The organism is Micromonospora echinofusca, assembly GCF_900091445.1.
Lineage (GTDB): Bacteria > Actinomycetota > Actinomycetes > Mycobacteriales > Micromonosporaceae > Micromonospora > Micromonospora echinofusca.
In genome coordinates, this window is sequence record NZ_LT607733.1 from 5,137,164 (window position 1) to 5,249,541 (window position 112,378).

General features: G+C 72.9%; 109 protein-coding genes (2 of these 109 only partly in view). 42 read left to right on the plus strand and 67 right to left on the minus strand.

What is annotated here, in order from left to right; translation table 11 throughout:
• On the minus strand, nt 1-712 hold the 5' portion of the coding sequence (gene rfbD / locus GA0070610_RS21725; protein WP_089001753.1) for a dTDP-4-dehydrorhamnose reductase. Its footprint begins 152 nt before the window's first position; the window shows 712 of its 864 coding nt (coding positions 1-712); its start codon is at nt 710-712; its stop codon lies off the left edge, out of view.
• Nucleotides 709-1,722, minus strand: a complete 1,014-nt coding sequence (gene rfbB, locus GA0070610_RS21730; RefSeq protein ID WP_089001754.1) for a dTDP-glucose 4,6-dehydratase — start codon at nt 1,720-1,722, stop codon at nt 709-711. The genes rfbD and rfbB overlap by 4 nt, the downstream gene beginning before the upstream one ends.
• Before the next feature lie 86 nt (nt 1,723-1,808).
• On the opposite strand from rfbB, the gene rfbA reads away from it, so the two are divergent.
• Together rfbA and GA0070610_RS21740 are read left to right on the plus strand one after the other, a co-directional pair.
• Nucleotides 1,809-2,696, plus strand: coding sequence for a glucose-1-phosphate thymidylyltransferase RfbA (rfbA, locus tag GA0070610_RS21735; protein ID WP_089001755.1), 888 nt, complete (start codon nt 1,809-1,811; stop codon nt 2,694-2,696).
• On the plus strand, nt 2,693-3,316 hold the full coding sequence (locus GA0070610_RS21740) for a dTDP-4-dehydrorhamnose 3,5-epimerase family protein (RefSeq protein WP_089001756.1): 624 nt from the start codon (nt 2,693-2,695) through the stop codon (nt 3,314-3,316). The genes rfbA and GA0070610_RS21740 overlap by 4 nt, the downstream gene beginning before the upstream one ends.
• A 121-nt stretch (nt 3,317-3,437) precedes the next feature.
• On the opposite strand, the gene GA0070610_RS21745 is transcribed toward GA0070610_RS21740, so the two are convergent.
• The 9 genes from GA0070610_RS21745 to GA0070610_RS21780 form a co-directional block, all read right to left on the minus strand.
• On the minus strand, nt 3,438-4,697 hold the full coding sequence (locus tag GA0070610_RS21745; RefSeq protein WP_089001757.1) for a DUF1501 domain-containing protein: 1,260 nt from the start codon (nt 4,695-4,697) through the stop codon (nt 3,438-3,440).
• A 1-nt stretch (nt 4,698) separates the two neighbouring features.
• On the minus strand, nt 4,699-5,964 hold the full coding sequence (locus tag GA0070610_RS21750) for a DUF1800 domain-containing protein (protein WP_089001758.1): 1,266 nt from the start codon (nt 5,962-5,964) through the stop codon (nt 4,699-4,701).
• 166 nt (nt 5,965-6,130) lie between these two features.
• Nucleotides 6,131-8,032, minus strand: coding sequence for a S8 family serine peptidase (locus GA0070610_RS21755; RefSeq protein ID WP_197697762.1), 1,902 nt, complete (start codon nt 8,030-8,032; stop codon nt 6,131-6,133).
• 511 nt (nt 8,033-8,543) lie between these two features.
• The gene (locus GA0070610_RS21760) at nt 8,544-9,716 is read right to left on the minus strand and encodes a glycosyltransferase family 4 protein (RefSeq protein ID WP_157747201.1); all 1,173 of its coding nucleotides are present in this window, start codon (nt 9,714-9,716) and stop codon (nt 8,544-8,546) included.
• Nucleotides 9,713-10,543 carry a glycosyltransferase family 2 protein gene (locus GA0070610_RS21765; protein ID WP_157747202.1) on the minus strand — a complete coding sequence of 277 codons (831 nt, stop codon included), beginning with the start codon at nt 10,541-10,543 and terminating at the stop codon, nt 9,713-9,715. Before GA0070610_RS21765 ends, GA0070610_RS21760 begins: the two co-directional genes overlap by 4 nt.
• Nucleotides 10,540-11,691, minus strand: coding sequence for a glycosyltransferase (locus GA0070610_RS21770; protein ID WP_089001762.1), 1,152 nt, complete (start codon nt 11,689-11,691; stop codon nt 10,540-10,542). The genes GA0070610_RS21765 and GA0070610_RS21770 overlap by 4 nt, the downstream gene beginning before the upstream one ends.
• Nucleotides 11,691-12,800, minus strand: a complete 1,110-nt coding sequence (locus GA0070610_RS21775; protein WP_157747203.1) for a polysaccharide pyruvyl transferase family protein — start codon at nt 12,798-12,800, stop codon at nt 11,691-11,693. The genes GA0070610_RS21770 and GA0070610_RS21775 overlap by 1 nt, the downstream gene beginning before the upstream one ends.
• Complete coding sequence (locus tag GA0070610_RS30670; protein WP_157747204.1) at nt 12,797-14,236, minus strand: lipopolysaccharide biosynthesis protein; 1,440 nt, start codon at nt 14,234-14,236, stop codon at nt 12,797-12,799. Before GA0070610_RS30670 ends, GA0070610_RS21775 begins: the two co-directional genes overlap by 4 nt.
• The gene (locus tag GA0070610_RS21780) at nt 14,223-15,503 is read right to left on the minus strand and encodes an O-antigen ligase family protein (protein WP_089001764.1); all 1,281 of its coding nucleotides are present in this window, start codon (nt 15,501-15,503) and stop codon (nt 14,223-14,225) included. Before GA0070610_RS21780 ends, GA0070610_RS30670 begins: the two co-directional genes overlap by 14 nt.
• 460 nt (nt 15,504-15,963) lie before the next feature.
• Between GA0070610_RS21780 and GA0070610_RS21785 the strand changes: the two genes are divergently transcribed.
• Complete coding sequence (locus GA0070610_RS21785; protein ID WP_089001765.1) at nt 15,964-16,146, plus strand: hypothetical protein; 183 nt, start codon at nt 15,964-15,966, stop codon at nt 16,144-16,146.
• A 69-nt stretch (nt 16,147-16,215) separates the two neighbouring features.
• On the opposite strand, the gene GA0070610_RS21790 is transcribed toward GA0070610_RS21785, so the two are convergent.
• A complete protein-coding gene (locus tag GA0070610_RS21790; protein ID WP_089001766.1) occupies nt 16,216-17,586 on the minus strand; it encodes a hypothetical protein in 1,371 nt (456 codons plus the stop codon).
• Between the two features lie 191 nt (nt 17,587-17,777).
• On the opposite strand from GA0070610_RS21790, the gene GA0070610_RS21795 reads away from it, so the two are divergent.
• The 6 genes from GA0070610_RS21795 to hutH all read left to right on the plus strand — a co-directional run bounded on the left by GA0070610_RS21795 (nt 17,778) and on the right by hutH (nt 25,784).
• Nucleotides 17,778-18,629, plus strand: coding sequence for a MurR/RpiR family transcriptional regulator (locus tag GA0070610_RS21795; protein ID WP_089001767.1), 852 nt, complete (start codon nt 17,778-17,780; stop codon nt 18,627-18,629).
• Nucleotides 18,630-18,646: 17 nt separating this feature from the next.
• A complete protein-coding gene (hutU, locus tag GA0070610_RS21800) occupies nt 18,647-20,335 on the plus strand; it encodes a urocanate hydratase (protein WP_231925764.1) in 1,689 nt (562 codons plus the stop codon).
• 53 nt (nt 20,336-20,388) lie between these two features.
• The gene (locus tag GA0070610_RS21805) at nt 20,389-21,588 is read left to right on the plus strand and encodes an allantoate amidohydrolase (RefSeq protein ID WP_089001769.1); all 1,200 of its coding nucleotides are present in this window, start codon (nt 20,389-20,391) and stop codon (nt 21,586-21,588) included.
• 112 nt (nt 21,589-21,700) lie between these two features.
• A complete protein-coding gene (locus tag GA0070610_RS21810; protein WP_089001770.1) occupies nt 21,701-23,059 on the plus strand; it encodes a formimidoylglutamate deiminase in 1,359 nt (452 codons plus the stop codon).
• Nucleotides 23,056-24,252: an imidazolonepropionase gene (gene hutI, locus GA0070610_RS21815; RefSeq protein ID WP_089001771.1), complete on the plus strand. Its 1,197-nt coding sequence runs from the start codon at nt 23,056-23,058 to the stop codon at nt 24,250-24,252. The genes GA0070610_RS21810 and hutI overlap by 4 nt, the downstream gene beginning before the upstream one ends.
• On the plus strand, nt 24,249-25,784 hold the full coding sequence (gene hutH, locus GA0070610_RS21820) for a histidine ammonia-lyase (protein ID WP_089001772.1): 1,536 nt from the start codon (nt 24,249-24,251) through the stop codon (nt 25,782-25,784). Before hutI ends, hutH begins: the two co-directional genes overlap by 4 nt.
• Before the next feature lie 51 nt (nt 25,785-25,835).
• On the opposite strand, the gene GA0070610_RS21825 is transcribed toward hutH, so the two are convergent.
• From GA0070610_RS21825 to GA0070610_RS21870, 10 genes are all read right to left on the minus strand, one after another.
• Nucleotides 25,836-26,750 (minus strand): AEC family transporter, encoded by a 915-nt coding sequence (locus tag GA0070610_RS21825; RefSeq protein WP_231925765.1) that lies wholly within the window; start codon nt 26,748-26,750, stop codon nt 25,836-25,838.
• Between the two features lie 22 nt (nt 26,751-26,772).
• Nucleotides 26,773-27,390: an RdgB/HAM1 family non-canonical purine NTP pyrophosphatase gene (gene rdgB, locus GA0070610_RS21830; RefSeq protein ID WP_089001774.1), complete on the minus strand. Its 618-nt coding sequence runs from the start codon at nt 27,388-27,390 to the stop codon at nt 26,773-26,775.
• Nucleotides 27,387-28,115 carry a ribonuclease PH gene (gene rph, locus GA0070610_RS21835; RefSeq protein WP_089001775.1) on the minus strand — a complete coding sequence of 243 codons (729 nt, stop codon included), beginning with the start codon at nt 28,113-28,115 and terminating at the stop codon, nt 27,387-27,389. The genes rdgB and rph overlap by 4 nt, the downstream gene beginning before the upstream one ends.
• Before the next feature lie 68 nt (nt 28,116-28,183).
• Nucleotides 28,184-28,930, minus strand: coding sequence for an MBL fold metallo-hydrolase (locus tag GA0070610_RS21840; protein WP_089001776.1), 747 nt, complete (start codon nt 28,928-28,930; stop codon nt 28,184-28,186).
• A 284-nt stretch (nt 28,931-29,214) separates the two neighbouring features.
• The gene (locus GA0070610_RS21845; RefSeq protein ID WP_089001777.1) at nt 29,215-30,180 is read right to left on the minus strand and encodes a PLP-dependent cysteine synthase family protein; all 966 of its coding nucleotides are present in this window, start codon (nt 30,178-30,180) and stop codon (nt 29,215-29,217) included.
• A 14-nt stretch (nt 30,181-30,194) separates the two neighbouring features.
• Nucleotides 30,195-30,548, minus strand: coding sequence for a MoaD family protein (locus GA0070610_RS21850; protein ID WP_089001778.1), 354 nt, complete (start codon nt 30,546-30,548; stop codon nt 30,195-30,197).
• A 73-nt stretch (nt 30,549-30,621) separates the two neighbouring features.
• A complete protein-coding gene (locus tag GA0070610_RS21855; RefSeq protein ID WP_089001779.1) occupies nt 30,622-31,110 on the minus strand; it encodes a Mov34/MPN/PAD-1 family protein in 489 nt (162 codons plus the stop codon).
• Nucleotides 31,111-31,163: 53 nt separating this feature from the next.
• Nucleotides 31,164-31,658 carry a DUF2017 domain-containing protein gene (locus tag GA0070610_RS21860; protein WP_172896708.1) on the minus strand — a complete coding sequence of 165 codons (495 nt, stop codon included), beginning with the start codon at nt 31,656-31,658 and terminating at the stop codon, nt 31,164-31,166.
• Between the two features lie 2 nt (nt 31,659-31,660).
• The gene (gene clpS / locus GA0070610_RS21865; RefSeq protein WP_089001780.1) at nt 31,661-31,951 is read right to left on the minus strand and encodes an ATP-dependent Clp protease adapter ClpS; all 291 of its coding nucleotides are present in this window, start codon (nt 31,949-31,951) and stop codon (nt 31,661-31,663) included.
• Nucleotides 31,952-32,099: 148 nt separating this feature from the next.
• The gene (locus GA0070610_RS21870; RefSeq protein WP_089001781.1) at nt 32,100-33,644 is read right to left on the minus strand and encodes a P-loop NTPase family protein; all 1,545 of its coding nucleotides are present in this window, start codon (nt 33,642-33,644) and stop codon (nt 32,100-32,102) included.
• 202 nt (nt 33,645-33,846) lie between these two features.
• On the opposite strand from GA0070610_RS21870, the gene GA0070610_RS21875 reads away from it, so the two are divergent.
• The 4 genes from GA0070610_RS21875 (at nt 33,847) to GA0070610_RS21890 (ending at nt 39,703) form a co-directional block, all read left to right on the plus strand.
• Nucleotides 33,847-36,522 carry a LuxR C-terminal-related transcriptional regulator gene (locus tag GA0070610_RS21875; RefSeq protein WP_089001782.1) on the plus strand — a complete coding sequence of 892 codons (2,676 nt, stop codon included), beginning with the start codon at nt 33,847-33,849 and terminating at the stop codon, nt 36,520-36,522.
• Nucleotides 36,523-36,538: 16 nt separating this feature from the next.
• On the plus strand, nt 36,539-37,825 hold the full coding sequence (locus GA0070610_RS21880; protein WP_089001783.1) for a nicotinate phosphoribosyltransferase: 1,287 nt from the start codon (nt 36,539-36,541) through the stop codon (nt 37,823-37,825).
• Between the two features lie 13 nt (nt 37,826-37,838).
• Complete coding sequence (locus GA0070610_RS21885) at nt 37,839-38,420, plus strand: isochorismatase family protein (RefSeq protein WP_089001784.1); 582 nt, start codon at nt 37,839-37,841, stop codon at nt 38,418-38,420.
• 65 nt (nt 38,421-38,485) lie between these two features.
• Nucleotides 38,486-39,703: an MFS transporter gene (locus tag GA0070610_RS21890; RefSeq protein ID WP_089001785.1), complete on the plus strand. Its 1,218-nt coding sequence runs from the start codon at nt 38,486-38,488 to the stop codon at nt 39,701-39,703.
• 428 nt (nt 39,704-40,131) lie between these two features.
• Here GA0070610_RS21890 and ctaD read toward each other — a convergent pair whose 3' ends face one another.
• Both ctaD and GA0070610_RS21900 read right to left on the minus strand, forming a co-directional pair.
• Nucleotides 40,132-41,892 carry an aa3-type cytochrome oxidase subunit I gene (ctaD, locus tag GA0070610_RS21895; protein ID WP_089001786.1) on the minus strand — a complete coding sequence of 587 codons (1,761 nt, stop codon included), beginning with the start codon at nt 41,890-41,892 and terminating at the stop codon, nt 40,132-40,134.
• A gap of 156 nt (nt 41,893-42,048) precedes the next feature.
• Nucleotides 42,049-43,158: an FAD-dependent monooxygenase gene (locus GA0070610_RS21900; RefSeq protein WP_089001787.1), complete on the minus strand. Its 1,110-nt coding sequence runs from the start codon at nt 43,156-43,158 to the stop codon at nt 42,049-42,051.
• 303 nt (nt 43,159-43,461) lie between these two features.
• Here GA0070610_RS21900 and GA0070610_RS21905 point away from each other — a divergent pair, with 303 nt between their 5' ends.
• Nucleotides 43,462-44,604 (plus strand): GH12 family glycosyl hydrolase domain-containing protein, encoded by a 1,143-nt coding sequence (locus GA0070610_RS21905; protein WP_089001788.1) that lies wholly within the window; start codon nt 43,462-43,464, stop codon nt 44,602-44,604.
• A 164-nt stretch (nt 44,605-44,768) separates the two neighbouring features.
• Here the strand turns inward: GA0070610_RS21905 and GA0070610_RS21910 are convergent, their stop codons facing one another.
• From GA0070610_RS21910 to GA0070610_RS21915, 3 genes are all read right to left on the minus strand, one after another.
• The gene (locus tag GA0070610_RS21910) at nt 44,769-45,731 is read right to left on the minus strand and encodes a golvesin C-terminal-like domain-containing protein (RefSeq protein ID WP_089001789.1); all 963 of its coding nucleotides are present in this window, start codon (nt 45,729-45,731) and stop codon (nt 44,769-44,771) included.
• Nucleotides 45,731-45,895 (minus strand): hypothetical protein, encoded by a 165-nt coding sequence (locus GA0070610_RS30950; protein WP_172896572.1) that lies wholly within the window; start codon nt 45,893-45,895, stop codon nt 45,731-45,733. The genes GA0070610_RS21910 and GA0070610_RS30950 overlap by 1 nt, the downstream gene beginning before the upstream one ends.
• Before the next feature lie 188 nt (nt 45,896-46,083).
• A complete protein-coding gene (locus GA0070610_RS21915) occupies nt 46,084-46,872 on the minus strand; it encodes an aldo/keto reductase (protein ID WP_089001790.1) in 789 nt (262 codons plus the stop codon).
• Between the two features lie 95 nt (nt 46,873-46,967).
• On the opposite strand from GA0070610_RS21915, the gene GA0070610_RS21920 reads away from it, so the two are divergent.
• The gene (locus GA0070610_RS21920) at nt 46,968-48,029 is read left to right on the plus strand and encodes a DNA polymerase ligase N-terminal domain-containing protein (RefSeq protein WP_089001791.1); all 1,062 of its coding nucleotides are present in this window, start codon (nt 46,968-46,970) and stop codon (nt 48,027-48,029) included.
• 16 nt (nt 48,030-48,045) lie between these two features.
• Complete coding sequence (locus tag GA0070610_RS21925) at nt 48,046-49,239, plus strand: threonine synthase (RefSeq protein ID WP_089001792.1); 1,194 nt, start codon at nt 48,046-48,048, stop codon at nt 49,237-49,239.
• A 16-nt stretch (nt 49,240-49,255) separates the two neighbouring features.
• Here the strand turns inward: GA0070610_RS21925 and GA0070610_RS21930 are convergent, their stop codons facing one another.
• The 4 genes from GA0070610_RS21930 to GA0070610_RS21945 form a co-directional block, all read right to left on the minus strand.
• The gene (locus GA0070610_RS21930) at nt 49,256-51,052 is read right to left on the minus strand and encodes a glycoside hydrolase family 15 protein (RefSeq protein ID WP_089001793.1); all 1,797 of its coding nucleotides are present in this window, start codon (nt 51,050-51,052) and stop codon (nt 49,256-49,258) included.
• A 54-nt stretch (nt 51,053-51,106) separates the two neighbouring features.
• Entirely contained in the window at nt 51,107-51,499 is a 393-nt protein-coding gene (locus GA0070610_RS21935; protein WP_089001794.1) for a cupin domain-containing protein, read from the minus strand.
• Between the two features lie 287 nt (nt 51,500-51,786).
• Nucleotides 51,787-52,194 carry a hypothetical protein gene (locus tag GA0070610_RS21940; RefSeq protein WP_089001795.1) on the minus strand — a complete coding sequence of 136 codons (408 nt, stop codon included), beginning with the start codon at nt 52,192-52,194 and terminating at the stop codon, nt 51,787-51,789.
• Between the two features lie 190 nt (nt 52,195-52,384).
• Nucleotides 52,385-52,855 carry a septum formation initiator gene (locus tag GA0070610_RS21945; protein ID WP_089001796.1) on the minus strand — a complete coding sequence of 157 codons (471 nt, stop codon included), beginning with the start codon at nt 52,853-52,855 and terminating at the stop codon, nt 52,385-52,387.
• 102 nt (nt 52,856-52,957) lie between these two features.
• On the opposite strand from GA0070610_RS21945, the gene GA0070610_RS21950 reads away from it, so the two are divergent.
• From GA0070610_RS21950 to GA0070610_RS21965, 4 genes are all read left to right on the plus strand, one after another.
• Nucleotides 52,958-53,653: a response regulator transcription factor gene (locus GA0070610_RS21950; protein WP_089001797.1), complete on the plus strand. Its 696-nt coding sequence runs from the start codon at nt 52,958-52,960 to the stop codon at nt 53,651-53,653.
• A complete protein-coding gene (locus GA0070610_RS21955; RefSeq protein WP_089001798.1) occupies nt 53,650-54,924 on the plus strand; it encodes a sensor histidine kinase in 1,275 nt (424 codons plus the stop codon). Before GA0070610_RS21950 ends, GA0070610_RS21955 begins: the two co-directional genes overlap by 4 nt.
• Before the next feature lie 158 nt (nt 54,925-55,082).
• Nucleotides 55,083-55,628, plus strand: coding sequence for a PepSY domain-containing protein (locus tag GA0070610_RS21960; protein WP_089003653.1), 546 nt, complete (start codon nt 55,083-55,085; stop codon nt 55,626-55,628).
• A 183-nt stretch (nt 55,629-55,811) separates the two neighbouring features.
• On the plus strand, nt 55,812-56,915 hold the full coding sequence (locus GA0070610_RS21965) for a beta family protein (RefSeq protein ID WP_172896574.1): 1,104 nt from the start codon (nt 55,812-55,814) through the stop codon (nt 56,913-56,915).
• 34 nt (nt 56,916-56,949) lie between these two features.
• Here the strand turns inward: GA0070610_RS21965 and GA0070610_RS21970 are convergent, their stop codons facing one another.
• Entirely contained in the window at nt 56,950-57,231 is a 282-nt protein-coding gene (locus GA0070610_RS21970) for an adhesin (RefSeq protein ID WP_089001799.1), read from the minus strand.
• A gap of 298 nt (nt 57,232-57,529) precedes the next feature.
• Here GA0070610_RS21970 and GA0070610_RS21975 point away from each other — a divergent pair, with 298 nt between their 5' ends.
• Nucleotides 57,530-58,255: an MIP/aquaporin family protein gene (locus tag GA0070610_RS21975; protein ID WP_089001800.1), complete on the plus strand. Its 726-nt coding sequence runs from the start codon at nt 57,530-57,532 to the stop codon at nt 58,253-58,255.
• A gap of 102 nt (nt 58,256-58,357) precedes the next feature.
• Nucleotides 58,358-59,941: a D-alanyl-D-alanine carboxypeptidase/D-alanyl-D-alanine endopeptidase gene (dacB, locus tag GA0070610_RS21980; protein ID WP_089001801.1), complete on the plus strand. Its 1,584-nt coding sequence runs from the start codon at nt 58,358-58,360 to the stop codon at nt 59,939-59,941.
• Nucleotides 59,942-59,978: 37 nt separating this feature from the next.
• On the opposite strand, the gene GA0070610_RS21985 is transcribed toward dacB, so the two are convergent.
• From GA0070610_RS21985 to GA0070610_RS22005, 5 genes are all read right to left on the minus strand, one after another.
• On the minus strand, nt 59,979-60,305 hold the full coding sequence (locus GA0070610_RS21985; protein ID WP_231925766.1) for a hypothetical protein: 327 nt from the start codon (nt 60,303-60,305) through the stop codon (nt 59,979-59,981).
• Between the two features lie 141 nt (nt 60,306-60,446).
• Nucleotides 60,447-60,791 carry a DUF1330 domain-containing protein gene (locus GA0070610_RS21990; RefSeq protein ID WP_089001802.1) on the minus strand — a complete coding sequence of 115 codons (345 nt, stop codon included), beginning with the start codon at nt 60,789-60,791 and terminating at the stop codon, nt 60,447-60,449.
• A 117-nt stretch (nt 60,792-60,908) separates the two neighbouring features.
• Nucleotides 60,909-61,340, minus strand: coding sequence for a nitroreductase family deazaflavin-dependent oxidoreductase (locus GA0070610_RS21995; RefSeq protein WP_089001803.1), 432 nt, complete (start codon nt 61,338-61,340; stop codon nt 60,909-60,911).
• Between the two features lie 163 nt (nt 61,341-61,503).
• Nucleotides 61,504-62,436 (minus strand): hypothetical protein, encoded by a 933-nt coding sequence (locus GA0070610_RS22000; protein WP_231925767.1) that lies wholly within the window; start codon nt 62,434-62,436, stop codon nt 61,504-61,506.
• A 175-nt stretch (nt 62,437-62,611) separates the two neighbouring features.
• The gene (locus tag GA0070610_RS22005) at nt 62,612-63,205 is read right to left on the minus strand and encodes a pentapeptide repeat-containing protein (protein ID WP_089001804.1); all 594 of its coding nucleotides are present in this window, start codon (nt 63,203-63,205) and stop codon (nt 62,612-62,614) included.
• A 78-nt stretch (nt 63,206-63,283) separates the two neighbouring features.
• Between GA0070610_RS22005 and GA0070610_RS22010 the strand changes: the two genes are divergently transcribed.
• A complete protein-coding gene (locus tag GA0070610_RS22010; RefSeq protein ID WP_089001805.1) occupies nt 63,284-64,516 on the plus strand; it encodes a serine hydrolase domain-containing protein in 1,233 nt (410 codons plus the stop codon).
• Between the two features lie 67 nt (nt 64,517-64,583).
• Here GA0070610_RS22010 and GA0070610_RS22015 read toward each other — a convergent pair whose 3' ends face one another.
• A complete protein-coding gene (locus GA0070610_RS22015; RefSeq protein ID WP_157747205.1) occupies nt 64,584-65,462 on the minus strand; it encodes a hypothetical protein in 879 nt (292 codons plus the stop codon).
• 177 nt (nt 65,463-65,639) lie between these two features.
• On the opposite strand from GA0070610_RS22015, the gene GA0070610_RS22020 reads away from it, so the two are divergent.
• Nucleotides 65,640-66,281 carry an NAD(P)-dependent oxidoreductase gene (locus GA0070610_RS22020; protein WP_089001807.1) on the plus strand — a complete coding sequence of 214 codons (642 nt, stop codon included), beginning with the start codon at nt 65,640-65,642 and terminating at the stop codon, nt 66,279-66,281.
• A gap of 13 nt (nt 66,282-66,294) precedes the next feature.
• On the opposite strand, the gene GA0070610_RS22025 is transcribed toward GA0070610_RS22020, so the two are convergent.
• Nucleotides 66,295-66,759 (minus strand): PPOX class F420-dependent oxidoreductase, encoded by a 465-nt coding sequence (locus GA0070610_RS22025; protein WP_089001808.1) that lies wholly within the window; start codon nt 66,757-66,759, stop codon nt 66,295-66,297.
• Nucleotides 66,760-66,796: 37 nt separating this feature from the next.
• The gene (locus GA0070610_RS22030; RefSeq protein WP_089001809.1) at nt 66,797-67,438 is read right to left on the minus strand and encodes a DUF6642 family protein; all 642 of its coding nucleotides are present in this window, start codon (nt 67,436-67,438) and stop codon (nt 66,797-66,799) included.
• Nucleotides 67,439-67,744: 306 nt separating this feature from the next.
• Between GA0070610_RS22030 and GA0070610_RS31730 the strand changes: the two genes are divergently transcribed.
• Complete coding sequence (locus GA0070610_RS31730) at nt 67,745-68,533, plus strand: D-Ala-D-Ala carboxypeptidase family metallohydrolase (RefSeq protein WP_089001810.1); 789 nt, start codon at nt 67,745-67,747, stop codon at nt 68,531-68,533.
• A 174-nt stretch (nt 68,534-68,707) separates the two neighbouring features.
• Here GA0070610_RS31730 and GA0070610_RS22040 read toward each other — a convergent pair whose 3' ends face one another.
• The 3 genes from GA0070610_RS22040 to GA0070610_RS22050 form a co-directional block, all read right to left on the minus strand.
• The gene (locus GA0070610_RS22040) at nt 68,708-69,142 is read right to left on the minus strand and encodes a hypothetical protein (protein WP_089001811.1); all 435 of its coding nucleotides are present in this window, start codon (nt 69,140-69,142) and stop codon (nt 68,708-68,710) included.
• Between the two features lie 99 nt (nt 69,143-69,241).
• Nucleotides 69,242-69,997 (minus strand): response regulator, encoded by a 756-nt coding sequence (locus GA0070610_RS22045; RefSeq protein ID WP_089003657.1) that lies wholly within the window; start codon nt 69,995-69,997, stop codon nt 69,242-69,244.
• The gene (locus tag GA0070610_RS22050; RefSeq protein WP_089001812.1) at nt 69,976-71,229 is read right to left on the minus strand and encodes a sensor histidine kinase; all 1,254 of its coding nucleotides are present in this window, start codon (nt 71,227-71,229) and stop codon (nt 69,976-69,978) included. Before GA0070610_RS22050 ends, GA0070610_RS22045 begins: the two co-directional genes overlap by 22 nt.
• A gap of 134 nt (nt 71,230-71,363) precedes the next feature.
• Here GA0070610_RS22050 and GA0070610_RS22055 point away from each other — a divergent pair, with 134 nt between their 5' ends.
• From GA0070610_RS22055 to GA0070610_RS22070, 4 genes are all read left to right on the plus strand, one after another.
• A complete protein-coding gene (locus tag GA0070610_RS22055) occupies nt 71,364-72,260 on the plus strand; it encodes an ABC transporter ATP-binding protein (protein WP_089003658.1) in 897 nt (298 codons plus the stop codon).
• Complete coding sequence (locus GA0070610_RS22060; protein WP_089001813.1) at nt 72,257-73,051, plus strand: ABC transporter permease subunit; 795 nt, start codon at nt 72,257-72,259, stop codon at nt 73,049-73,051. Before GA0070610_RS22055 ends, GA0070610_RS22060 begins: the two co-directional genes overlap by 4 nt.
• 2 nt (nt 73,052-73,053) lie before the next feature.
• Complete coding sequence (locus GA0070610_RS22065; protein ID WP_089001814.1) at nt 73,054-73,797, plus strand: YqeB family protein; 744 nt, start codon at nt 73,054-73,056, stop codon at nt 73,795-73,797.
• A gap of 66 nt (nt 73,798-73,863) precedes the next feature.
• Entirely contained in the window at nt 73,864-74,280 is a 417-nt protein-coding gene (locus GA0070610_RS22070) for an APC family permease (RefSeq protein ID WP_269458887.1), read from the plus strand.
• Here GA0070610_RS22070 and GA0070610_RS22075 read toward each other — a convergent pair.
• The 6 genes from GA0070610_RS22075 to GA0070610_RS30675 all read right to left on the minus strand — a co-directional run bounded on the left by GA0070610_RS22075 (nt 74,244) and on the right by GA0070610_RS30675 (nt 78,540).
• Nucleotides 74,244-74,927, minus strand: a complete 684-nt coding sequence (locus GA0070610_RS22075) for a 4Fe-4S single cluster domain-containing protein (RefSeq protein WP_089001815.1) — start codon at nt 74,925-74,927, stop codon at nt 74,244-74,246. The genes GA0070610_RS22070 and GA0070610_RS22075 overlap by 37 nt on opposite strands.
• Nucleotides 74,920-75,894: a ComEA family DNA-binding protein gene (locus GA0070610_RS22080; protein ID WP_089001816.1), complete on the minus strand. Its 975-nt coding sequence runs from the start codon at nt 75,892-75,894 to the stop codon at nt 74,920-74,922. The genes GA0070610_RS22075 and GA0070610_RS22080 overlap by 8 nt, the downstream gene beginning before the upstream one ends.
• On the minus strand, nt 75,878-76,093 hold the full coding sequence (locus tag GA0070610_RS22085) for a DUF2997 domain-containing protein (protein ID WP_089001817.1): 216 nt from the start codon (nt 76,091-76,093) through the stop codon (nt 75,878-75,880). The genes GA0070610_RS22080 and GA0070610_RS22085 overlap by 17 nt, the downstream gene beginning before the upstream one ends.
• Nucleotides 76,090-76,542, minus strand: coding sequence for a hypothetical protein (locus tag GA0070610_RS22090; protein WP_089003659.1), 453 nt, complete (start codon nt 76,540-76,542; stop codon nt 76,090-76,092). Before GA0070610_RS22090 ends, GA0070610_RS22085 begins: the two co-directional genes overlap by 4 nt.
• Nucleotides 76,543-76,573: 31 nt before the next feature.
• Nucleotides 76,574-78,202, minus strand: a complete 1,629-nt coding sequence (locus GA0070610_RS22095) for an AAA family ATPase (protein WP_172896575.1) — start codon at nt 78,200-78,202, stop codon at nt 76,574-76,576.
• Between the two features lie 176 nt (nt 78,203-78,378).
• Nucleotides 78,379-78,540 (minus strand): hypothetical protein, encoded by a 162-nt coding sequence (locus tag GA0070610_RS30675; RefSeq protein WP_157747206.1) that lies wholly within the window; start codon nt 78,538-78,540, stop codon nt 78,379-78,381.
• 91 nt (nt 78,541-78,631) lie between these two features.
• Between GA0070610_RS30675 and GA0070610_RS22100 the strand changes: the two genes are divergently transcribed.
• Together GA0070610_RS22100 and GA0070610_RS22105 are read left to right on the plus strand one after the other, a co-directional pair.
• Nucleotides 78,632-79,564 carry a ParA family protein gene (locus tag GA0070610_RS22100; protein ID WP_089003661.1) on the plus strand — a complete coding sequence of 311 codons (933 nt, stop codon included), beginning with the start codon at nt 78,632-78,634 and terminating at the stop codon, nt 79,562-79,564.
• Entirely contained in the window at nt 79,561-80,097 is a 537-nt protein-coding gene (locus GA0070610_RS22105) for a Rho termination factor N-terminal domain-containing protein (RefSeq protein WP_089001818.1), read from the plus strand. Before GA0070610_RS22100 ends, GA0070610_RS22105 begins: the two co-directional genes overlap by 4 nt.
• A 33-nt stretch (nt 80,098-80,130) precedes the next feature.
• Here the strand turns inward: GA0070610_RS22105 and GA0070610_RS22110 are convergent, their stop codons facing one another.
• Both GA0070610_RS22110 and GA0070610_RS22115 read right to left on the minus strand, forming a co-directional pair.
• Nucleotides 80,131-81,111: an MBL fold metallo-hydrolase gene (locus GA0070610_RS22110; protein ID WP_089001819.1), complete on the minus strand. Its 981-nt coding sequence runs from the start codon at nt 81,109-81,111 to the stop codon at nt 80,131-80,133.
• Between the two features lie 154 nt (nt 81,112-81,265).
• Nucleotides 81,266-82,225 carry a serine hydrolase gene (locus GA0070610_RS22115; RefSeq protein ID WP_089001820.1) on the minus strand — a complete coding sequence of 320 codons (960 nt, stop codon included), beginning with the start codon at nt 82,223-82,225 and terminating at the stop codon, nt 81,266-81,268.
• Between the two features lie 59 nt (nt 82,226-82,284).
• Here GA0070610_RS22115 and GA0070610_RS22120 point away from each other — a divergent pair, with 59 nt between their 5' ends.
• From GA0070610_RS22120 to GA0070610_RS22130, 3 genes are all read left to right on the plus strand, one after another.
• A complete protein-coding gene (locus tag GA0070610_RS22120; protein ID WP_089001821.1) occupies nt 82,285-83,241 on the plus strand; it encodes a LysR family transcriptional regulator in 957 nt (318 codons plus the stop codon).
• A 339-nt stretch (nt 83,242-83,580) separates the two neighbouring features.
• Complete coding sequence (locus GA0070610_RS22125) at nt 83,581-84,591, plus strand: ATP-binding cassette domain-containing protein (protein WP_089001822.1); 1,011 nt, start codon at nt 83,581-83,583, stop codon at nt 84,589-84,591.
• Nucleotides 84,588-85,439 (plus strand): ABC transporter permease, encoded by an 852-nt coding sequence (locus GA0070610_RS22130; RefSeq protein ID WP_089001823.1) that lies wholly within the window; start codon nt 84,588-84,590, stop codon nt 85,437-85,439. The genes GA0070610_RS22125 and GA0070610_RS22130 overlap by 4 nt, the downstream gene beginning before the upstream one ends.
• Nucleotides 85,440-85,539: 100 nt before the next feature.
• Here GA0070610_RS22130 and GA0070610_RS22135 read toward each other — a convergent pair whose 3' ends face one another.
• From GA0070610_RS22135 to GA0070610_RS22150, 4 genes are all read right to left on the minus strand, one after another.
• Complete coding sequence (locus GA0070610_RS22135; RefSeq protein WP_089001824.1) at nt 85,540-89,001, minus strand: ATP-binding protein; 3,462 nt, start codon at nt 88,999-89,001, stop codon at nt 85,540-85,542.
• Between the two features lie 121 nt (nt 89,002-89,122).
• Nucleotides 89,123-89,524 carry a hypothetical protein gene (locus GA0070610_RS22140; protein ID WP_231925769.1) on the minus strand — a complete coding sequence of 134 codons (402 nt, stop codon included), beginning with the start codon at nt 89,522-89,524 and terminating at the stop codon, nt 89,123-89,125.
• The gene (locus GA0070610_RS22145) at nt 89,521-89,781 is read right to left on the minus strand and encodes a hypothetical protein (protein WP_089001825.1); all 261 of its coding nucleotides are present in this window, start codon (nt 89,779-89,781) and stop codon (nt 89,521-89,523) included. The genes GA0070610_RS22140 and GA0070610_RS22145 overlap by 4 nt, the downstream gene beginning before the upstream one ends.
• Before the next feature lie 16 nt (nt 89,782-89,797).
• Nucleotides 89,798-90,511 (minus strand): hypothetical protein, encoded by a 714-nt coding sequence (locus GA0070610_RS22150; RefSeq protein WP_089001826.1) that lies wholly within the window; start codon nt 90,509-90,511, stop codon nt 89,798-89,800.
• Nucleotides 90,512-90,931: 420 nt separating this feature from the next.
• Here GA0070610_RS22150 and GA0070610_RS22155 point away from each other — a divergent pair, with 420 nt between their 5' ends.
• Nucleotides 90,932-91,831 (plus strand): cellulose binding domain-containing protein, encoded by a 900-nt coding sequence (locus GA0070610_RS22155; RefSeq protein ID WP_089001827.1) that lies wholly within the window; start codon nt 90,932-90,934, stop codon nt 91,829-91,831.
• A gap of 393 nt (nt 91,832-92,224) precedes the next feature.
• Nucleotides 92,225-92,398, plus strand: coding sequence for a hypothetical protein (locus GA0070610_RS22160; protein WP_157747207.1), 174 nt, complete (start codon nt 92,225-92,227; stop codon nt 92,396-92,398).
• 268 nt (nt 92,399-92,666) lie between these two features.
• On the opposite strand, the gene GA0070610_RS22165 is transcribed toward GA0070610_RS22160, so the two are convergent.
• The 3 genes from GA0070610_RS22165 to GA0070610_RS22175 all read right to left on the minus strand — a co-directional run bounded on the left by GA0070610_RS22165 (nt 92,667) and on the right by GA0070610_RS22175 (nt 96,365).
• Entirely contained in the window at nt 92,667-94,040 is a 1,374-nt protein-coding gene (locus GA0070610_RS22165; protein WP_089001829.1) for a M23 family metallopeptidase, read from the minus strand.
• Nucleotides 94,041-94,167: 127 nt separating this feature from the next.
• A complete protein-coding gene (locus tag GA0070610_RS22170; RefSeq protein WP_089001830.1) occupies nt 94,168-95,493 on the minus strand; it encodes an AAA family ATPase in 1,326 nt (441 codons plus the stop codon).
• Between the two features lie 23 nt (nt 95,494-95,516).
• Nucleotides 95,517-96,365, minus strand: coding sequence for a sugar phosphate isomerase/epimerase family protein (locus GA0070610_RS22175; RefSeq protein ID WP_089001831.1), 849 nt, complete (start codon nt 96,363-96,365; stop codon nt 95,517-95,519).
• Between the two features lie 303 nt (nt 96,366-96,668).
• Here GA0070610_RS22175 and GA0070610_RS22180 point away from each other — a divergent pair, with 303 nt between their 5' ends.
• On the plus strand, nt 96,669-96,989 hold the full coding sequence (locus GA0070610_RS22180; RefSeq protein WP_089001832.1) for a GYD domain-containing protein: 321 nt from the start codon (nt 96,669-96,671) through the stop codon (nt 96,987-96,989).
• A 167-nt stretch (nt 96,990-97,156) separates the two neighbouring features.
• Here GA0070610_RS22180 and GA0070610_RS22185 read toward each other — a convergent pair whose 3' ends face one another.
• The 6 genes from GA0070610_RS22185 to GA0070610_RS22210 form a co-directional block, all read right to left on the minus strand.
• On the minus strand, nt 97,157-97,993 hold the full coding sequence (locus GA0070610_RS22185) for a peptidase (protein ID WP_231925770.1): 837 nt from the start codon (nt 97,991-97,993) through the stop codon (nt 97,157-97,159).
• Nucleotides 97,990-99,294: a VWA domain-containing protein gene (locus tag GA0070610_RS22190; protein WP_089001834.1), complete on the minus strand. Its 1,305-nt coding sequence runs from the start codon at nt 99,292-99,294 to the stop codon at nt 97,990-97,992. The genes GA0070610_RS22185 and GA0070610_RS22190 overlap by 4 nt, the downstream gene beginning before the upstream one ends.
• A 61-nt stretch (nt 99,295-99,355) precedes the next feature.
• Nucleotides 99,356-99,622 carry a DivIVA domain-containing protein gene (locus GA0070610_RS22195; protein WP_089001835.1) on the minus strand — a complete coding sequence of 89 codons (267 nt, stop codon included), beginning with the start codon at nt 99,620-99,622 and terminating at the stop codon, nt 99,356-99,358.
• Nucleotides 99,622-100,692: an FAD-binding oxidoreductase gene (locus GA0070610_RS22200; protein WP_089001836.1), complete on the minus strand. Its 1,071-nt coding sequence runs from the start codon at nt 100,690-100,692 to the stop codon at nt 99,622-99,624. The genes GA0070610_RS22195 and GA0070610_RS22200 overlap by 1 nt, the downstream gene beginning before the upstream one ends.
• Nucleotides 100,689-100,982, minus strand: coding sequence for a hypothetical protein (locus tag GA0070610_RS22205; RefSeq protein ID WP_089001837.1), 294 nt, complete (start codon nt 100,980-100,982; stop codon nt 100,689-100,691). The genes GA0070610_RS22200 and GA0070610_RS22205 overlap by 4 nt, the downstream gene beginning before the upstream one ends.
• Nucleotides 100,979-101,206, minus strand: a complete 228-nt coding sequence (locus GA0070610_RS22210) for a hypothetical protein (RefSeq protein ID WP_089001838.1) — start codon at nt 101,204-101,206, stop codon at nt 100,979-100,981. The genes GA0070610_RS22205 and GA0070610_RS22210 overlap by 4 nt, the downstream gene beginning before the upstream one ends.
• Nucleotides 101,207-101,431: 225 nt before the next feature.
• Here GA0070610_RS22210 and GA0070610_RS22215 point away from each other — a divergent pair, with 225 nt between their 5' ends.
• Together GA0070610_RS22215 and GA0070610_RS22220 are read left to right on the plus strand one after the other, a co-directional pair.
• Nucleotides 101,432-102,490: a DUF5919 domain-containing protein gene (locus tag GA0070610_RS22215; protein WP_089001839.1), complete on the plus strand. Its 1,059-nt coding sequence runs from the start codon at nt 101,432-101,434 to the stop codon at nt 102,488-102,490.
• Entirely contained in the window at nt 102,487-103,308 is an 822-nt protein-coding gene (locus GA0070610_RS22220) for an inositol monophosphatase family protein (RefSeq protein WP_089001840.1), read from the plus strand. The genes GA0070610_RS22215 and GA0070610_RS22220 overlap by 4 nt, the downstream gene beginning before the upstream one ends.
• Nucleotides 103,309-103,348: 40 nt before the next feature.
• On the opposite strand, the gene GA0070610_RS30680 is transcribed toward GA0070610_RS22220, so the two are convergent.
• Nucleotides 103,349-106,372: a TrlF family AAA-like ATPase gene (locus GA0070610_RS30680; protein ID WP_157747208.1), complete on the minus strand. Its 3,024-nt coding sequence runs from the start codon at nt 106,370-106,372 to the stop codon at nt 103,349-103,351.
• A gap of 724 nt (nt 106,373-107,096) precedes the next feature.
• Between GA0070610_RS30680 and GA0070610_RS22225 the strand changes: the two genes are divergently transcribed.
• Together GA0070610_RS22225 and GA0070610_RS22230 are read left to right on the plus strand one after the other, a co-directional pair.
• On the plus strand, nt 107,097-110,174 hold the full coding sequence (locus tag GA0070610_RS22225) for a DUF3427 domain-containing protein (protein ID WP_392567266.1): 3,078 nt from the start codon (nt 107,097-107,099) through the stop codon (nt 110,172-110,174).
• Nucleotides 110,171-111,025 (plus strand): phosphorothioated DNA-binding restriction endonuclease, encoded by an 855-nt coding sequence (locus GA0070610_RS22230; RefSeq protein WP_089001841.1) that lies wholly within the window; start codon nt 110,171-110,173, stop codon nt 111,023-111,025. Before GA0070610_RS22225 ends, GA0070610_RS22230 begins: the two co-directional genes overlap by 4 nt.
• A gap of 72 nt (nt 111,026-111,097) precedes the next feature.
• Here GA0070610_RS22230 and GA0070610_RS22235 read toward each other — a convergent pair whose 3' ends face one another.
• Nucleotides 111,098-111,397: a helix-turn-helix domain-containing protein gene (locus GA0070610_RS22235; RefSeq protein WP_089001842.1), complete on the minus strand. Its 300-nt coding sequence runs from the start codon at nt 111,395-111,397 to the stop codon at nt 111,098-111,100.
• A gap of 137 nt (nt 111,398-111,534) precedes the next feature.
• Between GA0070610_RS22235 and GA0070610_RS22240 the strand changes: the two genes are divergently transcribed.
• Nucleotides 111,535-111,987 (plus strand): macro domain-containing protein, encoded by a 453-nt coding sequence (locus GA0070610_RS22240; protein WP_089003664.1) that lies wholly within the window; start codon nt 111,535-111,537, stop codon nt 111,985-111,987.
• Nucleotides 111,988-112,160: 173 nt separating this feature from the next.
• Here GA0070610_RS22240 and GA0070610_RS22245 read toward each other — a convergent pair whose 3' ends face one another.
• Nucleotides 112,161-112,378, minus strand: the 3' portion of a protein-coding gene (locus GA0070610_RS22245) for a DUF3592 domain-containing protein (protein WP_157747209.1). It continues 109 nt past the right edge of the window; 218 of the gene's 327 nt are visible here — the last part of the coding sequence; the start codon falls outside the window, past its right edge — the gene reads right to left on this strand; it ends in the stop codon at nt 112,161-112,163.

A 112,378-nucleotide genomic window follows, 5' to 3' on the forward strand; every position in this document is an offset into this window, starting at 1 on the left:
GGTCGGCGTCGAGGCCGCGGAGGGTGAACACGGCGCGGGCGAGGCCGTACCAGGTGGTCTGGCCCGATGCGGTGCCGTGGTAGACGCCGGGGGCTGCGCGGCCGGCGAGCACCGCGTCGGCCAACGCGACGAGCTGCTCGGCCAGCGCGTACGACCAGGTCGGCTGCCCCCGCTGGTCGTCGACCACGTCGAGGTGCTCTCGCTGCTCGGCCAGCCGCAGCATGGTCGCGACGAAGTTCGGTCCGTGTTCGCCGTAGAGCCAGGCGGTGCGCACGATGTAACCGGCGTCGGGGAGGAGTCGGCTGACGGCGAGCTCCCCGACGAGCTTGCTGCGCCCGTACGCGTTGACCGGGGACGTGGCGGCGTCCTCCGCATACGGTTCGGTGGCGTCGCCGGGGAAGACGTAGTCGGTGGACAGGTGGATCATCCGCGCGCCGGTTGCGGCACAGGCTGCGGCGAGGTGGGCGACGGCGTGGCCGTTGACGGCGGTGGCGGCTTCCTCCTGCGCCTCGGCCCCGTCCACGTCGGTCCACCCGGCGGTGTTGATCACCACGTCGTGTCCGGCGACGGCGGCTCGTACCGCCTGCGGGTCGGTGATGTCGAGCTCGGCGCGGGTGGTGGCCCTGACGGAGAGGTCACCTCGGGAGCGCAGGACGGCGACCAGGTCCCTGCCCAGCATGCCGCCAGCGCCGGCGACCAGCAGCCGGCTCACGGGGCGATCAGCGGCTTGGTGCCCGCCTTCAGCGGCTCCCACCAGGCCCGGTTGTCCCGGTACCACTGCACGGTCTGCGCCAGGCCGCGCTCCAGGTCGATGCTCGGGGCGTACCCGAGCTCGGAGCTGACCTTGCTGATGTCCAGGGAGTAGCGGCGGTCGTGGCCCTTGCGGTCGGCGACGGGCACGACCTGGTCCCAGCTGGCGCCGCAGGCCTCGATCAGCCGGCCGGTGAGTTCGAGGTTGGTGAGTTCGGTGCCGCCGCCGATGTGGTAGACCTCGCCGGCGCGGCCCTTCTCCTGGACCAGTGCGATGCCCCGGCAGTGGTCGTGCACGTGCAGCCAGTCCCGGATGTTGCCGCCGTCGCCGTAGAGCGGCACGGTGCCGCCGTCGAGCAGGTTGGTGACGAACAGCGGGACGACCTTCTCGGGGAACTGGTACGGCCCGTAGTTGTTGGAGCAGCGGGTGACCACGACGTCCATGCCGTGGGTGCGGTGGTAGGCCAGCGCCAGCAGATCGGAGCCGGCCTTGGAGGCCGAGTACGGCGAGTTCGGCGCCAGCGGCCAGTCCTCGGTCCAGGAGCCCTCCGCGATGGACCCGTACACCTCGTCGGTGGAGACGTGCACGAACCGGGAGGTGCCGTGCCGCAGCGCGGCGTCGAGCAGGTTCTGGGTGCCGAGCACGTTCGTGGTGACGAACGGGGCGGCGCCGTCGATCGACCGGTCGACATGGGATTCCGCGGCGAAGTGCACGATCACGTCGTGGCCGGGAACGACCTCGTCGACCACGGCGGGGTCGCAGATGTCCCGCTGCACGAACCGCAGCCGGGGATCCTCGGCCACCGGTGCGAGGTTGGCGAGGTTGCCCGAATACGTCAGCACGTCGAGCACGGTCACCGCCGTGGGTGCGACGGCCGGCACCCTCGCGGCGTCACCGCCGGGCGCGCCCAGCAGCATCCGAACGTACTCCGACCCGATGAAGCCGGCACCGCCGGTGACGAGGATCCTCACGGGTCGGAGAGTGTACGCGAAACCCCAGGACAACAGGGGCAGCGAGCCCATTCTCAGGTGCCCGCCGGTGCGGGTAGTCTCCCCCGGTGCGCGGAATCCTTCTCGCCGGTGGCACCGGGTCCCGGTTGTGGCCGATCACCCGTGCCGTGTCGAAGCAGCTGATGCCGGTGTTCGACAAGCCGATGGTGTACTACCCGCTCTCCACCCTGATCATGGCGGAGGTGCGGGAGATCCTGATCATCACGACGCCGGAGGACCAGTCCCAGTTCCAGCGGCTGCTCGGTGACGGCAGCCAGTGGGGCCTGCGGTTGGAGTACCGCACGCAGGCCCGCCCGGAGGGCATCGCGCAGGCGTTCCTCCTGGGCGCGGACTTCATCGGCGACGAGTCGGTGGCTCTCATCCTCGGCGACAACATCTTCCACGGCGTCGGCCTGGGCCGGCAGCTCCCCGGCCACGGCGACCTGGTCGGTGGACGGATCTTCGCCTACCCGGTGGCCAACCCCGGGGAGTACGGGGTGGTCGACTTCGACCCGGCCGGGCGCGTGCTGTCGATCGAGGAGAAACCCGCCCACCCCAGGTCCCGCTACGCCGTGCCCGGCCTCTACTTCTACGACAACCGCGTGGTGGACATCGCCGGCAAGCTGACCCCCAGCGCCCGTGGCGAACTGGAGATCACGGCGGTCAACGAGACCTACCGCGAATGGGGCGAGTTGTCGGTGACGGTGCTGGACCGGGGCACCGCCTGGCTCGACACCGGCACCTTCACCTCGATGATGCAGGCCGCCGAGTTCGTACGGGTCATCGAGGAACGCCAGGGCCTGAAGATCGGATGCGTCGAGGAGGTCGCCTGGCGGGCCGGCCTGATCGACGACCAGCAACTCCGCACGCTCGCCCAGTCCCTGAGCAAGAGCGGATACGGCGACTACCTGCTCGGCCTGCTCGCCGAACGCCAGCCCGGAGACACCCACCGATGAAGATACGACCGCTGAGCATCGACGGGGCTTGGGAGATCAACCCGCAGCAGCACGGCGACCCACGCGGGCTGTTCATGGAGTGGTACCGCTTCGACCAGCTCGCTGCCGCGGTCGGGCATCCGCTCCGACTCGCCCAGGGCAACCTCTCGGTCTCCGCCCGCGGCGTGGTCCGCGGCATCCACTTCGCCGACGTCCCACCCGGCCAGGCCAAGTACGTGACCTGCGTACGCGGTGCCGTCATCGACGTAGTCGTGGACATCCGCGTGGGCTCGCCGACCTTCGCGCAGTGGGAGGCGGTCCGCCTCGACGACGTCGACCGGCGCGCCGTCTACATCGGCGAGGGGCTGGGCCACGGCTTCTGCGCCCTCACCGACGACGCCACCCTGAGCTACCTCTGCTCCACCACGTACAACCCCACCGCGGAGCACACCGTGCATCCCCTCGACCCCGAACTGGCGATCGACTGGCCGGCGGGGTCACCGCAGTTGTCGGGCCGGGACGCAGCCGCGCCGAGCCTGGCCGAGGCGCTGGAATCGGGACTGCTGCCGGACTACCGGACCTGCCGCGCGTTCACCGCCAGCCAGCGGGTGGGAGCTGACCCCGCCTACGGCGGACGATAGCCGCTTCCGCCTCACGGTGACCGGCGTCCCGGGCGGGTGGGCCAGCGTGCGGCGTTGCGCCCGCGGCGGGACCGGTGCTCGTCGCCGCGCGCCCGGCAGGGCGCTCACCAGGGGCCAGGTCTCAGTCGCGCGGGAGGAACGGCAGCATCTTCGGCTCGTACCCGCCGAGATAGCGTGCCGGGTCCGCATCCAACACCGAGGCCAGCAGCGTGCCGAAGACGTCTCGGAAGTCCGTCGTCGCCTTGAGGTCGCCGTCGTCCAGGTCGGTCAGGCTCGGCTGCTCCCCGTAGAGTCCGCCCGCGACCTGAGGACCCAGAACGAAGACGGGCCCGGCGGTTCCGTGGTCAGTGCCGTCGGAGGCGTTCGCACGAACCCGCCGACCAAACTCGCTGTAGACGACCACGGACACCCGCTTACCGGCCTCGGTCTGCGCCAGCCGGCCCACGAAGCTGGTCAGCGCCTGGTCGAGCTGACGCAACAGCAGCTCGTGGCCGGGCCTCTCCGCCGCGTGCGTGTCGAATCCACCGAGGCTCACCGAATACACACGGGTGGGGACCCCGGCTTCGACGCATTGAGCCACCCGGGAGAGCTGTTCGGAAAGGAGGTTCGCCCCGCCCGTGCCCGTTGCCGCGATGTCCGGTTCGGCGGGGACGTCCGCCCGGGCGTCCACCGCTTCGGCATCCCGGATGAGCTGGTCGATCTTGATGAGGTTCGCATAGGCGTCCGCAGCCCGTGCCTGCATCTCGGATTCGTTCGGCTCCCGCCGCCCGAGCACCCCGATCATGTCGGTGGTGACCCCGGGCGGCAACTTGAGCCCACCGATACTCACACAGGCTCCGGTGCGGGTCTCTCCCACGAGCAGGGGCGGGAGCATGGGCTCGAAGCTCACCGCGGCCTCTGGCGCGGCCTTGATGCCGTCCAACCATCGACCGACCCAGCCGGAGGTGGCCGGACCGCTCGGTGAGGCGGTCTGCCAGATGTCCATGGACCGGAAATGACTACGGTCCGGTTTGGGATACCCGGCCCCGAGAACGACAGCCAGGCGCTGCCCGCTCCACAGTCGACTCAAGCCCTTCATCACCGGATTGAACCCGAGCGAGTCGTCGATCCGAAGCACCCGATCAGGCTCGTAGGCCAGCTCTGGTCGGGCCGCGTGGTACGCCGGGTCCGCGTAGGGGACGACCGTGTTGAGCCCGTCGTTGCCGCCGTACAGCGTGACGACGACCAACTTGCGTGTCTTCCGGTTGTCTTCCCCGGCGGACGCGTCGCTCGCGGTCCGCAGGAGCTCCGCCAGGCCCAGACCCCCTACCCCGGCGGCGATGGCGCTGCCGCCGACGACGCCGGAGGCCAGGAGGAACCTGCGCCGGGTCAATGCGTCCATGTCACGTCACCAGGTATTCCGGGCTGGCCAACCCGAGGGTCAGCAGACGCTGCGGATCGGTGGTGCCCTTCAGGGCCGAGTACGTCCTGTTGGTCCACGTCTCGATGGCCAGGACGTGCGCCACGCCTTCCGGAGTCAGCCGCTGGGCCGGGACCAGCTGGGCGATCCGACCGGCGAGGTTCAGGCGGACCTGCGCCGCCCCGACCGTCAGCCACTCCGCTCCGGCGGCCCACCCCTCGACGCTCGGGGGTGCGAACGGCAGCTGCCCCAGGCGCTCCAGGGCGTTGAGGGCGTACGTCAGCATATCGTCGGACAGCCTCCCCGGCCGCAGACCCAACTGCCGCATCGCGCCGACGAACCACTCCGTCGGCTGCTTCACCAGCCTGCCGGCGCTGGCCTGGAATGCGTCGTCCTCGAAGAGCTTCCGCAGCATCGCCATCGAGTCCGGGAACGCGCGAACCATGTTGTCGCGGGTGGACATCGGGAGCAGGTCGGCCGACGAGGCGTACCGGAACCACAACCGCTCGGCGATGAACCCCGGGCAGGCCTCGTGGTTGAGCAGCAGATCCACCAGCGAGTGGGCGTCGAAGTCCTTCGTGACACCGAGGATGCTCTTCCTGCCGCCGTCGTGTGAGGCGGGACTGAAGTACGCGCGCCCGCTGTCGTAGTCGATCTTCCAGCCGGTCAGCGCGCGGCCCGCCTCCTTCACGTCCCGTTCGGTGTACCTGCCGATGCCGAGCATGAAGAGTTCCATCAACTCGCGGCCGAGATTCTCGTTGGGCGCGGTCCGCGTGTTGAGTTGCCCGTCGAGCCAGTAGATGAGCGCCGGGTCGGTGATCATCCGATGTGCCATCGTCGCGAAGTCGAGCGAGCTGCGCAGCGTCCTGTGCTGCTGGAGCATCAGTTGCGGACGGATCACCTTCCGGACCGAGGTCGCCCAGTGCCCGTGCCAGAAGAACCACAGCTTCTCGCGGGTCTGGTGGTCTGCGACAGTGAGGCGGTCCAGCCACCACTGGGTGATCCGCTTCGTCTGCTCCCGCCGCTTCTCATCGCCCTTGCTCCGCTGGCTGGGAGTGGGGTTCGACAACCCGGCGAAGGGATCCGGGCCGAGTCCCGGCACGGGGGCCTTCAGGGCACCCACGTCCGGCGCTGTCGGCGCTGTCAGGGCGGCGACCGTTGCCTCGTACCCTGCCTTCTTCGCGGCAGCCAGTTCGGCGGACGTGGGACCGAAGCCGGCGCGGCGAAGGAGCAACGAGGCGTCGGCCATGCAGCAAATGTATGCGAAGCCCGTGGTGCGGGCGGACCCCGGGGCCCGTCACCAGCCGGTCGCGCCCGGAGGGTCGCCGTGACGCGATGGGCCGCCGAGACGCGCATCGCACGTGTCTCGGCGGCCCACTGGATCCGTCGCGTCGGGACGGGCCCTAATTCGCTGATCAGCCGACCTTCAGGACCTCGTAGGTGAACATCGTCGAGGCGCCCGGATCGGCCACGGTCGGATCGAAGTTCGCGATCAGCGCCGAGTTGCCGTTGTTCGGTGCCTGCACCAGGTTGTAGTTGGTCTGGGACTGGAACAGCAGGTTGCCGTCACCCCAGTGGAAAAGCCAGAAGGACTGCGCCGTGCCGATCGCGGTGGCGTTGGCGATGAGCGGCTGGGTGCCGCCCGACGGCGCGCTGACGAAGCGCTTGTTGACGTGCGAGCGGAAGGCGACAGCGTCGCCGCCCATGTCGAGCATGTCGAACTTCTGCCAGTCGCTGGTCGCGGTGGTGGAGTTGGCGATCAGGGGGCTCCTGCCGGCCTCCGCCGCCGTCACGAACTTGCCGTTGACGGTTGCTCGCAGCACGACGACCGCAGCGGGTGAGGCCCAGATGAACTTCTCGGCCACACCGATGGTGGTGGCGTTGTTGATCAGTGGCAGGGAGCCACCGGACGGGGCGGTGACGTACTTTCCGTTGATCTTGGCGATCAGGCTGGTGGTGCCGTCGCCGTTCATGACGACCTGGAACCGCTGGGCGTCGGTGATGGTGCTGCTGTTGGCGTACAGCGCGGCGGTGCCGCCGGCGGTGGCGGTGACGTGCTTTCCGTTGGCCCAGGACGCGAGCGCGATGTAGCCGCTGCCGGCGTCGATCACGGTGAACTTCTCCGAGTCACCCATCTGGTTCATGGGCTGGGTGGGGGTCAGCGGCTGGGTGCCGCCGGCGCCGACCGAGACGTTCTTGCCGTTGGTCAGGGACCGCAGGCCGGTGACCTGCGGCACGGCGGTGGTGCCGATGCGCAGCATCACGTCGCTGGTGTTGTAGGCGGCGGTGTTCCGCACGACCCGCCGGGTGCCGCCGTAGACGATGACGTTACGCACCTGGGTGGGCGCCCAGGACGGGTTCGCCGACAGCAGCAGCGCGGCGGCGCCGGCGACGTGTGGGCTGGCCATCGAGGTGCCGCTGTACTTGCCGATCGCGGTGTCGCTGGTGATTACCGAGGACGGGATGTGGTGCCCCGGCGCGTGAATGTCCACGCACGGCCCGTAGTTGGAGAACGAGGCGCGGAAGTCGACCTCGTCCGTGGCGCCCACGGTGATCGCCGAGGCCGCGCGGGCCGGCGAGTACGAGCAGGCGTCGTCCTGGCTGTTGCCGGCGGCGACGGCGTAGGTGATCCCGGAGGCGATGGACGCCTCCACCGCGGCGTCGATCGCGGTGCTGCCCCCACCGCCGAGGCTCATGTTCGCCACCGCCGGCTTCACCGCGTTCGCCGTGACCCACTCGATACCGGCGATGACACCGGCCTGCGTGCCGTTGCCCTCGCAGTCGAGCACCCGCACGCCGACCAGCTTCACTTCCTTGGCCACACCGTAGTTGGTGCCGCCGATGGTGCCCGCGACGTGCGTGCCGTGCCCGTCGCAGTCGTTCGCGACCGGGTCGTTGTCGATGAAGTCGTAGCCGTTGCTGGCGCGCCCGCCGAACTCCTGGTGCGTGATCCGGATGCCGCTGTCGATGACGTAGGCGCGCACGTTGCTCGCCGTGTTCGGGTACGTGTACCGCTTGTTCATCGGCGCGAAGATCTGGTCCAGCCGGTCCAGACCCCACGACGGCGTGTCCAACTGGGTGTCGTTCTTCGACACCTTGCGGTTCTGCTCCACGTACGCCACCTCGGGGCTGGCCGCCAGCCGCTTGGCCTGCGCCTCGTTCATCCGCCCCGCGAAACCACGGATCGTGCGCGTGTACGTACGCGACACCGTGCCGCCGTACCGCTTGGTCAACGCGGTGGCGTTCGCACCGACCTGGGCCGGCGTGGCCTTGGCGTCCTTGAACACCACGATGTAACTGTCCTTGATGGCGCCCATGTCGGCGGCACCCAGGATCCCCGCAACCTTCTTGTCGTCCGGCGGAGCCGCGGACGCGGCACCCCCGCCGGACACGGTTGCCGCGGTCGCGACAGCGGCGAGCGCGAGCCCTGCCACGACCGACCGACAAGCTCGACGAACTTGATACACGCAAGACTCCCCGTGGGATGAACGTCCACCGTTGACAATGGACAGCGTTGCCCTTCGGCACAGACGCAGCCCATCTTCGTCGATCAACGTCATCGGCGGCTCAGCCGTTCGGACCAACTGGTGGCGAATGCCAAGGGGTGCGCCCCCGCCCCTATTACCAAGTGGCGGACGAAGACGACGGGTGATTACCACCGAGCTCGACTCAGAATGCGAGCAGCCTGCCTATTGCTCACGCAACCGGTACCGACAACTCACCTTGGCAGGTCGCCGATCGGTACCACGGTCGCGACAGGACGCTGCGCGCCAGCGGGCCTGGGCCCGCCGGCGCGCAGCGTCGTCATCCAGCGTCCGCTGGCTCGGCTCACCGGCCGGACGCGCCGTCCATCTGCGCACCGGTGGAAAGCGAGGCGTACGCCGCCTGCAACTGCAGGCGAACCGCCGCCGAGCTGTGGTGTGCCGCCACCCACTCCCGTCCGTTGGCGGCCAGTCGCGCGGCGGTCTCGGGGGCGGACAGCAGCCCACTGACCGCCGCGATCCAGCCAGCCCTGTCGTCGGCGACGCGGACGTGGACACCGTCCGCCACACCCGCGCGGTCGGCCACCATGCTGGTCGTCACGCTCGGCACTCCGGCCGACATCGCCTGGATGAGCTTCAGCTGGACGCCGGTACCCCGGAAGATCGGCGCGATGGCGACGGCGGCATCCGTGTAGTGGGGCTCGACCGCGGGCGCGTTGGCGTGCAGTTCGATGCCGTTTCCGACCAGTTCCTGCACCGCCTTGGGTGGGTCCGTGCCGACGATCCGGAGGCGGGCGTCCGGGACGGCGTCACGAATGCCCTGCCAGCACTCACGCGCGAACCACATCAGGCCGTTGACGTTCGCCTCGTAGCTGAGCCGACCGACGAACAGGACCGTCGGCGCGATCGGGCCCGCCTGCCGCTGGACGGAGAAGTCGCAGGGGCTCCTGACGAGGAAGGTGTTGGGCCGCTCCTGGCCAGGCAGGGACGGAGCGGAGAGCATCAGGGGAACCCCCATGCCGACCAACTTGTCCTCCCGGGCCCGCATCCGGGGTGCCTCCACGCGGCCCAACGCCCGCCAGGCGGGGCTGGGCCCGTGCGAGGCGAGTTGCTCGTAGTACTCGCTGCGGAACTCGTCCAGGTCGACGATGACCGGCGTCGAGCCACAGGCCTCGACCAGGTGGACGGTACGGAAGACGTTGAGGTGCACGACGTCCGGCTGGAAGTCGTCCAACTCCCGCCGCAGCGCGTCGGTGAGCGCCTTCGGGCTCGCGTACCCCGTCTGCAACGAGACCCCGGTGCCGAGTGCCCGCGCGGAGCGCAGCATGGAACCGACGCGTGGGTTGGGGACGAGGGTGCGCTCCTTGACCGGCAGGAGCTCCGCCAGCCGCGCCTCTTCCTCGTCGTGCACCAGTCCCAGGAAGCGGACGTCATGCTCGGCGGCGAGCATCTCCAGGATCACGAGGCTGCGCGGGCGGACCGATGCCGGGATCCACGGCGCCACAAACAGAATCTTCAAATCGGCAGCCTCCTCAGGGCGGACGCGAGGAGTCGCTGACCCCGCGTGCCATGCTTCGCGAAATAGACATACATGCCGGACCGGTACAGGGGGTTCTTGCCGACCGCACCGGTGCTGGTGCTCTCCTTGTGTTCGGCGACACTCGTCCCGACCGACGCGACACCCCAGCCACCGGCGCGCAATTGCGTGCACAGGTCGACGTCCTCGAAGTAGAGGAAGAAGCTGGGGTCGAACCCACCGATGGACCGGAACGCCTCACCTCGTACGAGCATGCAGAACCCGGACACCCAGGCGGTTTCGCGCACCTCGCCGGTCGGTTCGACATCGAGATACTCGAGCATCTGGAACTTCTTGCGCAAGGGCGTCGCCCGGGCCAGATACTGCTTCAGTCGCCTCGGCACGAGATGGTCGACCTTCAGCGCCGCCAGCCATTCCTTCGCGATGCTCGGCTCGGGCCCCGCCGAGATCCCGAAGCGCCCGTCCGGGTACCGCATCAGCGGCGCGACCACACCCAGCTTCGGGTCGGCCCGCAGGGCCTCCACGAGGTGCGCGAAGGACTCGGGGTTGATGTGGCAGTCGGGGTTGAGAAGGAAGTAGGCGTCAGCGCCGGGGAGGGTCTCCGCCGCGGCGTTGATCGCCTTGCCGAAGCCCACGTTCGGCAGCGAGACGACCGGATACCCGAAGGACTTCGCGACCTCGACGCTGTCGTCCGTCGAGGAGTTGTCCACGACCACGACGTGGTCCACCGGCAGGGCGCCCAGGCAGCCCAGGCTCTGGGGAAGCTCCCGGGCCGAGTTGTAGGAGACGATGATGGCTGCGATTTTCACTGTCGACTCGCAATCCCGTAGGCGTCGAGGTACGAGCGGACCGTGTCGTCCCAACGGAACGTCCGCTCGATGTGTGCGCGGGCACGCCGACCACGCTGTGCCGCGTCGTCGGGTGATTCGACTGCGGCCCGGACCGCCGCCGCGATCTCGTCGGCAGTCGACGCGGTGTACAACATCGAGGCGTCACCGCGTACCGACGCGGCCGGTCCTTCCGACGTGATGACGGGACAGCCGAGGGCCATGGCGTGTGCCACCTTCATCAGCACCCCGCCGCCCACGATCGACGGCACGACGACGGCGTGGGCGTCGAGCATCTCCGACCGGAGGTCGGGCACCGCACCCGTCACCACCACCCTGCTGTCGCTCTCGCCGAGGCCGACCACGTCGGCGGAGGGCTCCGCCCCGACGATCCTGAGTTCCGCTTGCGGCAGGCCCTGCCACACCAGGGGCATCACCTCACGCGCGAGGAACTGGGCGACGAGTGCGTTCGCGCGTCGCCACATCGCCCCGGCGAACACCAGTCGCGGTCGCTCCGTCGCTGGCGGCGGCGACCAGGACCGGTCGCCGACGTGGATTCCCGGCCGGGCGAGCACGGTGTTCGGGTTGCGTGCGGCAGCGACCGCGAAGTCGGCGTCGGACAGGGTGATGACGGCGTCCGCCTGGCGGATCGCGGCGCGTTCGAACCGTCGCGTCCGAAGCAGCTCGATGAGACGGTACGGCCGTTCCAGGCCGGACGACGCCCGGTAGGACTCCAGCATCACCTTCTCGGTGATGTCGTGCAGGCCCAGCACCGACGCGGGGCTGATCCCGACGACCTCGGCGGACTGCAGATACTCCGAGTGCACGACGTCAGGCCGGATCCGGCGGATGAGCTCGGCGGCCTCCCGGGTCGCTTCCCGCGGCCACGCCTGGCGGAGCCATGCCGGTTCCAGGCGGAGACGGTCCCGGTGGCTCGGACGAGCGGTGACCGTGGCGGGCAACAACGTGTACTTCAGGTCGTCCGGCTCCGTGGGCGCCGTGTGCTCCGGCGAGTAGACGAAGAGTTCGACCTGCTCAGCCAACCGCGGGGTGAGCTGCACGATCGTGTCGGCCGCAGCATGGTAGTGGTGCGCGTTGGGCGCGAACGGAGTGAGCAGGAGGACGCGCATCAGCCCAGCCGCTTCACGAGCGCCGTGACGAACCCTTGCGCGATGCGCCCCTGGGCCGCGACCCGCTGGGCGGCCTCCCGGAACTGCTCGGCGGACGCGGCAGCCGCGGTCGCCGTGCGGTAGAGCGTCTCGGCGTCGACGTCCGGTGGCACCAGGAACTCGCGGAGCCCAAGGTCGACGAAGGCGTCATGGACCTTCCGCTCGTACGCGATCGCCACCGTCGGAACGCCGATCGCCACGGCGAGGAGTGCGGCATGCAGGCGGGTGCCGAGGACGAGCTGGTTCGTCGCGAGCGACTGCAACCAGTCGCGGAGCGCTCCGACGAGAGGTCGGCTGCCGTCCAACGGGGTGGAGTCCAGGTCCAGCAGGTCGCGGAAGGCGCGCTCGTAGATGACGCGGTCGTCCTCGCCGTGGGCTCCTCGGCCGAAGGCCATCGGAAGGAAGGTGCCCGACCATCCCTCCTGGCGGAGCCGACCGGCGCATGCGGAGGTCGCCGCCAGCAGTGAGCCCTCGAGGTCGGGCGCGAGCGGTCGCATCGACAGCGCGAAGCGGCGGCCGGAATCGGCCCGGTCCAGATCGGGTAGCGGCAGGGTGTACGCCATGTCGCCGATGACCTCTGCGCCGGAGCCGAAGTGCGACGCGGTCCGCTCGTCGCGCACACCCACCGCGACACAGGATGCGCCGATGAGACGGAGCACCTGACGACCGAACGGCGTTCCGCCCTCGCGCACGCCGACGCCGACGGTGGCGACGGGCGTTCCCGCCAACTTGGCCATCGCGATGATCCGGGCGAACATCGGCAGGGTGCCGGGCCAGGACAGGTTGGGGGAACGCTCCTGGAAGACCGTTCCAGGGCCGAGCAGAAGCAGTTGACACGACTTGATCGCGCGCTGCACCGCGACCTGACGCTCGGAGGCACCACGAGCCCGCAGTACGGGCATGTGCTCCGTCTGCACGCCATGAAGTTCGGCGACCCGGTCCGGGTTGGGGCAGAAGACCACGAAGGACGCGTTCTCCTTGACCTCGCGGACGCAGGTGATGAGCGAGTGGAGGAGGATCTCGTCTCCGAGATTGTCCGATCCGAACCACCCGACTATTCCGACCCTCACATGTCCTCCGTCGTTGCGGCCCGCAGTTTGCCTGCGGCCCTCCGTTGTCCCACAAATCTGACGGTAGCCAGAGCAAGGATGACGCCCCCGAGAGTGGCGGACGCCGAGGCGGATCCCATCACGGTCAGCAGTCCGGCGAGCGCCCATGCCGCCGCCGCCACATGTCCGAACGAGATGAGGACCGGCCACACCAGTTCCCTGATCCGCAGGAACCACAGCAGCGACCCGGCCACGACAAGCTCGTTCAACACCATCGCGCAGGCGGCGCCGTAGGCGCCGTACCTGCCGTCGAGGGCAAGGTTGAATCCCACACTGCCGCAGATGCTCAGTACGAGCACCACCAACCGGCTGGCGGCACGGCCCCGGGCAAGCAGGATGGCGGACAGACCAAAGTTGGCGAATCGCAGGGCGAGGAACAGGGTGAGCACCATCGCGAGTTCCGGGATGTTCCCCGCCTGGTCACCGAACAGCACCACGGTCGCGATGGGAAGACCGATGAACATGACGCCGGCGGCGCCCTGACCCGCGAGCCCGAAGAACTGGAAGATCGTGAGCGGGTCGTTCGCCTGGGCGGTCCCGGAAGTCCCCTTCGGCGCGGCATAGGCGAGGGCGCCGAGGCCCATGGACGCCGCGACCTGGACCGCCGGTCCGATGATGGCCGCGGCCGAGACGTACTCTCCGACTTCCACGGCGGTGACGAAGAACGCGAGGATGAAGACGTCGCCGCGGAAGTAGAAGAGACCGAGCAGGTCGGAGGCGAAGTACGGCAGCGCCAGCCTGATGTGCTGGGCCGAGCGGACACCTCGGGAGGCGCGCAGCGACGGCAGGATCCGCACGACGAGAACCGCGGCCGTCGACCGGAGGACGGACGTCATGAGGAAGTAGACGGCAGCGTCACCGAGGGTGAGCCCGTCCATCAGCCACACGTCGATCGCGCACGCGCCGACGAGCAGGAGGCCGGTGGAGGTGTTCGTGAGCGGTTCGAGCCAGGCCGAACGCGTGCCTCGGATGAGGACCCACGCCGTCTCGTTCCACTGTTCGAAGAGGCTGGCGACGAAGACCAGGAAGAAGGCGAGCTGCGCTTCCGGGGGAAGGAGCACGCCGATCACCACGTACGCGACGGCGGCGGCCGCCATCAGCACGACGAAACGGCCGCCATGGATCCGGGCGACCACGGGCGGCGAGACCGAACCCGCGGCGGCCTCCCTCGTCAGGTAGGTCGGCAGACCGAGGGAGAGCGCGGCGGCGGCGAAGGACGCGGAAAGCGTGGCCATCCCGTAGAAGCCGACGGCCTCGACGCCGGCGCCCCTGGTCAGCAGCGCCATGACCACCAGGGTGGTGAACCGCGTGGCCAGGGTGGAGAGCCCCAGCAGGCCCGACACGACCGTCAGGGACGTGCGCCGCCCCGCCAGCGCCCTGGCCTCAGTCGCGACCATTGCCAGTCGCAACCGCCGAGAACCGCGTCCGGGCATGGAAGTAGCCCGCCACGAGCGCCAGCATCAGAAAGTAGGGTCCCTGCATCAGGCCCCAGCCCGTCATACCGACGAGGACGAGAGCCGGCAGAGCGCTGACCAGGACCCTGGGTGCCAGCTCCGAGGTCCGCGTACGAAAGACGGCGCGGATGGCCGCCGTCGCGGTCCCCACGAACGGCAGCCAGAGGAGCAGTGCGCCGACGATGCCCACCTCGGCGGCGCTCAGCAGCAACACGTTGTGTACGGGCACGCCGCTCGCGGTGAGCGGATCCGAGGCGCCGACGACGGCGACGTAGCTGTTGGGTCCCACCCCGGCCCACGGATGCGCGCGGATCGCGTCCGCCGCGACCGCAAGGAGGTGTTGCCGGGAGCCCCCACCGGGGTCCGTCATGAATCGCTCGATCAGCCACGGCAGCGACGCCACGCCGAGCACCCCGGTAAGGCCGACGACCACGAAGTACTTCTTCTGCCACCGCCCGGTCATCAGCTCGAGCAACATGAAGATGAGGATCATGGAGACCACGGCTGCGAGAACCGTGCGACTCTGGGTGAGGGAAACGCCGATGAGGACGACACCGAGCGTCGTCCAGGCCACCCATCGTTCCCGCACCGTCCGCTGCGGCAGCGTCAGCGCGCACAGGCCGCAGAAGAACAACAGCTTCGCCAGTTCGCCTGGATGACTCGTCAGGCCCGTGGCACGCCCGAGCACGTCGAGCGCCTGCTGGCCGGAGACGCGTCGCAGCGGAAAGCCGAGGACCGCGGCGGTGATCGCGAAGAGTTGGAGCCACGCCACGGCCGCGAAGGCCCAGAGCAGGACCGAGTGCCGCCGGTCCGCGCGCTCGGCCGTGGCCCCGACGGCGAACACGATCGCCGCCAGACAGAAGTGCAGCAGGCCGCTCACGGTACGCAGGGACGCGTCCCAGTGGAACGCGGCGAACAGGGCCAGCCACCCGAGGAACGGCACCCACAGCAGGAGGGCGCGGACGAATCGACGGCGCGTGTGCATCATGACCAGCACGAACGCCACAGCGATCGCGATGGTGTACGAGTAGAGCGTCGGCGTTCCCGTCGACACACCGGCGTAGATGACGACATCGGCGGGAGCGAGGGCGATCGGCACCAGTCCGAGTGTCGCCACCAGGAGCGCCAATGCGGCGACGATGCGCTGATCCGGGTCGGAGCGCAGCCCTGCGGCGATCGACCGGCCGGTCCGGATCAGCTGGACGACCACGCTCGGGGCCCGGTGGCGGCCCGGCCCACGGGCTCCGCCATTCTCGCCGCCCGGGCCGGCAGCCGGGTCTACGTGTGTCCGAACTGGCTCCCGACCGCCGCTGCGCCATGTCGCCGGGGCATGGCGTGGATCACCCTGGGGATGACCGCTGGCCGTACCGGTGAACATGACATCTCCGTATCAGCCTTGGTCGGCCAGTCGCTGCCACGGCTGCGCTGGTCGTGCCGCCGTGCGGGGGTTTCGCTCACGCCCAGAGGGCGGGATCCAGAGCCGATGACGGATCGCTCCGGGCCGAAGCGGGACTTCGCGCGCTCATCATAGAGGTGGGTGTCAGCGAGGAACCATAGGTCCCGGGCCCGCTCACGAGGACTTCCGACCCGCACGCCGGCTGTACCGGACACACCAGCGTCACCTGCGCGACGACGTTCCCCCGTGGCTGCTCCTGGGCGGCGTCGTCGGGGTGGCGCTGCTGCTGGCCTACGCCGTGCACCGGTTCGTGGAACGCCCGCTCAGCCGGGCGCTGCGAAACGGGCTGAAGAGCAGTTTCCAGAAGGCCCGTGCCGCCTCGGAACCCAGCGGCCCTGATGCCGTGCCCGTCGGCGATGCGCTCGTCCACCGGCAGCGGCCCGACCCGATCCGGTGACCGCTGCCGCCCACCACGGCCCGCGGTCGGATCGCTGCGGGCTCCCTCTCCGGCCGGTCCGGATGCCGATCAGAAGCCGGCGTTGTCACGGATGGAGTTGACCACGCGCCGGATGACGTCGATCCAGTCCTCCGGGGCGGTCATTCGCAGCACGAGCTGCCGGTCGATCGCACCGTCCGGCTCCGAGCGCCAGAAGGCGACCACGACGATGCCGTACTTGTTGGCGCCGTTCAGCTTCACGGTCTCGGCCAGGACGACGTACGGCCCGCCGCTGCGCCACTGCAGTCCCCACGCCTCCTCCGCCTTGCGCAGGGCGTCGCGCTGCTCCTCGCCGCATTCAGGACAGTTACGGACGATCAGCTCGCCGCCGATCTCCGCGTTGTCCCCGATCGAGGCACCGCAGTTGTACTTGACCTGCCCCTCGGTGCTGCCGCCAGGAGTGCACGTCCAGTCCGCCGGTGCCACGAAATCGAAGCCCAGGCCGTCCGGGGTCAGCGTTCGTACGGCATCGCTCCTGCCGAAGACCTGCCATTTGGGCCAGTCCCCCGGCCGTGGCGGCTCGAGGCCCGGCTGCTGGGGACGCGCGCTCGGTGACCACTCCGGGGCGCCGGACTGGACCACGCCGGTGGGTGAGGGGTTCGCCGTCGGCTGCTCGGTCGTGTCCCTGAGTCCGACCCAGGCGAAGGCGCCCGCACCGCCGAGGAGGACCAACACCAGTGCGACGATCCCGACCCGGAGCCCGGTACGGCGCCGGCGCGTGTCGGAGGGCGTGATGCGGCGGGCGGGTGCGGCGAGCGGATCGTACGGCGGGACGCCGGCCGGCGTGGGAGCCTGGGCGGCGGCAGGCGACTGGGGCGTCTCGGCGACCGGCTGCGCCGGCATCGCGGTGGTCGGCGCGTCCCAGCCTGGCGCCGGCGGACCCGAGGCGGGGTGCGGGTTCGACGACACCGGCTGGGTGGGGTTCGGACCCGCGTGCATCGCCCACGGCAGATGCGGCGGCCCGGAGGTCGACTGCGGAACACCGGAGACGGGGTGGGCCACCCCGCTGACCGGCTGGGGCAGCCCGGAGACCGGCTGAGGCATCCCGCTGACCGGCTGGGGCACCCCGGAGACCGGCCGTGCGGCCGACGGGTCCGGGGTGTACTCCACGCCGAGTGCACGCAGCAGCTTCTCCGCCCCCGGCCCGACCTCCGCCGAGTACGCCACCCAGGGTGCGGCGGCCGAGAAGTCGGCGTAGGCGTAGGGCAGGGGGTCCGCGGCCTGCGCCAGCGAGTTCGTCATCCCGACGAACGCCTCCCGCCAGCCGGGGGCCGCGGCGACGGTGGCGTCCAGGACGGCCACGGTGACGAGGCGTCCCTGCTCGTCGATCGCCGCCCACGCCTTACCCACCGGAGACCCGCCCAGCACGTGGGTGAACCTGTAGGGACCTGCCGGCTGCATGCCAACTCCTCTGCTCAACCGCCGTGCGGATCCTACAGAGGCGGCGCCAGCAGCTCCGCCCACCCGTCGTCGGCCCGACACGCACTGGGACGCCCGGCAGGCCGCGCCTCTCCACGTCCCTCCTCACGCCACAGGTCGTCCGCGGCGACAGGGGTGTTGCCTGTGAAAGTTTTCATGCATACAGTCGCGACATGAATGAGGGAGCTGTCGTGGCGCCCACCGAGCAGGTGCTCGACCTGTTCCAGGGGGTCCGGCTCACGCCCACCCAGCGCCGGATCGCGCACTGCCTCGTGCAGCACGCGTCGGCCGCCGCGTACCTGTCGGCGGCCGAGGTCGCGGAGCTGGCGGGGGTCAGCCAGCCGTCGGTCACCCGGTTCGCGGTCGCGCTCGGCCACGACGGCTATCCCGCGCTGCGCCGCCGGCTGCGCGAGCTGACCGCCGGCACCGCCGGCGACGCCGCCGACGGCGGCAACGAGCTCCAGCAGGCGGTACGCGCCGAGATCGGCAACCTCGACCGGCTCGCCGGGCAGCTCGCGGACCGCGACCGGATCGCCGAGACGGGCCGGCTGCTGGCCGCCAGCCGTCCCCTGCCGGTGCTCGGCCTGCGCGCCGCCGCGCCGCTCGCCGCCTACTTCGCCTACTTCGCGGCCAAGGTGCACCCCGACGTGCGGGTGCTCGACGACGGCGGCAGCCTGCTGACCGACCGCATCGAGCAGGCCGCCGAGGCCGGGGCGGGCGCCCTGCTCGCCTTCGTCCTCCCCCGCTACCCCCGGGAGACCCTGGACGCGCTGCGCGAGGCCCGGGCCGCCGGCCTCACCGTGGTGGCCATCACCGACTCGCCGGTCAGCCCGGCCACCGAGCACGCCGACGTGGTGCTGCCCGCCGCGGTCGGCGCGCGGCTCGTCTTCGACCTGCACACCGCGCCGATGACCCTGGCCATGGTGCTGCTCCAGGCCATCTGCGACGCCGCCCCGACCGACACCCAGCGCCGGCTGGAGGCCTTCGAGGCCTCCGCCGCCCGCCGCCAGTTGTTCCTCGGATGACCCGGAGGAGAGCCGAGATGACCCAGCCCGTCCGCGCCGCACGCGGCACCGAACGCACCGCCCGTGGGTGGCCCCAGGAGGCCGCGCTGCGGATGCTGATGAACAACCTCGACCCGGAGGTGGCCGAGCGCCCCGACGACCTGGTGGTCTACGGCGGCACCGGCAAGGCCGCGCGGGACTGGCCGTCGTACCACGCGTTGGTGCGCACCCTCACCGACCTGCGCGACGACGAGACCATGCTGGTGCAGTCCGGCCGGCCGGTGGGCGTCATGCGTACCCACGAGTGGGCGCCCCGGGTGCTGCTGGCCAACTCCAACCTGGTGGGCGACTGGGCCACCTGGCCGGAGTTCCGCCGCCTCGAACAGCTCGGCCTGACCATGTACGGGCAGATGACCGCCGGTTCCTGGATCTACATCGGCACCCAGGGCATCCTCCAGGGCACCTACGAGACGTTCGCCGCCGTCGCCGCGAAGATCGCCGGCGCCCGTGGCGACGGGCAGGAGCTGAGCGGCGGCACGCTCGCCGGCACGCTGACGCTGACCGCCGGCTGCGGCGGGATGGGCGGGGCGCAGCCCCTCGCGGTCACCATGAACGGCGGCGTCTGCCTGGTCGTCGACGTGGACCGGACCCGCCTGGACCGCCGGGTGCACGACCGGTACCTCGACGAGGTCGCCGACTCCCTGGACGACGCCGTCGAGCGGGCGCTGGCCGCGAAGCGGGACCGGCGGGCGCTGAGCGTGGGCGTGGTCGGCAACGCGGCCACGGTCTTTCCGGAGCTGCTGCGCCGGGGCGTGGAGATCGACGTCGTCACCGACCAGACCAGCGCGCACGACCCGCTGTCGTACCTGCCGGAGGGGGTGGAGCTGGCCGACGCCCGGGACTACGCGGCGGCGAAGCCGGCCGAGTTCACCGACCGGGCGCGGGCGTCGATGGCGAAGCACGTCGAGGCGATGGTCGGTTTCCTCGACGCCGGCGCGGAGGTCTTCGACTACGGCAACTCGATCCGGGGCGAGGCGAAGCTCGGCGGGTTCGAGCGGGCCTTCGACTTCCCCGGCTTCGTGCCCGCGTACATCCGGCCGTTGTTCTGCGAGGGCAAGGGCCCGTTCCGGTGGGCGGCGCTCTCCGGGGACCCGGCCGACATCGCGGCCACCGACCGGGCGATCCTGGACCTGTTCCCGGAGAACGAGTCGCTGGCCCGGTGGATCCGGATGGCCGGCGAGCGGGTCGCCTTCCAGGGCCTGCCGGCGCGGATCTGCTGGCTCGGCTACGGCGAGCGGGACAAGGCCGGGGTGCGGTTCAACGAGATGGTCGCCTCCGGCGAGCTGAGCGCGCCCGTGGTGATCGGGCGGGACCACCTGGACTGCGGGAGCGTGGCGAGCCCGTACCGGGAGACCGAGGCGATGGCCGACGGCTCCGACGCGGTGGCCGACTGGCCGCTGCTCAACGCGCTGGTCAACACCGCCAGCGGGGCGTCCTGGGTGTCGATCCACCACGGCGGCGGGGTCGGCATCGGCCGTTCCATCCACGCCGGGCAGGTCTGCGTCGCCGACGGCACCGCGCTGGCCGGGCAGAAGATCGAGCGGGTGCTGACCAACGACCCGGCGATGGGCGTCATCCGGCACGTCGACGCCGGCTACGACGCCGCCCGCGAGGTCGCGGAGGCCACCGGCGTACGGGTGCCGATGGCGGAGGGCGGCAACCTGTGAGCGCGAGGAGTGCAGCGGAGCGGAGCCCCGCAGTCGCGAACGACGGAAGTGCGGTGAGCGACCTCGCCGGCCGGTTCCGGGCGCTGTGGGACGAGATCGCACCGGTCGGGCGTGACGATCGCAGCGGCGGCTACCTGCGGTACGCCCTGACCGAGCCGGAGCTGCGGCTGCGGGAGTGGTTCCGCGAGCAGGCCGACCACCGTGGGATGCCGGTCACCGAGGACGGCAACGGCAACCTGTTCGCCCGCTGGGGCGAGCCGGGGGCCGGCGACGCGGTGCTGACCGGCAGCCACTTCGACTCGGTGCCGCACGGCGGGGCGTACGACGGGCCGCTCGGCATCGTCAGCGCGTTCCTCGCCGTCGACGAGCTGCGCGCGGCGGGCGTCGCGCCGGCCCGACCCGTCGTGGTCGGCGCGTTCGTCGAGGAGGAGGGCGCGCGGTTCGGCGTACCGTGCCTGGGGTCCCGGCTGCTCGCCGGGGAGATCGCGGTGGAGCGCGCGGCCGGGTTGCGCGACGCCGACGGGGTGAGCTTCGCGGAGGCGCTGGGCGCACGTCCGGCGGGCGCCCGCCCCGAGCTGCTGGGCGGCTTCGCCGCCTTCGTGGAGCTGCACGTCGAGCAGGGCCGCGCGATGGTCGACGCGGACGCGGCGGTCGGGGTGGCCAGCGCGATCTGGCCGCACGGCCGCTGGCGCTTCGAGTTCACCGGCGAGGGCAACCACGCCGGCACGACGCGGATGGCCGACCGCCGCGACCCCATGCTGACGTACGCCTTCACGGTGCTCGCGGCCAACAAGGAGGCGCGGCTGCGCGGCGCGCACGCCACCGTCGGCCGGGTGGCGGTGGAGCCGAACGCCACCAACGCCATCCCGTCCAAGGTGACCGGCTGGCTGGACGCCCGGGCCGCCGAGCCGGAGACGCTGACGGGGCTGCTGGACGCGGTGGGCGCGAAGGCCGCCGAGCGGGCCCGCCGCGACGGTACGGAGGTGGCGCTGACGCAGGAGTCGGCCACCCCGCTGGTCGCCTTCGACGGCGGACTGGCGGACCGGCTCGCCACCCTGCTCGACGCGCCGGTGCTGCCCACCGGGGCCGGGCACGACGCCGGGGTGCTCGCCGCACACGTGCCCACGGCGATGCTCTTCGTACGCAACCCGACGGGGGTGTCGCACGCGCCCGCCGAGTCCGCCAGCGACGCCGACTGCGCCGCCGGGGTGACCGCCCTGGCCCGGGTGCTGGAGGAGCTGACGTGCCGCTGACCGGGGTCCAGGGCCGCCGTTGGTGGCCTGTCGAGCTGATGTCGCAGACGACTCGCCCCCGTGGTGATCGACTGATGTCGCAGACGATTCAGCTCGACAGGGGGCGCACGAGATGACCCGGACCCGCTGGCTCGCCGAGTACGCCTGGCTGCCCGACCACGCCGAGCCGACCGCCGACGTGCTGATCGAGACGGCCGACGGGCGGATCACCGGTGTGACCCCGCTGACGGCCGGGAGCACGCCGCCCGCCGGCGTCGAGGTCATGGCCGACGCGGTGCGGCTGCCCGGGCTGACCCTGCCCGGGCTCGCCAACGCCCACTCGCACGCGTTCCACCGGGCGCTGCGCGGGCGCACCCACGGCGGGCGCGGCGACTTCTGGACCTGGCGTGACCGGATGTACGACGTGGCGCGGCGCCTCGACCCGGACTCGTACCTGGCCCTGGCCCGGGCGGCCTACGCCGAGATGGCGCTGGCCGGGATCACCTGCGTCGGCGAGTTCCACTACGTGCACCACGATCCGGACGGCACCCCGTACGCCGATCCGAACGCGATGGGCGCGGCGCTGGTCGAGGCCGCCGCGCACGCCGGGATCCGGATCACCCTGCTGGACACCTGCTACCTCACCGCCACGGTCGACGGGGAGCCGCTCGCCGGGCCGCAGCGGCGCTTCGGCGACGGCGACGCGCTGCGCTGGGCGGAGCGCGTCGACGCGTTCCGCCCCACGGACGACCACGTCCGGGTGGGTGCGGCGATCCACTCGGTGCGGGCGGTGCCGGCCGGGCAGCTCGCCACCGTGGCCGGCTGGGCGGACCGGCGCGGCGCGCCCCTGCACGTGCACCTCTCCGAGCAGCCGGCCGAGAACGACGCCTGCCGGGCGGTGCACGGCTGCACCCCGGCCCGGCTGCTCGCCGACCGGGGGGCGCTCGGCCCGGGCACCACGGCCGTGCACGCCACCCACCTGACCGGCGGCGACCTCACCCTGCTCGCCGACGCCGGCACGGGCGTCTGCCTCTGCCCGACCACCGAGCGGGACCTGGCCGACGGCATCGGCCCGGCCCGGCGGATGGCCGACGTCGGCCTGCCGCTCAGCCTGGGCAGCGACAGCCACGCCGTGGTCGACCTCTTCGAGGAGGCCCGCGCGGTGGAGCTGGACGAGCGGCTGCGCACCCGCCGGCGGGGCCACTTCAGCGCCGCCGAGCTGCGCGACGCGGCCACCGTGGGCGGTCACGCCGCGCTGGGCTGGCGCGACGCCGGGCGGCTCGCCGTCGGGGCGCGCGCCGACCTGGTGAGCGTGCGGCTGGACAGCCCGCGCACGGCCGGCGTACCGCCGGTGGGGGTGTGGTTCGCGGCGGGCGCGGCCGACGTCACGCACGTCGTGGTGGACGGCCGGCCGGTGGTGCGCGACGGCCGGCACCTGACGGTCGACGTGCCGGCCGAGCTGACCGCGGCGATCGAGGAGGTGACCTCTTGAGCAGTCTGCTGGTCGACGACATCGGCGAGCTGGTGACCAACGACCTCGGGGGCGAGGACGGACCGCTGGGCATCCGGCGCGACGTCGCCCTGCTGGTCGAGGACGGGCGGGTGGCCTGGATCGGGCCGTCCCGCGACGCGCCGGCCGCCGACCGGCACCTGGACGCGCGGGGCGCCGCCGTGCTCCCCGGCTTCGTGGACAGCCACGCCCACCTGGTCTTCGCCGGGGACCGGGCCGCCGAGTTCGCCGCCCGGATGGCCGGGCAGCCGTACACCGGCGGCGGCATCCGGACCACGGTCGGCGCCACCCGGGCGGCCGGCGACGACGAGCTGCGGGCCACCGTGCGGCGGCTGCGCGGCGAGGCGCTGCGGCAGGGCACCACCACCATGGAGATCAAGAGCGGGTACGGCCTCACCGTCGCCGACGAGGCCCGCTCGCTGCGGATCGCCGCCGAGGTCAGCGAGGAGACCACCTTCCTCGGCGCGCACGTGGTCCCCGCCGAGTACGCCGACCGCCCCGACGACTACGTGGGGCTGGTGTGCGGGCCGATGCTGGCCGCCGCCGCGCCGCACGCGCGCTGGATCGACGTCTTCTGCGAGCGGGGCGCGTTCGACGTGGACCACGCCCGCGCCATCCTCGCCTGCGGGCAGGCCGTCGGGCTGGGCGTGCGGGTGCACGCCAACCAGCTCGGCCCCGGGCCGGGCGTCCAGCTCGGCGTGGAGCTGGGCGCGGCCAGCGTCGACCACTGCACCCATCTCACCGACGCCGACGTCGACGCGCTGGCCTCGGCCGGCGAGACGTGGGTCTCCGGCTTCGTGCCGACCACGGTCGCCACCCTGCTGCCCGGCGCCGAGTTCTCGACCCGCTCGCCGTACCCGGACGCCCGCCGGCTGCTCGACGCCGGCGTCACCGTGGCGCTGGCGACGGACTGCAACCCCGGTTCGTCGTACACCTCGTCGATGCCGTTCTGCGTCGCGCTCGCCGTACGCGAGATGCGGATGACCCCGGCGGAGGCCGTCTGGGCCGCGACCGCCGGCGGCGCGCGGGCGCTGCGCCGCGACGACATCGGGTGGCTCGGCGTGGGGGCGCGGGCCGACCTGATGATCCTCGACGCCCCCTCCCACCTGCACCTGGCCTACCGGCCGGGGGTGCCACTGATCCGCCAGGTCCTGCGCAACGGAGTGCTCCAATGACCGTGACCATCCTGCCCACCGGGATCTCCCCCGCCGACGTGCTCGCCGTGGCGCGCGGCTCCGCCAAGGTCGTGCTCGACCCGGCCACCGTGGACGCCATGACCACCAGCCGGTCGATCGTCGACGGCATCGAGGCCGCCGGCCGCCCGGTCTACGGCGTCTCCACCGGCTTCGGCGCGCTGGCGAACACCTTCGTCGCGCCCGAGCGGCGGGCCGAGCTCCAGCACGCGCTGATCCGCTCGCACGCCGCCGGCGTGGGCGCGCCGATGCCGCGCGAGGTGGTCCGGGCCATGATGCTGCTACGGGTCCGCTCGCTGGCGCTCGGCCGCTCCGGGGTCCGGCCCCTGCTCGCCGAGGCGCTGGTCGACCTGCTCAACCACGACGTGACGCCGTGGGTGCCGGAGCACGGCTCGCTTGGCGCCTCCGGCGACCTGGCGCCGCTGGCGCACTGCGCGCTGGTGCTGCTCGGCGAGGGCTGGGTGCTCGGGCCGGCCGGCGAGCGGCTGCCGGCCGCCGACGCGCTGCGCCGGGCCGGGCTGACGCCGGTCGGGCTGGCCGCGAAGGAAGGGCTGGCGCTGATCAACGGCACCGACGGCATGCTCGGCATGCTGCTGCTGGCGATCCACGACGCCGCGCACCTGTTCACGATGGCCGACGTCACCGCCGCCCTCGCCATCGAGGCGATGCTCGGCTCGGAGCGGCCGTTCCTGCCGGAGCTGCACGCCATCCGGCCGCACCCCGGGCAGTCGGCCTCGGCGGCGAACATCCACCGGCTGCTCCAGGACTCCCGGGTGATGGACTCGCACCGCGACGACCTGGCGCACGCGGTGCAGGACGCGTACTCGATGCGGTGCGCGCCGCAGGTCGCCGGGGCGGCCCGGGACACGCTGGACTTCGTCCGCACGGTGGCCGGCCGGGAGCTGGTCTCGGTGGTGGACAACCCGGTGGTGCTGCCCGACGGCCGCGTCGAGTCGACCGGGAACTTCCACGGCGCGCCGCTCGGCTTCGCCGCGGACTTCCTCGCCATCGCCGCCGCCGAGGTGGGCGCGATCGCCGAGCGCCGGGTGGACCGGCTGCTCGACGTCACCCGGTCCCGGGACCTGCCGGCCTTCCTCTCCCCCGACGCCGGCGTCAACTCCGGGCTGATGATCGCCCAGTACACGGCGGCCGGGATCGTCGCGGAGAACCGCCGGCTCGCCGCGCCCGCGTCGGTGGACTCGCTGCCCACCAGCGGGATGCAGGAGGACCACGTCTCGATGGGCTGGGCGGCGGCCAAGAAGCTGCGCACCGTGCTGGACAACCTGACCAGCCTGCTCGCCGTCGAGCTGCTCGCCGGCGTACGCGGGCTCCAGCTGCGCGCGCCGCTCGACCCGTCGCCGGCCGGCCGGGCCGCCGTCGCGGCGCTCGGCGGCATCGCGGGGGAACCCGGGCCGGACGTCTTCCTGGCCCCGCTGATGGAGGCCGCCCGGGCCGTGGTGGCCGGGCCCGACCTGCGCGCCGCCATCGAGCGCGAGATCGGGACCCTGGACTGACGGCCGCCCGGGCCACCGTCGCGCCACGGTGGCCCGGGCGCCCGCCGGGTGTCAGCCCGCCAGCACCGCCACCCCGATCAGCACGGGCACGGCGGTCACCGTCGACAGCAGGATCGAGTCGCGCGCCAGGACCGTGCCCCGGCCGTAGCGGACCGCGTACACGAAGACGTTCTGCGCCGTCGGCAGGGCGGCGGTGACCGTGCAGGCCAGCACGAGGGCGGCCGGCAGCCCCATCGCGAAGCGCGCGACGAGGTAGGCGACGGCGGGCTGGGCCACGGTCTTGAGGACGACCGCGAGGCGTACGTCCCGACCGGTGTCGCCGGAGCCGGGCCGCGGCGCGCCGTGCAGGGAGACGCCGTACGCGATCAGCGTGGCGGGGACCGCCATCGCCGCGACGAGTGCGATGGGCCGCAGCACCGGCTCCGGCGGCAGCCACCCCGTCAGGCTGGCCGCGACGCCCAGCGCGCACGCGACGGTGACCGGGTTGGTGAGCGGCTGGAGCACCACGGTGCCGAGCGACGGTCGCCTCTTCGCCGTCGCCGCCTCGAGGAAGGCGAACGCGACCGGCGTCACGACGACCAGCTGGAACATCAGGACGGGCGCGACGAACGCGGCGTCGCCGAGGACGTAGACGGCGACCGGGATGCCGATGTTCGCCGCGTTGACGTACGACGAGGCCAGCGCCCCGATCGTCGACTCCGCGACGGGGCGGCGCCAGCAGAGCCGCGCGACGGCCACGTACAGCGACGCCACGGCGATGGTGCTCGTCACCGTCACGACCAGGGCGGACGAGACGATCGCGGGCACGTCGGCCCGGGCCACCGTCTGGAACAGCAGCGCCGGGGTCGCCACGAAGAACGCGACCCGGGAGAGGACGGTGGCCGCCTCCGGCCCCAGCACCCCGCCGCGACCGAGCGCGTAGCCGACGGCGATGACGGTGGCGATGACGGCGAAGCCCGTCAGCACCCCTCCCACCGGGGCGGGGCCGTCAGCTCGCGGGCGGCAGCACCTTGGCGACCAGCTTGGCCAGCTCCCGCAGCGCCTTGCCCCGGTGGCTGACCGCGTCCTTCTCCTGCGGCGTCAGCTCCGCGTTGGTGCGGTCCTGCCCGTCGCCGAGGAAGATCGGGTCGTAGCCGAACCCGCCGTCGCCGCGCGGCGCCCGCAGCAGCCGCCCGGCCTGCCGGCCGTCGACCAGGTGCTCCTTGCCACCGGGCAGCACCAGCGCCACCGTGCAGACGAAGGACGCGGCCCGGTGCTCGTCGGGCAGGTCGGCGATCTGGTCCAGGACGAGCTGGAGGTTGGCCTGGTCGTTGCCGTGTCGGCCGGCCCAGCGGGCGCTGAACACCCCCGGCATGCCGTTGAGGGCCTCGACGGCCAGCCCGGAGTCGTCGGCGATCGTCGGCAGGCCGGTGCGCCGGCAGCCCTCCCGCGCCTTGATCAGCGCGTTCTCGCCGAAGGTCAGGCCGGTCTCGGGCAGTTCCGGGTACTCCTCGACGTCGTCCAGCCCGATCAGGGCGACGCGGTGCGCGCCGAGCGCGCCGTCGAGGATCCGCTGGAGCTCGACGAGCTTCTTGCGGTTACGGGTGGCGAGCAGCACCTTGTTCATGAGAAGAGCGCCTTCCGCTGGGCTTCGGCCAGTTCCACGCAGCCGGCGACGGCCAGGTCGAGCAGGGCGTCGAGTTGCTCGCGGGCGAAGACGCCCGCCTCACCGGTGCCCTGCACCTCGACGAACTCGCCGGTGCCGGTGCACACCACGTTCATGTCGACCTCGGCGGCCACGTCCTCGGCGTAGTCGAGGTCCAGCCGGGGCTCGCCGTCGATGATCCCGACGCTGATCGCGGCCACCGAGCGGTGCATCACCTTCTCGGGCTTGCCGACCAGCGACTTGCGCCCGGCCAGCCAGGTCACCGCGTCGTGCAGCGCCACGTACGCGCCGGTGATCGCGGCGGTGCGGGTGCCGCCGTCGGCCTGGAGCACGTCGCAGTCGAGCACGATCGAGTTCTCGCCGAGGGCCTTGAGGTCGATGGCGGCCCGCAGGCTCCGGCCGATCAGCCGGGAGATCTCGTGCGTACGCCCGCCGACGCGGCCCTTCACGCTCTCCCGGTCGGAGCGGGTGTTGGTGGCCCGCGGCAGCATCGCGTACTCGGCGGTCACCCAGCCGAGCCCGGAGCCCTTGCGCCAGCGGGGCACCCCCTCCGTGACGCTGGCGGTGCAGAGCACCCGGGTGCCGCCGAACTCCACGAGCACCGAGCCCTCCGGATGGGTGCTCCAGCCCCGGGTCAACGTCACAGGTCGGAGTTCGTCGGGTCGCCGCCCGTCAGGTCGTGCCATCCCTGCACCCTATGCGGTGCCCCGAGCGGTGCGCCCCGGGGTGTCCCGCCCCGGCGCGCGGCGGCCGGTCAGATCTCGTAGCTGGCGCCGGGCCGGACCACCTCGAGCGGCCCGTCGAAGGCGGCGCCGGCCGACTCCACGGTGTGTGCCTCGCTGCCCCAGGCCGCCACCAGGTGGGTGAGCAGCAGCCGGCCCACCCCCGCCTTGGTCGCCGCCTCGCCGGCCTCCCGGCCGGTCAGGTGCAGGTCCGGCGGGTTCTCCACGCCGTCGAGGTAGCTCGCCTCGCAGAGGAACGTGTCGGCGTCCTGGGCCAGCCGGAGCAGCGCGTCGCAGGGCGCGGTGTCCGAGGAGTAGCAGAGCACCCGGCCGTCGTGCTCCAGCCGGACGCCGTACGTCTCGACGGGGTGGTTGACCCGGTCGACGGTGACGGCGAAGGGGCCGATCGGGAAGGTGCCGGGTTCGAGGGCGTAGAACTGGTAGACGTCCTCGACCGTGCTGTCCTCCTGCCCGTAGACGGCCGCCAGCCGGTCCGGCGCGCCCGACGGGGCGTAGACCGGCAGCGGCGGGCAGGGGCCGTCGGGGGCGTAGCGGCGCACCACCACGTACGAGGCGGCGTCGAGGATGTGGTCGCAGTGCAGGTGGGTGAGGACGATAGCGTCGGGGGCGTGCAGCCCGGCGTAGCGCTGGAGGTTGGACAGCGACCCGGAGCCGAAGTCGACCAGCAGTCGGAAGCCGTCCGCCTCGACGAGGTAGGCCGAGCAGGGGGACTCGGGACCGGGGAAACTGCCCGCGCAGCCGAGGACGGTCAGTCGCATCGAGTCATCTCACTGTCACGCTGTGTAGTCTTCGCGTCGACGGTCCCGCCGTGGATGATCTCTACCGACGCGTACGCCACGCAGGGCAGCCTACGCGCGCCCGCGCGGCGACAAGAGTCATCCACTGGAAGTTGTCATCAACGTGACATCCCGCCGCGCCGGCCGCACCGCCGGCGTGACGAGACGCCGTCCGGCGGTAGCGCTGGGTGAGTGGACCGGCCGGGCCACGAGCCCCGACGCGTGGCCGGGCCGCCGACGGGTGTCGGCGGCCCGGCCACGGGACGTCAGGCCCAGAGCTGGCCCTCCAGGGCGTCCTCCGCGTCGGCGAGGGTGCCGCCGTAGGCCCCGGTGGAGAGGTACTTCCAGCCGCCGTCGGCGACCACGAAGGCCACGTCGGCCCGCTGCCCGGCGCGGACGGCCTCGTGCGCCACCGCCAGGGCGGCGTGCAGGATCGCGCCCGTGGAGAACCCGGCGAAGATGCCCTCCACCTCGACGAGCTGCCGGGTCCGCAGCACCGCGTCGCGGGTGCCGACGGAGAAGCGCCGCGACAGCACCGACGCGTCGTAGAGCTCCGGGACGTAGCCCTCGTCGATGTTGCGCAGCCCGTAGACCAGCTCGCCGTAGCGCGGCTCCGCCGCGACGACCTGGATGCCGTCGACCTTCTCCCGCAGGTAGCGCCCGGTGCCCATCAGCGTCCCGGTGGTGCCGAGACCCGCCACGAAGTGCGTGATCGTGGGCAGGTCGTGCAGCAGCTCGGGGCCGGTGGTCTCGTAGTGCGCCCGGGCGTTGGCGTCGTTGCCGTACTGGTAGAGCATGACCCAGTCGGGGTGCTCGGCCGAGATCTGCTTGGCGGTGGCCACCGCCTGGTTGGAGCCGCCGGCCGCCGGCGAGAAGATGATCTCCGCGCCGTACATCCGGAGCAGCTGCACCCGCTCGGTCGAGACGTTCTCCGGCATCACGCAGACCAGCCGGTAGCCGCGCAGCTTGGCCACCATCGCCAGCGAGATGCCGGTGTTGCCGCTGGTCGGTTCGAGGATGGTGTCGCCCGGCCGCAGCCGGCCCGCCTCCTCGGCCGCCCGGACCATGAACAGGGCCGCCCGGTCCTTGATGCTGCCGGTCGGGTTCCGGTCCTCCAGCTTCGCCCAGAGCCGCACCGGCGGCGCCCCGTCGGGCACCGTCGGGGAGAGCCGGGGCAGCCCGACCAGGGGCGTGCCCCCGCAGGCGTCGAGCAGGCTGTCGTACCGCGCCATGGCGACCGCCGCCGTCAGCGGGCGGCGACGGCCGACCGCGCGGCCACCGCGGCGCCGTGCTGGGCGATCGCGGCGGCGGCGGCGAACCCGAACGCGCCGCCGGCGACCGCCGGCAGGATGGTCACGCTGTCGCCGTCGTTGAGCTTGGCGTCCAGCGCGCCCAGGAAGCGGACGTCCTCGTCGTTGACGTAGACGTTGACGAAGCGGTGCAGCGCACCGGCTTCGGTGACCAGCCGGGCCCGCAGGCCGGCGTGCCGGGAGTCCAGGTCGGCGAGCAGGTCGGCCAGCGTGTCGCCGGCTCCCTCGACGACCTTCGCGCCGCCGGTGTAGCTGCGCAGGATGGTGGGGATGCGAACCTCGATGGCCATGGTGTCGTGCTCCTTGACGATGGTCGGGCGTGCCGGAAGGTGACGGGACGTGGACGGGTGGGACGGCGCTGGATCAGCGGCCGGAACACTCGTAGTCGACCGTCGCCGGGCTCTGCCCGAACATGTAGGACTGCACGGCGTGCGGGTCCACCCCCGCCTCCACGATCCGGACCGGCTCCTCGGTCACCACGCCGTCGACGATCCGGAAGGAGCGGATCTCCTCCGAGTCGGGGTCGCGGGTGGAGACCAGCAGGTAGTGCGCGCCGGGTTCACCGGCGAAGGAGATGTCCGTCCGGGACGGGTACGCCTCCGTGGCGGTGTGCGAGTGGTAGATGACGACGGGCTCCTCGTCCCGGTCGTCCATCTCGCGCCACACCCGCAACTGCTCCATCGAGTCGAACTCGTAGAACGTCATGGAACGGGCGGCGTTGTCCATCGGGATGTGCCGGGCGGGGGTGTCGCTGCCGGCGGGACCGGCGACCACGCCACAGGCCTCGTCGGGGTGGTCCCGACGAGCGTGGGCGACGATCGCCTCGACGATCGACCGGTCGATGCTCAGCACGTGCTCCAGCCTAACGCGTACCTGCCGCGACCTTAAGGTGGCGACGGTCACGACTAGTCGATCAGGGCGTTGAGCAGGGATTCCTGGAGATAACCGAGGTACGCGTAGACCGACAGTTGGAACACCCGGCTGGAGGTCGGATCCTCCGCGACCGCGTCGTCGAGCTCCTCGCCGAGGTCGGTGCCGTCCTTGATCTCCAGCCGGACGCCCATCGCCAGCCGGGCGTCGTTGAGCGCCCGCAGCCACGCCTCGGCCGCCTCCGCGTCGAGGCGCACCTCGCCGCCGGCCGAGTCGGGCAGCGAGGCGAGGATCGCCCCCGCCTGGTCGATCTTGGCGGTCTTCAGGTCGCCCTCGGTGTAGCGGCGGAACTCGGCGGTGCCGGACGCGTCGTCCGGGTAGACCTCGGGAAAGAGCCGGCCCACCACCGGATCGGTGTGGTCGAAGCCGTCGGTGAGCAGCCCCACCACCTCGGATGCCACCTTGCGCAGCACCCGCACCTCGTCGACGGCGAAGGTGGCGACGTAGCGGTCGCCCTGGCGACGGAACATGCTCACGACCGGTCCACCGTCGCCCACAGCCCGTACGCGTGCAGCTGCGACGCGTCGTGCTCCATCCGCTCCCGGGCGCCGCTGGAGACCACGGCGCGGCCCTTGTGGTGCACGTCGAGCATCAACTGTTCCGCCTTCTCCCGGCTGTAGCCGAAGAGCTTCTGAAAGACCCAGGTCACGTACGTCATGAGGTTGACCGGGTCGTCCCACACGATCGTCACCCACGGCCGATCGGACGCCGGCACCTCGTCGGTGTCCGGCGTTTCGACAGGTGCAACCTGCGGAGCCGCCATGCCCCCCATCGTGCCACCGGATTCGGCGAACCGAGGAACCGGAACGCCGGACCGGCGTGGATCACCGCGTCCGGCCTGGTCAGGGGCGTCGGCGGCAACCAGCGGCGGCCTCGGCCCGGTGCCGACGCCGCGAGCGGACGGGCCGCCCTCAGGCGAGCAGGATGCCGTGGTCGACAGCATCGGAGAGCACCCCGTCCAGGGAGAGCCGGACCACCTCGAACCGCCGGGACACTTCCCGGGACAGCTCGAGTTCGACCTCGCGCAGCGCGCGCTGTGCCCAGGCGCGGGCGGCGTTGGAGTCGCGGTTGCCGGGGCTGCGCCAGTGCTGCCAGCAGCCGCCGGAGAGGGCCACGGCCACCGGCGGGAGCACCTCCACGCGCTCCACGCAGGGGTGGCTCGCCAGGGCGTCGGCCGCCCCGGCGCCGGTCAGCCCCGCCACACCGCCGGTGCTGGTGACCAGCAGCACCCGGTCCAGCTCGTGCTCGCCCCGGTGGTCCGTCAGGGCCCAGCGCACCGGGGCGTACAGGCGCCGACGGACGCCTACCGGCAGCGGCGCGCCGAAGACCCGGCCGGCCGCCTCGTCGATGAGCCCCCGCACCGCCTCGTCGCACTGGGCGGTCGCCAGCAGCGACAGCGCCTCCATCTCCCGGTCGAGCAGCTGCGGCAGGCCGGCGCAGCCGACCCCGAAGACGATCTCCTGGACCACGCGGAGGTGGATGCTCGCCAGCTCCAGGGCGAGGTGCTGGCGGATGCGCCGGGAGGAGGAGCGGGCCTGCCGGTCGAGCTGCTCCGACCAGTCGCCCGGCTCGGCCACCACCGGCACCCGGCCGTGCGAGCCGGGCAGCACCGGCGGTTCGGCGCTCGCGCGCCGCAGCCCCTCGTCGGCGGCCCAGCCGACCAGGGCCCGGCGCAGGTCCGCCCCGTCGTCCGCCGCCGCTAGCGGGAACCAGCGGGCGCCGGCGAGCCCGGGGACGGCGGCCAGCAGGGCCGCCCGGTGCGCCTCGACGGTGACCGCGACGGAATCCACCGGCGCGGTGGCCAGCCCGACGGACACCCCCGTGTCCTCCGTCGTCGCCGCGTCCTCTCCCAGCGGGGCCCAGCCGCCCGCGCCCGGGGTCACCGCGAAGACGACCTCGACCCCGGCGCGGGCCAGGTCGGCGAGCAGGTGCAGCTCGACGGCGGCGAAGGCCTGGTCGGCGGCGATCACGAAGAGCACCGCCCCGGACCGGACCGCCGCGTCGAGCAGCAGTTGGCCGCCGGCCACCCCGAGCGACCCGGTGTCGGGCGTGTCGACGAGGCTGAAGTGCCGCAGCAGGGGCTCGGGCAGGCTCAGCTCGACCCGGCGCGGCGGGCGCGCGAGCGCCGGCCCGGCGGCCAGCCGGTCGGCCCCGTAGGAGTGGGGCTGGCGGTAGCCGGGCACGTAGGCGGCCCGCGTCGGCACCCGGGAGTGGCTCACCACGAGCCAGCTGCCGGCCGGCACGGCGAGCATGGCGGGATCGAGCTGGAGCAGGCGGGCGAGCACCTCGGGCCGCCCCGCGCCGGCCGGGCCGACGCCGATCACGGCCAGCGGCTCCTCCGGCCGGGGTTCGGTCGCCCCCAGCCGGACGGGCAGTCGCCCCCGACGGGGCAGCTCGGCCGCCGCGGCGACGTCGCCGTCGGGCACTCCGACGGCGGGGAGAGGGCCGGGCTTCATCGAAAGCGGCCTCCCGTGGCAGGCGACCGGCAGCGGCCGGCCGCGTGGAAACGTCCGGTGAGGGCACCCGGATGCCGGAAGAGTACGGGCGACCGGGCCCCCGGACCGAACACTTCGAATACTCAGGGGTAACCACGAGACTACTCAACTTCGGTGCGTGACGAAGTGCACGCGGACGGATTCCGGTCGATATGCTGCCCCGATGAGTCGGTGGGGTTTCGTCGGCCGTACGGATGAGCTCAACCGTCTGCTGTCGGCGGTGACCGGCGCGGAGGGGCGGGGCCTCTTCTTCTGCGGCAGCGCGGGCATCGGCAAGAGCCGGCTGCTGCGCGAGGGGGTGGCGGCCCTGCCGCGCGACGGGTACGCCGTCTGGTCGATCGCGGCCAGCGCCACCACCGCCGCGCTCCCCTTCGGCGGTCTCGTCCAGGTGCTCCCCACCGAGCAGCCGCACGGCCTCTCCCCCGCCGGCATCCTGCGCTGGGCGGTGGACGTGCTGCAACAGCAGGCCGCCGGCCGTCGCATCGTGCTCGCCGTCGACGACGCGCACCTGCTCGACCCGCCGTCCGCGGCGCTGGTGCACCTGGTCGCGCGGGCCGACAACGCCACGGTCATCGGCACCTCGCGCGACGGCGAGCAACTCCCGCTGCCGATCCGGGCCCTGTGGACCGACGGTCTGGTCGACCACGTCGAGCTGAAGCCGCTGCCGCCGGCCCAGACCACCCGGCTGCTCTCCGAGATCCTGCGGGGACCGGTCGACGCCACCTCCGCCGACCGGCTCGGCCGGCTCTCCGAGGGCAACCCGCTGCTGCTGCGCGAGCTGGTGTTCGCCGCCGACCGGGGTGAGCTGACCCGCACGTACGGGATCTGGAAGTGGACCGGCCGGCTGGAGCTGGCCCCCAACCTGGCCGACCTGATCGACATCCGGATAGGCCAGCTCACCTCGGGCGTACGCGGGGTGGTGGAGCTGGTCGCCTTCGGCGAGCCGCTCGGGCTGCACCTGCTCAACCAGGCCGCCGACCCGGTGGACGTGGAGACCGCCGAGGAGCGCGGGCTGATCGCCGTGGAGCACGACGACCGGCGGGCCAACGTGCGGCTGGCCCACCCGCTCTACGGCGAGGTGATGCGCCGCCGCTGCCCGGTGAGCCGGACGCGGCGGTTGCAGGCCCGCCTCGCCGAGCTGCTGGAGCTGGTCGGCAAGCGACGCCGCGACGACCTGCTCCGGGTGGCCGTCTGGCGGCTCGACTCGGGCACCGCGCAGGATCCGGCCCTGCTGCTCGACGCGGCCGGGCAGGCGTTCGCCCGCTACGACGTACCGCTGGCGACCCGGCTGGCCCGCGCGGCGCTCGACGCGGGCGGGGGCTTCGACGCGGCGGAGCTGCTGGCCACCATCCTGATGTTCGGCGACCGCCCGGACGAGGCGATCGAGGTGCTGGACGCGGTCGCCACCGACATCGAGGGCGACCGGCGGTTGAGCCGCTGGCTGACCGTGCGGGGCATGGTCAGCTACTGGGGGCTGAGCCGGGAGTCCACGGTGGAGGAGATCGCGGCCCGCCGGTCGACCCTCGCCGACTCCGCCGACCAGGCGCGGGTGCTGGCCTTCGAGGGCATCATGCGGCTGCACCGGCTGGACACCGGCATCGCGCTGCGGCTCGGGCAGACGGTGCTGGACCGGCCGGCCGCGAGCGTCGCGGCCCGGGAGCTGGCCCGCAGCACGATCGCCCACCTCCAGGCGGCGCAGGGGCAGCTGCACCGCAGCGCCACCGCGATCAACAAGGTGCAGGCCGAGGCGGGCCGGTGGCGGGGCGACATGCCGTACCTGCAACTGGCCCTGGAGCTGGCCCGGGGCACCCGGCTGGCGCTCGCCGGCGACCTGGCCGGCATCGACGCCATCGTGGCCGACGAGTTCGCCGACCTGGCCGGCGCCGGGGACTTCCGGCTCGGCACCGGCTACCTGGCCATCCTCCAGGCGTACGCGGCCCGGCTGCGCGGCCAGAGCGACACGGCGCTGCGCACCAGCCTCGGCGCCTGCGCGGTGCTCGCCACCAGCCGGGTGTACGCGGGCCTGGCCCAGGCCGAACGCGCCCAGGCGGCGGCGCTGCGGGGCGACGCCGCACAGGCGGCGGAGGCCATGGCGGAGGCCGACCGCACCCACGCCCCCGGCATGGTCGTGCTCTACCCGTGGCTGGAGCAGGCCCGCAGCGCCGTGCTCGCCGCCGGTGGCGACGTGTCCGGCGCCGTCAAGCACCTGACCGGGCTGGCCGACCGGCTACGCGCGGACGGCCTCGCCGGCCACGAGGTGCACGTGCTGCACGACCTGGTCCGGCTGGGCCAGGCGGCCGCGCCGCTCGGGCCGACCTGCTCCGACGGCAGCCGGCGCACCGTCGCGCAGCGGCTCGCCGAGCTCTCCGAACGGGTCGACGGGGTGCTGCCGCCGCTGCTCGCCCGGCACGCCCGGGCCGCCGTGGGCGGCTCCGCCGACGAGCTGCTGGCGGTCGCCGACGGCTTCGACGCGCTGGACCTGGCCGTCTACGCGGTGGAGGCCACCGCCGCCGCCCTGGACCGGCTGCGCCGGCAGCGGTCCCCGGCGGCGGCCCCGGCCCGCGAACGCCTCGCGGCCCTGCTCGGCCGCTGCGACCTGATCCGCACCCCGGCGTTGCGGGCGGGCTGCCCGGCGCTGAGCGAACGCGAGTGGCAGGTGGCGCGCCTCGCCGCCGACGGGGTGACCAGCCGGGCCATCGCCGAGCGGCTCTTCCTCTCCGCCCGCACGGTGGAGAACCACCTCCAGCGCATCTACGGCAAGCTCGGCGTCGCCGGGCGGGCGGAGCTGCGGGCCGCCCTCCAGGCGATCCCGGGCCACGAGGGCGGCGAGAGCGGGTGAACCCTAGGCTGGGGAGGTGAGCACCCTTCGCCCCGCGCTGCTGACCGACCACTACGAGCTGACCATGGTCAGTGCCGCCCTGCGCGACGGCACCGCCGACCGCCGCTGCGTCTTCGAGGTGTTCAGCCGTCGGCTGCCCGCCGGCCGGCGCTACGGCGTGGTCGCCGGCACCGGCCGGCTGATCGAGCTGATCCGCGACTTCCGCTTCGACGCCGACGAGGTCGACTTCCTGCGGCGTACCGGGGTGGTCGACGAGCAGGCCGCCGCCTGGCTGCGCGACTACCGCTTCACCGGCGACGTCGAGGGCTACGCCGAGGGCGAGCTGTTCTTCCCCAGCTCGCCGATCCTCACCGTCTCCGGCGGCTTCGCGGAGTGCGTGGTGCTGGAGACGCTCATCCTCTCGGTGCTCAACCACGACAGCGCCGTCGCCGCCGCCGCCGCGCGGATGGTGACCGCGGCGCGCGGCCGGACCCTGATCGAGATGGGTTCCCGGCGCGCGCACGAGGAGGCGGCGGTGGCCGCGGCGCGGGCCGCGTACCTGGCCGGGTTCCGGTTCACCTCCAACCTCGCCGCCGGGCGGCGCTACGGCATCCCGACCGCTGGCACGGCCGCACACGCGTTCACGCTGCTGCACTCCGACGAGCGGGCCGCGTTCGCCTCGCAGGTCGCCACGCTGGGCAAGGACACCACGCTGCTGGTCGACACGTACGACATCAGCCAGGGCATCCGCAACGCGATCGCGGTGGCCGGGCCGGACCTGCGGGCCGTGCGGATCGACTCGGGTGACCTGGCGGTGATCGCCCAGCAGTCCCGCGAGCTGCTCGACTCGCTGGGCGCCACCGAAACCAAGATCATTGTCTCCGGCGACCTCGACGAGTACGCCATCGCCTCGCTCGCCGCCGAGCCGGTCGACATGTACGGCGCGGGCACCGCCGTCGTCACCGGCTCCGGCGCCCCCACCGCCGGGCTGGTCTACAAGCTCGTCGAGGTCGAGGGCCGCCCGGTGGTCAAGCGCTCCGAGCACAAGGCCACCATCGGCGGCCGCAAGGTGGCCGTACGCCGGCACAAGCCGACCGGCACCGCCACCGAGGAGATCGTCGTGCCGCAGGGCGTGCCCGACCCCCGACCCAACGACCGGCTGCTCCAGCACTCGTTCCTGGCCGGCGGCGAGCCGGTCGAGCGCCCGACGCTGGACGAGTCCCGGGAACACCTGCGCCAGTGCCTGATCTCCATCCCCTGGGAGGGTCTGAAGCTCTCCGCCGGCGACCCGGCCATCCCGGTCACGGTCGTCCCGGCCGACTGAAAGGAGCACCACGGTGAGCAACGCGCTGATCGTCGTGGACGTGCAGAACGACTTCTGCGAGGGCGGCTCGCTGGCCGTCGGCGGCGGGGCGGGCGTGGCGGCCGGGATCACCCGGCTGCTCGCCGCCGAACCGGGCCGCTGGGACCACGTGGTCGCGACGAAGGACTACCACGTCGACCCGGGCGCCCACTTCGGCGACCCACCGGACTTCGTGGACTCCTGGCCGCGGCACTGCGTGGTGGGCACCCCCGGCTCGGAGTTCCACCCCGAACTGGCCACCGACCGGATCGAGGCGATCTTCCACAAGGGCGAGCACGCCGCCGCGTACTCGGGCTTCGAGGGGCACGCCGACGACGGCGAGTGCCTGGCCGACTGGCTGCGCCGGCACGGGGTGGACCGGGTCGACGTGGTGGGCATCGCCACGGACCACTGCGTACGCGCCACCGCCCTGGACGCCGCCCGCGAGGGCTTCGCCACCACCGTGCTGCTGGACCTGACCGCCGCGGTCGCCCCGGACACCACCGACGTGGCGCTGCGCGCGATGGAGGGGGCCGGGGTCGCCATGCGCGGTACGCCTGTGATCAGGGCCGCATGAGACGGTAATTCGCTGGCGGGTGTCGTACCTCCGGCCGAGGATGTCCGGCGGAGGTACGCACCGACATGAACCTGAAGCCTTACCGGGAGGCGCTCGCCCTGCCCGGTCTCCGGTCGTTGCTGCTGGTGTCGGTGCTCGCCCGCGTCCCGCTCACCGCCACCGGGGTGACCCTGACGTTCTACGTCGTGCTCGATCTCGGGCGCGGCTACGGTGCGGCCGGGCTAGTCGGCGCGGCGATCACCGTGGGCGCCGCCGTCGGCGGCCCGCTGCTCGGCCGCCTGGTGGACCGGCGCGGCCTGCGGCCGGTGCTCGTACTCACCGCGATCGCCGAGGCCGTCTTCTGGTCCACCGCGCCGATGCTGCCGTACCCGGTGCTGCTTCCCGCCGCGTTCCTGGCCGGTTCGCTCGCCCTGCCGATCTTCTCCGTGATCCGGCAGTCCATCGCCGCGCTGGTGCCGCCGGAGCGGCGCCGCCCCGCGTACGCGCTGGACTCGATGTCGGTGGAGCTGTCGTTCATGGTGGGTCCCGCGCTGGCCGTGGCGGCGGTCACCGCGATCTCCGCGCGCACCACGCTCTACCTGGTCGGCGCCGGCATCGTCGCGGCCGGGGTCGCGTTCTGGGTGCTGAACCCGCCCACCCGGGCCGGGGGCGAGCCGGCCGGGCCGCAGCCGCGGGTGCCCCGCCGGTCGTGGCTCACCCCGCGCCTGCTCGCCGTGCTGGCGGTGAGCGCCGCCGGCATGCTCGTGCTCGGCGGCACCGACGTGGCCGTGGTCGCCGTGCTACGGGAGAGCGGCGACGTGGGGTGGACGGGCGCCGTCCTCGCCGTCTGGGCCGTCGCCTCGCTGGCCGGCGGCTTCGCGTACGGGGCGGTCACCCGCTCCGTCCCGCCGCTGGCCCTGATGGCCGCGCTCAGCCTCTGCACCATCCCGGTCGGGCTCGGCGGGGCGCACTGGTGGCTGCTCTGCCTGGCGCTGATCCCCGCCGGGGCGCTCTGCGCACCCACCATCGCGGCCACCTCGGACGCGGTCAGTCGGCTGGTTCCCGCCTCCGTACGCGGCGAGGCGATGGGCCTGCACGGCTCGGCGGTCACGGTCGGCATGGCGGTGGGCGCGCCCCTCGCGGGCGCCGTCATCGACGCCTCCGCGCCGGCCTGGGGCTTCGCGGTCACCGGGGCGATCGGCGCGCTGGTGGCGCTGGCCGTGTTCCCGATCGAGCTGCGCCGCCGCCGCACCGCCGCAGCCCGCACACCCGCCCCCGAACTCGCCCCGGCCCCCGCCGCCTGAGTCGAGCCCGGCCGCCCGGCGACCCTTGAGTCGGCGCGCAGGTGTCCGGCGGCGCATGGCGCCGCGCGGTGTCGCCGACCTCGGCGGCGGCGGTGAGGTCCCTTTCACGCCGATACCACACAGGCATTTTTATGCCACAGAGGTATCAAGCCTTCCGGCGGTCATGGGTCAGGAGCTTCACGCGCCTTCCACGTCTTCCGTTCCGCCGGAACGCCACCGGGACCGCGATCAGAACCGACGATTTCTGAGACGCTCCGCAGGCGCTCGGGGCGCTGGCCCGGGGTGGCGTGCGGGAGTTCCACGGTCAGGCTGCGTGGCAGGGCGGCGCCGGGCATGCGCCGTCAGCACCGCTGTGGGCGTACCTCTCGGCAACGCGAACGGGCGCCACCCCGGGTGGGGGTGGCGCCCGTCGTGCGCGGTGCGGAGCGTCAGCGCCGGTCGGCGTCGCTCGCGGTGTCCTCGCGGTAGCTGGCTCCCCCGTCGGACTCGCTGGTCAGCGGCTTGGCGCCGCCCTCCGGCGGGCCGGCCAGGCTCTGGCCGCCGGCGGCCAGCTCCGGGAACTTGAGGTCGAACGCCGGCCGCTCGGAGCGGATCCGCGGCATCCGGTCGAAGTTACGCAGCGGCGGCGGGGAGGTGGTCGCCCACTCCAGCGAGTTGCCGTGACCCCACGGGTCGTCGACCTCGACCACCGGGCCGGCCTTGTACGACTTCCAGCAGTTCCAGATGAACGGCAGGGTCGAGATGCCGGTGATGAACGCGCCGATCGTGGAGACCATGTTCAGCGTGGTGAAGCCGTCACCGGGCAGGTAGTCGGCGTACCGACGCGGCATGCCCTCGTTGCCCAGCCAGTGCTGCACCAGGAACGTCGTGTGGAAGCCGATCATGGTCAGCCAGAAGTGCACCTTGCCCAGCCGCTCGTCGAGCATCCGGCCGAACATCTTCGGGAACCAGAAGTAGATGCCGGCGAAGACGGCGAACACGATCGTGCCGAAGAGCACGTAGTGGAAGTGGGCCACCACGAAGTACGAGTCGTGCAGGTGGAAGTCGAGCGGCGGGCTGGCCAGCAGCACACCGGTCAGACCACCGAAGAGGAAGGTAACCAGGAAGCCGATCGAGAAGAGCATCGGCGTCTCGAAGCTGATCTGGCCGCGCCACATCGTGCCGATCCAGTTGAAGAACTTCATACCGGTCGGCACGGCGATCAGGTAGCTCAGGAAGCTGAAGAACGGCAGCAGCACCTGGCCGGTGGCGAACATGTGGTGCGCCCAGACGCTCATCGACAGGCCGGCGATGGCGATGGTCGCGGCGACCAGGCCCTTGTAGCCGAAGATCGGCTTGCGGGAGAAGACCGGGATGATCTCGGAGATGATGCCGAAGAACGGCAGCGCGATGATGTACACCTCGGGGTGGCCGAAGAACCAGAAGAGGTGCTGGTAGAGCATCGGCCCGCCGGTCGCCGGGTCGTAGACGTGGGCTCCCAGCAGGCGGTCGGCGGCCAGCGCCATCAGCGCGGCGGCCAGCAGCGGGAAAACCAGGATCACCAGGAGGCCGGTGACCAGGATGTTCCAGGTGAAGATCGGCATCCGGAACATCGTCATGCCGGGCGCGCGCAGGGTCAGGATCGTGGTGATCAGGTTGACCGCGCCGAGGATCGAGCCGAGGCCGGAGATGACCAGGCCGACGACCCACAGGTTCGCGCCGACGCCGGGCGCGTGCTCGACGGAACTCAGCGGCGCGTAGGCGGTCCAGCCGAAGTCGGCGGCCCCGCCCGGGGTGAGGAAGCCGACCATCGTCATCGAGCCGCCGAGCAGGAACAGCCAGTAGGCGAAGCTGTTCAGCCGGGGGAACGCCACGTCGGGGGCGCCGATCTGCAGCGGCACCACGTAGTTCGCGAAGGCGAACACGATCGGCGTCGCGAAGAACAGCAACATGATCGTGCCGTGCATGGTGAACAGCTGGTTGTACTGCTCGGGCGACAGGAACTGCAGCCCGGGTCGGGCCAGCTCGGCCCGCATGATCAGGGCCATCAGGCCGCCGATCATGAAAAACACGAACGCGGTGACCATGTACATGATCCCGATCTGCTTCGCGTCCGTGGTACGCAGCAGCCGCGCGATGGCCGACCCCTTGACCGGCGCTCGGACCGGCCAGGGCCGGGTCACGACCGGCTTGGGTGCGACGGTGGTCACGAGTGGCCTCCGGTTCTGGGTTGTCCCGCTCGGCACGCGCTGGTTATCTGCGGGCCGTCATCCGCAAGGAGGATAGTCCCCGGCAGGTGGCTGCGCCGCGTGGGGTGGTCGGGTAGCCTGCCGCGCCCCGCCGCGGAGGGCTCCCGGTCGCCGGCGTCACAGCGGGCCGAGCAGCAGCCGGTAGTGCTCGCCGAAGATGCGCGCGCCGCGTCCGCGCAGCAGCGGATCGCGCAGCGCCGGCGGCACGTCCCGGGTCCGGTTACGGTCCCGGGTCCGGTCCCGCACCCAGCGCGTACGGGGACGACGACGACTCTCGTACGCCGCCAGTGCCGACTCCACGTCGCTCCCGGTCGCCCGGAGGGACTCGGCGAGCACCACGGCGTCCTCCAACGCCATCGCCGCGCCCTGCGAGAGCGTCGGCGCGGTGGCGTGCGCGGCGTCCCCGACGAGCAGCACCCGCCCCCGGGACCAGCACCCCAGCTCCACCTCCTCGGTGACGCCGACGTGCACCCGGTCCAGCGCCTCCAGCACGGCGGGCACCGGTCCGCCGTAGCCGCCGAACAGCTCGCGCAGCCGGGCCGCCGGGTCGGCCGGCGCGGTGGTGCCGGCCTCGTCGGCGTAGCAGTGCAGCCGCCCGGCGCCGAGGGGTACGACCAGGAAGCCGGCGCGCTGACCGAGCAGCGCGGTCCACTCGGCCACCGGCGGTCCGTCGCGCACCACGCAGCGGTAGACGACCTGACCGGCGGGCCGGGGCGGGCCGCCGAGCGCGGCCAGGGCCCGGATCGAGGAGCGCGGGCCGTCGGCGCCGACGACGAGGTCGTACTCGGCGGCGGTGCCGTCGACGAAGGTGACGCCGACGGAGCGCGGCAGCAGGTCGAGGGTGCGCACCTCGGCGCCGTGCCGGACGGCGCCGCCCGCGCCGCTGAGCAGCACCCGGTGCAGTTCCGCCCGGGGCAGCGCCCGGCACTCGCCGACGCCGGACCAGAGGGCGTCGAGGTCCACCTCGCACAGCGGCACCCCGGCGGCGTCGAGGAACCGTTGCCGGTGGATGACGCGCCCGAGCGGGCGGACGGGTCCGTCGAGGTCGAGCCGGCACAGCGCCCGGGCCGCGTTGCCCGGCAGGTAGAGACCGGTCTCGGCGTTCTCCCCCGGGGGCAGCCTCTCGGTGACGTCGGGCCGGAAGCCGGCCATCCGCAGCGCCCGGGCCACGGCCAGGCCGGCGATGCCCGCGCCGACGACGAGGATGCGCAGGGGAGAGCCACCCATGGTGGTGTACGCCTCCGGAGGGGTTCGGCACGCGTTGGAGGCAAGACACTACTCGGCGCAATCGGCACACACCAGAGCCAATCGTCCCAGCGGAAACATTCCTCGGCGGCGCTCCCCGCCGCTTCGAAGGACCACCTGCTCGCCGACCGGATCGGGCGTGACAAACCTCACTTACCTCCCCAATACCCCGGCCCCATTGCGCCAGGGTTTCAGAGGTGTAAATGTGTCGAAGGAATGTGGGAGCGCTCCCGCGTTCGCCGGCCGACTCCGTCCGGCGTCCCGCGCCGAAGCCGAAGGAGCATCATGAAACGTCCACTCCGGGCCCTCGCGGCGGCCGCGCTGCTCGCCACCGGCTCGATCGTCGCCGTGGCCCTCGGCGGCACCGCCAGCGCCGACACCCAGATCTGCGAGCAGTACGGCTCCACCACCATCCAGGGCCGCTACGTGGTGCAGAACAACCGCTGGGGCACCACCGCCCAACAGTGCATCAACGTCACCGACAGCGGCTTCGAGATCACCACCCAGAACGGCAGCAACCCGACCAACGGCGCGCCGACGGCGTACCCGTCGGTCTTCCTCGGTTGCCACTACACCAACTGCTCCCCCGGCACCAACCTGCCGATCCAGGTCAGCCAGATCAGCAGCGCCACGAGCAACATCTCCTACCGGTACGTCAGCAACGCCGTCTACAACGCCTCGTACGACATCTGGCTGGACCCCTCGCCCAAGCGCGACGGGGTGAACCAGATGGAGATCATGATCTGGCTGAACCGGCAGGGCCCGATCCAGCCCATCGGCTCCCCGGTCGGCACCGCCACCATCGACGGCCGCAGCTGGGAGGTCTGGCGCGGCAGCAACGGCTCCAACAACGTGATCTCGTACCTGGCGCCGTCGGCGATCAGCAGCGCGAACCTCAACCTGCTGGCGTTCATCAACGACACCCGCAACCGGGGCGCGATCACCAACTCCTGGTACCTGACCAGCATCCAGGCCGGCTTCGAGCCGTGGCAGGGCGGCGCCGGGCTCGCGGTGACCTCGTTCTCGGCCGCGGTCAACGGCGGGGGCAACCCGCCGCCCACGACCGCGCCGCCCACCACGCCCCCGCCGAGCACTCCCCCGCCCGGCGGCAACGGGTGCGCCGTGAAGTACACGCCGAACTCCTGGAACAACGGCTTCACCGCCGACGTGCAGATCACCAACACCGGGTCCAACGCGATCAACGGCTGGACGCTGAACTACAACCTGCCCGCCGGGCAGCAGGTCACCAGCGCGTGGAACGCCACGGTGAGCCAGAGCGGCTCGGCGGTCACCGCGCGCAACATCAGCTGGAACGGTTCGCTCGCCCCGGGCGGCACGGCCAGCTTCGGCTACCAGGGCACGCTGAGCGGCCAGTACTCGTCGCCGACGAGCTTCACCCTCAACGGGGTGCCCTGCTCCCGGTCCTGACCTGACGCCCTCCGGACGCCGACGCGGGGGCAGTGCGCCCCCGCGTCACCGGTCCCCGGCGCCGCGGCGACCCGAGTCCCCCACGGGCCGCCGCGTACGGCCGGAGACGCGACGTCCGCCAGGCCACCCCCGGGCCTGGCGGACGTCGTGCGGGGCCGGCCGGCTCAGACCCGGGTGAGCCGGACGGCGTCGGCGATGACGAGGCCCGGGGCCGAACTCCACCGGCTGACCGCGACCCGGTTGGCGTCCCCGGCCGGCAGCGTGAAGGTGCCGAGGCTGCGCCACTGTCCACCGGTGACCCGCTGGTCGACGATGATCGTCCGGTTCCCGGTCGTGGTGGACACGATGTACGGGGTGGCGGAGTTGTAGCCGCTGACCGCCGGCCACCAGGCGTCGACCCGGTAGTTCGCGGTCGCCGGGACGTTGAACTTGTACCAGGCGGCGTCGCTGGCCGCGACCGGGTTCGCGAAGCGGTAGTCGGTGCCGTATCGCTGGGCCGAGTACGACGAGGTGCCCCAGTTCGCGCTGGCGGTGAAGCGTCCGGCGGTGGAGTTGTCCACCACGGCGCTCCAGGTGCTGCCGCCCGCCATCTTCGCGGCCACGTCCGCGCGCATCGAGTTCAGGTCGATGAAGGACGGGTCGATCTTGCCCGTGGTGCTCGTCTCACGGTGGCCCCGGGCGTAGCTGGCGTCCTTGCCCAGCCGCTTGAGCACGGCGGCCGTGGCGGCGATCGACGCGTTGTACTGCGCCGCCGTCATCTCCTGGTTGACCCCGTTGTAGTCGATCTCCCAGCCGATCATCAGCGTGTTGCCGTCGCCAGCGGGGATCGGCCCGCTGCCCCGGCTGACGCCCGCGTGGTTGCAGCGCCCGGCGGAGATGACGTGGAAGACGCCGTGGTAGTCGACCAGCGCCTGGCACAGCGGGCCGGGCAGGTCGGACCGGCCGTTGATGCAGATGTTGAGCGCCGGGTGCGGGTTGCTGGCGCTGGAGGTGGCGGCGGTGTGGTGCCAGAGCACGCCGATCGGGTTGAAGTCGCCCGGGCGCATCCGGTTCAGCCAGTCGCCGTGGGTCACGACCTGGACGCCCGCCCCCCGCAGGACGTCCACCAGCCAGGGAATGGTGGCCATCAGGACTCCCCGAGCAGGTCGGCGAGGCACTCGGCCTTCGGAGCGGCGAGCGGCGCGGCGCTCGCCGCGGCGGGCTTGGCGGCTACGGCCACCGCGGTGGCCACCAGGGCCGACATGCCCAGCACCCCACGTCGGGGGAGACGGGCGGGTCGTGACGCGTTCATGGCGCTCCTTCAGACAAGGGCGGAGGGGTTCCGACTCATCGATGAACTGGTGACGCGCACGGTATATCGTCACGAGCATCTATGTCGATACCCTTCATCGCCCCTATTCAGGCTGAAGGAATTTGGCAAATCCGGTCCGGGTCCGGCACCCGGACCGGGCCACCGTCACAGTGGCCGGAAGGGGTCCGTCAGGGGTTGCCGAGCGCGTCGATGTCGCGCATCTCCTCGGCGGTCAGCGAGAAGCCGAAGACGTCGGCGTTGACGCGGATCCGCTCCGGGGTCACCGACTTGGGGATGACCACGATCTCGTGGTCGATGTGCCAGCGCAGCACCACCTGGGCCGGGGAGACGTCGTGCGCGGCGGCGATGCGGGTCAGCACCGGGTCGGCGAGGTCGCTGGTCTTGAACGGGCTGTAGCCCTCCAGCACCACCCCCCGGTCCCGGTGCTCCCGGTGCCGCTGGCGGTCGTACAACGAGGGGCTCCACCGGATCTGGTTGACGGCCGGATTCTCCTCGGTCGCCTGGATCAGCTCGTCGAGCTGGCCCGTGGCGTAGTTGCTCACCCCGACGGCGCGCGCGAGCCCCTCGTCCCGGGCGGCGAGCATCTCCCGCCAGACGGGGATGTTGTCCGCGGGGTTCGCCGGCGGCCAGTGCACCAGCCACAGGTCGACCTGGTCGACGCCGAGCGCGGCCAGGCTCGCCTCGATCGTCTCCCGCTCCCGCCCCACCCGGTCCGGCGGCAGCTTCGTGGTGAGGAAGACGTCCTCGCGGCGCAACCCGCTCTCCCGGACCGCCCGGCCGACCTCCTCCTCGTTGCCGTACATCGTGGCGGTGTCGACGTGCCGGTAGCCGGCGTCGAGCGCGGCGAGCACCGCGTCGTACCCGGCCTGGCCGGTGGCCTGCCAGGTGCCGAAGCCCAGCAGGGGCATCCGCACGTCGCCGGGGAGCGTGACGGTGGGCTGGTCGTCGTGGTCCATGCCCCGGGTCTTACCCGGGCTGACCTACCCCATGCCCGCCGAACCGGACACGCGGGCGGCCGGCGGGTCGGCGCGGATTGCCGGAGAATGCGGGTGTGGCTGACCCGCTGGAGGAGTACCGGCGCAGACGGGACGCGGCGCGCACCCCGGAGCCGGTGCCGAAGCGGCCCCCGCGACGCGGGCGGCCCGCCGACGGTACGGCCCGCTTCGTCATCCAGCAGCACCACGCCCGGAGCCTGCACTGGGACCTGCGGCTGGAGCACGAGGGGGTGCTGGCCTCCTGGGCGGTGCCCCGCGGGCTGCCCCGCGACACCGGCCGCAACCACCTCGCGGTGCACACCGAGGACCACCCGATGGAATACCTCGACTTCCACGGCGAGATCCCGGCCGGCGAGTACGGCGGCGGGCGGATGACCGTGCACGACCGGGGCACCTACCGCTGCGAGAAGTGGCGCGACGACGAGGTCGTCGTGGTGCTCGACGGCGAGCGCACCTCCGGGCGGTACGTCCTGTTCGCCACCGGCGGCAAGGGTGGACGGGACTGGATGGTCCGCCGCACCGACCCGCCCCCGGAGGGCTGGACGAGCATGCCGGAGCTGCTCCGCCCGATGCACCCCACCCGGGCGGCGAAGCTGCCAGCGGACGAGGCGCGGTGGGGCTACGAGCTGCGCTGGGACGGGGTTCGCGCGGTCGCGTACGTCTCGGGCGGACGGCTGCGGCTGCTCGCGGAGGACGACGAGGACGTCTCCGGCGCGTACCCCTGGCTGCGGGAGCTGGCCGAGGAGCTGGCGCCCACGGAGGTCGTGCTGGACGGCGTCCTGGTCCGCATCGACACCGCCGGCCGGGTGCGCCCGGCGCGCGGCGGACGCCGCACCCCCGACGCCCAGTACCTGATCTTCGATCTGCTCTGGATGGAGGGCGTGAGCAGCGTCGACCTGCCGTACGCGCAGCGCCGCGAGCTGCTCGACGCCCTGGCGCTCTCCGGCGGGCACTGGCAGACTCCGCCCTGGTTCCCGGGTGCCGGCCGGGAGGCGCTGCGGACCGGGCGGGAGCAGGGGCTGCCCGGCGTGGTGGCGAAGCGCCTGGACTCGGTCTACGAGCCGGGCCGGCGCAGCCGGCGCTGGTTGAGCATCGACGCGAGCCGAGACCCGAGCTGAGACGGCGAGGAGCATCGTGTACCTGACGCACCTTGAGTGCCCGCGCTGCGGGCGGGAGCACGACGCCGGCAAGCTGGCCAACATCTGCGACTGCGGCTCCCCGCTGCTGGCGCGCTACGACCTGGCTGCGGTGGCGAAGGTGCTCACCCCGGAGCGGTTCCCGCTGCGCCCGGCCGACCTGTGGCGCTACCGGGAGCTGCTGCCGGTGGCCGACCCCCGGCACGAGACCACGCTGGGCGAGGGCTGGACGCCGCTGCTGCGCACCCCGAACTACGGCGCGGAGATCGGCATCGCGGACCTGATGGTCAAGGACGAGGGGTTGACCCCGACCGGCTCCTTCAAGGCGCGCGGCGCGGCGGTCGGCGTCAGCCGGGCCCGTGAGCTGGGCGTGCGGCGCATCGCCATGCCCACCAACGGCAACGCGGGCGCGGCCTGGGCCACCTACGCCGCGCGGGCCGGGCTGGGCGCGACCATCGTCATGCCACTGGACGCCCCCACCATCTGCCGCCGCGAGTGCGTGGCCGCCGGGGCCGACCTGCGCCTGGTCGACGGGCTGATCAGCGACGCGGGCCGGCTGGTCGCGGGGCTGGTCGCCGACTCCGGCGGCGCGATCTTCGACGCCGGCACGCTGCGGGAGCCGTACCGGCTCGAGGGCAAGAAGACGATGGGGTACGAGATCGTCGAGCAGCTCGGCTGGCAGGCGCCGGACGTGATCATCTATCCCACCGGCGGCGGGGTCGGCCTGATCGGCATCCAGAAGGCGCTGCACGAACTGCGCGAGCTGGGCTGGATCGAGGACAGGCTGCCCCGCCTGGTCGCGGTGCAGTCGACGGGGTGCGCGCCGATCGTGCGCGCCTTCGCCGCCGGCGAGCGGCGGGCCCGGCCCTGGGCCGACGCGCACACCGTCGCGTTCGGCATCACCGTGCCCGCCCCGCTCGGCGACGAGCTGATCCTCGACGCGCTGCGCGCCAGCGCCGGCACCGCGATCGCCGTGGACGACGCCGAGATCCTCGCCGACCTGCGGGACTTCGCCGCCCGCGAGGGCCTGCTGCTCTGCCCGGAGGGGGCCGCCTGCCTGACCGCCGCCCGGCACCTGCGCGCCGGCGGCTGGATCCGGGCCGGCGAGCGCGTGGTGGTACTCAACACCGGGGCGGGCGTGAAGTACCCGGAGACGGTGGACGTCAGCGGCGTACCGGTACTGCCCGCCTGACGCGCCGACCCCGCCGTCACTCGGTGCCGGGGTCGGTCAGCCGCCAGGCCGCGCTGACCAGGCCGATGTGCGACAACGCCTGCGGGGTGTTGCCGAGCTGCGCGCCGGAGCGCGGGTCGATCTGCTCGCTGAACAGCCCGACGTCGTTGGCGTGCTTGAGCAGCCGCGCGAAGAGCGCCTCGGCCCGGTCCCGCTCACCGGCCATCGCCAGGTACTCCACCAGCCAGAACGAGCAGGGCAGGAACCCCGCCGGGTCGGTGCCCCAGCGGCGGAGGAGACCGTTGCCGGCGCCCAGCTCGCGCTCGACCGCCTCGACGGTGGCGCGCATCCGCGCGTCGGTCGCCGGCAGGAACCCCACCAGCGGCAGCAGCAGCACGGAGGCGTCCAGGTCCGGCGAGCCGAACGCGCCGCCGAACGCGCCGGTCCGCTCGTGCCAGCCGTCGCGCAGCACGACGGCCCGGATCTCGTCGCGGATCGCCGCCCAGCGCCGGGGGTCGGCCCGGGCGCCGAGGCGGGGCGCGAGCGTCACCGCCCGGTCCAGCGCCACCCAGCAGAACACCTTCGACGTCAGGTAGTGCCGGTCGGCGTCGCGGGTCTCCCAGATGCCCCGGTCGGGCAGGTGCCAGGTCGCGGCCACCTGCTCGGTCAGGCCGAGCACCATCTCGCGCAGCTCCATGTCGAACGCCTCGCCCAGGTGGTCGCGCAGTTGCCAGACCGCCGAGATCACCTCGCCCGGCACGTCGAGCTGGCGCTGCCGCCAGGCGTCGTTGCCGATTCGCACCGGCAGGCTGCCGCCGTAGCCGCGCAGGTGGGCGCACTCGTACTCGGAGAGGTCCCGCTCCCCCTCCAGGCCGAAGAGCACCGGCACGGGGTCGGGGCCGACCCGGCCGATCGAGCGGGCCGCCCAGGCGAAGAGCCGGGACGCCTCGGCGGGGCAGGCCGCCACCCAGAGGGCGCGCAGGGTCATCGCGAAGTCGCGCAGCCAGGAGTAGCGGTAGTCGTAGTTGCGGTCGCCGCCGACGTGTTCCGGCAGCGACGTCGTCGGGGCGGCGGCGACCGCGCCGCTGCGGGCGTACGTGAGGCCGGTGAGCACGGTCGCGCTGTGCCGGACCTGCTCGGGGTAGCGGCCGTCGTAGTGGTGCGACTCCCGGTACGCCTGCCAGGCCTGCACCGTCTCGGCGAGCGCGACCACCGGATCCAGCCGGACCGGCGCCGACCCGTACGCCTGCCCGTACGCGACGTCGAGGCCGACCACCTGCCCGGCGGCGACCTCGAACTCCTGCCGGACCCGGTCGGAGTCGACGTGCGGCGGGATCCCGCCGGTGCGCAGGGTCAGCACCACCGGGCCGGCCGCGGCCAGCACCGCGCCGTCGGGCTGCTCGTGCAGGTACGGGGTGAGCAGGCCGTACTCCGGGCGGGGGCGGAAGTCGAGCGACATCCGCACCCGCCCGGTCAGTCCCTCGACGACCCGCAGCAGCACGGCCGGGGAGTTCATCCCCAGTTGGTGCCCGCGGGCGCCGAACTCGGCGGCGAGCGCGTCGGTGACCGCGACGCTCCCCTCCGGCGTGTGGTGCACCGTGCGCAGCACCAGCGTGTCGGCCACGTACGCCCGCTCCACCCGGTGTCCGGGCAGCCCGGCGGCGGTGGGTGCCAGCCGCCAGTGGCCGGCGTCCGGGTCGAGCAGGCGGCCGAAGACCGACGGGGAGTCGAACCGGTCCGGGCACCACCAGTCGATCGAACCGTCCCGACCGACCAGGGCGCCCGACCGGCAGTCGGAGAGGAACCCGTAGTCGGAGATCGCCAGCTGCTCCACCCGCTGCGGGTACCCGGTTCCGGCCGGCTCAGGCGGCGCGGGCCGCGGGGACGGTCAGGAGGTGGGCGGCTCGTCCTCGCCGGCGGCCTCCGCCGCGTCGGCCTCCTCCTTGGTGCGGTGCACCGCCTGGTCGGCGTGCTCGGGCGGGCCGTAGACGGTGTAGAGCACCAGCGGGTTGGGGCCGGTGTTGACGAAGTTGTGCTTCGTGCCGGCCGGCACCACCACCAGGTCGCCCTGCACGACCTCGCGCTTCTCCCCCGCCACGCGGGCCTCGCCCGTACCGCTGACGAAGGTCAGGATCTGGTCGATTCCCTCGTGGACCTCCTCGCCGATCTCACCACCCGGCGGGATCGTCATGATCACCAGCTGGGTGTGCTCACCGGTCCACAGCACCCGCCGGAAATCCGGGCTCTTCTCGGCGACGGTCGCGATCGTGAAATGCTCCATGCCCACGCACATACCCGCTCAGGCCCGGCACCACGCCGGGACCCGCAGATGGTGGAATTCGCCACTCGTCGGGGGTTTCGATCCCGTACGGAGGGGGATCGAGGAAGTAGCCGGCGCACGGTGGCCGGTCGAGCCAGGTCCCCGCCGGCGTACCGCCGTACGGCTGCGGTGGTGGGAGACGGCCAGAGCGCGGCGACGTTCGATCCCCGGGATCCGGACGGCGCCGCGCGCTCGTGTGCGGGCCCTGGGCCCGGCGGACCCGTGCCGCCGGGGCCGGCCCGGGCGCGTCAGGCCAGCACCGCCAGGTGGAACGGGCGGTCGGCCGGACGGCCGTCGTCGGCGAAGGTGGAGACGAAGACGGCGTTCGGAATGCCGGTCCGCCCGGCGACCACGATCTTTCCGCAGGGCGCGACACCCGTGCTGCCGGGCAGGCCGACGGTGCCGACGTAGCCGGCGGCCGTTACGTCCTGGTCGAACACCACCTGGTACATCCCGGTCGCCAGCCGGCTCGCGGTGGCCACGCCCAGCCCGCGCGCCAGGCCGCCGCTGGCGTGCACCACCGCGAAGAGGACCCGTGCGGTCGCGGGCAGACCGACGCCGGCGCAGGTGGTGGTCTCCGCGTCTGCCCGGGCCGCGTCGTCGTCCCTCGGCACGGGCTGCGCCGCCGGCGCGCGCCGAGGTCTGAAGCTGGACATCTCGGTCCTCCCTCGTGGCCCCTGCTCGGGGCGGCGATGAGGCAGTCGTGGTGGCTCAGGGGGATCAGCGGCGATCGGCACCCTTTGTGGTCGAACGTATGTCGCCGCAGCGGCCCGCAACCACCGCGACGGGTGTCCGATCACGGACAGTCGCCACCGTCCACACCACCGCTGACCTGCGGCGGAACGCTCAGTCGTCGTCCTCGGCCGCCACCGGCTCCGAACCCACGCAGCGCACCTTCAGCTCGAACCCGCCGGACGGGCCGGTGAAGGTCACCTCCACGTCGTCGTCCGGCCCCGGCTCCGCGTCCGAGACCCGGTAGCCCGGCACGGGCGTCCAGGAGACCAGCCGCGCCCCGCCCGGCCCGCACTCGGCCACCGCGCTGCCACCCGTCGTCGCGAAGGCCCGACGCGTTCCCGCCGGGGACGAGCCGCCCGCCACCGGCGACGACGGCCCGCCGGTGCCGGTGGCCGCCGGCGCGGATCCGCCCGGTGCCGCGGGGGAGGCCAGGGCGCGCTCGACCTCCTCCTGGCTGAGCACCCCGCCCGGGGTGCCGGCGATGCTCTCGCCCACCCACCGGATCGCGGCCACCCCGATCAGGGTGGCGACGACGGCGGTGGCCAGCCACCCGGCGACGGCGAGGAACGAACGGCGGCGCATCCCCCCAGTCTCCCCGATCGGTGGTTGGCCCGAGCCCTGGACGGGGCCCAGGGACGGTCAAGGTCCGCCGCCGGCCCGCCCGGTGGCGGCTAGCCTGCCACTGTGGCCCGCCTGCTGCTCATCGAGGACGACCTGACCATCCGTACGCCGCTGCTGCGGGCACTGCGCGAGCGGGGGCACGCGGTGGCCGCCGCCTCGACGGCGATGACCGGCCTGCGCGACGCGCTCGACGACCGGCCCGACCTGGTGGTGCTGGACCTGGGACTGCCCGACCTGGACGGCCGGGAGCTGCTGCGGATGCTCCGCGCGGTCAGCGCCGTGCCGGTCATCGTCGCCACCGCCCGCGACGACGAGACCGAGATCGTCCGGGTGCTCGACGCCGGGGCGGACGACTACGTGGTGAAGCCCTTCACGGCCGCGCAGCTCGACGCGCGCATCCGGGCGGTCCTGCGGCGCGGGACGGGACCCGCCTCGGAGGGGGACCCAGCGCTGGTCGTCGGCGGGCTGCGGGTGGACCCACGGTCGAGGCAGGTCACCCTGGACGGTACGCCCGTCGAGCTGACCCCCCGCGAGTTCGACCTGCTGCACCACCTCGCGGGTCGGCCCGGCCAGGTGGTCACCAAGCGGGAGCTGCTGGCCGAGGTCTGGCGGGTCCCGTACGGCGGCGCCGACAAGACCGTGGACGTGCACCTGTCCTGGCTGCGACGCAAGCTCGGGGAGAGCGCGCAGGCACCCCGCTACCTGCACACCGTGCGGGGCGTCGGGGTGCGGCTCGAGGCGCCCGGGAGCGCCGGATGAGGGCCCGGCTGGCGCTGCTCGTCGCCGCGGTCAGCGTCCTCACCCTGGTCGCCTTCCTGGTGCCGCTGGCGCTGCTGGTGCGCACCGTCGCGGCGGACCGGGCCACCGTACGGGCCACGGCCGACGCGCAGAGCCTCGTCACCGTCGTCGGCACCGCCGACACCGCGACGATCCGGCTGACCGTCGAGCAGTTGGCCACCGAGTCCGAGCGCTCCGTCACGGTGTTCCTGCCCGACGGCACGGTGCTCGGCGCCCCGGCGCCGCGTACGCCCGCGGTGGCGCTGGCCGCGCGGGGGCAGAGCCTCACCGCCGAGTCCGGGCGGGGGCGGGAGGTGGTGATCGCCGTGCAGGGTCGCCCGGACGGCACCGGCGTGATCCGCACGGTGGTGCCGCCCGCCGAGCTGACCGCCGGGGTTACCCGGTCCTGGCTGGCCCTGGCCCTGCTCGGCGTGCTGCTGGTGCTGATCGGGCTGGCCGTGGCCGACCGGCTGGCCCGCACCCTGGTCCGGCCGATCGGTGAGCTCTCCGAGGTGTCGCACCGGCTGGCGAACGCGGAGCTGGACGCGCGCGTCACCCCCGCCGGGCCGGCCGAGCTGCGCGAGGTGGCCGGCGCCCTCAACCACCTGGCCGGCCGGATCCAGGTGCTGCTGGTGCAGGAGCGTGAGGAGGTCGCCGACCTCTCGCACCGCCTGCGCACCCCGCTGACGGCGCTGCGCCTGGAGGCCGAGTCGCTGCGCGACCCCGAGGACGCGGCCCGGGTGACCGCCGCCGTGGACGGGCTGGAGCGGGCGGTCACCGGCCTGATCCGGCAGGCCCGTTGGCGGGTGCCCACGGCCGGGGCGGCCAGCGCCGACGCGGCGGCCGTGGTGGCCGAGCGGGTGGCGTTCTGGTCGGTGCTGGCCGAGGACACCGGGCGGGCGGTGACGCTCGACCTGGCGCCGGGACCGCTGCCGGTGGGCGTGCCCGCCGACGAGTTGGCGGCGGCGGTGGACGCGCTGCTCGGCAACGTCTTCGCGCACACCCCGGACGGCACCGCGTTCGCCGTCCGGCTGGCGGCGGAGGCGGGCCGCACGGCGCTGACCGTCGCCGACGACGGGCCGGGGATGCCGCCCGGCACGGTCGACCGGGGCGCGAGCACCGCCGGCTCCACCGGCCTGGGCCTGGACATCGCCCGCCGGGCCGCCCAGGCCAGCGGGGGCCGCCTCACCCTGGGTGCCGCGCCGTCCGGCGGCGCCGAGGTACGCCTCGAACTCGGCCCGCCCCGGCCCTGACCCCTCCCCGCCTTGCCCCGGCGAGGCGCCCTCGCGCGGCCCGGCCCGTCCTCGGCGCACCCCCGGCGAGGCTTAACCCTGCCTTAGCGTTCGGGCAGCGTGGCGCTATCCGGGCGGGCGTGATCCTGGGACACGTAGACCGAGGAAGGGTGAACGAGATGAAGCGCAAGTCCCTGATGCTGGCGTCGCTCGGCGGCGCGGCCGTGCTGGCCGTGACCGGCGCGTCCGTCGGCGTCGCGGCGGCCGACAACGGCGCGGCCCGGGCGACGACCCTGGCCGCCGCCACCACCGCCCCGGGCACGCCGAGCGGCACCGGGAGCGGCGCCCCGGCGACGAGCGGCGCGCCGACCACCGGCACCCCGTCGGCGCCCGCCAGCCCGTCGGGCAGCGGCACCCCGTCGGGCAGCGGCGCGCCGGCCACCGGCGGCGACGCGGTGAGCGAGCAGCGGGCCCGCGAGATCGCGCTGGCCCGGGCGGGTGGCGGCGAGGTCGTCGAGGTCGAGCGCGAGGACGAGGACGGCCGCGCCGTGTGGAGCGTCGAGATCGTGTCCGGGCAGACCGAGCACGAGGTCGACGTGGACCGGGGCGACGGCAGCGTGGTCAAGGCCGAGCAGGAGCCGGTCGACGACGACGATGACGACGATGACGACGCGTCGGACGACGACTCCGACGATGACGACGACGACGACCGCGACGACGACTGATCCGGCGCCCTGCCCGCCGCCGTCCCGATCCTGGGACGGCGGCGTCGCCGTCTCCGCGGACGCAGCCGCCCCGGGCCCGGCCCGCGGATCCGTTGTCCCCACGGATCCCGCGCGGCACCCCCGGGCAGGCGGTGCGGGCCGATCGACCCTGTGACGGACACCGATGTCTGGCTACATTGGGGTATGGTGCCCGCCCACCGGGGCCGGGCGGCGGAACCGGTCTACCGCCCCATCCTCGCCAACCGGCGGGGTGAGCTGGAGGCGCTCGGTCATCTCGACGACGTCGTCGTGCCCCTGCTCGCCCCGGTCCTCCAGGTGTCCACCCTGGACCGGCTCACGATCGACGTGCTCCGTCGGCTGCCCGACGGGCTGCTCACGGCCGTCGACGTCAGCGCCCTGCCCGACGCCCCCGAGACCGAGCTGGCCCGCTGGGGCGTACCGCTGGTGCCGGTGATCGGGCTCGCGGACAGCGACCGGCGCCTCGTCGCGCACGGTGCCGCCGCCCGGGCCCACGCCCGGCGGGCGGTCGTCCGGCTGCGGGTCGGCCACGACCGCGGCGGCCCGGACGCGACCACGGCGGCGGCCGAACGGGTCTGGCGGTTCACCCGCCTGGTGCCCGAGCAGTGCGACCTGCTCCTCGACGCGGGCGACGTGTGCTGCCGGGCCGACGTGCGGGTGGCCGAGCCCCGCGTGCGCCGGCTGCTGGAGTGGGCCCGCCGGCACGCCTGGCGCTCGGTGAGCGTGGCGGCGGGCGGCATGCCCCCGGCGGTGTCCGCCCTGCCGACCGACGAACCGGTACGCGTCGACCGCTGGGACTGGCAGCTCTGGCAGCGCCTGGCCGACCTCGGCGTCGGGTACGGCGACTACGGCGTCGGCTCCGCGGTGCCCGGCGCCGACCAGGAGGGCGACCGGCTGCCCACCCTCCGCTACACCACAGACGGCGCCTGGTGGGTGTACCGCTGGTCGCGGCGGGGCGGCCGCGGCGACGACCGGTTCGCGGACCTGTGCCGCACCGTCGTCTCGGCGCCGCACTGGCCGGCCGCCGGCGCGGCGTTCTCCTGGGGCGACCACGAGATCCTGCGGCGTGCCCGCAGGGGCGCCGGCGCCGGTTCCGCCAGCAACTGGGCGGCGTGGAGCACGTCGCACCACCTGGCGCACGTGCTGGCCACGCTGCCGCACCCGGGACGGGAGTCCCGGCCGGGGCCGTGGCGATCCGGTCAGGCGCCGCCGGAGCGGGGCCGCCCCGCCCGGCCGCACCGCAACGGGGAGACCCGGCGGGCCGGCTGAGCGCCGTCGGGCCGGGCACCGGTACGCACCGGCGTCACTGCTTCTCGGTGAACCCGAACTGGATGACGCCCTCGTCGTCGACGCTGGCGTCCACCGAGGCGTCGCCGAGCAGTTCGGCGGCGTCGGAGTCCAGGAAGATGCGCGCGCCCTGGTTGTCGACCACGTGGTCGCCGTCGACGGGCTCGGCGACCAGCTCGACGGTGAGCGAACCCGCGTCGGTGTCGGCGGCGATCCGCACCCCGCCGTCCTCGGCGACGTCCTGCTGGTTGGCGAGGTCTCGGATGACCAGCACGGCGTTGTCGGTCATGGTGAGCATGGCGGAACTCCTCGTGGATTCTCGGATTCACGGTGCGGGACCGGGCATCGGCCCGCGGGCGAGCACACGTGGGAGGCGATGGCGGGCGACGCGTACGCACGTCGCCGTCGCTCTTCGGGGCAGCTGAGGGCCCCTCCACGGCCTACGTTGCCCCCTGCCGGGGCATCCGTCAAATAGAGCGGATTAAGTGCGCCTGCTCTGCGGCGCTGGCCCCGTAGGGCTTCCCGACACGGGCGCCACACCGGCCACAACTGGCATCTACGCAGGTAGAGCCGCTTTTGCGCCTAGGCTGGGAGTCATGGACGACGCCCGGCGCTACGCCTGCGAGTTCCTCGGCACCCTGCTGCTGGTGTTCTTCGGGGTGGGCAGCGCGGTGGCCGCACGGGTGCAGGGTGGGGTCGTGGTGGTGGCGCTCGCCTTCGGGTTCATCATGCTCGCGCTGGTCTACACCGTCGGCCCGGTCTCCGGCAGCCACGTCAACCCGGCGGTGACGCTGGGCGTTCTGCTCTCCGGCAAGATCTCCATGGTCGGCGCGGTGGCGTACTGGGTCGCCCAGTTCGCGGGGGCCACCGTGGCGGGCTTCCTGCTCTGGGGGCTGACCCGATGGGGCGACGTGGTGGATCAGACGGGTGCGCTGGGCAGCAACGGCTACGGCGCGCACATCAACCTAGGCGGCGCGGCGGTGCTGGAGACCGTCCTGACGTTCCTGTTCGTGCTCGTCGTGCTCGTCGTCACCAGTCGCACCGAGCACGCCGCCGTCGCCGGGACCGCCATCGGGCTGGCCCTGGCTGCCGCACACCTCGTGGGCGTGACGCTGGACGGTACGTCGGTCAATCCGGCGCGGTCGTTCGGGCCGGCGCTGTTCGAAGGCGGGACGGCGTTGCGCCAGCTCTGGGTGTTCATCGTCTTCCCACTGCTCGGTGGGGTGCTCGCTGCCCTGGTGGCACCGCTGATCATCGGGCGGGGCCGGCGCTACCGGGGCGAGCCGGAGGAGCCGGTCAGACCCGCCCCAGGCACCGCCTGACCCCGGAAGCGCCCGGCGTCCTGCGGCGGCGGCGCCCGTTCTGCACATTTCCTTTTCGCGTACGGTCTTTCCTGGCAGATACCTGCATGGCAGCATCACCCCATGCATCGTCGTCTCTTCCCCCGGACGCTCGCGCTGGTGGCGCTGGTCGCCGCCGCGGCCACGGCGGGCGCGCCCACCGCCACCGCCGAGTCCCCGACCCCCGCGGCGACCCGCCTGAACGCCACCATCGACGCGATCCTCGCCGACAGCCGGTTGGCCGGGGCGCAGGCCTCGGTGGTGGTCAAGGACGCGACCACCGGGGAGACGGTCTACCACCGCAACGGCGACCGCCGGCTGGTGCCCGCCTCCAACACCAAGCTGCTGACCTCGGCGGCGGCGCTGGAACTGCTCGGGCCGGGCCACCGCTTCAGCACCGAGGTGCGCACGAGCGGCGCCCGCCGCGCGGGCCTGGTCTCCGGCAACCTCTACCTGCGCGGCGGCGGCGACCCGACCATGCTGGCCGCCGACTACGACGCGCTGGCCGCGCAGGTCGCCGAGGCGGGCGTCCGGGTGGTCACCGGCAACCTGGTGGCCGACGACACCCGCTACGACAGCACCCGCCTCGGGCCGGACTGGACCTGGGACGACGAGCCGTACTACTACGCCGCGCAGGTCTCGGCCCTGACCGTGGCGCCGGACACCGACTACGACGCCGGCACCGTCATCGTCCACGCCGCCCCCGGCGCGACCGCCGGGGCGCGACCGGTCGTCACCACCACCCCGCCCACCAGATACCTGAAGATCGACAACCGGGCCGAGACGGTCGCCGGCGGAGCGACGTCGATCTCCTTCGAGCGCGCGCACGGCAGCAACACCGTCGTGGTCACCGGGCAGATCGCGCTCGGCACCGCCCCGGAGAGCGACTGGGTCAGCGTCTGGGAGCCCACCGGCTACGCCGCCGACGTCTTCCGCTCGGCGCTGCGCCGGCACGGCGTACGGGTGCTCGGCCGCACGGTGCTCGGGCAGCCCACCCCCGAGGGCGCGGCCGAGGTGGGCCGGCACCGCTCGATGCCCCTGGCCGAGCTGATGGTGCCGTTCCTCAAGCTGTCGAACAACGGGCACGCCGAGGTGCTGACCAAGGAGATCGGCCGGGTGCTCTCCGGCGCCGGCACCTGGTCAGCCGGGCTGACCGCGATCAGCGAGTACGTCGCCGACGCCGGGATGGACACCGGCACGCTGCGCCAGCGGGACGGCTCCGGGCTCTCGCGGCGCAACCTGATCCCCGCCGACGAGTTCGTGGACCTGCTCACCGCCGTCCGCGACGAGCCCTGGTTCGGCACCTGGTACGCGGCCCTGCCGGTCGCCGGCGAGGCGGACCGGTTCGTCGGCGGCACGCTGCGCAGCCGGATGCGGGGCACCCCGGCGGCGGGCAACGTGCACGCCAAGACCGGCAGCCTGACCGGCGTCTCCGGCCTCTCCGGCTACGTCACCGACGCCGACGGGCGGGTGCTGGCGTTCTCGATCCTGCTCAACAACTACCTCGCCTCCTCCGTGAAGACGCTGGAGGACCAGATCGCGATAGCCCTGGCCTCATACACGGCAAGGAGCGTGACCGGCGCGCGGGTCGCGCCCCCGGCGGCGCCGGACGCCCCCCGGGTCCCGGAGGGCCTGGAGTGCGCGTGGGTCAAGCCGAACGCCTGTTGACGGGCCGGCGGGGCCCGGTGCGAGGGCCCCGCCGGCGCTAGGCGCCGGGACGGTGCGGAAGCTCGGCCGCCGGGTCGCCGCGCTCGATCAGCGCGGCGATCTCCGCGGGACGCAGACCGCGCTGCGTCAGCACCCGGGTTCCCCAGCGGTGCAGCCGGCACGGGTGCGGGCTGGCGTCGTTGCGGCAGATCGTCCCGCCGGACCAGAGCCGGGGCGCGTGCACCACGACCGCCCGCACGGCGAACTGGGCGTCCTCGACCGTCACGTACGGCGGCATCGGGATCTCCCGGAGCACCTCCCCGGACGGCTCCCGCACGCCCCGGTGGGTCCTCGGACGGACGGTGCGGGTGGTGGTGCTGCTCATCGGTGACGCCTCCACAGGGGATGGTCGGACGTGGACAGCAGAAAGTTACGGCGGGATCGACGCGGTGCGACGGACAAACTGTCCCGAAGCGTGGACACGGGCGGCAGGCGGCGGGCGACGTCGTCGGGGCGGAGCCGCCGGTCAGCCGGCCGCCCGGGCCCGCAGCCGCGCGGCCGTCCGGCTGGCGTCGTAGTCGGGGGGCACGCCGTCGACGATCAGCGTCGCGCCCGGGATGTGCCGGGTGCGCAGCGGCAGGATCTCCCGGTACGCCGGCGAGTCGTACCAGGCCCGGGCCCGCTCCACGTCGGGGAACTCGACGATGACCACGGTGCCCGGCCAGTCGCCCTCCTTGACCTCCACCTCGCCGCCGTGCACCCGGAACCGGCCGCCGAACGGGTCCAGCGTGGCCTGGATGCGCTCGATGTAGGTGAGGATGTCCTCGTTGATCGGGGCGTCGTGCAGGTGGGCGAGCGCGAACGCGGGCATTGTGCCTCCCGGGGGCTGGTCCGCCCGGCCGGATCACCGGTGCGGTACGCCGAGTCTCGCGCCGCCGCCCGCCCGACGTCGATTACCCGTGGGGTAACGACGGGGCGACCGTCCAGGTCAGGCGCGTTCGAGCACGACGACCGGGATGTCGCGGTCGGTCTTCGCCTGGTACTCGTCGTACGCCGGCCAGATGGCGGCCATCGTGGACCACATGCGCGGCTTCTCCTCCGCCGTGGCGGTACGCGCCCGCGCGGTGAAGCGCTCGGCGCCCACCTGCACCTCGACCAGCGGCTCGTCGTGCAGGTTCAGGTACCAGGCCGGGTGTTTCGGGTCGCCGCCCTGCGAGGCGACGACCAGGTAGGCGTCCCCGTCGCGGCCGTAGATGAGCGCGGTGCGCCGCAGCTTCCCGCTGCGCCTGCCCCGGGTGGTCAGCAGCAGCGTGAAGACCCCGGGCTGCCACTCGTGCCCCTCGGCGCCGTCGGTCTCGACGTAGCGCCGGATGTGGTCGGCCACCCAGCCCTGCGGGCTGTCCAGCACCTGCTCGCTCATCGACTCTCCGTTCGCCCGCACCCACCGGTCGTCGCGCCCACGCTACTGTGGGTCATGGCCGGTCGGCGGGCGAACGACGACACTGGTGCCGAGTGCCGCGACCACCGAGGTCAGCGCGCCGCGACCACCCGGGTCAGCGTGGCCGGGGTCAGCGCGGCCGGGGTCAGCGCAGCGCGACCGCCTGGACCCCGACGCTGCCGCAGTCGTCGCTGAAGGCCTGCTCCACCGTCCAACTCAGCACGAGCCGGCCGCCCTTCGGCGCCTGGAACCGGATGGTGAACTCCGTGGACCGGCTGGTGTGCCGGTCCTCGATCCGCAGGGTCCGGCTCGGACCGCCGACGGAGAGGCGGGCGTCCAGCCGGCCCCGGGCCATCCACACCCCGGCGTAGAGACGGACGGTGCGGGGCTGGCCGTCGGCGGTCACCGCGAGCGTGAAGCCGCTGCCGACGCCGCACCGGTAGACCCCGTGGGACGAGCCACGCACCGAGGCGACCGGGCTGCCGTCGCGCCAGCTGAAGCTCTCCTGGTTGTCGTCCCAGCCGCCGCGCCGGCCGGAGCCGCCCTCGTCGCGGATCTCGCCGGAGCCGCCGCGCTTGCGGACCGTCGAGTCCGCGCCGCGCAGGCCCCAGTGGACCCAGTCGCGACCGCCGACCCTGGTCAGGTCCACCTCGGCCGGTGCTTCGGCCATGCCGGCGTCGAGCACCGCCGGCACCGCCGGGGCGGACGTCGGCGGCGTCGGGGACGGGCTCGGCGGACGCTGCCGGGGCCGCAGCCCGGGCGAGACCAGGCCGGCGTCGAGGTCGCGCCCCTCCAGGCCGGGCAGGCCGCTCGGCCGGCCGGCACCCCCGGGCACGCCGCCGGCGCTCTGCCCGCCCGGCTCCGGGTCGCCGGCGATCAGGTACGACGCGAGGGCGACCAGGCAGACGACCACGGCGATCCCTCCGACGACCCACCGGCGACGCTGCCGCGCCCGGACCAGTCGCCGCAGGTCGGCACGGGTGCGCCCGGCCAGGGGGAGGAGGGGGTGGCGGGCCGGGGACGGGGCGCCGTGCCGCGACGGCCGGATGCGCTGCCGGGTGAGGTCTTCCTCCGCCACCGACCCTCCACTCCCCACCGGCCCGGCCGGACGCGAACGTCCGCCGTGGGCGTTCCCGGCCCGCACCGTCCCGCCCGTCGCGCCGTGCGGAACGGGTGTGTCCAGTTCGTCACCGGACCGTAGCGGACATCGATCGGGACCGTCGTCGCGGGTCCTGCGGGCGGGTCGGCTCCCGTCAGCGGATCTCGAAGCCCAGCGCCTGCGCGATCACGATGGCCTGCGCGGCGTCGACGATCGCCCCGGCCCGCTCCACCGCCGTCGGGTCGAGCGCCGTGAGGTCACTGCCGCGCAGGTCGGCCCCGGCGAGCCGGCAGCGGTGCAGCTGCGCGGCGGAGAGGTCGACGCCGGTGACCGTGGCGCCGGTCAGGTTGGCCCCGGTGAGGTCCGCCTCGCGCATCCGGACGTCGGTCAGCCGGGCCCCGCGCAGGTCGGCACCGGGCAGCCCGACGAACGACCAGTCGCCGCCGGCGACGGTCAACGGCCGCAGGTCGCACTGGGCGAAGGTGCTGCCCACGAGCTTGCAGCCGGTGAACTGCACCTCGAAGAGGTTGCACCGCTGGAAGGTGCAGCGGGTGAAGGCCGAGTCGGTGTGCCGGGAGGAGTTGAACCGCACGTTGCCGAAGGTGCAGCCGTCGAAGACCGCGCCCCGGCTCACCGCCTCGGTCAGGTCGACGTCGAAGAAGGTGCAGCGGACGAAGTGCCGGTCCACGAGCTCCTCGCCGTACCAGTCCTCGTCGCGGAACGTCGCGTCCTCGGTCACCTCGGGCATCGGACCAGGCTACCGAGGAGCTGGGACAACTGGCGGCGGCCCTTCCGGCACGGCGTACCGGCTAGTAGTTTCGGCGGCGTGAGTGTGGCACGCAGCATCGACCCGGACCAGATCGGCTTCGACCCGGCGCGGTTGGCGCGCATCGACGAGCACTTCGGCAGGTACGTCGACGACGGTCGCCTCGCCGGCTGGCAGGTGCTGGTCACCCGCCGCGGCGAGATCGCCCACTCCTCGACGTACGGGCTGCGCGACGTCGAGGCGGGCAGTCCCGTCGAGGCGGACACGCTCTGGCGCATCTACTCGATGACGAAGCCCGTCACCTCGGTCGCCGCGATGATCCTCTGGGAGGAGGGCCGCTTCGAGCTGACCGACGAGATCAGCCGGTGGCTGCCCGAGTTCGCCGACCTGCGGGTCTACTCCAAGGGCTCGGCCCTCGAGCCCTACACGGTGCCGGCGGTCGAGCCGATCCGGGTCTGGCACCTGCTCACCCACACCGCCGGCCTGACGTACGGCTTCATGCAGACCTCGGTGGTCGACACCATCTACCGGGCCGCCGGCTACGACCTGTACCCGCCGGCGGACGTCGACCTGGCGACGGCCTGCCAGGCCTTCGGCGAGCTGCCCCTGCTGTTCCAGCCCGGCACCGCGTGGGGCTACTCGGTCGCCACCGACGTGCTCGGCCGGCTCGTCGAGGTGGTATCCGGGCAGAGCCTGGACGCGTTCTTCGCCGACCGGATCTTCCGCCCGCTGGGCATGACCGACACGCACTGGTGGGCCGAGGGCGACGCCGCCGAGCGGCTCGCCGCCCTCTACGCGCCCGACCCGCGCACCGGCCGCGCCTTCCGCTACGACACGCTCGGCGCCCTGGCGTACGAGAAGCCGCTGCTGCTCTCCGGCGGCGGCGGCCTGATCTCCAGCGCCGCCGACTACCACCGGTTCACCCAGATGCTGCTGCGCGGCGGGGCGCTCGACGGGGTGCGCCTGCTGGGGCCGCGCACGGTGCGTTTCATGACCCGCAACCACCTGCCCGGCGGGCAGGACCTGGAGACCCTCTCGACCGGCGGCTTCGCCGAGACCACCCTCGACGGGATCGGCTTCGGGCTCGGCTTCGCCGTGGTCGACGACCCCGTCCCGAGCCGGGTGCCGAGCAGCCCAGGCGAGTACTACTGGGGCGGCGTGGCCAGCACGGCGTTCTGGGTCGACCCCGCCGAGGAGGTCACGGCCCTGTTCTTCACCCAGCTCATGCCGTCGAGCACCTACCCGATCCGGCCGCAGCTGCGGCAGCTCGTCTATTCCGCCCTGGTCGACTGAGCCGGCCGTACCCCGCCGGCGCGGGTGCGCGGCGGCACGGTCCCGGCTCGGCGCTCCGGTCGCCGGGTCACCGCCGCCGGCACTCCTCCGTCCCGTCCGGGGACGTCCAGCACTCCGTGTGCACCCCGGCCGTGCCGGTGACCCGGAAGGGGCGTCCCGCGTCGTCGACCGTGACGGTGCCGATGCGTCCCTGCGCCGCCCAGTCCACCTCGACCTTCCAGTCGCAGTCGCAGTTCTCCGTGTAGCCGATGACGAGGAACGTCTCGGCATCGGACAGGGACACCCGGTACGGGAAGCGGATCTCCTTGCGCTCGTGCTCGGGAACGAAATCCTCGCCCTCCTCGAAGATGCCGGCCGTGAGCAGCGGAGGGTCCTCGTCCAGGTTCGCGTGGACCCACCGGTAGGCGGTCGGGCCGCCCCCGCCCGGGGCGGCGAACACGCCCCGCGGGGCGGGACGCCGCGCCACCACCCGCACCCGCAGGTCGGTGAGGGTCACCTGGGCCTCGTCGACTCCCTGGACGGTGAAGGAGACGTGCTGCCGGGAGGCCGGGGCTCCGGCAGCCTCCCGGGCCCACTGCGTCCAGTCGCCCGACCAGACCGGTCGGGTGGGGATGTCCGCCAACGGCGCCTCGACCACCCAGCCGTCCGGCGGGTCGTGGCCGACGCGGACCGCGACCGTGAACGGCAGCGCGTCGGGGTCGGGCGGGGGCGGCGGGGGCGTGACGGGAACGAGTCCCCAGGCGAGGAGCCAGGCGGTCAGCACGGCCGTGACGACGGCCGCGAGGACCCCGGCGAACCAGCGGCCGGCGGGCGGGCCGGCGGGTGAGAGCCGACGCAGCATCGACCACAGCCGGTCCGACCGGCGCGGCCCCGGCCCCTCCGCCGGTTCCGGCGACGGACCGGGGGGCACGGGCGTCTCGGCGGGCGCGTCACGTTCCTCCGTCATCGCGTCCACCCCCGTCCTGCGCGGTCGGTCCGATACCAGTGCACCCCCACACCGTGCGACGGCGCAAGGGCGATTGCGCCGGCCGGGATCCCCGGTCCGCCAGCGCGCGGCGGCACCGGTCAATAGCCTGGAGACGGGCTACGTCCGCCGGGCCGGACGGGCCGGGCGGGAGGCGGTATGAGCAACATCGTCGTTTTCGGCGCGGGTGGCACCGCGGGCTCGCGGATCACCGCCGAGGCGGTCGGCCGGGGCCACCGGGTCACCGCCGCGGTGCGCCGGCCGGAGGCCACCTCGTACCTGCCACCGGCCGTCACGGTGGTGACCGGGGACGCCACCAGCGAGCGGAGCGTACGGGAACTGGCGCCCGACACGGACGCCATGGTGGTGGCGATCGGCGGCGGCGAACACGACCTGTGGCTCGACGCGGCGCGGAACCTGGTCGGCGCGCTGCGGGGCATGCCGGGCGCGCCCCGGATCATCCACGTGGGCGGCGGGTCGACCCTGCTCACCCCGAAGGGCACCCGCTACCTCGACGAGCCGGACTTCCCCGAGGATTACCGCGACGCCGCGCTGGGGCAGGCCGACGCCCTCGACTTCTACCGCTCCTCGGCCGACGGGGTGACCTGGACGTACGTCTCCCCGCCGCCGCTGGAGTTCCACCCGGGCGAGCGCACCGGGCACTACCGCACCGGCGGCGACGAGCCGGTGACCGACCACGAGGGCCGCTCGGTGCTCAGCTACGAGGACCTGGCGGTGGCGATCGTGGACGAGATCGAACAGCCGCGCCACGAGAACGCCCGCTTCACCGCCGCGTACTGAGGGCGGGGGCGGGTCAGTCGGCGAGGTGGGCCGGGAAGCCGCCGGTGGCGATCGGACCCCAGGCGTCGATGGTGACCCGGATGAGCGACTTGCCCTGACGCAGCATGGCCGCCCGGTACTCGTCCCAGTCCGGATGCTCGCCGGAGATGCAGCGGAAGTACTCCACGAGCGGTTCCAGCGCCGCCGGCAGGTCCAGCACCTCGGCGGTGCCGTCGAGGTGCACCCACGGGCCGTTCCAGTCGTCGGAGAGCACACACGCCGACACCCGTGGGTCGCGGCGGACGTTGGCGACCTTGGCCCGCCCGGGATAGGTGGAGACCACCAACCGCCCCTCGCCGTCCACCCCGGCGGTGACGGGGGACGACTGCGGCCGGCCGTCGGCGCGGGTGGTCATCAGCACCACCCGGTGCCGCGGGCGGAGGAACTCGGTCAGCTCGGCCCGGTCGACCCGGGTGTTCGTCGCGATGCTGCGTGCCATCGTTCGTTCCTACCAGGGCGCCCGCCGCGCGGCGACCTCACCGGGGTCGCGGGGCGGCGCGGCGGGCGGCGGGCTGGGCGGGCACGCGGGGGCGGACCGACGGCCGCCAGGCGCGGCCGTTGGCGTAGATCACCCGGAAGCCGAGGTACGAGGCGAGCGGCGCCCAGTGCGCCGAGCCCATCCGCAGCTCGGCGGCGTTGTGGCGCTGGCCGTTGGCCAGCACGTCGAGCAGGACGGTTTCGAAGGCGGCCGATTCGACCCAGTCCACCTCGCGGGTGTACCCGCAGATCAGCGCCGCCCCCGTGGCGTCGAGGAAGCCGCGCAGCACCGCGTCGGAGGCGCGCAGCACCGAACAGCTGCCGAAATAGAGCCGCCGGCCTTCGCAGCGACCCGCCATCAACTCCGCGACGTCGGCGAGCGCCACCGATTCCCAGTCGGTGAGGCAGAGCCGGCTCGGCTCGCCGTGCATGGCGAAGAAGCCGACCCGGTGGTCGGCGTACTGCTTGAGCAGCCAGCGGTCCACGAAGTAGAACAGCTCGTCGCGGGTGGCCGCGTCCTTGTGGATGAAGCGGATCTTTCCGAGCCGTTCGAGCAGTTCGAGGGTGGGCAGGACGGAGCCGCGCTCGTTGAGGTCGCGGTGCCACTGGCCCTCGATGCAGAAGACGCCACCACGTGCCATGCCGCCCCCTCCCCCGGTCCCCCCGGCGCTGACGTTACCGGGTCGGACCGGCCGGCTCACATCACCCTGCGTGTGCCCGGCTGCCGCTTTCCGTGCCTTTCGCGGTTCCCTGTCGTCGAATGCCGGCACTTGGGTGTTTCGCAATTCGCGTAATGCCCTGGCAACACCCAGGAACGGCGAATCGTGAGGACAATTCTTGTTAATCGCCGCGAAAGGTCGGTCGGCCTGCCAGGGTGGAAATCACGGGACGGGCAGGCCGATGTCCCGGACGCCACCCCAATCGCACTCCTATCGGGAGGACTTTCTGTGCGCGTTAACACCCTGAAACGGGCCGCTGTCGCATTCGCCCTGGCGTTGCCGGCAGCCGCTGTCGCCACGGTGGTCGCCGCGCCAGCGGCCCACGCCGACGGCTGCTACACGTGGCAGCGCAACCTCTACCAGGGGCGCTCCGGCGCCGACGTCCGCCAGTTGCAGATCCGGGTGGCCGGTTGGGCCGGCAACCGGGACATCGTGGAGAACGACGGACGCTTCGGACCGAAGACCGCCGCCGCCGTCAAGCGGTTCCAGTCCGCGTACCGGCTGCGCGTCGACGGCGTCGCCGGACCGCAGACGTACCGCAAGCTCTACGACCTCCAGGACAACGACTGCACGCCGCGGCACTTCAGCTTCCGCGAGATGGACGACGGCTGCGGTCGCGGCGGCTGGAGCGGCGGTCCGCTCTCCCCCGCGCAGACCAGGCAGAACGCGCTGCGCACGATGTGGAAGCTGGAGGCGATGCGGCGCAGCCTCGGCGACAAGCCGCTCTACGTCAGCAGCGGCTTCCGCAGCCGTACCTGCAACAACCAGGTCGGCGGGGCATCGGACAGCCAGCACCTCTACGGCAACGCCGCCGACCTGACCTCCCGCACCAGCTCCCTCTGCCAACTGGCCCGCGACGCGCGCAGCCGGGGCTTCAGCGGGATCTACGGGCCCGGCTACCCGGACCACGACGACCACGTGCACGTCGACTCGCGACGGGAGAACGACCGGGACGACACACCGAACACCACCAGCTGGTCCGCGCCGGACTGCGGGATCGGCGCCGGCAACGACTGACCGCCCGGGACGGCCACGCCGGGCGACCGGGCGGCGACGGTCACCGGCGGGCGACGGGCGACGGGCGAGAGGTGACGCCGGCAGTGGCACGGCGACGCCGGCCCGGGACGCGGGATGACACCCCGTGTCCCGGGCCGGTTCCGTTCCCGGTCGTGCCGGCGGGCGTACCCCCGCTCAGCTCGCCCGGGGCCAGCGCGGCGCCGTGGCGGGGGAAGCCACCGGCCGGCCGGGGCCGGCGGGCCGGGCGCCGGGCGCGACCGCCCGCGGACCGCCCGGGCGCCCGGCGGACGCGCGGGAAGCCGGCGCGGGGCCGGTCACCGTGAACGGGAACGGCACGTGCACGAAGGGGTTGCCGTGCCGCACCAGCGCGTCGACCTGCCGCTCGTTGAGCCCGTGCCGCTCCAGCACCCGCCGGCCCCAGCGGTGCAGCCGACACGGGTACGTCGCGCCGTCGTTGCGGCACAGCGGTCCCGCCGGCCACTCCTCGGCGGCGTGCACCACCACGGCCCGCACCGCGAGCCGGACGTCCTCGGGGGTCAGCGACGCCGGTACCGGCACCTCGCCCAGGATCTGGTCGATGGGATCCGTCGACTGCTCACCAAATCGCACGGCAGGCCTCCCGCGGCTCCGGCAGCGGTGCGGCCGACCCGCCGCACCGCATCCTCGGCGACTGGTACGGCCCGGCGCGCCAAAAGGTTCAACCCCGCCTCAGACGAAGCCGGCGTCGTGCACCAGCAGGGCGACCTGGACCCGGTTGTTGAGGTCGAGCTTCACCAGCAGCCGCGACACGTACGCCTTCACGGTCGCGACGCTCATGAACAGCTCGGCGGCGATCTCCGCGTTCGTCCGGCCCCGCCCGACCGCGACCGCGACCTCGTGCTCCCGCTCGCTGAGCCCGGCGAGCTGACGCCGCGCCCGATCCCGGCGTGGCTCCGGGCCCCCCGGCGCGCCGGGCGCGGTCACGTGGTCGATCAGCCGGCGGGTGACCGCCGGGGAGAGCGTCGCCTCCCCCGCCGCCACCCGGTGCACAGCCCGCACGATCTCGGCCGGCGGGGTGTCCTTGAGCAGGAAGCCGCCGGCCCCCGCCCGCAGCGCCCGGAGCACCTGCTCGTCGGCGTCGAAGGTGGTCAGCACCAGCACCTCCGGCGGGTGCGGCGACGCGCGCAGCGCCTCGGTGGCCGCGAGGCCGTCGACCCGGGGCATCCGGATGTCCATCAGCACCACGTCGGGCGCGCAGGCGGCCACGGCGGCGGGCACCTCGCCGCCGTCGGCGGCCTCCCCGACCACGAGCAGGTCCGGCACGCCGCCGAGGATCATCGACAGGCCGGCGCGGACCAGCGCGTCGTCGTCGACGATCAGCACCCGCACCGGCCGGTCGGCGGTGGGGCCCGGCCCGCCCCCGCCCGGCCCGCCCCCGCCCGGCCCGGTCACGCCCGGCCCGGTCACGCCGGCCACGGCAGCCAGGCGGCCAGCCGGAAGTCGCCGGAGTCGTCCCGCCCGTACTCCAGCCGGCCGCCGGCCAGGCTGACCCGCTCGGCGATGCCGACCAGGCCCGTGCCGGCGCCGGGGATCGCCGGGTCGGCGACGCCGCCGACCGGCCACCGGTTGCGTACCTCCACGGTCAGCCCGGCGCCGGGTGCGCCGGCGACGTCGACGGTGACGGCCGCCCCGACGGCGTGCTTGCGGGCGTTGGTCAGGCCCTCCTGCACGATGCGGTAGACGCTGCGCCCCACCGCCGCGGGCACCTGCTCCCCCGCCGTGACCACGTCGCGGACACCGACCCGCACCCCGGCCGCCCGCGACTCCTCGACGAGCGCGGGCAGGTCGCCCAGGGTGGGCTGCGGGCGCTCCGGGTCCTCCGCCGTGACGGTCTCCGCGCGGAGCACCCCGATCACCTCGCGCAGGTCCTGCAACGCGGCGTGGGCGCTGCCCCGGATCACCCCGGCCGCCCTCGCCACCTCCTCCGGCGGCGCGTCCGGCCGGAACTCCAGCGCGCCGGCGTGCAGGCTGAGCAGCGAGATCCGGTGCGCCAGCACGTCGTGCATCTCCCGGGCGATCCGGGTGCGTTCCAGGTGCCGGGCCTGCGCCACCCGCAACTGCTGCTCCGCCTCGGCCCGCTCGGCGCGCTCGCGCAGCGACACGACGAGCTGCCGCCGCGCCCGGACGAACATCCCCCACGCCAGCACGCAGAGGCTGATCACCACTCCCCAGAGCGTCGTCGCCCAGTACGGCATCTGGGGGTCCGGGCGCAGGTAGCTGAAGGCGAAGTTGGTGACCAGACCGGCGGCGGTCACCCCGAGCGCGACAGCCGTACGGCGGTGCACCACGGCCGTGAAGTAGAAGATCAGCAGCGGGACCCCTGCCGCCATCGAGAACACGGTCAGCGGCAGGGTCGCCACCGCCAGCCCCAGCGGCCAGCGACGGCGCGCCCAGATCAGCGCGCAGCAGACGAGCCCGAGCACGGCGTCGACCGGGACCATCCAGCGCTGCGGCAGCGGGGCGGCGAACTCGGGGTCGGGTGACGCCGCGTCGGCCGTGGCGAGCAGGACCCAGCCGAGGGAGAGCAGGAAGCAGAGGCCGTCCACCACCCAGTCGCGGGTGGTGCGCCGCGGCAGCCGCCCGGCCCGGGCCGTCGGGTCGACGCTCAGCGCCCCCGGCAGCAGCCAGGGGTGCTCCGGTACGGCGGCACTGGTCACGCCCGCAATGCTAGGCAGCCCCGCGACGGGCCGACCAGCTACCAAAGTCGAGACCAGGGTGTCGACCAAGGTAGCCACCGGACTGCACCGTCGGCCGCAGCGCACGGCCGGGTGGCTCCGGCAGCGTGACCGGCATGATCGACGTGGAACACCTCACCAAACGGTACGGGCGGCACACGGCCGTCGACGACGTGTCGTTCCGCTGCGAGCCGGGCACCGTCACCGGCTTCCTCGGGCCCAACGGCGCCGGCAAGTCCACCACCATGCGGATGATCTGCGGCCTCACGCCGCCCAGCGGTGGCGGCGCCACGGTCGGCGGCCGGCCGTACCGGGAGCTGCCGAACCCGGGACGCGAGGTGGGCGTGCTGCTGGACGCCTCGGCGCAGCACGCCGGACGCACCGGACGGGAGGCGCTGACCGTGGCCGCCGCCACGATGGGGGTGGACCGCCGGCAGGTGGCCACCAAGCTCGACCTGGTCGGGCTGAACGAGGTCGCGGCCGGGCGCCGGCTGCGGGCGTACTCCCTGGGGATGCGCCAGCGGCTCGGCCTGGCGCACGCCCTGTTGGGCGACCCCCGGGTGCTGATCCTCGACGAGCCGGCCAACGGCCTGGACCCGGAGGGGATCTTCTGGATGCGCGGCCTGCTGCGCGACTTCGCCGACCGGGGCGGCACCGTGCTGCTCTCCTCCCACCTGCTGCGCGAGGTGGAGGCGGTCGCGGACCGGCTGGTGGTCATCGGGGGCGGCCGGATCGTGGCCCAGGGCGACAAGGCCGAACTGCTGGCCGGCGGCGGGACGCTGGTCCGGGCCCGCGACGGCGTGGCGCTGCGGGGCGCGCTGGAGCGGTCCGGGCTGGCCGTCACCGAGGGCACCGAGGGGCTGCTGGTGCACGCCGACGCCGAGGCCGTCGGGCAGGCCGCCGCCGACGCCGGCGTCGCCCTCACCGAGCTGCGGGCAGCCGGCAGCGGCGGCCTGGAGCAGCTCTTCCTCACCCTGACCGCCGGCGCGTCGACCCAGGAGGCCGTCCGATGAGCACCACCACCGCCAGCCCGCCCACCGCCGCCTCCGCCCCCGGCCGTCCGGGCGTACGCCGGCCGTCGCTGCTCCGGCTCACCGGGGTGGAGCTGCGCAAGCTCGTCGACACCCGGGCCGGGCTGTGGCTGCTGATCACCATCGGGCTGCTGGCTGCCGCCCTCGTGGTGGTCCAGTTGATCTGGGCGGACGACGCCGCGCAGACCTTCGACAACTTCTTCGTCCCCTCGATGCTGCCGATCGGCCTGCTGCTGCCCGTGCTGGGCATCCTGTCGATCACCGGGGAGTGGTCGCAGCGTACGGCGCTGACCACGTTCGCCCTGGTGCCCCGGCGGGGCCGGGTGATCGTCGCGAAGCTGGCCGCGATGGTGCTCGCGGCGCTGGCGTCGGTGCTGGTGAGCCTCGGTGTGGCCGCCGCCGGCACGCTGGTCGCCGGGGCCACCGGCGGCGCCGGCACGTGGCGCCTGGAGTGGGCCCTGGTGCTGCACGCCGTGGTGCTCCAGGTGGCCAACGTGCTGATGGGGGCCGGCTTCGGCCTGCTGCTGCTCAACACCCCGCTGGCGATCGTCGGGTACCTGCTGCTGCCGGCCCTCTGGTCGATCCTGGGCGAGATGATCCGGCCGCTGCGTGGCCCGGCGGGCTGGCTCGACACGGGCCGGACCATGGAGCCGCTGCTCACGCCGGACGTGACCGCCGGGCAGTGGGGGCGGTTCGCCGTGTCGCTGCTGGTCTGGCTGGCCGTTCCGCTGGTCGCGGGGCTGATCCGCACGCTGCGGCGCGAGGTGTCCTGACGGTGGACGGCTACGGCGCACCCACCGTCGTCGACGGCGGCGCGGCGGAACTGGCGATCCTCTGGGGCGGCATCCCGGCGCTCGGCGCGGGCGCGGGCTGGCTGCTCGTCACCGGCGCGGAGTGGATCGCCGGGCTGTCCTGGGCCCCGGCTCAGGGCCTGTTCGAGGCGGTCGCCCGGCTACCGGACCCGCAGGCCGGCATCGGCGGAGTGGCCCTGGGCACGCTGGGCGGCCTGCTGGTCGCCGCCGTGGGCACCGCCGAACGGCTCGCCGTCAGCGTCGACGCCGAACGCGTACGGCTGCGTCGCGACCGCGCGGACCGGGAGGTCGGGCGGCGGGCGGTGCGCGCGGTCTTCGTCGACGGCAAGGACCTCGTGCTGCTCGGCGCGGACGACGAGGAACTGCTCCGGGAGCGTTCGGACCTGGCCGTCGCCCGGCTGCGCGACGCGTTCCGCGCGCACGGCTGGCCGTGGACCGACGGTGACCCGCACCGGGACGCGTACCGACGGTGGGTGCCCGGCCTGCCCGGGCTGCCGACCGGCGCGGACGCGCTGCTGCGGGCCCGGCAGCGCGCGCTCGACGCCGACCGGGGCGGCGAGGCCCGGGAGCTGCGCGGCGAGCTCGGCCGCGCGGGGGTGGTGATCCGCGACGACGGGCGACGGCAGTACTGGCGGCTGACCCGGGCCGCCCCGCGTCCCCGACCGGAGGACGCGACGTCGGCCGAGCCGGAGGTCGACGGCCGGTAGCCCGCGCCGCAACCCGGCCCGGGTGTCCTCGTTGGAGATTTACCGGCGTCGTTGCCGGGTACCCGTATGTGGTTCTCGATGAGCCGGGACGGTCTGCTGCCGGGCTGGTTCGCCAAGCTGCACCCGGTCCGCCGGGTGCCGAGCCGGGTCACCTGGATCGTCGGCGTGGGCTCGGCCCTGATCGCCGGCTTCCTACCGATCCGGGAGGCGGCCGAGCTGACCAACATCGGTATCCTGCTGGCCTTCGTCGTGGTTTGCGTCGCGGTGATCGTGCTGCGCTACCGCCGCCCGGACGCGCCGCGTACCTTCCGGCTGCCCGGGATGCCCGTGGTGCCGGCGCTGGGCGCGGCCTTCTCCCTCTGGCTGATCACCTACCTGGCGCCGGAGACGTGGCTGCGCTTCGCCGTCTGGTTCGTGCTCGGCGCGATCGTCTACGCCCTCTACGGCTACCGGCGCTCGGCACTGGCCCGCCGCCGGGGCTGAGGGCGGGCCACCGACGCCAGCAGCTCGTCGAGGGCGTCGACCTCGGCCCAGCCGTTCACCGCCACGCGGCCGGCGGCGTCGACGGTCACCTCGACCCGGTCGGGGCTGCGCGACACCTCGTCGAGCAGGCCCGGGAAGCGGTCGTCGAGCAGCACGAACTCCTGGTTCGTGGAACCCACCCAGGGCCGTCGGGTGTCGATCCGGTCGGCCAGGAACGGCCCGGCGACGAGGAGGTCCGTCGCCGCGAGCAGCGCCGCGACGTCGTCGCGGCCCTCGTCGACCGCGCGGCGCAGCCGGGCCGTGGTGTAACCGGTGAAGGTCATCACCGAGCGCCCGGCGGCGCGCACCCCGGCCGCGACGACCGCCAGCGGGGCGGCCTGGTCGAAGGGCTCGCCGCCCAGCAGCGTCAACCCCTCGGTGCCGGCGTCGAGCACCCGGCGCGCCAGGTCGTCGGGGGCCACCCGCTCCCCGCCCCGGAAGGTCCACAGGTGCGGGTTGAAGCAGCCGGGGCAGCGGATCTCGCAGCCCTGCGCCCAGACGGCCGTCCGCTCGCCCGGCCCCTCGGCACGGGTGGCAGCCAGGAAGCGGGCCACCGCCACCGTCCGCGCCCCGGCCGACGGGCGGGGCCCGGGACCGTCGTCAGACATCGAGGACCCGGCCGGGCGGCGGCTGCTCGGGCGCCGGCCCGGCGGGCGGGACGCAGTCCAGGGCGTCGCGCAGGCGCGCGTACTCGTGGGGGGCCAGGTTGGCGGCGGCGGCGAATTCGGCCAGGCTGCCGAAGGACCCGCGCCGCTCCCGCTCGGCCACGACCTGCCGGGCGCGCTGCGGGTCGAAGCCGGGCAGCGCGGCGAGCGCCTTCGGCCCGACCGTGTTCACGTCGACCCGCCCGGCCTCCCCGTCGGCCCACGGGTCCGACGGCGGCGCGAGCGGCTCGGACCCGAAGGAATCGACCGGCTGGTACGGCACCATCGTCGGATCGGCCGCCGGCGGCGGATACCCGGCGGGCTGTCCCACCGGCGACCCGGGCGGCTGGGCCGCCGGCCCGAACGGCTGGGGCGGGTACGCCGGCGCGGCTTGCGGGTACCCGGCCGACGGGGACGGGTAGGCGGCCGACGGGTACGGGGACGGGTACCCCGCCGGTGAACTGGGCGGGTACGTCAGCGTCATGCCCGGGTAGGGGGCGGGCCCCGGGCCGGGGGGAGCCGCCCGGGGCAGCGGGGCCAGCGGGTACGCCCCGGCCGGCCACGCCGCCGCCGACCTGGCCCGGCGGTGCGTGAGCCAGCGCAGCCACGCCGGGTTGATCAGCGCGGCGTGCAGGATGCTGGACGCCCAGACGGCCAGGAGCACGCCGACCGCCCAGTCGCTGACGGCGCTCTCCTTGTCCGACTCGCCGACGAGCATGAACGCCGTCCAGCCCACCACGGCGTAGACGATGCCGGGGACCCACCACGCCGCGCGGCGGGCTCGCGCGCCCACGTAGATGAACCCGAAGCCGCCGAGGCAGCTGCACCCGAGGACGGGCAGCAGCAGCCACCAGCTCTGCAACACCTGCCAACCGGCGCTCGGCCTCGGCACGGCCGGGGGCGGCCAGCCGGGGCTAGGCGCGTTCGACATCGCGCTCCTCCTGCCGCGCGGGCACGGCGGCGCGCTCGTGGTCGGCGGTGTACGCGCTGCGTACCGTGCGGGCCGCCAGCAGGTCCTCCAGCACGGCGACGTAGTCGAGGCAGCCGTCGCCGAGCACGTCCCGGGTCTCGGCGCTCACCACGCCCTCGCTGGTCACGGTGACCACGATCCGTGGCTGCCGCGCCGTCACGACCGGCCCTCGACCGCGAACACCAGCCGGACGCTCGCGTCCTCGGCGACCTCTTCGGACTCCAGGCGCAGCCCGGCGGCGGGCGCCTGCTCACGCAGCCGCTCCAGCACCGCCCGCTGGACCTGCCGCCCGTACGCGGCGTCGATCGCCCGGACCGCCTCGACGGCCCGCTGCTCGTCGACCTCGCCCGTGAAGTGGGCCGACCAGATGCCGTCCTCGCCGCGCCGGAAGCCGGCCCGCACGTCGGCCCAGTCCGCGACGATCGCGTCGGGCTCGGCGGTGACCACCGCGGCGGTGTCGCGCAGCGCGGCGACGAGCAGCGTCTCGTCCCGCATCCGCGTCTGCACCTCGCAGACGACGTGATCCTGCCCGTCCCGCCCGGCGGTGGCGGCGTGGGTCGCGGCGACGGCGGCGACGGCCAGCGGCAGGAGTATCAGTGAGACGCTCATCAGGACCCTTCCGTTCGTGTCGACGCCCACACTAGAACTCGACCGCCCGTCCGCCCTGACCCCGCTGCGGCCCCGGACCGCCGGGCCGGGACCCGCCGGGACGGCCACCGAGATCCCAGTCCTCGGCGGCGGTGGCGGCGACGGCGCGGGCGTCGGCCCAGGAGCGTACGGCGTCGATGCGTTCCGCCTGGGTGACGCTGAGCGGCACCATGGCGACCAGGGCCCGGATCAGGTCGTCGCGGCGCAGCGGACGCCGTTCGGCGAAGGCGTCGAAGAGCCCTCCGACGACGGCCTGCTCGATCTCGGCCCCCGAGTACCCCTCGCTGAGCCCGGCCAGCTCGCCGAGCAGCGCGTCGTCGGGCGTCAGGGCGCCGGCGACGGCCGGGTTGCGCAGCCGCCGGGCGAGGTGCACCCGCCAGATCGACGCGCGCTCCGCGCGGGTCGGCAGGTCGACGAAGAAGATCTCGTCGAAGCGCCCCTTGCGCAGCAGTTCCGGGGGCAGCCGTTCGAAGTCGTTGGCGGTCGCGATGACGAAGACGGGCCGGGACTTCTCCTGCATCCAGGTCAGGAAGGAACCGAAGACCCGGGCGGAGGTGCCGGAGTCGTTGGCCCCGCCGACGAAGCCCTTCTCGATCTCGTCGACCCACAGCACGCAGGGGGCGGTCGCCTCGGCGGTCCGGATGGCGGTGCGCATGTTCTGCTCGCTCGACCCGACGAGCCCGGCGAAGACGCGCCCGACGTCCAGCCGCAGCAGCGGCAGGCCCCAGGCCGAGGCGATGGCCTTCGCGGTCAGCGACTTGCCGCAGCCGGGCACGCCGGTGATCAGCACGCCCCGGGGGGCGGGCAGCCCGTACGCCGCCGCCTCGGCCAGCCAGGAGCCGTCCCGCTTGGCCAGCCAGCGCTTCAGGTTCTCCAGCCCGCCGACGTCGGCGAGGTCGATCGGGGCGTCGACGAACTCCAGCAGCCCCGACTTGCGTACGGTCTGCCGCTTCTCCTCGTGCACCACGGCGAGGTCGCCGCCGTCGAGCACGCCGTCGTTGACCATGGCCCGGGCGAACGCGTTCTCCGCCTCGTGCAGGGTGAGCCCGAGGGCCGCCTTGGCGAGCCGTTCCCGGCCGAGGTCGTCCAGCGCGATCCGGATCCGGCCGGTCGCGGAGTTGGCGGCGATCATGCCGTCCAGCACCCGCCGGATCTCCGTCTCGGTGGGCAGCGGGAAGTCGACGATCGTCACGTCCTTCTCCAGCTCCACCGGAATGTGCAGCACCGGCGAGACCAGCACGAGGGTGCGCGGCACCGGGCCGGCCTTGAAGGCCGCCACCACGTCCCGCAGCCGGCGGATGACGCCGGGGGTGCCGGGCCGGTCGCCGCTGCCGTGCGCGGGATGCAGATCCTTGAAGATCAGCACGCTGGGATGGTCGACGCGCAGCGCCGCGGCCAGCGCGTCGTCGGGGTCGGTGGTGCCCTTGCGGGTGGTGCCGTCGGGCTGCACGAGGCCCGTCGTCAGCGACCAGGCCCACACCGCCCGGGGTGTACGGACGAGGTTGGCGTCCCGGGCGACGGCGCAGACCTCGGCGACCACCCGCTGTTCCTCGGAGGACTCGACGTAGAGGACCGGGAAGCGCGCCTTGAGCAGCTGCGACAGCGTGTCGCGAAACGGCACCACAAGCGCCCCCTTCCCCCGGACCGCAGAGCGACGCGACTCTAACAGCCCCACCCGCCACCGGCCCGGCGTCGATCAGGAGGTCGTCGGCGCGTACTCCGGCGTCTCCCCCGCCGACCTCCTGACCGCCGTGCGCCCGTCCGCCGGGCGCGGGGTTCAGGGGCGGGCGATGATCATCACGGCCAGGGCCGCCAGGAGCACCGAGAAAACGCCGCCGAGGTCAGCCGCCGCCACGGCGGGGCGCCGGCCAGCGGCGGCAGCCCCCGCCAGCGGTACGCGGCCAGCACGATCCCGGCCGCCGAGAGGCCGACGCCGAGCGACCAGAGCCAGCCGGGCACCACCGACCAGTTACGAGCAAGAGCGGGTCGCCGGAGCGGGTGCCGCACCGTTCCGGCGGCCCGCTACCGTTCCCGGTCTGGGGAGGTGCCGGTGTACGTCGTATCGGTGATCAACTACAAGGGTGGGGTCGGCAAGACCACGGTGACCGCCAACCTCGGTGCCGAGCTGGCCAACCGGGGGATGAAGGTGCTGCTCATCGACCTCGATCCGCAGGCCAGCCTGACGTTCGGCTTCTACGATCCGGACGACTGGCGGGACCGGCTGCGCGACGGCCGGACGGTGAAGCGCTGGTACGACGGCCTGCGCGGGGACGTCCCCGCGACGACCCTGGGCGAGCTGGTCGTCTCACCCGGCCCCGCGAACGCGCGGCTCACCGGCGCGGGCCGGCTCGACCTGATCGCGTCCCACCTCCAGCTCGTCGACATCGACCTGGCGCTGGCCCGGGCCGTGGCCGACGGCGACGAGTACGACCGCGAGCTGTTCCGGGTACGCGGCTCACTGGCCGAGGGGCTGCACGACGACGCGCTCGGCGGCTACGACATGGTGCTCATCGACTGCCCGCCGAACTTCAACGTCGTCACCCAGTCGGCCATCATCGCCAGCGACCACCTGCTCATCCCGGCGAAGGCCGACTACCTGTCCACGCTGGGCATCGACTACCTGCACGGCAACGTCCGGGAGCTGGTCGACCAGTACAACGCCGACGCCCGCCGGTTCGCCACGACCCGCCGGCACCACAAGGTCGCCCCCGGCGTCGCCGGCGTGGTGTTCACCATGATCCAGGTCATGGCGCAGCGGCCGATCGCCGCCCACCAGGGCTACATGGACCAGGTGCGGGCGCTCGGCCTGCCGGTCTTCCCCACCTCCCTGCGGGAGAACGTCACCGCGTTCGCCACGAACGCCCCGCGCGGCGTGCCGGTGGTGCTCCGCGACCGGGTCGCCACCCCGGCCGTCCGCGACGAGCTGCGCCAGCTCGCCACCGAGTTCCTCGACCACCTCCAGCCCGAGCGGGTGGGGACGTGACCGGGCCCGCCCGCGACGTCGCCGAGCTGGTGGCCGCGCTGCTCCGCGCGCTGCCCGCCGCCGACCTCGCCGCGCTGGCCGAGGGACGGGCCCGCCTCGCGGTGGTGCCGGTCGACGCGACGCCGCCCGCCGCGCCGGCCGATCTGCTCGCCTCCGCCGGCAACGCGGCCACCGACGGGACCGCCCCGGCCACCGCGCTCCCCGACCGGACCGCCCCGGCCACCGCGCTGGGCGCCCGGATCACCCGCGCTGGGCGCCCGGGCACGACGGCCGCCGCCCCCGCCCGGCCGTCCGCCCGGCGGGCGGCACCGGCGCCGGAGCCGGCCGAGGCCCGCGCCGCGCTGGCGGCCATGGTGCGGCGCGACGACGGTACGGCGTACCTCTCCGGCTGGACCGCCCGCGACCTGCGGGTGCTCGCCGCGAGCCTGGAGCTGCGCGGCGTCGCGGGGCTACGCAAGGCGGACCTCGTCGGCCGGATCGTCGACCGCACCATCGGCTACCGGCTCGACTCCGCCGCCATCCGCCGGCTCTGATCCGACCGTGGCGTCCACGGCCACCGGCCGTCCTCAGAAGTGGTACGCGGTGTGGTACCTGGGCACGATCACGCGGCTGCGCGGGGAGACCCGGCGTACGGCCGCGACGAGCGCGTCGAGCCGCTCGCGGTCCGACGGCGCCACGGGCACCGGGTTGCGCAGCTCCGTCTCGAAGTTGTCGAAGTGCACCGGCACCACGACCTTCGGCCGGTCCAGGGCGTCGAGCAGCCGCTCGGCGTAGTCGGCGGTGGCCGTGCTGCTGGGCAGCGCGACCATCGCCACGTCGGGGGCCAGCCCGGTCAGGTTGCGCTCGGCGAAGTCGCTCGCGCCCATGAAGAACACCGACGGGCCGTCGGAGACCCGCAGCAGGTAGGCGAGGGTGTCGCCCTCGGGCAGGTCGGCGATGGTCGCCGGCTTCGGCGGCGGGCTGACCCGTACGCCGGGGAAGGCCATCGAGTAGGACGCGTTGCGGCTGTGCAGGGAGCTGACGACCTCCACGGTGTACGCGCCGAAGTCCAGCACCTCCCCGCCCCGCACCGGGCTGAGCCTGCCCGACGGCAGCCCGTACGCGAGCCCCAGGTGGTAGGCGGTGAGCGTGCCGATCACCCGGGCGCCGGTGCGCCCGACGATGTGCGGGGTGTCCATGTAGTGGTCCCAGTGGGTGTGCGTGACGAGCACCGTCTCGGCCCGGTCCACCAGGGAGTCGACGACGTCGGCGCGGACCCTCAGCTCGGTGGCCTGGTCGAAGGCGCCCTTGAACAGCCCGGTGTCGATCCGGCTGAGGAAGGGGTCGACCAGGACGGTCCGGTCGCCGATGTCGATGCGCCAGGCCGACGTACCCCACCAGCGGAAGCTGACCGGGCCACGGCGGCGGCCGGCCGGGGCGGCGGCGACCGGCGCGGTCGTCGGCGGCGCGGCGTGCGCCGGGGCGGCGCCGGCGAGCCCGCCAGCGGTGACCAGCGCGGTGCTGGCGGCGGCGTCGCGCAGGAAACGGCGGCGGTCGAGGTTGGGCATGCGGAACTCTCCCCGTCGTGGTGCTGATCGGTCGGCGCCGAGCCAATCAGCACGAACCCCGCCCGGTCCAAGATCCGGCTCCGACACGCTCGATATCCGCCGGCATATCGGGCCAGCTCAGCGGGGCCTTCGGCGGGGTGGCGCGGCCGGAAAGTCAGCCGGCGCGCAGGGCCTCGACGGCGGTCCGGGCGGCCTGGCCCATCGCCAGGTCCACGTCGATGCGACGGGTGGCGAGTTGGCTGGCGCGGACGAAGACGGCGACGGCGTACCGGCCGCCGTCGGGATACTCGACCACGCCGGCCTCCAGGTGCAGGCCCGGCAGGGTGCCGGTCTTGCCGGCCACCCGTACGCCGGGCGGGAAGCCCGAGGCCAGCCGGGTCCAGAAGAGCTGCCGGGCCATCCAGCCCCGGACCATCCCGCACGCCTCGGGCGGGCCGGCCTCGTCGCGCCAGATCAGGCCGAGCAGCCGGGTGATCTCCCGGGCGGTGCTCGACGTGGTGTGCGCCGGGTCGAACATCCGCATCGCGCGGACCCGCTCGGGCGGCAGGGTCGGGAAGATCCGGGCGAAGTCCGCCTCGGTACGCGCGCCGACGTCGGCGAGCATCGTCTCGACCAGTTGCCGGGGGCCGCCGACGATCCGGGTACGCGGCAGCCCCAGCTCGGCGGCCAGCATCGGCAGCACGTCCGCCCCGACCCGGCGCAGCAGCAGGTCGGCGGCCGTGTTGTCGCTGACCGACATGGCGAAGTACGCCAGGTCCCGCAGCGACACCTCGGCGTCGTCGGCGCAGCCGGCGATCCCCCACCCGCCGAGCCGGTCGGCGGCGGTGACGAGGACCCGCTCCCGGGGGTCGAGCTGGCCGGCGACGACCTGCCGGGCGAACTCCAGCACCAGCAGCACCTTGAAGATCGAGGCGATCACCACCTGCTCGTCCGCCCGGAGGGCCACCTCCCGCCGGCCACCCGGCCGCCCCGCTCCCGCGAACCCCGGCCCTCCCGGCCCCGCTTGTTCGTCGGCCGCGTCGCGGCTTCCGTCGGCCGCGTCGAGGTCGACGGCGTGCAGGCAGCCGACGACCCCGGCCCGTCCGAAGATCCCGCCGATCCGCTCCGTCGCCACCTGCGCACCGTAGCCGCCGGCGGCCGGCCCGCGTCGGGGCGCTGGCGTAGGGTCCGGCCGTGGACCTGCTCCGGCACCTGCGCCACTTCGTGGTGGTCGCCAACGAGCTGCACTTCGGCCGCGCCGCCGAGCTGCTCGGCATGGCCCAGCCGCCGCTGAGCCAGTCCGTGCAGCGCCTGGAGCGGGAGCTGGCGGTCGAGCTGTTCGACCGCTCCCGCCGGCAGGTGCGGCTGACCGCCGCCGGCCAGTTACTCCTCGGCGAGGCCGAGGAACTGCTCGCCGGGGAGGGCCGGCTGCGCAACCTGATGCGGCAGGTACGCGACGGGGTGTCGGGGGTGCTCCGGGCCGGGGTGTCGCCGGAGACGCCCGCGGTGACCCTGCGCGAGCTGCTCGACCGGCTGGCCGGGCGCGCCCCCGGCCTCGACGTGGATCTGCACGAGCTGACCAGCGGCGAGCAGGAACGGATGCTGGGCGAGGGGCGGCTGGACGTCGGCCTGCTCCACCACCCCGTCACCGACGACGGGCTGCGCCTCGGCGCCGCCGTCGACGTACCGCTGGGGGTGCTGCTGCCGCGCGCCTCGACGCTGGCCCGGGGCCGGGAGGTCGAGCTGGCGGCGCTGGCCGGCCTGGACCTGGTGACCGCGCCCCGGGCCACCGCGCCCGGCTGGCACGACCACCTGCTGGAGGTCTGCCGCCGGCACGGGTTCACCCCCGGCCGGGTCCGCCCGGCGCGCAACCCGGAGTTCCTCTTCGGGCTGGTGCTGGCCGGCGGCGGGGTGGCCGTCGAACCGGCGGCGACGGCCCGTCGGGAGCCCAGGATCGCCTGGCGGCCGATCGCCGGATCGCCCCTGGTCCGACGCACCTCGGCGGCCTGGCCGCGCCGGGCCGCGCACCCGGCCGCGCCGATGTTCGGGCAGCTCGCGGCGGAGGTGCTCGCCGACGGGTCGGCGCCCCCGCCACCGCCGCCCGCGCCGTCGCCCCGCCCCTGGCCGGTGCTCTTCGACGAGCCGGCCTGACGCCCGACGCCCCGCCAGTTCCGATCTGGCGGGGCGCTGGCCGTCGTCTAGCGCCTCCCGGGTGGGACCGGAGCCGGGAGGGGGAAGCCCGACGTACAACCACAGCTTCCCGGGCTCGTTGAAACAGGGTCGACCACGCGTACGACGAGTGGCCGAACCGGTCGGCAACGTGTCGTACGGGTGCGGTTCCATCGGCCGGTACCCGACCTGCTCCGTACGGTCGTCACCGCCGCACGCCCGGCACGACGCGCGACGTCGTCCGCGTGGACCCGCGCGACGGTCGTGCCCCGCGCGCCCGTACGTCTCCTGAACGTGTCACGCATGAGGAAGGTAGAGCGCATGAAACGCACCACCGGCCTGGCCATCGAGGCCGAGGGCCTGACCCGGTCGTTCGGGGACACCCGGGCGCTCGCCGGCATCGACCTCCAGGTCCCGGCCGGCACCGTCTACGGCCTGCTCGGGCCCAACGGCGCCGGCAAGACCACGGCGGTACGGGTGCTGGCGACGCTGCTGCGCCCCGACGGCGGGCGGGCCCGCGTCTTCGGCCACGACGTCGTCACCGAGGCCGACGCCGTACGCGCCCGGATGAGCCTGACCGGCCAGTACGCCTCCGTGGACGAGGACCTGACCGGGCTGGAGAACCTGATGCTCCTCGCCCGCCTGCTCGGGCACCGCAAGCCGGCCGCCCGAGCGCGCGCGGAGGGCATGCTCACCGCCTTCGGTCTCACCGAGGCGGGCGACCGGCAGGTCAAGAAGTACTCGGGCGGCATGCGACGGCGCATCGACATCGCGGCGAGCATCCTCAACACCCCCGACCTGCTCTTCCTTGACGAGCCGACGACGGGGCTGGACCCGCGCAGCCGCAACCAGGTGTGGGAGATCGTCCGGGCCGTCGTGGCGCACGGCACGACCGTGCTGCTGACCACGCAGTACCTGGACGAGGCCGACCAGCTCGCCGGCCGCATCGCGGTGGTGGACCACGGCCGGGTGATCGCGGAGGGCACCCCGGGCGAGCTGAAGTCCTCGGTCGGCTCCGGCACCGTCCACCTGCGACTGCGCGACCCCGGGCGGCGGCCGGAGGCGGAGAAGCTGCTCCAGGCGGCGCTCGGCGTACCGGTGCAGCTCGCACCCGATCCGGTCGCGCTCACCGCCCGCGTCGGCGGGGCCGGCAGCGACCTCGACGCCGGCGCGCAGGCCGCCCGCGCGCTCGGCGACCTGGCCCGCGCCGGGATCGTCGTCGACGACTTCTCCCTCGGTCAGCCGAGCCTGGACGAGGTCTTCCTGGCCCTGACCGACCACCCCGCCGTCGCGGCCGACGAGCGGGACGACGAGCTGGAGGCAGCCCGATGAGCAACGCCACCACGACCGGGCGCGCCCCATCCGTCTACGTACCGTCGGCGGAGGCGCTCTCCACCGTCCTCGCGCCCGGCGCGCGACCGCCCCGACCGAACGCGCTGTCGGCGTCGCTCGCGTTCGGCTGGCGCGCGCTGCTGAAGATCAAGCACGTGCCGGAGCAGCTGTTCGACGTGACGGCGTTCCCGATCATCATGGTGCTGATGTTCACGTACCTGTTCGGCGGTGCCCTCGCCGACAGCCCGCGTGACTACCTCCAGTTCTTCCTGCCCGGCATCATGGTGACGAGCGTCGTGATGATCACCATGTACACCGGGGTGGGGCTGAACACCGACATCGAGAAGGGTGTCTTCGACCGGTTCCGCACGCTGTCGGTCTGGCGGCCGGCCCCGCTGGTCGGCATGATCTTCGGCGACGTGCTGCGGTACGTGCTGGCGGCCGTGGTCATCCTCGGCGTCGGGCTGGTGCTGGGGTTCCGGCCCGACGGGGGGCTGCCCGGTGTGGTGGCCGGGATCGGCCTGCTCGTGGTCTTCTCGTTCGCGTTCTCCTGGGTCTGGACGTTCTTCGGTCTCGTCCTGCGCAGCGAGAAGTCCGTGATGGGGGCGAGCATGATGGTGCTGTTCCCGCTGACCTTCCTCAGCAACGTGTTCGTCGAGCCCGCAACGATGCCCGGCTGGCTCCAGGCGTTCGTCAAGGTCAACCCGATCACGCAGCTGGTGGCCTCGGTACGCGCCGTCATGTCGGGAACGTCGGACGCGTCGGCCACGATGTGGACGCTGCTGTGGACCGCCGGCTTCGTGGTCGTCTTCGGCACGCTGACGATGTACCGCTACAACCGCCGCTGACCGACCACCGCGACGGGCGTCGCGTGGGTCGCGGCGCCCGTCCGCCGTGCCGGCCGCACGCGGCTGCCGGCGTGCGCGATAGGGATCGGTCGCGGATCGGCTACAGACGCCAGGGCACCGGGTCGGGCGGGAGGTAGCGGCAGGTGCTACCCGTGGACACGGTGTCGCGCAGGTGGCCGGCGAGCGCCGGGTGACGCTGGTCGAGCTTGCGCAGCGCGTCCCGGATGCGGGCGGTCACCGTCTTGCGGGCCCGCTCGGCCTCGTCGCCGAGGCGGCGGCTGCGACCGGCCAGCCCGGCGGCGGCGCGCAGCTCGGCGAGCAGGGCACCCCGCTCGGCGTCGAGGTCGGCCATCCGCCGCCGGTCGCCGCGCTCGGCGGCCCGGTCGATCTCGTCGTCGAGCCGTTCCAGGTGCCGCCGGTAACGGGCCTTCGCCTCGTCGTCGAGGACCGGGTCGCCGCCCATCCGGCGGGCCGCGACGAGTTCCGGCCCGGCGGTCGGGTCGAGCAGTTCGACCGCCGGGACGTCGACGCCCGGCCGGCTCAGCAGCACGTGCAGGTCGCGCAGCCCCTTCGCGTCGGGCAGGTGCACCACCACCCCGGCGTACGCGAGCTGCCACACCGGCCCGTCGCGGCGGAACCCGTACGCCCGGCCCGGCGCCTGCCCCCCGGCGGGCGCCTGCCTGCCGCCGGACGGCTGCGCCACGACGGCGCCGGCAGACACCCGCGGCCCGATCGCTACCCCCGGTTCACGCGGCCCGATCGCTACCCCCGGTTCACGCGGCCCGATCGCAGCCCGCGGTTCGTGCGGCCCGCGCGCCGCCGCCTGCGGGCCGGGCGGCCAGACGACCGCCACCTGCGGGCCGCCGACGCGGTCCGGAACTGGGCCGGTGACCGGGAGGAGGGCCCCGGAGTGGCCGGCGGGCGGTGCCCCGGCCTCCTCTGCGCCGGTGAGGCGTCGGGTCACCTGGTGCATGCCCAGGTCGGTGGCGTCGCGGGCGGTGGCCTCGCGCAGCGCGGCGGCGGCCGCCGCGTCGCCGGGGCCGTCCCGCCCGGTCAGCGCGTCGGCCAGGGCGGCGCGGGCCAGGACCGACCACGGGCGGGCGCCCAGCCGGTCGGCGGAGTCGCGGGCGGCGGAGAAACCGGCCACCGCGTCGTCCCACCGTCGCTGCGCGACGTCGACGAGGGCCAGCCAGTGGTCGACGGGGCCGCTCAGGTCGCAGCCGAACAGCGCCGACATCCACTGCCCGCGGTGCGGTCGCAGGGCCTGACGGACCTCGGCGCAGCGCCGGGGGTCGCGGGTCGCGGCGGCGACACCGGCGCGCAGCCGCAGCCACAGCGGCGACACCGCTCCCGGGTACGCCGTGCCGGCGGCCTCGATGCCGGTGACCAGCCGCAGGGCCGACCCGGTGTCGCCACACTCGACGGCGGTGATGCCCCGGAGCAGCTCGGGATGGGGATAGCCGGCCGAGGAGAGCTCGTCGAGGAGGGCGTCGTCGGAGCGGCCCTGGAGGTGCAGCCGGGACCAGCGCAGATGGTGACCCATGAAGGCGAAGTCGGAATGGTCCCACTCGCCGAGGCCGGTCAGCTCGCCGAACAGCTCGTCGGCCCGGGCGAAGTCGCCACGGAAGGCGGCGATGATGGCGTCGTCCATGGTGGCGGCGGCGCGGTGCCGCACGTCGCCCCGTCGGGCGCCGGCCACGAAGGTGGCGAACTCGTCGTGGTAGCGGGGGTCGCCCAGTTCCAGCAGCGCGACCCAGCGCAGCGCGGTGGCCCAGAGCGCGGTCTCCGCGTCGCCGCCCCGGCGCGCCACGTCCCGGATCTCGGCGGTGATCGCGGCCCGGTCGCGGGCCGAGCCCAGCCCCCAGGTGGTGTCGTGGCGGGCCCAGAGGCTGAAGGTGAGCGCCTCGTCGTCGTGCCCGCGCCGGGCCAGAGACTCCGTGGCGGCGATCAGATCGGTGACGAGCGTGCTGACCGGGACGGCGCCGGCGGACTCGCCGATCAACCGCCGGTACGCCTCCCGCACGACGCCCTCCGGATCGGGGACACGTCTGGAGCCGTCGGCGTGGCGGCTGTGCACGACGAGGGCGACGCGGGCCAGCACCACCGGGTCGTCGACCGCCACGGCCAACGTGACGGCCTCGGCGAGCAGCCGCCGGGCTTCGTCGCCGCCGCCCGCGTGGTGCAGCAGTTGACCCAGCTCGATCATGATCTTCACGCGGCCGGCCGGGTCCTCCGCGACCTCCAGCGCCCGGCGGAAGTGCACCACCGACTCGTCCACCGCCAGCCGGCCGCCCGCGTCGCGGGCGGCGGCGACCAGCAGGTCGGCGGCGCGCGACGGGTCGAGGTGGGCGCCGGCGAGGTGGGCGTGCCGGGCCAGGTCGGCGGGGATCAGCCGCTCGGCGAGCGCCGGCGCGCGGTCGACGGCCCGCACGAGCGCGGCGTGCCGGGAGCGCCGGTCGTCGTCGGGCAGCGCGTCGTAGAGGGTCTCCCGCACGAGGTCGTGGACGAAGGCGAACCGGCCGCCGCCCCGGGACACCACGAGCCGGGCGGTCACCGCCCGGTCGAGGAGCCGGTCGGCCTGCGCCGCGGGCGTGCCCGCGTACGCGGCGAGGACCTGACGGTGGAACTCCCGGCCGAGCACGGCGGCGGCGGTGAGTGCCTCGACGACCGCCGCCGGCAACTGGGCGAGACGGCGGCGCACCGCCTCCCGTACGCCCGGGGGGATCGCGCCGACCCGGCCGTCGGCACGCCAGATCCGGGCGGTCTGCTCCACGAAGAACGGGTTGCCGCCGGTGCGCCGGTGCACCTCGTCGAGGAGACCGGCGTCGGGTGCCCGGCCCGCCGTGCGGGTCATCAGCGCGGCCACCTCGTCGCGGGACAGGCCGGTGAGGGTGAGCGTGGTCGCCTTCGCCACCAGCGGCATCAGCAGCTCGCGCAGCGGGTGGTCGGGAGACTCGACCTCGGCGTCGCGGTAGGTGCCGATCAGCAGCAGCCGCTCGAACCAGGTGTGCTGGGCGGCGAACCGCAGCAGCCGCATCGAGGCGGGATCGGCCCAGTGCAGGTCGTCGAGCACCACCACGACCGGACGGCGCTGCGACGCCGCGACCAGCGCGGTGGTCACCGCGTCGTGCAGCGCGAACTCCTCCTGCTCGACGCGGTCGTCGCCGGCCGGACCGCCGGTCGCCTCGTCGGCGTCGCCGTCCGTCGGCTCCCCGGCGGTGCCGCCGGTCGCCTCGCCGAGCAGCGCCGCGAGGCCCGGCTCGGCCGACTCGCGGGCCACGGCCCAGTCGTCGGACGAGCGGCGCAGACCGCGCAGCACCTGCACCCAGGGCCAGTAGCCGGGCGCGCTGTCGGAATCCCAGCAGGCCGCGCCGAGCACCAGCGCGCCCCGCCGACGGGCCTCGCCGGCCGCCGCCGTGACCAGCGTCGTCTTGCCGATGCCCGGCTCCCCGGTGACGAGGACCAGGCCGCCGTGGCTGGCGGTCACCCGGTCGACCTCGGCGCGCAGCAGGGCCGCGGGATGCTCCCGCCCGATGACGGCCTCGTCGTACCGCAGATCCATGACGCCCAGACGGTAGCGGAACGGTGGGACATCGCGAGTCGTTTACGACGCCGCACGGCACCCGCACCGGCCGGCGGCCGCTGACCCCGCCCCGCCACCACCCCCCGACCCGGCGTGCGGGTCAGCGGGCGTCGGTGACGACGTGGGAGCAGGCGGCGCAGGCCGCCGCGCCCTGCTCCGCGTACCACCGGCAGGTCCGCCGGATCGCGCAGCGCGGCAGGTCGGCCTCGGTCGGACCGACGGTCTCCCGGTACGACGCGGCCAGGCGTTCGCCGAGGCCGCAGTGCTCGCCCGTCCAGAAGCCGCACTTCGCGGTGACGCACGGGCCGGCGAGCCGGTACCGCGACTCGACCGGGGTGTCCGTGCCGGCCTGGGCGAGCGCGACCTCGGCCGGGAGCGGCGGCGTGACGTAGGCGACCCGGCCCGCCGGAGTGATCATGCCGAGGAACAACGTGGCATTGGCCGCGGGGGTACTCGGGCACATCCGCTCCGGCGGGTCCGGCCGGTGGACGGGATCCGTCACCGCTGCATCCAGAAGCCGATGTCGTTGATCTTCTGGCCGAGTTCCTCGGCGAACGGGCCGTCGATGACCCACATGCCGTACCACTCGGGGCGGAGCTTGATGTTGGCGTGCCCGACGGCGAGCGGGTTGGTCAGCCGCTTGCCGGCGGCGGTGAGCGCGTTGAGCCCGGCCTTCTGGATCTCGCTGGCGATGAGGCTCTGCTCTTCGGTCGTCAGATCGACACCGTCGACGACGAAACGGAATTCGCTACGTGCCATGTCCTACCTCCGATGGTCAGTACGTGTCGGTCCGCAGCCCGCGCCGCAGACCCGCCCTGGTGAAGGCCGCCCAGCCGGAACGGGACGTCGGGTCGGCGGTGTGCCCGGCCCGCCCCAGGTGCTCCCGCCAGTCCGCCGCGTCGGCGTCGCGCAGCCCCCACAGTTCGCGGCAGGCGGTGACCGCGAACGCGACCTGCTCGGCCGAGCCGGTCCAGCCGGCGGGGCCGTCGATCACCCGGAGCGCGCCGCCGGCCTCGACGCGTACCGACGGGAAGTGGTGGTGCAGGCTGGCGAGGGTGGCCAGGTGAGCGGCGTCCGACCGCCCGGCGGCGAAGGCGTCCCACGTCTCGTCGTCGCGGGTGACCCGGATGGCGTGCAGCGTGAACGCGGCACCGTCCGCGCCCACCCGCCCCGACACCTGCACCGGCGGGCTCCAGGCGTGCGGTGAGTTGGCCGACCAGAAGGCCAGCCAGGCGTCGAGACGTTCGTGGAAGTCGGCCTGGAAGCGGGCCGGCGAGCCGGCGAGCCGGGCGGTGGCGATCCGGTCCCGCACGACGAGCGGCCGGGCCGGCGCCGCTCCGTTGGCGGGTGGTGCGGCGTGGGCGGGTGGTGCGGCGTGGGCGGGTGGTGCGGCGTGGGCGGCGCTCGCTGCGCCGACAGTGACCGCCGAGGCAGCGGCGGCGCCGATCAGTATCCGCCGCCGGGACAGTGAGGTATGGGAATCGTTCATGGTCCGCCTTTCGTGGACGGCCTGTGCCACGAAAGGCTATCGACCGACGTAGATCGTCTGGGCCGTCGAGCTATCGGTAGGCCGACATGAATCCAGGTGATCGACGGCGGCGCGAATCCGGCGACTGTGCTGTCGGTCGCCGTCGCCCGGTTGGGCTCGACCGCCCCAAGGCCGTGCGGGGGTGCGGCGGAAGGCGGGCGAAGCCGAGGAACCACCGACGCCGAAACGCCGATACCTCTGTGGCATAAAGATACCTGTGTGGTATCGAGCGACGAGACCACCACACCGCCGGCCGTCGAGGTCCGGCACAGCCCGTCACGGCTGATGAGACAGACCGCAGGCGGGAAGGCACCCGAGGCCGACGCCCGGTGGACACCTAACGATTGATAAGCATCCATTCCTGCTCGTAGCATCGCCACCATGCGTGTCCGTCGCGTCACCACCGCCATCGTCCTCGCCGCGCTGCTGGGTCCGCTCGGGGTGGGTGCCGCGCGGGCGGACGACGCCCCGGCGCTGACCACGCCCGGCAGCCCCGTCGTCGTGGTCAACCAGCCACACCTGCTCACCCTCTCCTGGGCGCCCTCGACCTGGGTGGGCGAGCCGGCTGGCGAGGAACCGATCACGTACGAGGTGCGGGCGCAACTCGGTCCGCACGTCTACCGCAGCCTCGGCAGCACGACCGCCACCACCCTGACGCTGACCAACCTCGCGCCCGGCAGCGAGTACCGGCTCGTCGTCAACGCCTACACCCTCGGCGGCTACTCCGACCCCTCCCCCGTCACACCGGTCCGCACGGCGTACGGGCGGGCGAAGGTCAGCTACCTCAACCTCGACTGGTCGCCGACGGACAACCAGATCCAGCACGTCCTCCAGGTCGTCAACACCGGCACCGGGCCGCTCGACCTCGCCGACGTGCGGGTGCGCTACCACGTGACCTTCGAGGGCGGGGACACCTCACTGGCGCTCAACTGCGACTGGGCGGCGCTGGGCTGCGACCGGATCCGACGCTCGACGACGTTCTTCCCGCCGCCCCTGCCGCCCGGCGGGCCGTCGACGCCGACACCCACCCCGACGCCGACCCGCTACCCGCTGCCGGGCACGCCGATCCCCGGCTGGGTGGAGCTGACCTTCACCGACGGCGTCCTCGCCCCGGGCGCGTCGTCCGGGCCGATCCAGTTGCGCCACCACCGGCCCGGCTGGACCGACATCGACGAACGCGACGACCCGAGCTGGCGTGCCGCCACCGGCCAGTGGACCGACAACAGCCGGATCACGCTCGACGTCGACGGCGTGCGCGAGTTCGGCGACACGTTCGCCTGACGCGCGGCGACGACCGCCCGTGAACGCGGGCCGGACCGGGCCGGAGTGACGGCGGCGGCCCGTACGCGGCGACGACCGCGACCGTCGCGGCCGGCGGGCGGGCCGGCGGGAGCGGCGCAGGGCGTGGGGCGTGGGGTCCGGCCGGTGGCGCCGGCCCCGGTTCGGGGCGACGCCACCGGCCCGTGCCGCCGACTACGCCGTCGCGCAGATGGCGTACGCGGTGCTGGTCCAGTTACCGGTGAACGTGTCCTCTCGTACGCGCCGATGGTGGCGGTGGCCGGCGCGGCGGCCGGGCCGCCGATGGGGCGGAAGTCGTCGACCACCGCCTCGCCGGTCGCACCGTTGAGCTCGTAACCCGTCCCGGTCAGCACCTTGCCCACCGGGCAGGTCGCCGTGACGCTGCGGAAGTCGTTCGAGTTGCTGGCGCTGGTCGCGGCGATCCGGACGAGGCCGGGGGACGGCGGCCGACGCGGGAGCGGCGGGGACGATCACCCCGGCCGCCACGGCGGCGCCGAGGAGGAGGGTGAACGCGCGGGATCGGGGCCGGCGGGCGGCTGGCTGAGCTGACATGTGAGTCTCCTGTCTGTCGCCTCGGTGGCGGCCTCCCGCAGAGTCGGGTCCAGACCGGCACGAAGGCGTTGCGATTGACGAACCTCACGCTAGGTAGTCGCCCGACCAGGCGTTATCTCCAAGATGACTACGCTAAGTAGTCGACTGCTCGCCCCGGCGACGAAGCGTCCGCCCGAACGCTGGCGACCGTCACGCCCGTTCCGCCGCACCATGTCCGGGCGGGCCGCCGGCGGTTCGCCTGCGCCCCGCACGGCGTACGCGGCCGTCAGATCGTGTAGAGGATCTTCACCCCGTTGAGGCTGGTCGCCGAGACGCCCGCGCCACGGACGCCGGAGTTGAGGTTGCGCCAGCCGTTGTTGCTGGCCGCCTCGTGCACCATGCCCCCGGCCACCGTGTAGATGTGCTTGACCCCGTTGAAGTCGATCACGGCGAGCGCGTCGTTGCTGACCCCCGAGATGCCGGTCCACAGGTTGCGCCAGCCGGCGTTGCTGGCCGCCTCGTGCACCGAGCCCCCCGCCACCGTGTAGACGATCTTCACACCGTTGAGGTTGATCGCGGCCAACGCGTTCGCGCTCACCCCGGAGATGCCCGAGTTGAGGTTGCGCCAGCCGTTGTTGCTCGCCGCCTCGTGCACCGAGCCCCCGACCACGGTGTAGATGATCTTCACACCGTTCAGACTGATCGCGGCCAACGCGTTCGGGCTCGCCCCGGAGATGCCGGTGTTCAGGTTCCGCCAGCCGTTGTTGCTGGCCGCCTCGTGCACCATGCCCCCGATCACGGTGTAGATGTACTTCACGCCGTCGACGTTGATCACGGCGAGCGCGTTGTTGCTGACCCCCGAGATGCCGGTCCACAGGTTGCGCCAGCCGGTGTCGCTGGACGCCTCGTAGACCCGGCCGTCGTTGACCGTGTAGAGCAGCTTGTTGGTGCCCATGACCATCGACGCGGTTGCCGAGCCGGTGATGCTGTTGACCGGCAGCATCTGCCAGCCGCTGTGGCTGCCGGACTCGTACACCTGACGGTTGGAGCTGACCTGGCCGCAGTTCTGGCTGGTCATGTTGCGGGCCGGCGAGACGGGGCCGGAGACGTAGAGCGGGCCGGTGTTCGAGCTGCCGTCGGAGGTGATGCCGGAGGGCACGCCGTTGAAGTACGCCTCGGTCTTGACGCCGTCGCGCGTCTGCTCGTAGTGCAGGTGCGGGCCGGTCGAGTTGCCGGTGCTGCCGACCCGGCCGAGCTGCTGACCGGTCGACACCCACTGCCCGACGCGCACCGGCGGCGACTCGATCATGTGCGCGTAGCTGGTCCGCCAGCCACCGCCGTGGTCGACCACCACGTACCAGCCGCCGCCGGTGGTCCAGCCCGCGAAGGTGACGGTCCCGGCGTACGAGGCGAGGATCGGCCGGCCACTGCTGGCGCCGCCGGTGTAGGTCATGTCGATGTCGTAGTCGTCGTGCCCGTAGTAGGTCGCCAGCCGCCAGGTCTCGCCGCAGGGGAACGGCATCTGGAAGTTCGGCCGTGGGCCGGCGGCCTCAGCCGGCGCGGCCACGACGGCGATGGCGCCCACGGCGAGCAGCGCGACGCCGGCGCCGGCGAGCGCCCGTCGGGCCGGGGCGAGGACGCGGGCGAGTAGACCCGTCATAGGGGAAGTTCCCTCCGGAGCCGGAATTTGATGTTGATGGATGCTAAGGCAGCCATCGACATCCGGCGAGAGGGCGGACGGGTGCGCGCGGTCGGGGCGCGGCCGGCGGCAGGTGGCGTACGACGGGTCAGGTGGTCGCCGTCGTGCCGGCGAGCAGGTCGAGGATCGTCTGGTTGGCCTCCCAGCCGTCGGGGAACCTGACCGGCACGTCGAGGTGCACGATCTCCGTCGACGGGTGGGCGTCCAGCAGCTCGCCGATCCCGGCGCGCGCCACGACGACGCACGCGTGCCGGTGCCGCGACGTCAGCACGCACAGCCGCCCCGACTCGAGGTGGAACGCGGTCGCGTCGCGGCGGCCCGACAGCGGGTGCAGCACGATCGTCACGTCGTACTCCCGGCCCTGGAGCCGGTTGGCGGTGTCGACGGTGATGCCCGCCCCGGCCCCGCCCAGGTGCGCGCGGATGGCCGCGACCTGGTCGCGGTGGGCGGCCCCGACGGCGATCCGGTCGGCGGTGACCGGCGCGCCCGCCGGCGCGTGCTCGCTGACGGCGACCGCGCCGCGCCGGAGCATCCGCAGCGCCAGGGCCGCACAGGCCGAGGCGGCCTCGCCATCGGTACGCAGGGTCTGCCGCGCCGGCAGCTCGTGCAGGGCCCAGCCGGTGGCGGCGGCCAACTCCACCGTCCGGTCCAGGGCGTCCCCCGGCCCGGGCTCGGCGAGGTGCAGCGCCCGGTCGGCGGGACCGGTGCCGGCGCGGAACCCGGTGAACGGGTAGAACGCCGCAGCGACCACGGGCGCCGCCGAGGCGGGCAGCCGCCACGACACCGGCAGCCGGTGCACCGGCAGCTCCGGGTTGTGCCGCAGCAGCACCGCCACCGCCGACTGCATCGGGTCCCAGGTCAGGCCCGTCCAGCGGCCCGTCTCCACGGTCGAGAACGGGTCGAGCTGACCGGGGTCGCCGACGAACAGCGCCCGCTCGAACCGCCCCGCCACGCGCAGCAGGGCGTCCGAGCGCATCTGGTACGCCTCGTCCACGATCGCCCACGGCCAGGAGCCCTCGGCGACCGTGGCCCACTTGGCGGCCGTACCGATGATGACGGCCGGACCGCCGAGGTCGGCGACCTTCGCGGCGACCCGGACCGTCTCGTGGCCCCTGACCCGCTCGGACGGCCGGTAGTCGGCGGCGGAGAGCCGGCCGATGCGCAGCTCGGGCGCCTTGCGCGCCAGGCGGTCGATGAGGTCGTCGACCTGCTCGTTGGTCTGCGCGACGATGATCAGCGGCTCGCCGGCGGCGGCCAGCTCCACGGCGGCGCGCACCACCAGGGTCGACTTGCCGGCGCCCGGCGGCGAGTCGACCACCACGCCGCGATGGTCGCCGGAGCGCAGGTCGGCCAGTACGGCGGTGATGACCCGCTCCGCCTCGACCGCCGGCGGCACCTCCAGCCCGGAGCGCATCGATCCCACCTTCCCCCCGAGGTCTACGGGAGATTACGCCCGGTCAGGCCGCGCAGGAAGGCCAGCCCCTCGACGGCGAGGGTGTCGGGGTCGGCGGTGAGGGGCCGCCACACGGACATCGGCACGGCCAGCGCCTCGGCGGTGAACGACTCGATGTTCACCTGGCCGGTGTAGCCGATGCCGGCCAGGGCGTCGAACATCCCCGGCCAGTCGAGGTGGTCGCCGCCGGGCACCCCACGGTCGTTGCCACACACCTGCACGTGCGCGAGCCGGTCGCCGGCCAGCTGGATGGCGGCCGGCAGGTCACGCTCCTCGATGTTGAGGTGGAAGGTGTCCAGGGCGAGGCCCAGGCCGGGGACGCCGGCCACCACCTCCAGCGCCTGGTCGACGGTGTTGAGCAGGCTCGTCTCGAACCGGTTGAGCGGTTCGAGGGCAATCGTCACGCCCTGGCCGGCGGCCTCGTCGGCCAGGGGCCGGAGCCGCTCGACGAGGCGCGCGACGGTGGCCCGACGGGCGTCCGCGTCCAGCAGCCACCGCCGGCCGGCCGGCGCGTAGAGCGGACCCGCCACCACGGCGGCCCCCACCCGGCCGGCGGCCCGCACGCACTGCCGCACGAACTCTTCCGTACGCCGTACGACCTCCTCGTCGTCGGCGAGCAGGTCGTGCCCGGGCAGCAGGCCGGCGCAGACGGCGGGGGTCAGGCCCAGCCCGGCGAGCAGGTCGGCGGCGCGGTCGGGGTCCCAGTCGCCGGGCGCCTGGACGGTCAGCTCGACGGCGTCGAAGCCCCAGGCCCTGATCCGTGGGGCCAGTTCGGCGAGCGCCTCGTCGGTCAGCGGTGCCGCCCACGCCCACGTGTTGATGCCGATGCGCATCCGTACCCTCTCGCCGTCACTCGATGAGACCGTCGACTGTAGAGGGCCCGTCGGCTCCGGCGTGGGCGGGCGGCGCGGGAACGCCGGAACGGGGGCGTGAACCTATGGGCCGACTGGCAGGCGGTCGACCGCAGGAACCTGCGGACGTTCCGACGCGGGATGTCCGAACGGACGGCGCCCACGTGGCGCAAGAGAGCTGACGGGCCCCGGCGTCTTGGCTCCGCCCGGCCGCGTTCCGGTGAGCGCAGGACTAGACACCGGCACACCGGGTACCCGCGGCCGGGATCTGGAGGTGGTGCCCGGATGGCGAGGTTCCTGTTCACGGCGACCTACACGGTCGAGGGGATCAGCGGGTTGATGAAGGAGGGCGGGGCGAGACGCGCCGAGGTGATCCAGGCGTTGGTCGAGAACACCGGCGGCCGGTTGGAGTCGTTCGACTTCGCGCTCGGCCCCTACGACGTGTACGTGATCTGCGACCTTCCCGACCAGCAGACCGCCGTCGCCCTGGCCGCCACGATCCGGGCGGCCGGCGGCCTGGACACCCGGATCAACCCGCTGCTGACGCCTCAGGACATGGACGAGGCGCTCCGGTTGAAGGTGGCCTACCGGCCGCCGGGAGCCTGACCCGCCGCCCCTGCCGCCACGGGAGTTCGACGTGGCGCCGTGGGCTGCCACGGCGTTCCGGCCGCCTCCCTGCGTGGAGCAGGGCGGACACGACCCGTTCGGTCATGCCCGCCCTGCCGTCATCGTCGATCTGGTCCGTGTCCTGGTGCGGTGACCGCGCGTACGACTCAGCCGACGCGCTGGCGGGGGCGGGTCAGGGCGAAGCCGACCACCCCCGCGACGGCGGCCAGGATGCCGCCGGCGATGGTCCAGTACCAGCGGGACGACAGGCTCGGCCACCGGACCCAGTCGAACCAGCCGTCGTCCTCCTCGTCGCCGGCCGCCGCCGGGGCCGGCGTGCTGGCGGTCGGGTCGCCAGCGAGCACCTTGCCCGGGTTCACCGCCGGGACCAGGGGCTCCTTCAGGTCGCCGCCCTCCGGCTCGGTGTCGCCGTCGGACTCCACCCCGACGAGCAGGCTCACCTCGATCGGCAGGCCCAGTTCCTGCTCCGGCAACTCGATGCCGGACAGCCGGACGTAGTAGGTGCCCGGCAGCGGGTCACCCGACCACGGCTCGGCCCACGAGCGCACCTGGCGCAGCTCGCAGTCGAGTTCGACGGTGGCGGCGCTCTTGGACGCCACCGGGGTCTGCGCCCCGGCGACACACGCCTGCCGGCGGCGCAGCCCGTCGAAGACCTCGACGGTCCAGGTGGAGTCGCCCTTCCGGCTCGCCGCGGCGGGCAGCGACACGGTGGCCGCCACGTGGTGGGTGTCCCCCGCCTCGGCCGTGAACGACCAGTACAGGTAGTCGCCCACGGAGGCACCGACCCGTACGGGCTGGCCGGGGCTGATGCCGGCGGCGGTGAGGAACGAGGTGCCGGCCTTGTTGATGGTGGCGGCCCCCGGCGACGGGGTGGGCGTGTCCGCGCTGGCGGCGGCCGGCAGCGCGACGGCGATACCGGTGGCGGCGAGCAGCACCGCCGCCCGGCGGGCCGAGATCAGGGCCGGAGCCTTCCGCATCGTCATCGGGTCCTCCAGACCGCTACCCACCAACGGGTCAGCCAACCAACGATCAACCCACTGAGCAGGCCCGCGAGGGTCAGTACGCCCAGCAGCACCCAGCCCCGGCCGAGACCCGGGCTGTTCGGGGCGGGCGACGCGTCGACCAGGTCGATGGTCAGTTCGAGCGGCATGCCCGGGGCCTGACCGGCACCCGCCTTGGCGGAGAAGGAGTTGCTGACGACCAGGCAGACGACGGTGGGCTCGGGAGCCTTCTCCGTCGAGTCGGAGAAGACGCCGCCCTCGTCGCCGTCCTCCGCCTCGTCCTCGTCGTCGTCCGTCGCCGCCCAGCGCACGCCGGTCGACAGCACGTCGGTACGACCGCTGCCGGCGTCGTTGCCCCGGACCAGTTCCCGTCCGTCGGTGGCAGTGGCCCGCAGCAGTACGCCGTAGTCCCGGTTCAACGGCCGGTCCAGGCCGATGCTCACCGAGGCCCGCAGCTCCTGCCCCGGCTGGACCGGAATCCGGTACCACCGGTGCTCCTCGAAGCGCTCCCGGTCGGTGTAGACGCCGGGGGTGAGCACGGGCGCCTTGGCGCAGACGTCGGTGCCGGCCACCTTCGCCGGAGTCTTGGCGTGGGTGTCCTTGGCCCGCTGCACGAGCTGCTTGATCCGCCGGGTCAGGTCGTCCTTGCTCTGCGCCGAGGTGTACGTGCCGCCGGTCGCCGAGGCGATGCAGACAAGCTGCCTGCGTACCTTCTCGTCGGGGATGAGGCCGAGCGTGTCGACCACCAGTTTGGTGCCCTGGGCGGCCAGCTCGCGGGCCACCTCGCAGGGGTCCGGCGGCGCGCAGGTGTCCTCGCCGTCGGTGATGAGCACGATGCGCCGGGTGGTCTCGCCGGTGCCGAGGTCCTTGGCCGCCTCGCGCAGGGCCAGCCCGACCGGGGTGAAGCCGGTGGGGCGCAGGGTGGCGATGGCGTTCTTGGCCTTCACCCGGTCGACGGGGCCGACCGGTACGAGCTGCTGGGTGTCCTGGCAGCCGACCTTCTTGTCGTCGCCGCCGTAGGTGGCGCCGAGGACGCGGATGCCGAGGTCCGTCGTCTCGGGCAGCGCGTCCACGACGTCGTTGAACGCCTCCTGGGCGACGGCGATGCGGGAGCGCCCGCCGATGTCCTTGGCGCGCATCGAGCCACTCACGTCGAGCACCAGCTCCACTTTGGGCGGCTCGACGGGTGCGGTCTCGTGCTCGTCGGCGTAGGCGGGAACGCCAAGTGTCGGGAAGGCCACCAACAGTCCTATGAGGACTATTGGAAGCCGTCGTTTGATCATCACGGCGCCGATCCTAGTGATCATCGTGCTTATGGCCGCCGGGTGGCGTCACTCCGTCCACTCAGGATGTGTTGGGCTGCGTGCGCTCTTCGGCGTGCCGGGTCTGCCAGGTGCGCAGCGCCTCCTTGATGCGGTGGTTCTCGGCGCGGGTGAGGTCGAGCTGGCGGGTGCGGTCGCGCAGCTCGTGGGCGAGGCGGCACAGCAGCGCGTCGACCTCGTCGACCCGGTAGCCGCGCCGGCCGAGCGGCGTACGCGGCAGGGTGACGTCGAGGACCCGGTCGGGGGTGAGCGGGCCGGGCAGGGCGTGGCGGCTGCGGTAGACGGCCATCAGGGCACCAGCTCCGCCGGCAGGTGGATGCGGTCGGCGGGCACCCCGGCGGCGAGCAGCCGCAGCCGCGCGCCGGCGAGCATCGGCGGCGGGCCGCAGACGTACACGTCCTGCTCGGGGCGGCGGTGACCGAGGGCGATCGTGAGGGCGTCGCCCCGCTCGGCGGGCTCGGCGCCGGGGTCGTGGCTGAAGGCGGGCACGACGGTCAGCCAGTCGTGGGCACGCTCGAGCTTGTCGAGGGCGGGCGCGTCGTACAGGTCCGCGAAGGTGCGCGCGCCGACGACCAGGGTCACCTGCCGGCTGTCGGGCGCGGCGGCGACCTGCTCGACCAGGGCACGCAGCGGCGCCAGCCCGGTGCCCCCGGCCACGAGCAGCAGGTCCCGCCGCGCGGACAGGTCCAGGCACAGACCGGCGTCGCGCGGCGGGCCGAGGTGGAGCAGCTCGCCGGGGCGTACGTCGTGGACGAGGCGGTGGGCGACGGCCCCGGCGGCGACGGCGCGGACGTGCAGCTCGACGGTGCCGTCGGGGCGCGGGGCGTTGGCCGGGGAGAGCCAGCGCCAGCGGCCGGGCCGGCGCGGCGTGCAGACCGGGACCGCCTGGCCGGGCCGGTGGGGCAGGCGCTGCCAGGGGCGTACGGTCAGGATCGCGATCGTGTCGCACGGCCGGTCGTGGCCGATCACCTCGGCGGGGCACCAGGCCGGGCCGTCCTCGGCGCGGGCGACGGCGCGGCGCACGGCCTCGTCGGCGCGGCGGCCGGCGCGCTCCCAGGCGTCAGGGAGCCGTGGCGTCCACAGTGGCCGGGCGTGCCGGGCGACGGCGGCGAGCAGCGCGTCGCCGATCGTGGCGGCGTGCGGCAGCAGGCCAAGCTGGCGGTACGCGCGGCCGAGCACCGCCAGCAGCGCCGCCCGCCCGGCCGGGTCGTCGCCGCCGACCGTGAGGCGGCCGAGCGCGGCGAAGAGCAGCGGCGCGTCCCGCTCGGGCAGCAGGCCGGGGCGGCGGTCCTCCAGCGTGCACCAGAAGTCGTCGGCGCCCCGCTCGACGGCTGCCTCCCAGGCGGCCACGATGCTCACGCGCCCACCTCCCCGGCGAAGGTCCGGCGGGCGCGGGCGATCCGCTCGTCGGGCACGTCGAGCGCCCAGAGCACCCCGGCCAGGTAGTCGACGATGCGCCGGTGCTGCTCCTCCGACAGGCCGAACCCGCGCCACGGGTCGGTCGCCGGCTGGCCGTCGACGGCCGCGGCGAGGCCCGCCGCCAGGTGCGCGCCGAGCCGCTCCAGGTCGACCCCGATGAGGTACGGCGACAGCTCCGCGTCCGCCACCACGAGCCGCAGCCACCGCCCGACCACCTCCTGCACGCTCACGCCCAGCCGCCCTGCTCGACCTGGGCGGCGCTCAGGCCGGCGGCCTCCAGGGTGGCGCGACCCCAGCGGGCGAGGCGGCAGGGGTACGGGACGCGCTCGCTGCGGCACAGCTCGCCCTGCGGCCAACTCTCGGGGGCGTGGGTGCGTACCGCCTGGACGGCGATGGCGAGATCCTCGTCGGTGACTGGGGTGAGCACCGGGAAGTCGTCGAGCAGGGTGGGCATGCCGGGCTCCTTGGTGTTCAGGGACGGCTTCGGGCCCCTGTCGACAGGTGGAGTGGCGCCGGGGCGGGCGGGAGCGGAGCTGTGTCGTTCGGGTCGACGCAGCTCCGGAGCCAGCACCCGCCCCGGGCCATGCGTCGACCCTTTCCGAGCTGCGGGAAGACCAGAACGACCACGCACTGCACTTGGCCGGTAACTGCGCTGCATCCGCTGCCGGTAAGGTGCACGGTGACCGATCTCGACATGATCGAAGGCGGCACGATGACACCCGTGCAGCGATGGACCGGCCGTGAGACGAAGGCACTCCGCCACGCGCTCCGCATGAGCATCCGCGACTTCGCCGTGCACCTGGGCGTGGCCGAACGGACCGTCTCGAAGTGGGAAGCCGGCGGGGACTGCGTGAACCCCCGCCCCGAGATGCAGGCGGCCCTGGACACTGCCCTCGCCCATGCTGCCGACGAGGCGCAACACCGGTTTGCTTCGGCGCTACCTCACGCGAACCCGCCGGCCCCAGGCTCCGGGGACGGACTCGACCTTGGAGCCGCCGCGCGCGAGCAGGTCGCGCGGACTCGTCAAGCTCTCGGATTGAGCGTCGGAGACTTCGCCGCCGCGCTGGCCCGGACGCTGACCTGGCGGCCGACTGGAGACGACGTCACCAACTGGGAGACGAGCACGGTCCCGCCCGGTGACGTGGTCCTCGCGCTGTCCGCGATTCTCGACCCATCCGGCGCAGGCAACGTGGGTGAGGAGCGGTTCGGAGACCTGATCGCCGTCCACCCAAACCGCTCCGAGTTCTCCACCAGCCTTCCACCCGATCGACTGCTCGGCGGCGCGAGCACCGTGCGCGCCGTTGGCCTGTCGCTCAACCTCCTGTCGCAGGGTTACCCGGATCGCCGCTGGCACGACCTGGTCGAGGCTGGTGCGCACGTCCGCCTTCTGTTCCTCAACCCGGCTGGGCAGGCTGTTCAGGCACGCGAGGCGGAGGAAGGCTTTCCGGCGGGGCAGCTGTCTGGGCTGACGAAGCTCAACATTGAGACGCTGATGCGCGTGCGTGACCGGCTACCCGACGGGCTCCAGGACCGCATGGAACTGGCGGTCTACGACGACACGTTGCGCTTCAACGTGATCCTGGTCGACGATCTCTGCGTCGCGCAGCCGTACTTGGCGGAGAGCCGAGGGGTCGACTCCCCCGCGTTCGTCGCCAGACGGAGCCAGGCTCGCGGCGGCCTGTATCCGGTGTTCGAACAGCACTTCGAGACGCAGTGGCGACGGGGGCAGCAGTTGTGAGCGACTACGGACCACTGTTGCCTGTTGCGATCCAGGCGGTTGCACGGGCGGCCGAGGACATGCGGCGTAAGCCACCGGGCGCGCTCACAGCCAAGGGCGACCGCGACATGGCGTCCGCGTTAGACTACGAGATCGAGCGCAGCGTCCGCGAGCTCCTCCGTGTCGCAACTCCCGACATCGGGTTCCTCGGCGAGGAGGACGGCATCAGCGGGTCGGGAGAGCTGCAATGGGTGCTCGATCCGATCGACGGGACGGCCAACTTCGTCCGAGGCATCCCGCTCTGTGCGGTGTCGCTCGGGCTGCTGCACCACGGCGAGGCGGTCCTCGGGGTCATCGAGCTGCCCTTCCTCGGCAACCGTTACGCCGCCGCCCAGGGCGACGGCGCAACGGTTGACGGCAAGCCGATTCGGGTGAGCCAAACGAGCCGGCTGAGCATGGCGATCGTGGCGATCGGCGACTACGCCGTGGGTGAAGATGCTGCGGCCAAGAACCGACTTCGACTCGCACTAACTGCACGGCTCGCCGAGTCCGTGCAGCGTGTACGCATGACTGGCTCGGCGGCGCTCGACTTGGCCTGGCTAGCCGAAGGCAAGGTCGATGCCGCACTCACGCTATCCAACCGACCCTGGGACATGTCGGCAGGGGTTGCAATCGCTCGGGAATCAGGTGCCCTGATTGTCGATTGGGACGGCACGAAACATAACGCCCACTCTGCAATCACCTTAGCCACTAACGACACGCTATTAACAGACATTCTTGGCTATGTAAATCCGTTAGGACAAGGATCCGACGCAGCTTTGATCAACCCTAAAATGTGAACCGCAGCGCGTTGAGGCTATCCATATTCCCATGCGAATTTCACGCCCTGCCAACCACTCGATCATACTTTTCCTCTCGATTATCGAAGGCCGCCCGGGTGCCCTCAAGCACATCGATAGACTGCGAGCCAATTGAGCTCCGAGCAAGTGACCCCGACTCATATGAGAAGGTGCCACTATTCAACGTTGCAACTATCAGCTGATCAGCGTCGCCCACTACAGCCAAATTCGGATTATGCGTCACTACTATCACCTGACGCCGGTCAACAGCCGCACGAAGAGCCGGGATGAGGAGTTCTCTCACCGTCTGGTTATCTAGATTCTCCTCAGGCTGGTCCAACAGCAGCGGCTTATCAGATTTATCAATCAACAGGTAAAACATCAGGAGCACAAGGCCCCGCTGGCCAGGCGACAGCTCACTAAGCTCCGCCCCCGATGATCGAATCACATACTCGCCCTCCAGCCACTTAAGGTCGAACATGGCCAAGAGTAAGTCGGAGGCCGAATAGCTAGCCCGGACCACGGAGGACAAGGCACGTCGAGCTCCAGCCCTATTACCCCTCTCTCGACCAATCCGATCTTGCAACTTCAGCAGTGCCGTAAATACTTCCTCGGCAGAGGCAAGGTTCACGCCCTCAAGAAGAGACTCCTCATTTGGATTCTCGAAGACTGCGTGGAGATCCGAAAGTCGCTGTTTGTTCACGATGTCGCACCACGAAGCGGTGAAGCCCTTGATGCGCAGCTCAACGTCAAACTCAAGGCCGACCTGTCTTGCAAGAGAATGCGAGGCGACGTATGCGGTGGCATCCGAATACGCCTCCTTCTGGATCGCAAATATCGACATGGCGGCCCTATGAGCTTGAAGAAAACCTTCCCTTAGCTCTCCTCGCGCTCGGTCCTCCGCTTCAGGAATGGCTTTGAGTTCGGCTGCCAGAGCCTCCGCTCCGCGCAAGCAACCCGGATTCGCCACGTCACCCAAGAGGTAGTCTCGGCGCTGAGTCAAATCGGCCGCCTTTCTCATCAGGTCTTCCGAGCCTTCCGCCCTTGCCTGTAACTCTTCCTCACATCTCCTAACCTTTTCGTCAATAGTGGCAATGCGCGAGTCGATTCCTTGCTTCGGATCAGAAATCCCTCGGCGCGCGTCAGCGATGTTGTTAATCAGTTTGGCACGCCACGCCTCCGACTCTCCACTGTGGTAGACAATGCTGAAAATAGCATCTCCGTCAATACCCATCCTTCGCGCCAACTCTTCGGCCGCAGCGCGTGCAGCCTCGAAATGGTCCAGGAATGACGCTTCGAGGCGAGAGATATCGTCGATAGATTCCTCGCTATTCCGAATCTCTTGCAGGAGCTTTACCTTTTGTCCCCCAAGGGCTAGTCGCTCTTCCCTTAACCCCTCAAGCTCCCTCTGTAGCGCATCGGCACCTGCGGCCACCTGCAGCTCAGACAATTCCTTTTGGGTTTGATCTACCTGCCGCTCAATCTCATTTACCTGTGAAGACAGTGAGTCAATCCGGGCGGGCAAATGAAGCGCTTCCAGTTCCGCCTTCCGATCTTCGGAACTCGTGAGCGCTTTAGCAGCCGTCGAAATTTTGGTCCGCGCGATTTGAAGATCCCCATAAGCTCGGACCGAGCGCGCCTCCAAAAACTGGCGCAGCGAGGTCGCGTTTCCTCGGTCTTCAGGAGGGATATGACCCAGTACCACGCGCTCAATCTCTGCCTCAAACTGTCGCTCCTGCTTGCTGTAAGGGTCCGCTAGACACACTCTCTCGATAAGAGATTGAGGGAGGTAATCTACACCGACAGGCGCTCTAGCAGTAAACGGCTCGTCCAAGGAAGCAACTGCGCTAGTCCCGTCCGCCCAACAAATAGCGCCCTCATAGTGCCTAGCCTCACCATTCTTACGCCGGAATCGTGCTGGCGTAAGGAAGGAGTAGTCATCATAACGGTCGCTATTTGCCGCAGCGGCTACGATATCAAGAAGAGCAGATTTTCCTTGACCTTTATTACCCAAGATTACAACGAATCCTGGGTTAAGGTCTACTTCACAATTGAAGAGCCTGTGACTGTCGTCGCCACTGACTTTCGGACGCACCGAAACCTTATCGATTACAGTGGTTGGCCGGGTAGCTCGTCTTTTCAGGGTAGAGGGACGGTCATCGACAGTCACGCGGTGCCCATATTCCTGAACCGCATGCTGAAGACCCTTGAAGGTAGGGTCTGCGTTTATCCACGTGAGCGCGTTCCCCAAGCGATCCTTCTCGTTCGCGTCCTTCCAAGTGTGGGCATCACTGCAGTCCAGAAGTCTGGCGTTCACGCCAGCGCTCGCTAGGGCCTGCTGCGAACGCCGAAATTCATCTCGATTCCCGGCCGCCGTGAAAACCACATTGGCAGAATTAATTAGCGTCTTCTTTGTAGCGATCGACTGGTCGTTCCATTTCAGTGCAGCCCATTCAGTTTTCCCTACCGCGATTAGCACTCGATCCGCTAGGGCGCTGTTGTCGCGAACCGACTTAATAGTCTCATTGAAGGGCACACAGACATTATTGAAGCCTTCAATAATGTCTGAACCGTATCGACTGCGCTCCCCCTCAGGCACCTGACTCTTAATTTTCTGCCCCAGATCCGTCAGAGCTTCGCGCGTCACAACCTGGCTCCAGGTTTCATACGGGTCCGTATTAGTCAAACGATACGTAGGCCTAAGCGATGCGATCAACTGTCGTTCGATTACGCCCACCGAAAGAAGGGGGTCGCAGATGAAATGCAAGTTAATCCGCTTCAGCTTGCCTTCGGTGCCGCCAAAGTTCTCCGTTCTCACCTCGATAACCGGGAAGACCGCAGCGAGGTTGGGAAACCTGCCGCTGTCGAACTCCGCGCGCACCCGACTATACCCGTCAAGGAACCAATAGTCGTTTATGCCGAGAACTGCAATCTCTGGTGGAAGCTGCGCCAGTTCGGAGAAAAACCTGTCCCATGGGTCTGCCCCAGAATAGTTTTGACGGAGAGAATCGGGCGTATGGACATGCAAATCCCACTTACGCCATTCCGTGCCGCGGCGATACATCCGTTACGCCCCTTCCTCAACGGACAACACTCAAACGGGTCGTGCTGACGTTCACGGTAAGTCCGCGAGTTCCTTCCCATTGGAAGGTTGCCATTCGACATACAGCCAACACAGCCGCCGATTACTAAGAGTTCCAGATAGAGCTAGCAGGCCGCCCGGTCTGACGCTATACATTTACTTTGCAAAGTAGGGTGACCGACTGCCCGCCTTAAGTTTTGAGCCAACCGAGCCAGGGCGCAGCCCTTGAATAGATTTGCCGGCGTTGGTCAACGACCATAAGCTGCGATCAGTGCCATCGTCCATGCACTGGTCAGCTAACGCAACAGCCATAACGCGTTTCTGTTTCTGAGCATAGGCGGCAGTTCCAGTCCAGACGCTGCTAATCACCCCCACAAGGCGTGCCGAAGACCCTACCGGACAGAGTCCCGCCAGCGGGACGCGGGTCTTCACCTGATCAGGCAGCAATGATTCATCTGTCTGAGCTGTCAACTGCCTGAGAGGGTCGTACTGTCACTGCAACTAGCGTCTGAAAGCAGCTGTCGCCCCAGTTCAATCACCTGGTGCGCTCAGCCTTCCACGTCGGCAGGACGTCTGGGCGTCTGGGCGTGTGCATCTGGAGCTTCTTGGAAAGAACGGCCTTGGATCGAGTTGTCCAATACCTGACACCACTTTCAAGGAGGCGTAGCAGGGATAGCCGCTTGAGGGTGAAATTGGCTATCTTGCCATGGTGATGGATCTTGAGCGGGGCGTTTACGAGCACCTCATCACCGGCGAGCTGGCTGGCCGCCTCCAGCACGTCGACCCCGCCCTCGTCCAGCATCAAAAGCTCGACCCCGCCGACGCGCCCGACGCCCTCGCCCGTCACATCGCCACCCTGGCCCTCCGCGCCCTGCACGCCGTCCCCAGCGGCGACGACAAGCTCCACCGCCAGATCAAACTCGCCAACCGCATCGCCGACGCCATCGCCTCCGGGAGCCCGCAGGCGTCGACGGCACAGGACCAGGTGACCGACGCCAAGCACCTCCTGCACGCCATCGCCGCCCCACCCACCCCGCCCGCGCAACCAGCCTTCCCCCAACGCCCCACCACCCCGCTCTCCACCGGCGCGCTGCTGGTCAACGGCCGCCACCAGCCCCGCATCGGCCACGAGGTCACCCACGAAATGGCCTCGGCGGAGCAGGTCGACCTGCTCTGCGCGTTCATCAAGTGGTACGGCCTGCGCATCGTCGAGCCCGCCATCCGCGAGCTGATCGCCCGGGGCGGCAAGCTGCGCGTCATCACCACGACCTACCTGGGCGCGACCGATCAGCGGGCCCTCGACCGGCTCGCCGAGCTGGGCGCCGAGATCAAGGTGTCCTACGAGACCAGGACCACCCGGCTGCACGCCAAGGCGTGGCTGTTCCGCCGGGGCAACGGCATGAGCACCGCGTACGTCGGATCGTCCAACCTGTCGAAGACCGCGCTGATCGACGGCGTGGAGTGGAACGTACGCGTCTCCAACGTCGAGCAGCCGCACGTCATCAACACGTTCACCGCCACGTTCGAGGACTATTGGAACGACCCGGCGTTCGAGGACTACGACGCCACCCGGGACGCCGAGCGGCTGCGGAACGCCCTCAGCGGGGAGCGGCGCGAGGACTCGCCGACGCAGATCGCCAACCTGGACGTGCGTCCGTACCCGTACCAGGCGGAGATCCTCGCCGACCTCGACGCCGAGCGCCAGGTGCACGGCCGGCACCGGAACCTGGTGGTGATGGCGACCGGCACCGGCAAGACGGTCGTCGCGGCGCTGGACTTCCGGCGCCTGCAACGCAAGGGCCAGGTCGACTCGTTGCTCTTCGTCGCCCACCAGGAGCAGATCCTCACCCAGAGCCTGGCGACGTTCCGGCAGGTGATGCTCGACGGCAGCTTCGGCGAAACGCTGGTCGGGGGCAAGACCCCGACCAGGTGGCGGCACGTCTTCGCCTCCATCCAGTCGCTACACCGGCGGGAGATCGACCCCGAGGCGTACGACATGGTGATCGTCGACGAGTTCCACCACGCGGAGGCACCGACGTACGCCCGGCTGTTGGAGCGGCTTCGGCCGCGCGTACTGCTGGGGCTTACGGCGACCCCCGACCGGGCCGACGGTCGGGATGTGCGGCGGTGGTTCGACGGCCGCGTGGCGGTGGAGCTGCACCTGTGGGAGGCGTTGGAGCGGCAGTTGCTCGCGCCGTTCCAGTATTTCGGGCTGCACGACGACGTGGACCTGTCGCGGCTGCGCTGGAAGCGCGGCCAGGGGTACGACATCGGCGAGCTTGACGGCCTCTACACCGGCAACGACGCGCGGGCGCGGCTGGTGCTGAAGGCGGTACGCGACACGGTCGACGTGGACCGGATGCGGGCGCTCGGGTTCTGCGTGAGCATCGCCCACGCCCGCTTCATGGCGGAGTGGTTCACCCGGCACGGGGTTCCGTCGGCGGCGGTGACCTCCCAGGTCGACCGGCCCGTGCAGCATGATCTGCTGCGGGAGTTCAAGGCCGGCAAGCTGCGGGTGCTCTTCACCGTCGACCTGTTCAACGAGGGCGTCGACCTGCCGATGGTCGACACGATCCTGATGCTGCGGCCCACCGAGAGCGCCACGATCTTCCTCCAGCAGCTCGGCCGTGGGCTGCGCCTGGACGACGACAAGCCCTGCCTGACGGTGCTCGACTTCATCGGTGGGCAGCACGCCAACTTCCGCTTCGACCTGCGCTGGCGCGCCCTGACCGGGGTCAGCCGCCGGGAGATCAGGGATGCCGTCGAGCAGGGCTTCCCGTCGCTGCCCAGCGGCTGCCACATCCAACTCGACCCGGTCGCCCGCAGGGTCGTGCTCGACAACCTGCGTACCGTCATGCCGACCTCGAAGAACGGCCTGCTGGCGGAGCTACGCCATCTCGGGGACGTCAGCCTCGCCGGGTTCCTGCGGGAGACCGGCGTGGAGATCGAGGACGTCTACCGGTCGGCGACCATCGGCGGATGGACCGGGCTGCGGCGGCTCGCCGGGCTGGAGCCGTCCACGCCGGGGCCGGACGACCGGGAGCTGGGCCGGGCCATCGGGCGGATGCTGCACCTCGACGACCCGGACCGGCTGGCCCTGCTGACCCGGGTGGCGGCGGGCGACCGGCCCGGTGCCGGACGGCTGTGGGACATGCTCCACTTCGACCTGTGGGGGCCGAACGTGCCGCTGACCTCGCGGGACGAGCGGCTGACGCGGCTCTGGGCCGAGCCGGCACGCTGCGCCGAGCTGCGGCAGGTGGCCGAGGTGCTGCGCGAGCGGATCCACCGGGTCACGCCGCAGCCGCTGTCGGCGGAGGTGCCGCTGCGGGTGCACGCCCGCTACAGCCGCAACGAGGCGTGCGCGGCCTTCGGCATGCCGAACCCGGGTTCGCTGCGCGAGGGCGTGAAGTGGCTGCCCGACGCCAAGGCGGATCTCTTCTTCGTCACCCTGGTCAAGTCGGAGGCGCACTACTCTCCCACCACCATGTACGCCGACCGGGCCATCACCGACAGCCTGTTCCAGTGGGAGTCGCAGAGCACCACGTCGTCGGCGTCGGTGACCGGTCAGCGCTACATCCACCACGCCTCGCGCGGCTCGACGGTGCACCTGTTCGTACGGGAGACCCGGGTCGCGGACCGGGACCTGGGCGCGCCGGCCTACCTCTACGCCGGCCCGATGACCTATCGGGAGCACACCGGCGACCGGCCCATCCGGATCATCTGGCGACTGGCGCACGCCCTCCCCGCCGACGTGTACGCCACCGCCCGCACCATCGCCGCATGAGCATCCGCCAGGAGGTGTTGGACCGGCTGACCTCGCTGCGACTGCATCAGCAGCGTGGCCGACGCGCACCGCACAAGCCACTGCTGGTGTTGCTGGCACTCGGCCAGCTCGACCGGGGAGGATCCAGCGAGCTGGCGTGGTCGCAGACGCAGGAGCGGCTCAGCGACCTGATCGCGGAGTTCGGCCCGGCGTCGAAGACGGGGCGGGCGCAGAGCGCCGCGTACCCGTTCACCCGGCTCCGCAGCGACGGCGTGTGGACGCTGAACCGGGACGTGCCGATGGATCTGGTCGGACCGTTGGCGGCCCACGACGTGGTAGGCCGCCTCGATGCCGCCACCGAATCCGCCCTACGCAAGGACCCCGATCTGGTACGGCGCGTCGCCCGCGCCCTGGTGGAGCAGCACTTTCCGCCCACCATCGCGCCCGACGTGCTCACCGCCGCCGGGCTCGATCCCGACGACATCCTCCAGGCGCCGGGCGTCATGCCAGTTCCCGCGCGGCGGCGTGATGCCTCCTGGCGGGTGGCGGTACTCCAGGCATGGGACAGGCAGTGCGCGTTCTGCGGGTACGACGGCCAACTCGGCCACGCCTCGGTTGGGGTGGAGGCGGCGCACGTGCGCTGGTGGGCCTTCGACGGCCCGGACAGCCCCGACAACGGCCTGGCTCTCTGCGTGCTGCACCACAAGCTGTTCGACTTTGGCGCGCTGGGCCTCGACGGTGACCTGCGAATTGAGGTGTCGGCCGCCTTCACCGCCCGTACGCCGGCGGGTCGGTCGACCTATGACCTGCACGGCAGGATGTTGCAGCCTCGCCCCGGGACGCAGGTTCCCGCTATCGTGCACATCTCCTGACACCGCCGTGAAGTGTTCAAGGGCGAGTCCCTCGCCGCATAGGGACGGGCGAACCGATTCGGGGAGGGGCGCTCAGGTAGCGTCTGCGTCCGGAGCGAATCTGACATCCAATTTCATGCTAAGCGCACGTGCGAAACACTCCAGTACCGGCAGGGTTGGCACGGTGCCGCCAGCCTCGAACCGGGCCACGGCGGGCTGGGTCATTCCCGCAGACTTCGCTAACTGACTCTGGCTCCACCCCTTGTGTTCCCTCAGGTGCCGCACCTCTTGCCCAAGCTCGAAGGCGATGCGCGTCACCTCGTAAGCCTCGGCGGCTCCGGGCTCCGCCATTCGGCGATCACGCAGGTCGTTCCAGTCGACGCGATCGCTCATCGCTTCACCCTCTCATTCGCGCCATCAGGTAATAGCAGCGATGCTATGGCCCGCTCCCACCACATGTCTCGCTGACAGCCCGAGGTACTTCTCTGGACGGAAGCGCGATGTCACAGCCGAGTGGTAGCAACGGCTTCGTGATCAGCATTCGGCACGGCGACCTGCTCGACGCGGACGTCGAGGCACTCGTCAATCCCGTCAACACCGTCGGCGTGATGGGCAGGGGCCTCGCCCTGGCCTTCAAGCAGGCCCATCCCGCGAACTTCACCGCATACCGCGCGGCCTGCGCAGCAGGCACCGTCCGTCTCGGACGGATGTTCGTGTACGACTCGGGCACGCCGGGCCGGCACCGCTACGTCGTCAACTTCCCGACCAAGGGTCACTGGCGCTCGTCGTCCCGCCTTGCCGACATCGAGGCCGGGCTGCCCGATCTGGTACGCGTCCTGCGCGACAACTGCATCGCCTCGGTGGCGGTGCCGGCGCTCGGCTGCGGCAACGGCGGCCTCGACTGGGCCGAGGTCCGCCCCCTGATCGAAGCAGCTCTCGCCGACCTGCCGAGCGTGCAGACGTTTCTGCACGAACCCGGATGACCTGTCAGAGAACACCGGTGACGGCCATGCGCTCCAACTGGCGGCTGGTTGCCGCCTGGATGCGCCGCCCAGCATCTGCGCATCGGGCCACTCGGCTGAGAGGTCCTGGCCCTGCCCGGAAGGCGCTCGCCCGACTACCGCCGTGGCCCTGCTGGCACCGCCACGATGGAGGCTCAGTTTTCAAGCTGTCTGCGGAAGCGCTCCTCCTCGGCCTTCTTACGGCTCTTGACGACCTCCGTCGCGTTGATCTGCGGATCGGTCCTGTCGAAGACTGCCTTCTTTCCGTCGGGGCTCACGAGCAGCGGCACTGTGGCGCCAACTGCGACCCCGAGGGTGCGGGAGTCCCCCATGACCTCGAGCCTGGTTTTTTGCCCGTCCGGCCCCACGAACT

Coding starts and splice junctions, on each gene's coding strand:
- GA0070610_RS21740 (WP_089001756.1), top strand. CDS start 2,693: ATGAAGATACGACCGCTGAGCATCGACGGGGCTTGGGAGATCAACCCG.
- GA0070610_RS21745 (WP_089001757.1), bottom strand. CDS start 4,697: ATGGACGCATTGACCCGGCGCAGGTTCCTCCTGGCCTCCGGCGTCGTC.
- GA0070610_RS21750 (WP_089001758.1), bottom strand. CDS start 5,964: ATGGCCGACGCCTCGTTGCTCCTTCGCCGCGCCGGCTTCGGTCCCACG.
- GA0070610_RS21755 (WP_197697762.1), bottom strand. CDS start 8,032: ATGGGCGCCATCAAGGACAGTTACATCGTGGTGTTCAAGGACGCCAAG.
- GA0070610_RS21770 (WP_089001762.1), bottom strand. CDS start 11,691: ATGCGCGTCCTCCTGCTCACTCCGTTCGCGCCCAACGCGCACCACTAC.
- GA0070610_RS30670 (WP_157747204.1), bottom strand. CDS start 14,236: ATGGTCGCGACTGAGGCCAGGGCGCTGGCGGGGCGGCGCACGTCCCTG.
- GA0070610_RS21790 (WP_089001766.1), bottom strand. CDS start 17,586: ATGCAGCCGGCAGGTCCCTACAGGTTCACCCACGTGCTGGGCGGGTCT.
- GA0070610_RS21795 (WP_089001767.1), top strand. CDS start 17,778: ATGAATGAGGGAGCTGTCGTGGCGCCCACCGAGCAGGTGCTCGACCTG.
- hutU (WP_231925764.1), top strand. CDS start 18,647: ATGACCCAGCCCGTCCGCGCCGCACGCGGCACCGAACGCACCGCCCGT.
- GA0070610_RS21810 (WP_089001770.1), top strand. CDS start 21,701: ATGACCCGGACCCGCTGGCTCGCCGAGTACGCCTGGCTGCCCGACCAC.
- hutH (WP_089001772.1), top strand. CDS start 24,249: ATGACCGTGACCATCCTGCCCACCGGGATCTCCCCCGCCGACGTGCTC.
- rdgB (WP_089001774.1), bottom strand. CDS start 27,390: ATGAACAAGGTGCTGCTCGCCACCCGTAACCGCAAGAAGCTCGTCGAG.
- rph (WP_089001775.1), bottom strand. CDS start 28,115: ATGGCACGACCTGACGGGCGGCGACCCGACGAACTCCGACCTGTGACG.
- GA0070610_RS21840 (WP_089001776.1), bottom strand. CDS start 28,930: ATGCGACTGACCGTCCTCGGCTGCGCGGGCAGTTTCCCCGGTCCCGAG.
- GA0070610_RS21845 (WP_089001777.1), bottom strand. CDS start 30,180: ATGGCGCGGTACGACAGCCTGCTCGACGCCTGCGGGGGCACGCCCCTG.
- GA0070610_RS21850 (WP_089001778.1), bottom strand. CDS start 30,548: ATGGCCATCGAGGTTCGCATCCCCACCATCCTGCGCAGCTACACCGGC.
- GA0070610_RS21860 (WP_172896708.1), bottom strand. CDS start 31,658: ATGTTCCGTCGCCAGGGCGACCGCTACGTCGCCACCTTCGCCGTCGAC.
- clpS (WP_089001780.1), bottom strand. CDS start 31,951: ATGGCGGCTCCGCAGGTTGCACCTGTCGAAACGCCGGACACCGACGAG.
- GA0070610_RS21870 (WP_089001781.1), bottom strand. CDS start 33,644: ATGAAGCCCGGCCCTCTCCCCGCCGTCGGAGTGCCCGACGGCGACGTC.
- GA0070610_RS21875 (WP_089001782.1), top strand. CDS start 33,847: ATGAGTCGGTGGGGTTTCGTCGGCCGTACGGATGAGCTCAACCGTCTG.
- GA0070610_RS21890 (WP_089001785.1), top strand. CDS start 38,486: ATGAACCTGAAGCCTTACCGGGAGGCGCTCGCCCTGCCCGGTCTCCGG.
- GA0070610_RS21900 (WP_089001787.1), bottom strand. CDS start 43,158: ATGGGTGGCTCTCCCCTGCGCATCCTCGTCGTCGGCGCGGGCATCGCC.
- GA0070610_RS21905 (WP_089001788.1), top strand. CDS start 43,462: ATGAAACGTCCACTCCGGGCCCTCGCGGCGGCCGCGCTGCTCGCCACC.
- GA0070610_RS21910 (WP_089001789.1), bottom strand. CDS start 45,731: ATGGCCACCATTCCCTGGCTGGTGGACGTCCTGCGGGGGGCGGGCGTC.
- GA0070610_RS30950 (WP_172896572.1), bottom strand. CDS start 45,895: ATGAACGCGTCACGACCCGCCCGTCTCCCCCGACGTGGGGTGCTGGGC.
- GA0070610_RS21915 (WP_089001790.1), bottom strand. CDS start 46,872: ATGGACCACGACGACCAGCCCACCGTCACGCTCCCCGGCGACGTGCGG.
- GA0070610_RS21935 (WP_089001794.1), bottom strand. CDS start 51,499: ATGGAGCATTTCACGATCGCGACCGTCGCCGAGAAGAGCCCGGATTTC.
- GA0070610_RS21940 (WP_089001795.1), bottom strand. CDS start 52,194: ATGTCCAGCTTCAGACCTCGGCGCGCGCCGGCGGCGCAGCCCGTGCCG.
- GA0070610_RS21945 (WP_089001796.1), bottom strand. CDS start 52,855: ATGCGCCGCCGTTCGTTCCTCGCCGTCGCCGGGTGGCTGGCCACCGCC.
- GA0070610_RS21955 (WP_089001798.1), top strand. CDS start 53,650: ATGAGGGCCCGGCTGGCGCTGCTCGTCGCCGCGGTCAGCGTCCTCACC.
- GA0070610_RS21960 (WP_089003653.1), top strand. CDS start 55,083: ATGAAGCGCAAGTCCCTGATGCTGGCGTCGCTCGGCGGCGCGGCCGTG.
- GA0070610_RS21965 (WP_172896574.1), top strand. CDS start 55,812: ATGGTGCCCGCCCACCGGGGCCGGGCGGCGGAACCGGTCTACCGCCCC.
- GA0070610_RS21970 (WP_089001799.1), bottom strand. CDS start 57,231: ATGCTCACCATGACCGACAACGCCGTGCTGGTCATCCGAGACCTCGCC.
- GA0070610_RS21975 (WP_089001800.1), top strand. CDS start 57,530: ATGGACGACGCCCGGCGCTACGCCTGCGAGTTCCTCGGCACCCTGCTG.
- dacB (WP_089001801.1), top strand. CDS start 58,358: ATGCATCGTCGTCTCTTCCCCCGGACGCTCGCGCTGGTGGCGCTGGTC.
- GA0070610_RS21985 (WP_231925766.1), bottom strand. CDS start 60,305: ATGAGCAGCACCACCACCCGCACCGTCCGTCCGAGGACCCACCGGGGC.
- GA0070610_RS21990 (WP_089001802.1), bottom strand. CDS start 60,791: ATGCCCGCGTTCGCGCTCGCCCACCTGCACGACGCCCCGATCAACGAG.
- GA0070610_RS21995 (WP_089001803.1), bottom strand. CDS start 61,340: ATGAGCGAGCAGGTGCTGGACAGCCCGCAGGGCTGGGTGGCCGACCAC.
- GA0070610_RS22005 (WP_089001804.1), bottom strand. CDS start 63,205: ATGCCCGAGGTGACCGAGGACGCGACGTTCCGCGACGAGGACTGGTAC.
- GA0070610_RS22015 (WP_157747205.1), bottom strand. CDS start 65,462: ATGACGGAGGAACGTGACGCGCCCGCCGAGACGCCCGTGCCCCCCGGT.
- GA0070610_RS22020 (WP_089001807.1), top strand. CDS start 65,640: ATGAGCAACATCGTCGTTTTCGGCGCGGGTGGCACCGCGGGCTCGCGG.
- GA0070610_RS22025 (WP_089001808.1), bottom strand. CDS start 66,759: ATGGCACGCAGCATCGCGACGAACACCCGGGTCGACCGGGCCGAGCTG.
- GA0070610_RS22030 (WP_089001809.1), bottom strand. CDS start 67,438: ATGGCACGTGGTGGCGTCTTCTGCATCGAGGGCCAGTGGCACCGCGAC.
- GA0070610_RS22055 (WP_089003658.1), top strand. CDS start 71,364: ATGATCGACGTGGAACACCTCACCAAACGGTACGGGCGGCACACGGCC.
- GA0070610_RS22060 (WP_089001813.1), top strand. CDS start 72,257: ATGAGCACCACCACCGCCAGCCCGCCCACCGCCGCCTCCGCCCCCGGC.
- GA0070610_RS22070 (WP_269458887.1), top strand. CDS start 73,864: ATGTGGTTCTCGATGAGCCGGGACGGTCTGCTGCCGGGCTGGTTCGCC.
- GA0070610_RS22075 (WP_089001815.1), bottom strand. CDS start 74,927: ATGTCTGACGACGGTCCCGGGCCCCGCCCGTCGGCCGGGGCGCGGACG.
- GA0070610_RS22080 (WP_089001816.1), bottom strand. CDS start 75,894: ATGTCGAACGCGCCTAGCCCCGGCTGGCCGCCCCCGGCCGTGCCGAGG.
- GA0070610_RS22090 (WP_089003659.1), bottom strand. CDS start 76,542: ATGAGCGTCTCACTGATACTCCTGCCGCTGGCCGTCGCCGCCGTCGCC.
- GA0070610_RS22110 (WP_089001819.1), bottom strand. CDS start 81,111: ATGCCCAACCTCGACCGCCGCCGTTTCCTGCGCGACGCCGCCGCCAGC.
- GA0070610_RS22125 (WP_089001822.1), top strand. CDS start 83,581: ATGAAACGCACCACCGGCCTGGCCATCGAGGCCGAGGGCCTGACCCGG.
- GA0070610_RS22130 (WP_089001823.1), top strand. CDS start 84,588: ATGAGCAACGCCACCACGACCGGGCGCGCCCCATCCGTCTACGTACCG.
- GA0070610_RS22135 (WP_089001824.1), bottom strand. CDS start 89,001: ATGGATCTGCGGTACGACGAGGCCGTCATCGGGCGGGAGCATCCCGCG.
- GA0070610_RS22145 (WP_089001825.1), bottom strand. CDS start 89,781: ATGGCACGTAGCGAATTCCGTTTCGTCGTCGACGGTGTCGATCTGACG.
- GA0070610_RS22150 (WP_089001826.1), bottom strand. CDS start 90,511: ATGAACGATTCCCATACCTCACTGTCCCGGCGGCGGATACTGATCGGC.
- GA0070610_RS22155 (WP_089001827.1), top strand. CDS start 90,932: ATGCGTGTCCGTCGCGTCACCACCGCCATCGTCCTCGCCGCGCTGCTG.
- GA0070610_RS22165 (WP_089001829.1), bottom strand. CDS start 94,040: ATGACGGGTCTACTCGCCCGCGTCCTCGCCCCGGCCCGACGGGCGCTC.
- GA0070610_RS22170 (WP_089001830.1), bottom strand. CDS start 95,493: ATGCGCTCCGGGCTGGAGGTGCCGCCGGCGGTCGAGGCGGAGCGGGTC.
- GA0070610_RS22175 (WP_089001831.1), bottom strand. CDS start 96,365: ATGCGCATCGGCATCAACACGTGGGCGTGGGCGGCACCGCTGACCGAC.
- GA0070610_RS22180 (WP_089001832.1), top strand. CDS start 96,669: ATGGCGAGGTTCCTGTTCACGGCGACCTACACGGTCGAGGGGATCAGC.
- GA0070610_RS22185 (WP_231925770.1), bottom strand. CDS start 97,993: ATGACGATGCGGAAGGCTCCGGCCCTGATCTCGGCCCGCCGGGCGGCG.
- GA0070610_RS22190 (WP_089001834.1), bottom strand. CDS start 99,294: ATGATCAAACGACGGCTTCCAATAGTCCTCATAGGACTGTTGGTGGCC.
- GA0070610_RS22195 (WP_089001835.1), bottom strand. CDS start 99,622: ATGGCCGTCTACCGCAGCCGCCACGCCCTGCCCGGCCCGCTCACCCCC.
- GA0070610_RS22210 (WP_089001838.1), bottom strand. CDS start 101,206: ATGCCCACCCTGCTCGACGACTTCCCGGTGCTCACCCCAGTCACCGAC.
- GA0070610_RS30680 (WP_157747208.1), bottom strand. CDS start 106,372: ATGTATCGCCGCGGCACGGAATGGCGTAAGTGGGATTTGCATGTCCAT.
- GA0070610_RS22225 (WP_392567266.1), top strand. CDS start 107,097: ATGGTGATGGATCTTGAGCGGGGCGTTTACGAGCACCTCATCACCGGC.
- GA0070610_RS22230 (WP_089001841.1), top strand. CDS start 110,171: ATGAGCATCCGCCAGGAGGTGTTGGACCGGCTGACCTCGCTGCGACTG.
- GA0070610_RS22235 (WP_089001842.1), bottom strand. CDS start 111,397: ATGAGCGATCGCGTCGACTGGAACGACCTGCGTGATCGCCGAATGGCG.